The sequence below is a fragment of the Amycolatopsis sp. WAC 04169 genome (genome assembly GCF_003947535.1).
Lineage (GTDB): Bacteria > Actinomycetota > Actinomycetes > Mycobacteriales > Pseudonocardiaceae > Amycolatopsis > Amycolatopsis keratiniphila.
Window position 1 is genome coordinate 55,126 of sequence record NZ_QHJI01000001.1, and the last position, 112,611, is coordinate 167,736.

Sequence of the window (112,611 nt, forward strand, 5' to 3'; positions counted from 1 at the left end):
CGGCCGCGGAACGCGAACGGCTGGTCCGGCGCGCGGCCGAGCGGCTGATCCGCGACATCCTTCCCCATGCCGGCACCACCGGGCCGACGCTTTCGCTCAACCTCAGCGACGCGCGGCTCGACAAACTGGGCCTGCTCGGCAGGCGGGTCGGCTGGTTGGGCGCGGATCGCTGCGAGGTGGCGAGCTACCTGGATCTCACCGACGCCCAGATTTCCGGGAAGTTCTCGCTCAAGGACGTGACCATCCACGGGACGCTCGACCTCACGAGGGCGAGCTTCGAACGCAAGGTGTCGCTGGACCATCTCGTCGTGGGGAAACCCGTCGACTTCAGCGTGGCCACCTTCGCGGAGCCTCCGTCGCTTGAGGGCGCGAAGTTCCCGTCCGGATCGACGCTTCCCGGCTCGTGAGTGGTAAGGACGGTTAGAACCGTCCTTACCACTCACGAGGCGTCAGTCGAAGAGGGCCGGGAGCGTGCGCTCCCACGGCTCCCGAAGCTCGTCCAGCGTGAACTCCGTGATGCCCTGGAGTTCGAGCGAGCCCGACTCCGGGTCCACCACGCCGGTCTTGCGCCACGGCAGGCCACGCGCGGTCAGCATCTCGGTGAAGCGCAGTTCCTCGGTACGCGGCACGGCGACCAGCACCCGGCCCGCGGATTCGGAGAACAGCTGCACGAACGGATCCTGCTCCGAGTCGAGGAAGACGCGGGCACCGCACTGTCCGATGAGGACGGTCTCGACGAGCGTCTGGATCAGGCCGCCGTCCGAGATGTCGTGCGCGGCCGAGATCATGCCGTCGCGCGAACCGGCGATGAGGATGTCGGCGAGCAGCTTCTCGCGCGCCAGGTCCACGCGCGGCGGGCGGCCGCCGAGGTGGCCGTGCAGCTCGCGCGCCCAGGCGGAGCCGTCCAGCTCGTCGTGGGTCTCACCCAGCAGCAGCAGGGTTTCCCCGGCCTCGGCGCCGATCCCGGTGGGGATGCGGCGGGTGACGTCGTCGATCACGCCGAGCACGCCGACCACCGGGGTCGGCAGGATGGCCACGTCACCGGTCTGGTTGAAGAAGCTGACGTTGCCGCCGGTGACCGGGATGCCGAGTTCGACACAGCCGTCGGCCAGACCGTGCACGGCCTGCTCGAACTGCCACATCACGCCCGGGTCGGTCGGCGCGCCGAAGTTCAGGCAGTCCGAGACCGCGACCGGCTTCGCGCCACTGGTGGCGACGTTGCGGTACGCCTCGGCCAGCGCGAGCTTCGCGCCCTCGTACGGGTCGAGGTAGACGAACTTGCTGTTGCAGTCGGTCGAGACGGCGACACCGCGGCCGGTCGACTCGTCGATCCGGATCACGCCGGAGTCCGACGGCTGCGCGGAAACGGTGTTGCCGCGCACGTAGCGGTCGTACTGGGAGGTCACCCATTCCTTCGACGCCTGGTTCGGCGACGAGATGAGCTTGAGGATGTCGGCACGCAGTTCGTCCGAAGTGGACGGACGCGGCAGCTTCGCGGAGGTGTCGGCCTGCAGAGCGTCCTGTGTGGACGGACGCTGGATCGGGCGGTCGTACACCGGGCCCTGGTGCGCCACGGTGTGCGCCGGGACGTCGACGACGATCTCGTCGTTCCAGGTGATGACCAGGTGCTCGCCGTCGGTGACCTCGCCGATGTCGGTGGCGATGACGTCCCACTTCTCGCAGACCTTCATGAACGCCTCGACGTTCTCCGGCGAGACGACCGCGCACATACGCTCCTGCGACTCGCTGGAGAGCACCTCCGCCGGGGTCATCCCGGTGGCGCGCAACGGAACGCGGTCGAGGTAGATGTGCATACCGCCGTCACCGGCGGCCGCCAGCTCCGACGTCGCGCAGGAGAGCCCGGCGCCGCCGAGGTCCTGGATGCCGACGACGAGCTTCTGGGCGAACAGTTCGAGACAGCACTCGATGAGCACCTTCTCGGTGAAGGGGTCGCCGACCTGGACGCTGGGCAGCTTCTTGCGGCCGCCCGAGCTTTCGTCACCCGAGAAGGTGTCGCTGGCGAGGACGGACACGCCGCCGATGCCGTCGAGGCCGGTGCGCGCGCCGAACAGGATGATCTTGTTGCCCTTGCCCGAGGCGAAGGCCAGGTGCAGGTCCTCGACACGCATCGCGCCTACGCACAGGGCGTTGACCAGCGGGTTCCCGGAGTAGCTCTGGTCGAACACCAGCTCGCCGCCGATGTTCGGCAGGCCGAGGCAGTTGCCGTAGCCGCCGACGCCGGCGACCACGCCGGGCAGCACGCGGCGGGTGTCGGGGGCGTCCGCCGGGCCGAAGCGCAGCGCGTCCGCCACCGCGAGCGGGCGCGCACCCATCGCCATGATGTCGCGCACGATGCCGCCGACGCCGGTCGCGGCGCCCTGGTACGGCTCCACGTAGGACGGGTGGTTGTGGCTCTCGACCTTGAAGGTGACCGCCCAGCCCTCGCCGATGTCGACGACGCCCGCGTTCTCGCCGATGCCGGCGAGCATCTTTTCCTTCATCTCGGGAGTGGCGGTCTCACCGAAGTAGCGCAGGTGCTTCTTCGAGGACTTGTACGAGCAGTGCTCGCTCCACATCACCGAGTACATCGCCAGTTCGGCGTCGGTCGGACGGCGGCCGAGGATCTCCCGGATCCGGGCGTACTCGTCGTCGGCGAGGCCGAGCTCGACGTACGGCTGGGTCTGCTCGGGGGTCGCCTCGGCGTGTTGAGTGGTGTCAACGGTGCTGGTCACGGTGTCCGCATCAGGGTTCGCCACGGCCGCCAGAATAAGGGAGAGGGTTGTTCACCTCTCGGTCGCCCACACATAAATCGGTCGCGCCCGCGACGGTGATCGGCTTAACGTCGGCAATCGTGCTTTCCGCCACATATCCGCTTCCGCGACTGCGACTGCCCGCCAAGCCGACGGCCTGGCGGTACCTGGTCAGGATGATGCTCGCGCGTCCGGGACTGCTCGCCGTCTCGGCGATCAGCGGTGCGCTGTGGTCGTTGCCGATCGCCCTGCTGCCGGTCGCGATCGGCCGGGGCATCGACGCGATCGGCCGCGGCGACGGCGATTCCGTCTGGCTGTGGGGCCTCGCGGCCGCCGGGCTCGGGATCGCGCAGACGCTCGCGGGCACGGTGCAGCATTTCGCGTCCTACGGCTGCTGGATCCACGGCGCCGGGGTGACGCAGCGCCTCGCCACCGAACACGCGGCGAAGCTGGGCGCGAATCTGCGCGACACGACCACCACGGGTGACGTGGTCGCGATCACCACCAGCGACATCAACCCGATCGGCGACTCCTTCGAGGTGCTCGGGCGGGCGTTCGGTTCGCTGATCGCGTTCATCGTGTGCGCGACGGCACTGCTGACGACGTCGCCGCTGCTCGGCGTGGTCGCGCTGATCGGTGTCCCGCTGGCGGTGGTGGGCATCGGGCCGCTGCTGAAGCCGCTGGAGAAGCGCCAGACAAAGCAGCGCGAGGAGAAGACCGAGGTCAACGCGCTGGCCGCGGACATCGTCTCCGGCCTGCGGATCCTTCGCGGTGTCGGCGGCGAGAAGCAGTTCCTCGACCGCTTCCGCCGCTCCAGCCAGAAGGTCCGCGCTGCCGGTGTCCAGGTCGGACGCAGTGAAGCGTGGCTCGCGGCGGCGGAGATCGCGCTGCCGGGACTGGTCACGGTGGCCATCACCTGGCTGGGCGCGCAGGCGACGATGAACGGCACCATCCGCGTCGGCGAGCTGATCACGTTCTACGGCATCTCGGTGTTCCTGGTGATCCCGGTGACGACGGCGACCGAGTTCGCCGGCGTACTGAGCGCCGCGCTGGTTTCGGCGCGGAAGGTGTGCAAACTGCTGTCCACCGAACGCACGCTCGCCGAGCCAAAGCATCCGGTGCCGCTGCCGGAAGGCCCGCTGGACCTGTACGACGAGACGTCCGGGATCAAGGTCGAAGCCGGGAAGCTGACCGTCATCGACGTCGGAGCCGACGCCGAAGCGGTGGCGTCGCGGATGGCGCGGTTCACCGATCCGAGTAAACCTGCCCTCGTCGGCGGCATTCCGGTGGACCGGGTCGCGCTCGACGAGCTGCGGCGACGGGTCGTGTTCGCGCACAACCAGGACATCTGGTTCTCCGGTGTGCTGCGCGAGCAGGTCAGCCCCACCGAACCCGGCGACGTCGAGATCACCGAAGCGCTGTACGCGGCGGACGCCGAAGACATCGTGGACGCGCTGCCCAACGGCGTCGACGAGGTGATCGGTGAACGCGGACGTGAGGTTTCCGGCGGTCAGCGGCAGCGGCTGAACCTGGCCCGCGCGCTGGCGACCGACGCCGACGTCCTGCTGCTCGACGAGCCGACCTCGGCCGTCGACGCGCATACCGAAGCCCGCATAACCGAACGCGTCGCGAAGCTGCGGCGCGGCAAGACCACCGTCGTGTTCAGTCAAAGTCCTTTGTGGACACATGTGGCCGATGTGGTCGTGAGTACGAAAGTACCGGCATGAAAAAGCTGCCGCTGGCAGACAAGAAGGACGTTCGACGATGGATCAAGGAGACCGCGCGCGCCAACAAGCGCGAGTTCTCCGTGATGCTCGGCCTGTTCTGCGTCGCGACCGCGATCGGGCTGGCCGGGCCGCGACTGCTGGGCGCGCTGGTGGACGAGGTCGTCGAAGGCACGACGACCGCCACGATCACCTGGCTGGCGATCGCGTTCGTGGTCGTGCTGGGCGCTCAGGCGTGGTTCAAGGGCCTCGCGCGGTTTCGCGCGCGGGTGTTCGGCGAGCGGATCCTGGCGAACAACCGCGAGGAGTTCGTCGGGAACGCGCTGAACCTGCCGCTCGGGACGGTCGAGGCCGCGGGCACCGGTGACCTGCTCAGCCGGGCGACCACCGACGTCAGCCGTATCGACCACGCGGTGCGCTTCGGCGCGCCGGAGATCCTGATCGCCGCGGTCACGGTGGTGTTCACCGTGGTGGCGATGGTGATCACGTCCCCGTTCCTGGCGCTGGGCCTGCTGGTCGCGCTGCCGCTGCTGGTGCCGGTGAACATCTGGTACCAGCGGCGGATCCCCGATGTGATGCGGCGGATGCTCGACAAGTGGTCCGAGTTGCAGTCCACCACGCACGAGACGGCGGAGGGCGCGCGGACGGCGGAGGCGCTGAGCCTGACCGGCCGCCGGATCCGGACCGGGCACGACGGTCTCGACGCGTCGATGCTGGGCGAACGCAAGATCCGGGCGCTGCAGATGCGGTGGATCCCGTCGCTGGAGATCAGCTACGTGCTGCCGGTGCCGGTGATGCTCGGGCTCGGCCTGCTCGCCTACTCGAACGGCTGGGAAGGGCTCGGCACGATCACCGCGATGCTGCTGTATTCGCAGGTCATGACCGGTCCGCTGAACGAGGCACTGTTCTGGCTCGCGGACATACAGGTCGCCGGGGCCTCGCTGCGGCGGCTGCTGGGCGTGCGGCCCGCTCCTGCTTCGAAGACGGTCACGGAGACCCCGCGCGGCCAGGACATCGAGGTCCGCGACGTGCGCTTCGGCTACAACGCGGACCGCGAAGTGCTCCACGGGATCGACCTGCGGGTGCCCGCCGGTGAGCGGCTGGCGATCGTCGGGCCGTCCGGGGCGGGCAAGTCGACGCTGGGACGGCTGCTGGCCGGGATGTCGGCGCCGACGTCGGGCTCGGTGCGGATCGGCGGCGCCGAAGTGTCGACGCTGCCGGACGACGTGCTGCGCGGCGAGGTTCTGCTGCTGACGCAGGAGCAGCACGTGTTCGCGGGGACTTTGCGGGACAACCTCACGCTCCCGGCCGGGGACTGGACCGACGAACGGCTGCTGGCCGCGCTGGCCTCGGTCGGGGCGTCGGAGTGGGTCGCGAGCCTGCCGGACGGGCTGGACACGAAGGTCGGGGCCGGGGCGGTCGCGGTCCCGGCGGCGATGGCGCAGCAGCTGGCGCTGGCGCGGGTCGTGCTGGCCGACCCGCACACGCTGGTGCTGGACGAGGCGACGTCGCTGCTGGACACGGGTTCGGCGCGGGAACTGGAGCGGTCGCTGAGCGCGGTGCTCGAAGGGCGCACGGTGATCGCGATCGCGCACCGGCTGCACACGGCGGCCGCGGCGGACCGGGTCGCGGTCATCGAGGGCGGCCGGGTGACCGAGCTGGGCTCGCACGCCGATCTACTGGCGGCCGGTGGCCCCTACGCCGCCCTGGTCGCCGCCGCCTCCTGACGCATTTCGTCCTCTGAATGCGAACGCATTCAGAGGACGAAATGCGGAGGGTGTCAGGTGGAGACGCGTCTCCCCAAGGGCGCCCCGCGCCCGACGGAGACTTCACGTCGCGCGCCCTCTTTCCGGCCGAAGGGCCACGTGAACGCGATGAAGGGGCGCCCTCCGCACCCAACGTGAGCCGGGTCCGGAACGGCGCCCCTTCGGCGCGTTTACGTCAGCGCGCGACCAATGAAAGGGCGTCCACGGCGCTGTAGAACATGCCGAGGCCGTCGTCGGAGGGTCCGGTGAGGGCGTCGATGGCGTGCTCCGGGTGCGGCATGAGGCCGACGACGCGGCCGTTCTCGCTGCGGATCCCGGCGATGTCGTTACGCGAGCCGTTCGGGTTGCCGCCGACGTAGCGGAACACCACGCGGCCCTCACCCTCCAGCTCGTCGAGCGTGTTCTGCTCGGCGACGAAGCAGCCGTCGATGTTCTTCATCGGGATGAGGATCTCGGCACCCTTGTCGTACCGGGTGGTCCACGCGGTCTCGGTGTTCTCGACGCGCAGCCACTGGTCGCGGCAGATGAAGTGCAGGCCCGCGTTGCGGATCATCGCGCCCGGCAGCAGCCCGGCCTCGCACAGGATCTGGAAGCCGTTGCAGATGCCCAGCACCGGCATGCCTTTGTGGGCGGCCTCGATCACCGACGACATCACCGGCGCGAACCGGGCGATGACGCCGGCGCGCAGGTAGTCGCCGTAGGAGAAGCCACCGGGGACGACGACCGCGTCGACACCCTTCAGGTCCTCGTCGGCGTGCCACAGCGGCACGGCCTCGGCGTCGGCGTAGCGGACCGCGCGGGCCGCGTCCCCGTCGTCGAGCGTGCCGGGGAAGGTGATGACCCCGATGCGGGCGCTCACGCGTCCACCCGCTTGATGGTCCACTGCTCGATGACGGGGTTCGCGAGGAAACCTTCGGCGATCTTTTCGAGCGTCGCGTCGTCGACGGAGTCGTCGACCTCGATCTCGAAGTGCTTGCCCTGACGGATCCCGGTGATCCCGGTGAAGCCGAGACGACCGGCCGCGCCGAGCGCGGCTTGGCCCTGCGGGTCGAGGATTTCGGGCTTGGGCATGACGTCGACGACGACTCGGGCCACGGCAGGCTGCTCCTTATTCACGCAGGTCGTGGGTACCGCCCGAGCCTACTTCACTACGGTTGCCGCATGACCTACGGGCAACCGCAGTACGGGTACACGCCGCCGCCGAAGAAGTCGAAGACCGGGCTCTGGATCACGCTGGCGCTGGTCTTCGTCCTGATCGCGGGCGGTGTCGCGTTCACCGGCTTCGTCACGCCGGGGTTCTTCAAGGCCAAGCCGGACACCACCTCGCGTGCGACGCCCGAGCAGCTGGGCCAGTCGTTCGTGAACGGCGTGGGCGAGGGTCGCGTCAGTCAGCTCTGGTGCCCGATCCGCTCGAAGCGGTCCTACACCTTCGAGCAGATGGCGGCCGTCTCCGAAGGCGCACAGCTGAGCACGCCCGCGCATCAGCGTGCGCCGCAGGAGTACTCGGCCGCGTTGACCACCGGCGGCCAGACCGTCGGGATCGCGATGATCCCCGGCGAGGGCGGCTGGTGCGTGCGCGACGCCAAGGTCGGCGGGGAGCCCGAGCCGCTGCCGAGCCTCGAGACGAAGCCGTCGCCCCGTCCGGACGTCAAGACCGGGGAAGAGGCGGGGAACAAGTTCGTCGACGCGATCAACGCGCGCGACATCCCGGCGGCGTTGTCCGTGCTGTGCGAGAAGGTGCCGGACACGACCCGGGACGGCGTGCAGCAGATCATCCACGGCGAGGCGAGGTACACCGTCGACAACGCCGACGTGCTGACCACCGCGAAGCAGACGATCCTGCACCTGTCGGGCGAGGTCGACGGCGTCCGGAACCCCGGCCGCATCGAGACCGAGGACGACGCCGAGGGCGGCCCTTGCGTGACCTCTTTTTCACCCGACTCCGACTGAGCTCGCACCGATCCTTCGTCTGGGGGATGCTCGGAGCGCGGCGCTGGGCCAAGATGAGCCCATTGGCGGGGCGTCAACACCGGGCGAGCAGCAGGAGGCACCGTGGCCGATCAGGACTCCTTCGACTACGTGATCGTCGGCGCGGGCAGCGCGGGATGCGTACTGGCGAACCGGCTGAGCGAGGATCCGTCGGCGCGGGTGCTCCTGCTCGAAGCGGGCGGCGAGGACGACGCCGACGAGATCCACATCCCCGCCGCGTTCCCCGGTCTGTTCAAGACGAAATGGGACTGGAACTACGAGACGGTCGAGCAGAAGCACACCGGCCAGTCGCTGTACTGGCCGCGCGGGAAGACGCTCGGCGGCTGCTCGTCGATCAACGCGATGATCTACATCCGCGGCAACCGCGCGGACTACGACGGCTGGCGTGACGGGCACGGCGCCGAGGGCTGGGGTTTCGACGACGTCCTTCCGTACTTCAAACGGGCGGAAGGGAACCAGCGGCTCGGCGGGCCTCTGCACGGCACCGATGGGCCGCTGAACGTCGAGGACCGCCGCTTCACCCACGAGCTCTCCCTCGCCTGGGTGGATTCCGCGGTCGCCTGGGGTCTCAAGCGCACCGACGACTTCAACGGCGAGTCACAGGAGGGCGCCGGCGTCTACCAGGTGACCTGCAAGAAGGGCCGCCGCTGGTCGACGGCCGACGCGTACCTGCGGCCGGCGCTGTCGCGCCCGAACCTCACCGTGCGGACCAACGCGCAAGCCACCCGCGTCGTCTTCGAAGGCACCCGCGCGGTCGGCGTGTCCTATTTGGACCGAGGTGCCGAAACGACTGTGCGCGCGTCGACCGAAGTCCTGCTGAGTGGTGGTGCGGTGAACTCGCCGCAACTGCTGATGCTCTCCGGCGTCGGCCCGGCGGAACACCTGCGGGAGCACGGGATCGACGTCGTGGCCGCGCTTCCCGGCGTCGGCGACAACCTGCACGACCATCCGGCCTGCGGGATCATCTGGTCGACGCGCGGCACCACCGACCTGGTGGACGCGGCGACGCCCGGCGGCCTGGTGCGCTACCAGCTCACCAAACGCGGCCCGCTGGCCTCGAACATCGGCGAGGCGGGCGCGTTCTTCCCCGCGGCGGACGGGGTTTCGCCGCCGGACATGCAGATCCACGTCGCGCCGACGTTGTTCTACGACAACGGGATGCGCGAGCCGACGGTGCCGGGCTTCACGTCGGCGGCGACCCTCGTGGACGTCGCGAGCCGGGGCCGTCTGCGGTTGAAGTCGGGGAATCCCTTGTGGAAGCCCGAAATCGATCCGGCTTACTACGCCGAGTCCGTGGACATGGAGAAGATGCTCGCCGGGATGCGCGCACTGGTGGAGATCGGGAAGTCCGGCCCGCTGGCGCGGTATCTGGACAAACCGTTCCTGCCGGAGCGGCACGACCTGACCGACGACGAACTGGCCGACTACGTGCGCGAGAAGACGCAGACGCTGTACCACCCGGTGGGGACCTGCTCGATGGGGACGGGCGAGAACGCCGTCGTCGATCCGTCGCTGAAGGTGCGCGGGGTGGAGGGGCTGCGGGTGGTGGACGCTTCGGTGATGCCCGTGGTGCCGCGCGGGAACACGAACGCGCCGACGATCATGGTGGCGGAGAAGGCCGCGGATCTCATCCGGGGCAGGTAGCGCTTGATGTCATGAAAGGGTCGTTCCTGACGTTTTTCGTCAGGAACGACCCTTTCATGACATTTGGCGGGGCGTCAGCGCTTCCCGTGCAGCACGGTGATCAGCTTCGCCACCAGAGCGTCGGTCTTTTCCTTGCGGGAGAACGAAGTCAGCACGATCGGCGCGGTGAACCGCTGCCGCGCCACCGCCTTCGGGCGGGCGAACTCGCGCAGGCCTTCCGGGCCGTGAATCCGGCCGAAGCCCGAATCGCCGACGCCGCCGAAGGGCAGCGAAGCGATACCGGCGAAGGAAAGCGGCGCGTTGATCGCCGTCATGCCGGTGCGCAGCCGTCCGGCCAATTCGAGGCCGCGCGACTTCGAGAACACCGTCGAGCCGAGGCCGTACTTCGTGTCGTTGGCCTTCGCGACGGCTTCGTCCATGTCGCGGACCTTGGCGATGGTCACGGTCGGGCCGAACGTCTCCTCCTGCACGGCCGCGGAGTCCTCGGGCACGTCGACGAGCACCGTCGGCTGCACGTAGCGGTCTCCGACCGCGTCGACGCCGCCGACCAGCGCCTTGCCGCCGCGCTCGATGGCGTCCGCGATGTGGCGCTTGATCACCGAGAGCTGCGAAGGCATCGTCACCGGGCCGTACTGCGCGGCCGCGTCGGAGCCGGCTCGCACGTCCTTCGACTTCTCGACGACCTTCGCGACGAACTCGTCGTGCACGCGCTCGTGGACGTACACGCGCTCGACGCCGATGCAGGTCTGGCCCGAGTTGGAGAACGCGCCCCAGACGGTCGCGTCCGCGGCGGCCTCCAGGTCGGCGTCCGCGTCGACGAGCACGGCGTCCTTGCCGCCCGCCTCGATGATCACCGGGGTCAGCGTCTCGGCGGCAGCGGCCATGATCTTCTTGCCCGTCCCGGTCGAACCGGTGAAGGCGATCTTGTCGACACCGCCCGTGACGAGCGAAGCGCCCGTCTCGCCGAAGCCGGTGATCAGCTGCAGCACCGGCCATTCCGGGACGACCTCGTTGAACGCGTCGACCAGCCACTTCCCGACGCCGGGCGTGTATTCGCTCGGCTTGAAGACGACGGTGTTGCCGGCGGCGAGCGCGTAGGCGATGGAGCCGAGCGGGGTGAACACGGGGTAGTTCCACGGGCCGATCACGCCCACGACGCCGAGCGGCTGGTATTCCACCGTCGCCGCCTGGTTCGACATCATCAGCCCGGCCGCACGGCGCTGCTTGCCGAGGATCTTGCGCGCGTGCTTGCCTGCCCACGCGATGTGCTCGATGGCGAGGACGCTCTCCAGTTGCGCGTCGGCGATCGGCTTCCCGGTCTCGTCGCGCACGACCTGGCACAGCTGCGGCAGCCTGCGGGTGATGACGCCCTTCCAGCGGCGCAGACGTTCGGCGCGGCCGTCGTAGCCGAGCCCGGCCCACCATTCGGCGGCGTCCTTCGCGCGGGCGATGGCGGCGCGGACGTCCTCCTTGCTGTGCACCGGGTAGGTGCCGACGACCTCGTCGGTCGCCGGGCTGAGGGAATCGAAGGTCTCCCCCACGCTGTGCGCGGTCGGCTTCGGCTGGACTGCGGTCATCGACTTCTCCCGTGTCTCGGCTCAAAGCCCAGGCTACGACGTTACTGACGGCGTGCCAATAGCTCGCCTGGGGCGTGCCACCAGCATCGCACAGGAGACGAGAGCCGCAAGGACACCGAGAAGGGGGCACAGCCAGACCGGCAGGACACCGATCGCCAGCGAGCCCAGCCCGAAGCCGGACGCCTGCACGGTGAAGGCCAGTGAGAATCCCTCCGACCGGCGGCGTTCCGGCAGCAGCTTCTGCAGGTTGACCGACGAGACAGCCATCAGCGGACCGGTGCAGAGCCCGATCAGCGCGACCCCGCCGAGCAGCCCGGCCCAGCCGAAACCCACCGAAACGACGATCCCGCCGAGCACGAAACCGGCCAGGAACAGCCGAGGATCGCCGACCTTCCCCCGCGCCGCGTAGAGCGCACTCCCGGTGATGCTGGCGGCGCACAACACGACGATGACGATCGCCGTCGCCGAATCCGGGGCGCCGAGGCGCTGGACGAGCGGCAGCAGCCCGACTTCGATGGTCGACAGCAGGAGCCCGACGGTGAACAACCCCGCCAGCCACGGCACACACGCGGCGACCGGGATCGACTGCCGCTCGACCGTCCTTTGTGGATCTCGTCGGACCGTCCGCCGCGGCACGAGCAGTGCCGCGAGCAGGGCGACGACGGCCATCGCGAGGACCGGGACGGCGGGCCCGGACGTCGCCAGGAGCGCCACCAGCAGCGGTCCGCCGACGATCACGCCTTCGAGGATCATCGCGTCCACCGAAACGGCCCTCGGCAGCTCCTCTTCGGTCACCGTCCCGGCGAGCAGGGTCCGGAAACCGCCGTTAAGCCCGCCCGCGACCAGTCCCGGCGGGATCGCCAGCGCGAGCATCACCCAGTCCGGGGCTCCGGCGGAAGCGACCGCGGCCAGCAGGAACAGCCCGGCGGCGACCAGGGGCAACAGCACGACGAGACCGCGGGCGGGACCGACCCGGTCGAGCAGCCGTCCGGTCGGCACGGCACCGACCATCTCGGCGGCGACGAAGACGGCCATCATGACCCCGCCGAGCCGGTACGAACCGGTCGTCGCGGTGGTCAGCACGGTGAAGGCCAGTGGCGCCATCGTGGCGGGCAGCCGGTTCAGCTGTACCCCCGCCGACCAGCGCCAATACCCGGAATTACGCAGCAACGTCATACCGGGAGACCCTGCCGAACCAAGGCTGGCGCGGACCATTGATTAGGGAATAGCCTAATCCGATGATCGAGCTGGTCCTGACCGCCGAGAGCGCCAATCGCGTCCGCTTCGGCATCTCCCCGCTCGACGAGACCATGGGCGCGATGCAGACCCTGCTCGGACGGCGTGGGCATCCGAGTCATCTGCCGTGGCTGCGCGAGGCGGCCGCGAAACTGCCGGACCTGCCCATCGACGGCTTCGCCAAGGTGATGAGCGCGCGGCACTACATCACCGACTTCCTCAGCCCGCCGCCGAGCGGACCGGAGACCACCGCGTCCGCCCAGCTCGCCGAAATCCGCCGCACCCCGCCGGACCAGGTCGCCCACGAACTGTCCAAAGTAGACGCAGAGCTGAGCGGGCTCCCCGAAGATCCGGCCGTGGCGAGGGATCTGCTGGCGGACCAGATGGAGATCGCCTGGACCGAACTGGTCGAACCGCATTGGCCCCGGATGCGCCGGTTCCTCGTCGCCGACATCGAGGAACGCTCGCGGCGGCTGGCCGCCGGCGGGATCGCGCTGGTGCTGGAGGACATCCACCCGAGGGTGCGGCTGGTCGACGATGTCCTGGTGATCGAGATGAAGGAACGCGGCCGAGTCCACCTCGACCGGCGCGGGCTTCTGCTGATCCCCGGTGTCTTCGCGTGGCCTTCGGTCGGGGTGATCACGATGGAGCCGTGGCAGCCTTCGCTGCTATATCCGGCCCGCGGCGTGGCCGAACTCTGGTCGGACCCCGAACGCCCGCCCGGCGCGCTCGCGGGAGTACTCGGCCGGACGAAGGCCGCGCTGCTCACGACACTCAACGAACCCGCGAGCACCACCGAACTGGCCCGACGGCTGGGTTTCTCGGCGCCGACGATCTCGCAGCACCTCACCGCGATGCACGCCGCCGGCCTGCTCGACACCCGGCGGCGCGGCCGCGAAGTCCGTTACCGGCGCACCGAACTTGGCGACGCCCTCATCCGGGCCTAGGCTGGAATCGACCTACCGCGAAGGAGAACACCGATGCGTATTGTCCACTTTGGACACGCTTGCACGCTTCTGGAGACCGAGGGCGCGCGGATCCTGATCGACCCCGGCACCTTCTCGGCTGGCTTCGAGGGCGAGCGCGAACTGGACGCCATCCTGATCACGCACCAGCACTTCGACCACCTCGACATGGACAGGCTGCCCGCGCTGCTGGAGGCGAACCCCGGCGTGCGGCTGATCGTCGATCCGGGTTCCGCCGAAGCGGTGGGGAAGATCGGCACCGAGTTCCAGATCGCGAACCCCGGCGACACCTTCGAGATCGGTTCCAGCGGCATCAGCGTCGTCGGTGGTGAGCACGCGGTGATCCACGAGGAGATCCCGGTGATCCCGAACGTCGGCTACGTGGTCGATCACGGCGCCTTCTATCACCCGGGCGACTCGTTCTTCGTGCCGGAACAGAAGATCGACGTCCTCGGCCTGCCCACCGGCGCCCCGTGGCTCAAGGCCGGCGAGGCGGTCGACTACCTGCGTGCGGTGTCGCCGCGCCTCGCCGTCCCGATCCACGAGGCCGTCCTCGCGCGGCCGCAGATGCACTACGGCCTGTTCGCGAATCTCGCCCCGGAAGGTACCGAGGTGAAGGTGCTCGATGTCGGGGAGCCGGTGAAGCTTTAGGGCCGGTACGCCAGTTTCCGCACCAGGATCTCCGCCGGTCCCCGATACGCCCGGCGGTGCATCACGTACGCGACGACGACCGTCAGCAGCCATACGCCGAGCCCGCACGCGGCCGCGACGAACGTGCTGCCGCTCAGCCCCAGCATGAACGGCGGCGCCAGGATCAGCCACGCCACCGACTGGAACAGGTAGGCGCTCAGCGTGCGCTGCCCCAGCGCCGAGATCGCGGTGACCACGACACCTCGGCGTTTCTCGCCGACCGCCATGCCGATGAGCCCGAACAGGCTGATGTAGCCGATCGCGCCGAACAGGCCCGCTCCCTCGTACATCAGCTTGACCAGCCCTGCGGTCTCTTCGTCGAAGCCGACGTAGTCACCGGCGAAGAGCCCCATCGGCAGCGCGCCCGCGATCGCGACACCGAAGCCGCCGAACAGGCCGAAAAGGAGCAGTTTCCGGTTCGGCTTCTCCAGGACGCGCTTCTTCGCGGCCCACGCACCCACCCAGACGAAGAGGATCGACGACAGCAGGACCGCGGTGCTCATCGGCCACTCGACGAGCCGTTCGCGCACGGCGTCGCCCAAGGTCGGCGCCAGTGAAGACGTGCCCTCGACGGACGGGACGGGCGCGCTCCCGGAGTTCCCGGTGAGCACCAGGTACATAAGCACGGCGAGGTAGCAGACGCCGAAACCCAGGTACAGCAACGGAATCCGGTAGAAACCCCTGCCGCGCTTCAGGAGCAGCAGGGTGAACACCATGCCGATCACGCCGTACGCGCCGAGCACGTCGCCGGAGAAGAACAGCACCCCGTCGACAGCGCCGAAAACCAGCAGCCACGCGTGACGGCGGAGCAAGATGCCGCGCGTCCGCGGCCACGGCTGCCCCAGCGCCTCCTGACGAGCGGCGAACTGCACCATCCCGTAGCCGAGCATCATGCCGAACAGCGGCAGCGCGCACGCGTGGACGAGCACGAACAGCACCACGAAGTACGGCCGCTCCAGGCCTTCCGGCGTCTGATCGACGCCGGGCGTGTTGCCGAGGAAGATGCTCGCGGTATGCGCCAGCGCGACCAGCAGGAGCGCGAAACCCCTGGCCAGATCCGGAGCGAGCACGCGCTCGCCGATCGGTGTCGATGTCATGGTTCCCCCTTTAGTATCCAACGTACACTAATTAATGTCCGGCGGATACTAAAGGCGGAGAAGGCGTTTGTCAGCTCGCGTCGATCAGAGCGGCGATGCCGTCGAGGACGACACCGAGACCGAAGTCGAAGTCGGAGTTCTGTCCGGAGTCGCCGAGGCCCGAAGTCAGGAAGCCGACAGCATCGGGAAAACGCGCGGGGTCGATCAGCTCGGCGAGGCCCTGGCCGTAGGCCCGCTCCGCCTGCGCCTGGGTCAGTCCGCTGTCTTTCCGGCCCTCGGCGAGTTGGAGGGCTTGCGCGCACGCGAGGCGGACATAGCCGCCGATCAGCACCAGGATCCCGCCCTTGGTCCCCCAGTCGAGACCGGTGTCGCGCAGCGTCCGCAGGAACGCGTCCATCCAGGCGACCGCGTGCGGTCCGGCGGGCGGGCCGGAAAGCGGCAGCTCGACCAGCCACGGGTGCCGCATCAGGACGTCACGGTTGGCCTCGGCCAACGTGGTGAGCTCGGCCCGCCAATCGCCAGTGGGCTCCAGCGGCGGCGGATCGCCGACGGCGAAGTCGGCCATCAGCTCCAGCAGCTCCGCCTTCGAGCCGATGTGGCGGTACAACGACATCTTCGTGACGCCCAGCTCTTTCGCCACGTTCGCCAGCGTCACGTTCGCGACGCCTTCGCGATCGGCGAGGTCCACCGCGGCCGCCACGACACCGTCGATGTCGAGCACGGACGGCCTGCCGCGGGTGGGGCGCTCCGACCGGCGCCAGAGCCGCATCAGCGTCGCCGGTGCGCCGGCCTCGTCGGTCATCCCGACAATTTAACCCGCGTTCGCGAGAGCGAGCCGTACGTGGTTCCGAACGCGCGGTTCTCCAGCGAGACGTCGACGGCGTCGAGGAACGCCTGCCGCAGTCCCGGCCGGGCGAGGTCCGCGGCGTCGATGCCGAGCCGCACCAGCCCGCCGCGGCGCGCGGCCCTGGCGGCGGCCAGCACCAGCGCGAAACACCGGACGGTCTCCGTGCGGTGCGACGGTCCACCGAACTCCTGCACCCTGGCGCGCTGGACGTCACCGGACACCAGGTCCCGCACCGAAACCAGGTCCGCGCACAGCGTGAACCCGTGCTCGCGCAGGGCCTGCAAGGTGCCCTCCGACGCGACCCAGCGCGGCGGCGCGAAACCGTCGACGGTCATGCCGTTGGTGTCGAGCGCCGCCTTCGCCGCGATCAGGCGCAGCCGCGCCTCGTGTGCGGGCAGCGCCGCGAATTCGGCACGTTTGCCCAGGTAGACGGCGCGGTGCGTCGGTGGGATCTGGTGGTCGTACCCGTGCAGGAGGACGGAGTCGCCGCTGGTGCGGCGCGTCCGGACCCACTCGGTCACGGGGCCCTCGCCGGTGCGAGCGGCGTAGAGCACGGACAACGGGACCCTGCGCCGGTCGAGTTCGGCCGCGAGATCGGCACAGCGGTGCAACGTCCGGGTGGTCACGCCGGACAGGGAAACCAGCAAACGTGCATCCACCCCACCAGTGAGCCAGCGCCGCCTTGCGCCGGACTGACGACGGAGTGAACGCCGCAGGTCAGGCGGGCCAATCCTGCAACGACCGGCCGGTGATGCGTTCGTACGACTCGATGTACCTCGCCCGTGTGGCGGCGACGAGGTCCTCCGGCAAGGGTGGTGACCCCGGTCTGTCCCGGCGGTGCCAGCCCGACGCGGGGCTGGTGAGCCAGTCCCGCAGGGGCTGCTTGTCGAACGACGGCTGCGGGCTGTCCGGCGCGTAACCACCGGCGGGCCAGTAGCGCGAGGAATCCGGGGTCAGGACCTCGTCGGCGAGCACGAGGTTCCCCTCCCGGTCGATGCCGAATTCGAGCTTCGTGTCCGCGAGGAGGATGCCGCGTTCGGCGGCGAACTCCGCGCCGCGGCGGTACACCGCCAGCGTCGCCTCGCGGACCTCCTCGGCCCGCTCGCGGCCGAGCTGCCCGGCGACGTCGGAGAAGGCGATGTTCTCGTCGTGCGAACCGCGGTCGGCCTTGGTCGCGGGCGTGAAGATCGGCTCGGGAAGGCGGGACGATTCGGTCAGACCGGGCGGAAGTTCGACGCCGCAAACCGTGCCGCGCGCGCGATAATCGGCGAGACCGGTACCGGTGAGATATCCGCGGGCGACGGCTTCGAGCGGCAGCATCGCCAGCCGCCGCACCAGCAGCGCACGGCCGCGGACCTCGGCGGGGATGCGTTCGTCTTCGTAGGAGACCAGGTGGTTGGGGAGGACATCGGAGAGCAGGGAGAACCAGAACACGCTCATCGCGGTGAGCACCCGCCCCTTGTCCGGGATGGGCGTGTCGAAGACGACGTCGTAGGCGGAGATCCGGTCGGACGTGACGAGCAGCAGATGCTCGTCATCGACGGCGTAGAGCTCACGGACCTTGCCGGCGGCGATCTTCGGGTATTCGAGCGTCGTCACGGCTGCACCCTAGCGATCAAGGATGATGGCTGATCATGCCGATCCACTGCGTTTCGTTCACGACCGACTACGGGCTGAGCGACGGTTTCGTGGCCGCGTGCCACGGCGTGATCGCGCGGATCGCGCCGTCCGTACGGGTGATCGACGTGAGCCACGAGATCCCTCCGCAGCAGGTCAGGACCGGCGCCGAGGTGCTCGCCCAGACCGCGCCGTATCTGCCGGAGTCCGTCCATCTCGCCGTCGTGGACCCCGGCGTCGGCACCGCGCGGCGCGGCGTCGTGGTGGTCACCGAACGCGGAATGCTCGTCGGGCCGGACAACGGGCTCCTCATTCCCGCCGCCGAAACACTCAGCGGGGTGATAGCCGCGTACGAACTCGCGGCGCCGGAATACCGCCTTCCGGTGACGTCGTCGACGTTCCACGGGCGCGACGTCTTCGCCCCCGCGGCGGCGCATCTCGCGCTCGGCGTCGCGCCCGGGGAGTTCGGGCCGCGCGTCGACGACCTCGTGCGGCTGCCGGACCCGTTCGTCGCGGTGTTCCCCGGCAAGCTGGTGGCCGAAGTGCTCACGGTCGACCACTTCGGCAACGTCCAGCTGGCCGCGAGCCCCGCCGACCTCGAACTGGCCGGGCTGGCGGGCACGGTCTCGGTCAGCAGCGAACACGTCCTGGTGAAGGCGCTGGTCGGCGACACCTTCGGCACGGTGCCGCCGGGCCGGAACGTGCTCTACACCGATTCCGCGGGACGGCTGGCGGTCGCCGTGAACGGCGGCTCGGCGTCGGCGGTGCTCGGGCTGGGACCCGCCCAGGAGTGCACGATCACCTCGTCGCCGACGGACACCTGACCCGGCCCGGTCACCGCCATCTTGATCCCGAACGAGACGCCGCCCTCGGGCTCGCGGCGGTAGTCGGCGAGCGACCGGATGGGCTCGGGGCCGGCCTTCTTCCCGGTCTCCTGGTCGACCATCGGCACCGTGCAGCGGATGCAGACCTTGGCGTAGCCCAGTTCGACGCCACCGGCGGTGAGCGAGCGGACGTCGTCCTCGCGATGCGGCTCGGGCCAGCCCGCGACGACGATGTTCGGCCGGAAGCGGTCCATCGGCACGGCTTCGGCGCCGCGCGACGCGATGCGCTCGTTCAGACCGTCCAAAGAGGACTCGGAGGTGAGCAGGATCGCGTGCGCGTCGGCGAAGGCCGCGGTGCCGGGGATCTCGCCGTTGGTGACGCGTTCGTGCTCCGGCGCGAGGCCGACGAACACCGACGGCAGGCCGAGGACGTCGGAGAACCACTCGGCGGCCTCGTCGCCCTGGTGGACGCCCTTGCCCTGCCAGGTGAACGTCGCGGCGGGCTGCCTCGGCCCGTCCGTGACCGTCTCGACCAGCAGGTCTTCGACGCCGGGAGCCGCGAGGCGCAGGCGGGCGCCGTCGTCGAGCACCTCGGCGCGGATCGACGCCATCACCGGATGCTTGCGCTGGCTGCGGAACTCGCCCTCCGGGGAGACGACCATCCAGGCCCGGTCGAACCTCAGCCCCGCGGGGGTGACGTCGGCCGTTTCGACCGACGTCCCCGCGCAGCCTTTGACCGGGTAATAGACCAGTTTCGCCACTCTCGCCATGACCGCAGGTTAACGAGTCCGGTCTCGTGAGTGGTGAGGACGGTTAGAACCGTCATTGCCACTCACGAGCCCCAACGCACACCGCCAGCTCGCTACAGCACTTGCGAAAGGAACCGCTGCAGCCGCTCGCTCCGCGGAGCGTCGAAGATGGCCTCCGGAGCGCCCTGTTCGACGATCTTCCCGGCGTCCATGAACGCGACCTCGTCGGCGACGCTGCGCGCGAAACCCATCTCGTGGGTGACCACGAGCAGCGTCAGCCCGCGTTCGGCCAGCCCCGCCATCAGCGTGAGGACGCCCTTGACCAGCTCCGGGTCCAGCGCGCTGGTCGCCTCGTCGAACAGCATGACCTCGGGCTCCATGGCGAGCGCCCGCGCGATCGCGACCCGCTGCTGCTGCCCGCCGGAGAGCGCGCTCGGCCGGTACGGCGCCTTGTCGGCGAGGCCGACCTCGGCGAGGCGGGCGTGCGCGATCTCCGCCGCCTCCTCCTTGCCGAGTTTGCGCACACTGCGCAGCGGCAGGGTGATGTTGTCCAGCACGCTGCGGTGCCCGAACAGGTTGAAGTGCTGGAACACCATCCCGACCCGCTGGCGCAGCGCGTCCGGATCCGACGAGATGACGCTCTCGCCACCCAGCAGCAGGTCGCCCGAGTCGGGCTCCTGGAGCCGGTTCACACAGCGCAGCAACGTCGACTTGCCGGAACCCGACGGCCCGATGATGCAGGTCGTGCGCCCCTTCTCGACCTTGAGGTTCACGCCCTTCAGCACTTCGAGGGTGCCGAAGGAGACGTGGATGTCGCGGAGTTCGACGCTCGACGAGCGTACGGCGGCGGTCATGGCATCGGCACCTTTCCGGTGTTCAGGAGTTCCGGCTCGCCGCCCTCGTCGTCGACCCGGATCTTCTTGCCGGTGCGCAGCTTCTTGTCGATGTAGTTGACCAGATGGGTCAGCGGCACGGTGATCACCAGATACACCGCACCCGCCGCGACCAGCGGCGACAGGTTCCCGGTGTTCGCCGCGAGATCCTGCCCGATGCGGAACAGGTCGCGCTGCTCGGCGAGGAAACCGAGGAAGTACACCAGGCTGGAGTCCTTGACCAGCGCGATGAACTGGTTCACCAGCGCGGGCAGCACGCGCCGCACGCCCTGCGGGATGACGACGAGCGTCATCGCCTTGGTGTAGCTCATGCCCAGCGCGCGGCTGGCCTCCATCTGTCCTTTTTCGACACTCTGGATACCGGCGCGGAAGATCTCGCCGATGTAGGCGGCCGCGATCAGGCTCAGCGCCAGAATGCCCAGCGGGTAAGGATTCCGCGACAGCGACGGGATGAGGATCCCGCCGCCCTGCCCGATCACCAGGATGGTCAGGATCGCGGGCAGGCCACGGAAGATGTCGGTGTACACCCGGGCGGGCCAGCGCAGCCACGCCTTGCTGGACAGGCCCATCGTGGCCAGCAGCATGCCGAGCACGGTGCCGATCAGTGCCGAGAACACCGACAGGATCAGCGTGTTCAGCAGGCCGGTCCCGAGGAGGTCGGGGAAGACCTCCCAGATGTACTCCCAGTTCAGGAAGGTGTTGAGGAAATCGTCCACTTACTTCTGCCCGGCCTTGAACTCCGCGGGCACCGGCGCGTTCGGTTCGAACCGCTGGTGCACCCTTTCCCAGGTCCCGTCGGCGATGACCGCCTTGAGCCCGGCGTTGATCTTGCCAGCCAACTCGGTGTTGCCCTTCCTGACCGCGAAACCGTGCGGGATCGTCGTGGTGATCGCCTTGACCACCTTGAGTTTCGCGTCCGGGTTCTTCGCCGCGTAGTCCTCGGCGGTCGCCTGGTCGAAGATCGCGCCGTCGATCGCGCCCGACTTCAGCGCGGCGAGGGCGGCGGCGTCCTGCGGGAACCTCACCGCCTGCGCGGTGGGCGCGTTGGCCGCCAGCCAGCTGTCCGACACCGTGCCCTGGACGACGCCGATCCGCTTGCCCGCCAAGGATTTCTCGTCGTTGATCGCGACACCTTCACGGGTCTCGATACCGAGAGACTGGTAGTTGTACGGCGCCGAGAAGTCGACGGTCTTGCGGCGTTCGTCGGTCTGCGAGATCCCCGAGCTGCCGATGTCGAACTTGCCGGTGGCGACCTGGCCGAGCAGCGCCGAGAACTCCGTGGAGACGAATTCGAGTTTCAGGTTCTGGTGCGCGGCGATGGCCTTCAGCAGCTCGTTGTCGAACCCGGTGAACACGCCGTTTTCCTGATAGGCGTTGGGTTTCGAGTCGCTGAGAGTGCCGACGCGAAGGGTTTTCCCGCCGGCGTCCTCACCGCCGCCGCACGCCGCCAGCACCGCCAGAAGGGCAGCGCTGACGACGACGGCGAGTGACTTCTTCATCGTGATCCTCACGCCTTGAACTGGTCCGGGACCGGTGCCGTCGGCAGGAACTTCTCGTGCAGCTTGACCCAGGTGCCGTCGGCGATGACCTGCTTCAGGCCCTCGTTGATCTTGGTGAGCAGCTCGCTGTTGCCCTTCTTCACCGCGAAGCCGTGGGGCACGTCGGTGGTGAAGGACTTGACGACCTTGAGCTTCGCGTCGGTGCTCTCCTTGACGTTCGTCTCGGCGATCGCCTGGTCGAGGATGTAGGCGTCGACGGCGCCGCTCTTGAGCGCGGCCAGCGCCGGGGCGTATCCCGGGAAGCGCACGGCCTGCGCGTCGGGCACCGTCGAGGTGAGCCACTTGTCGCCGACGGTCGCCTGGATGACCGCGACCCGCTTGCCGGACAGGCCCTTCTCCTCGGTGATCGGCGAGCCGTCCTTGGTCTGGATGCTCATGACCTCGAAGTTGTACGGGCTGGAGAAGTCGACGTTCTTCTTGCGCTCGTCGGTCTGCGCGATGGCCGAGCTGCCGATGTCGAACTGGTTGTTCGCGACCTGGCCCAGCAGCGAGGAGAAGTCGGTCGACGCGAACTCGAGCTTCAGGTTCTGCTTGGCGGCGATGGCCTTCAGCAGTTCGTTGTCGAAGCCGGTGTAGTTGCCGTTCTCGACGTAGATGTTCGGCGGCGCGTCGCTCAGCGTCCCGACGCGCAGGGTCTTCTCGGTGGCGGACTCGCCACCACCGCAGGCGGCGAGCACGACGACGAGACCCGCGGCCAGCGTGGCGAGCAGCGTTTTCTTCATGGTTTTCAGACCCCCGAGTTCTGCACGGGCAGGCCGGGGCCGCCCTGTTCGAGTTCCTTGGGCAGCGGCTCGGTCTTGAAGAACCGGGCGTGCAGGCGGGCGACGGTGCCGTCCGCGACGGCCTTGGCGAGGCCGTCGTTGAGCTTCTTCAGCAGTTCCTTGTTGTCCTTGCGGACGGCGAACGCGGACGGCGTGTCCTTGGTCTCGACGGTGTAGCCGAACTCCAGCTGCAGGTCCGGGTTCTGGTCGATGTACTTCTGCCCGATGTCCTTCGGCACGACCCAGCCGTCGAGGCTGCCGCCCTTCAGCTGCGCGAAACCGGCGTTGTAGTCGGGGAAGCGGACGACGTTGGCGCCGGGCACCTTGCCGGTCGCGAAGTCGTCCTGCACCGACGCCTGCACGACGCCGAGCCGTTTGCCGTTGAACGCGCCGACGTCCTTGAGACCCGCGCCCTTCTTGGTGATGATCGAGGTGAACCCGGTGCTGTAGCCGTTGCTGAACGCGACGGTCTTCTTGCGGGCCTCGGTGGTGGAGATCGTGGAGCTGCCGATGTCGAACTTGTTGGTGGCGACGGCGGCGAGCAGCCCGGCGAACTCGGTGCCGACGAACTCGACCTCGAAGCCCTCGCGCTTCGCGATGTCGCGCAGCAGTTCGTTGTCGTAGCCGGTGAAGGTGCCGTTCTCCAGGTAGATGGACGGCGGCGCGTCGGTCAGGGTGCCGACCCGCAGCTTCTGGCCGGTCGTGCTCGCGTCACCGGAGCCGCAGGCGGCGAGGGCGAGGGTGGCCGCTCCGGCCGTGACGACGGCGACGAATTTCGACAGCGTGGATCTCATCGCTTCTTCCGTGGGTGTCGGCGCGCAAGGCGCGATACAAACACGCCAGGCCGCCTCATGGGCGGCCTGGCGCTCCGGGTTCAGCGATCGAGATTAGGCATTTCGCCCGATCGAGTAACTTCGTCTCACTCTGTGAACGCCCCGTGGTGGGGCTGCTCACAGGTCAGAGAATCGGTGCCGGCGAGTAGTTCGCCGCCTCCGGGAAACGCTCCAGGATGGCCTCGACGCGCGACGCGATCGCGGCCACCTGACGGGGCGCGACACCGGTGAACGAGATGCGGTCGGCGAGGAGTTTGTCCAGCTCACCGCGGTCGAGCGGGATGCGCTCGTCGGCGGCGAGCCGGTCGAGGAGGTCGTTCTCGGCCAGCCCCTGCTCCCGCATCGCGAGCGCCACGCCGACGGCGTTCTCCTTGATCGCCTCGTGAGCGGTTTCACGCCCGACGCCCGCGCGGACCGAGGCCATGAGCACCTTGGTGGTCGCGAGGAACGGCAGATAGCGATCGAGCTCACGTCCGATGACCGCCGGGAAGGCGCCGAACTCGGCCAGGACCGTGAGGAAGGTCTCCAGCAGGCCGTCGAGCGCGAAGAACGCGTCGGGCAGCGCGACCCGGCGGACGACCGAGTCGGACACGTCGCCTTCGTTCCACTGGTCGCCGGCGAGCTCGCCGATCATCGACAGGTAGCCGCGCAGCACCACGGCGAGCCCGTTGACCCGCTCGCACGAACGGGTGTTCATCTTGTGCGGCATGGCCGACGAGCCGACCTGGCCGGGTTTGAAGCCCTCGGTGACCAGCTCGTGGCCCGCCATCAGGCGGATCGTCTTCGCCAGGCTCGACGGGGCGGCCGCGAGCTGGACGACGGTGGACAGCACGTCGAAATCGAGCGAACGCGGGTACACCTGGCCGACGCTGGTGAACACGTTCTCGAAGCCGAGGTGGGCCGCGACCCGCGACTCCAGTTCGTCCAAAGTGGACTCGTCGCCGAGCAGATCGAGCATGTCCTGCGCGGTGCCGACCGGGCCCTTGATCCCGCGCAGCGGGTAGCGGCCGATGAGGTTTTCGAGCCGGTCGAAGGCGACCAGCAGTTCGTCGGCGGCGGTGGCGAACCGCTTGCCCAGGGTCGTCGCCTGCGCGGCGACGTTGTGCGAACGACCGGCCATCACCGTGTCGGCGTGCTCGACCGCGATCGCGGTGAGCCGGGCGAGCACCGCGCCGACGCGGCTACGCATCAGTTCCAGGGAACGGAGCACCTGCAGCTGCTCGACGTTCTCGGTGAGGTCCCGCGACGTCATGCCCTTGTGGACGTGCTCGTGCCCGGCGAGCGCGTTGAACTCCTCGATGCGGGCCTTCACGTCGTGCCGGGTGACCCGCTCGCGCGCGGCGATCGAATCGAGGTCGACCTGCTCCAGGACGCGTTCGTAGTCGGCGACGACACCGTCCGGCACCTCGACGCCGAGGTCGGCCTGCGCGCGGAGCACGGCGAGCCAGAGCTCGCGCTCCAGCACGACCTTGCGTTCCGGGGACCAGAGTTCGACCAGCTCAGGCGAGGCGTAGCGGCCGGCGAGCACGTTGGGGATGCGGGGCTTGTCCGTCACGCGGCCAGACTAACCCGCCCCGCGTTTCGTCCTCTGAATGCGGTGGTTCGCGACGCCAACTACCGCATTCAGAGGACGAAACGCGGGAGGTCAGGCCAGGGCCGCCTGGAGCATGCGCGCGGCGGCGGCCCGTGGCTCCGGGTCGACCTCGATGAGCGCGTTGACCACGGCACCGTCGACCAGGGCGACGAGCCGCTCCAGTTCGGTGGCGTCCACAGGAGTGCCGGAGCGCGCGAAGATCTCGTGGAGCAGTTCGTACAGCTGGGCCGACAGCGTCCGCATCAGGGGCCGAAGGTACGGGCGGCGCCCTGTCCCGACGAGGCGTTCGTAGCGCAGGAGGACCGCTTCGGCGTCGGCCTCGCGATCGGGGCGGAGCGGCCCGAGGAGCATGTCCAGCACCAGGTCGACGGTGGCCTCGACGCCGCGGTTGCGGGTCGCCAGCTCGTCGAGACGCTGCCGCCCGTCCTCCAGCTCCACTTTCGCGTGGTGCTCCACCGCGGCGGTGACGAGTTCTTCGAGCGAGTCGAAGTAGTACGTCGTCGACGCAAGCGGCAGACCCGCCCGTTCGGCGACCGCACGATGCCGCACGGCGTCGAAACCGCCCTCGGCCAGGAGCGACGAGGCGGCTTCGATCAGCTCGGCACGGCGTCGCTCACCCTTCGGTGTGGTCGCTGCGGCGGTCATGGCGGGCTATTTTGCCAGCTCGGTTAATACCGGGCGGCGAGCACGCCGACCAGCCTGTCGACGTCGGACTCGGGAAGGGCGGGCCTGCCGGAGCCGTCGCCGAGGCTCACCACGACCACGAGCGACCCCTTGGCGGTGGTCCGCCGCGCTTCGGCCGCTCCGGTGGGCATCACCGGGACGGAGGAGCCCGCCGGGTAGACCGCCGCGGAGACCGTGCCGCCCGGCACCTGGAACCCCGCCGACCTGGCTCCCGTCGTACAGATGTCGCCGGGCGTCGACTTGGCGACATCCACGGGGACCGGGAGCTCGCCAGCGAGGGCGGTGGCGAGCTCCCGATCCACCTGGTCGCACCCGTAGGTGCCTTCGGCCACCAATGGGCCGGTCTTCTCTGATCCGCCGCCCCCCTGCTGAGGCGGCGGGTTCGAGAAGTTCGAGGACTCCCCGTCCTGAGGACGTGCGGACGCAGCCCCGGGTTGCCCCGCGGACGCCGCTTCTTGATCGGATTTGGCCGCGGTCCCCATTTCGAAGTCGGTTCCGCCGAGCACGCCGAACATGCCCACTCCCGCCAGCACCAAAACCACCGCACTACAGGCCACCGCGATACCGTTTCGACGTCGGGCGGTGGCGCGTTTCGAGGCGCGGACCACGTCGGCGGTGTCGAAGGTCGGCGACGGCGCGTCGCCGGGGGCGTCACGGAACAACGCCTTCAGGTCATTCTCGTCCATCCCGTGCCACCTCCTCCTTCTCCATGACCTGCCTGAGATTCGCCAGCCCGCGCGCGGTCTGGCTCTTGACGTTCCCTTCGCTGCAGCCCAGCGCCTTCGCCGCCGCACCGACGTCCAGCCCCTCGAAGAACCTGAGCACCAGCACGGCCCGCTGCTTCGGGGGCACTTCGCGCAACGCGGCCAGCAGGTCTTCCCTGGTGACGACCTGTTCGCCGAGGTCGAAGCCGTCCTGCGGCGGTTCGGGCAGCTCTTCGGTCTGCCACTCCCGCCGCCACGGCCGCCTCGACTCGTCGATGGCCGCCCTGACCAGCGTCTTCCGCACATAGGCGTCGGTCGCCGCCCGTTCTCTGATCTTCTTCCACCTCCGGTGCAGCGCGACGAACGCCGTCTGCGCGAGATCGTCCGCACGATGCCAGTCACCGCAGAGCATGTACGCGGTCCTGCGCACGGAGTCCCGCTTCGCGGCGAAGTACTCCGCGAATTCTTGTTCGTCGCGCTGGTTCACGCGGTTTTTGTCTCCGCTCTTGCCTCGTCGGTGGGTAGGACGGAACCGGGGGCGTCCACGGTTGCATGAGCGGGCGCGGCGGACCAGCCGGGGAGGAGATTCACCGCAGGCCCGTCGATGTGATGTGATCGTACCGTGACCTCGCGCTCTCTCCCGCCGCTCGATTTCCGCTCCGACACCGTCACCCGGCCCGACGACGTCATGCGCCAGGCCATGGCGAAGGCCGAGGTCGGCGACAACGTCCTCGACGGTGACCCGACCGTCTCCGCGCTCGAACAGCGCGCCGCGAAACTCCTCGGCATGCCGGCCGCGCTCTGGACCCCGTCCGGGACCATGGCGAACCTGATCGCGCTGAGCATCCATCTCCAGCGTGGCGACCGGTTCCTCGCGCCGCGGGGCTCGCACGTCATCACCGACGAGCTCGGTTCCGCCGCGTGGCTCGCGGGCGGCATGCCGGAGCCGCTGGAGCACGACGCCGGGCCCGGGCGGCCGACGCCGGAAACGCTTTCGGCCGCGATCGGCGTCCCGCGCGGGCCGTACTACGCGCTGCGCACCCCGCTGTTGTGCCTGGAGAACACGCACAACACGGCGGGCGGCGCGGTCACCCCGCCCGACGAGCACGCCCAGCTGGTCGCGGTGGCGAAGGAGGCCGGGCTGACCGTGCACCTCGACGGCGCCCGCATCTGGCACGCTTCGGTCGCGCTGGAGGTCCCGCCCGCGGCGCTCACGGTCGGCGTCGACACCGTGTCCGCCTGCTTCTCCAAGGGGCTCGGCGCGCCCGTCGGCTCGGTGGTGGCCGGCAGCGAGGAGTTCATCGAGAAGGCACGGCGGATGCGCCAGATGCTCGGCGGCGGCGTCCGCCAGGCCGGTGTGCTGGCCGCGGCCTGCATGGTCGCGCTGGACCGCATCGGCGACCTCGCCGAGACGCACGAGAACGCGACCAGGCTCGCGGCCGGGTTCGCCGAGCACGGCTGGGAGGTCAACGCTCCCGAGACCAACATCGTGCAGGTCACCGCACCGGACCTCGAAGGACGGCTGGCGTGGCTGGCCGGGCTGGGGATCCTGACGCTGCCGAGCTCGGGCCGGATCCGGTTCGTGGCGCACCGGGACCTTTCCGCGGCGGACATCGAAGAAACCCTTCAACGCATCAAGACCGGGGGCTGAAACATGAACTGGATCGTCTTCGACTACGGCGACGTCATCAGCGAGCACACCGACGCGCTGCCGACCCTGGCCAAGGCCTTCGACCTCGACGTCGCCGACTTCGAGCCGCACTACTGGGCCGAGCGGGTCCAGTACGACTCCGGCGGCTCGGACCTCGAGTACTGGCAGAACGTCGGCCGCGCGCTGAACGTCCCTGTCGACAAGGCGTTCGCCGACGAACTGACCCGCATCGACGTCGAGGGCTGGACGCACCTCGAACCGGACGTCCTCGAACTGCTGGAAGGGCTGCACGAAGCAGGGGCGGCGCTCGCGCTGCTCTCGAACGCGTCGTCCACCTTCGGCGGCTGGGTGCGCGAACAGGAGTGGGCGAAGCTGTTCCGGGTGAAGCTCTTCTCCGGCGACCTCGGCTGCATGAAGCCCGACGCGAAGATCTACCGGATCCTGCTCGCCGAACTCGGCGCCGAGCCGGGCGACTGCCTGTTCTTCGACGATCGACAGTCCAATGTGGACGGTGCACGGGCGGTGGGGATGAAGGCCGAACGGTGGGTCGGCGTGACAACAGCGAAATCCAGCTTCGGCTCTTCGGAGGAATAATTCACCCTCACCGCTCATCCGCTTACGCGCGGTGAAGCCGATGACCTACGCTGAACGCGTCCAAACCGAGTTACCCCGGTAGGTGCCCATGTCAGCGGACCAGCGCCCGTTCGTGCCCGTCGATTTCGACCGGCCGAGCATCGCGAGGGTTTTCGACGCGCTGATGGGCGGCCAGGACAACTACGAGGCCGACAGGGTGGCGCTGCGCCAGATCCTGGAGATCTCGCCGGACGCGCGGACGATGGCCAAGGAGGTCCGGCACTGGCTGGTGCGGACCGTGCGCTACCTGACCGATCAGGAAGGCATCGACCAGTTCCTCGACCTCGGCTCCGGCTTCCCGAGCATGGACAACACGCACCAGGTCGCGCAGCGGTACAACCCCGAGGCGCAGGTCGTCTACGTCGACCGGGATCCGGTGGTGCAGGCGCACGGCCGCGCGCTGCTCGCGGCGAACGACTTCGCGCATATGGTCGCCGCGGACCTGACCGAACCGGCCGAGGTCGTCGAGCAACTCGCCCGCACTCACCGGCTGGACTTCGAGCGGCCCGTCGGGCTGGTCCTGTGCGCGATCGTCCATCACCTCCAGGACCTCGACGAGGCGCGGAAGATCGTCCGCGCCTACGTCGACGCGCTGGCCCCGGGCTCCTTCGTCGCGCTGCTGCACCAGCACAACCCCGCCGACGGCTCCGAAGCCGCCGACGTCGCGACGGCGCTCGAGAAGCGCTTCAACGGCACGGGGCTGGACACGCTGTACCGCACGCGTGACGAGATCGAGTCGTTCTTCGAAGGACTCGATCTCATGGAGCCCGGGCTGACGTACCCGCACCTGTGGTGGCCGGACGGCCCGCGCTTCACCCCGCTTTCGCCCGTGAACTTCACGTCGCTCGGCGGGGTGGCGCGTAAGCCTTAACGGCGGAGCTGCTTCGGGGTGCCCTTGCCCTTGATGGCGCCGTACGCGGCCGTGCCGAGGAAGACCGCGCCACCGATGACGGCGATCCAAAAGACGGCCTTCACGAGGAAACCGAGCACGGATCCGAGCACCATGAAGGCCACCCAAGCCAGGATCAGCCCGCCGACGATCTTCCAGAACATGGCATCCTCCGATTGCCTCACCGTGCCCGAGCGGGCCCGGTGAGTCCAGGTTGTCAGGCAGAGCTCGCGAGCGCCTTCATTCCGCCTAACGTTCAGGGTGATTTCCGGGTTCCCCCTGACCGAGCCAGTCGCCCAGCCTGCGGACCCCTTCTTCGATGTCCTCGCGAGAACCCGCGAAGGAGAACCGCACGAACCGGCCGCCGTCGACCGGGTCGAAGTCGATCCCGGGGGCGATCGCGACGCCCGTTTCGGCGAGGAGCCGCTGGCACCAGCTGAGACTGTCGTTCGTGTACGCGGAGACATCGGCGTAGGCGTAGAAGGCGCCTTCGGCCGGCGCCAGCTTGTCGATGCCGATGCCCTTGAGACCGGCGAAGAGCGCGTCGCGGTTGGCCCGGTAGCGCTCGACGTGGCCGTTGGCCTCCGCGTACGCCTCCGGGGTGAACGCGGCGACCGCGGCGTGCTGGGAGACCGCGGGCGGGCAGATGGTGAAGTTGCCGGTCAGGACGTCGATCGCGCGATGCAGCCGCTGTGGCGCGAGCATCCAGCCGAGCCGCCAGCCGGTCATGGCGAAGTACTTGGAAAACGAACCGAGGACGAGCGCTTCGTTGCCGTACTGCCAGGCGCAATCGAGCCCGGCGCCGTAGGAGATCCCGTGGTAGATCTCGTCGCTGATCAGCTGCACACCGCGTGACGCGCACCAGCCGCTGATCGCCGCCAGTTCACCCGGCGGCAGGACGGTGCCGGTCGGATTGCTCGGGCTGGCCACGATGAGTCCTTTGATCGGCCCCAATTCGTCGAGCAACGCGACGGTCGGCTGGAAGTTCGTGTCCGCCCCGGTGGCGAATTCGACGACCTCGCAACCGAGCACCTTCAGCAGGTTGCGGTAAGCCGGATAGCCGGGCCGAGCCATCGCGACGCGGTCGCCCGCCTCGAAGGCGCTGAGGAACGAAAGCAGGAAACCGCCGGAAGAACCGGTCGTCATGATGACGTCCTGCGGGCTCACGTCGACCGGGTACGTGCGGTTGTAATGCTCCGCGACGGCCTCGCGCAGCTCCGGGATGCCGAGCTGCTCGGTGTAGCCGAGGTTGTGGTCCTTCAGCGCCCGCTGCGCGGCTTCGAGCACGGGTTGCGGGGCCGGCGCGGACGGCTGCCCGGCGAGCAACGGGACCAGGTCGCCGTGACTGCGCTGCCGGGCCTGTGCGGCCGAAAGGACGTCCATGACGTGGAACGGAGGGACGTCGGAACGTGCGGCGGGACCGGGGATGAGCATGAGGTGAGGCTAACTCGCCTTCGCGAAGAGAACCGCGTAGCCGTCGAGGAGCCGTTGCAGGCCGAACTCGAAGAGCGTGTCGAGGTCGTAGTCGAACGGAGCGCGCGAGACGACACCGGCGAAGTTCGGGAACCGGCCGCCGGAGACCAGGTCCCAGAGGATCGGCTCGTGCTCCGCCAGCCAGGCGTCGGCCGAAACCGCGGTACCGGATTCGGTGTCGGCCTCCGCCTCGAAGCTGAGGGCGATGCCGCGGACGTGGTTGAAGATCGTGATGTGCGCGTACATGATCGTCGACGGCGGAAGGCCGTGACCGTCGAGCGCACGGGTCGCCCAATCCGCGTGGGCGAGCAGGTTCGGCAACGGCTGCGGACGGGTGATCGAAAGCGCTTGCGCGAGCCAGGGATGCCGCCGGAACAGGGCCCATTGCGCCCGCGCCATCAGCTCCAGCTGAGCTCGCCAGCCGGGTGGCGGTTCGGGCGGGAAGCGGATCTCGCCGAGGGCCATGTCCGCCATCTCGAGGATCAGCTCCTCCTTCGCGGTGACATGGCGATAAAGCGCCATCGTCGCGACGCCGAGGCCGGAGGCGACGCGGCGCATCGAGAGCGCGCGGATGCCCTCGGCGTCGGCGATCCGGATCGCGGCCTTCACCACTCGCTCGCGTGACAGGTCCGCCTCGGTCCTCGGCGCGGCCTTCCCGGTGCGGCTCGCGACGACCGTGCCCGCGCCGGGTTTGGCGACGACCAGGCCGTCCCGTTTGAGTGTGGCGAGCACCTTCGTCGCGGTCGCCATCGCGACACCCCACTCGGTGATGATCCGGCGGGTCGAGGGGACTTTGTCGCCCTCGCGTAGCTCTCCGGACGTGATCCGGCGACGGATCTCGGCGGCGATCCGCAGGTAGGGCGGATCGGTTCCGGCCATAGTGCACCCTACCGCGTTCCAGGCGGCGCACTAGCCGGATCGCACTAGTGCAGCGGAGATTTTCTGCTGGTTTTCCAGGGCCTTCGTCGAGGTGTCCATACGTTGTACGCAGTGCTTCAAACCACCGTACACAGGGAGTGGACATGCGGAAGGTCCTGATTTCGGGCGCGGGTATCGCCGGCACGACGCTGGCGTACTGGCTGCGGCGGCACGGTTTCGCGCCGACGGTCGTCGAGCGGGCGCCCGCGCCCCGGGCCGGCGGGCACGCGGTCGACATCCGCGGCACGGCGCTCGGCGTCGTCGACCGGATGGGGGTGCTCGAACGCCTCCGGGAGCTACGGACGGACATGCGCGGGATGTCGTTCGTCAACGACGAGGGCAAGACCCTCGTGAAGGTCACCGACCACACGCTGACCGGCGGGCTCACCGACAGCGAAGACGTCGAGATCCTGCGGGACGACCTCACCGACACACTGGCGTCGGTCGCTCAAGAGGGTGTCGAGTACGTCTACGGGAACTGGATCACCGGGATCTCGCAGCGCCCCGACGGCGTCCGGGTCGCCTTCGCTCACGGGGAGGGGCGGGATTTCGACCTCGTCATCGGCGCGGACGGGCAGCACTCGGCGGTGCGATCACTGGTTTTCGGTGCGGAGAAAGAGTTTTCGCACTATCTGGACACCTATCTCGCGGTGTTCACCGTGCCGAACTTCCTCGATCTGGACCGCTGGCAGACCTTCCACATGACGCCGGGGAAACTGGCCGGGTTGTACAGCGCGCGAAAGAACACGGAAGCGCGGGCGATGCTCGGTTTCCAGTCGCCGGAACTCGACTTCGACCGGCACGACCTGGAGCAGCAACGAAAACTGATCGCCGACCGGTTCGCGGGCCAAGGCTGGGAAGTGCCGCGGCTGCTTCGCGAAATGGCGTCGAGCGAGCTGTACTTCGACTCCATGACCCAGATCCGGATGGACCGGTTCACCGGCGGGCGGGTCGCCCTGGTCGGCGACGCGGGCTACGGACCGTCGCCGCTTTCGGGACAGGGCACCAGTTTGGCGCTCGTCGGGGCTTACGTGCTCGCCGGTTCGCTGGCCGTGTCCAGCGACCACCGTGCCGCTTTCGCTTCCTACGAAAGGGAAATGCGGCCGTTCGTGCTCAAGAACCAAGCACTGGCCGCGATGAACCAGAAGAACCAGACGAGGTTCCGGCAGTGGAAACAGATCCAGTCGATGCGGGTTCTGCCTTACCTGCCGTTCCGGGACCGGCTGATGATGGCGGCCATGCGACCGCTCACGGAAGCGGCGAACGCCTTGGCACTCAAGGACTACTGACGGCGGGCTTCCCAAGTACGTGAAGGCCCCCTTCACTGCGCTAGACGCAATGAAGGGGGCCTTCACGGACTTCTGGCGGGCTCAAGACGCTGGCACGCGAGCCGGTCGATCTCGTTAGTAGCCCTGGTATCCGCCGCCGCCGGCCATGGACTTCAGGCCCGGGTGGCCTTCGAAACCGCCGTACCGCGAGAACGTGTACCGCACGCCCGCGATGATGTTGTCCACCGGGTTGTAGATGTCGTCGTGCCCGGGAAGCTTGTGCGCGTTGAAGGTCGGGTCGATGCACTGCATCAAACCCTTGGACGGTGTGCCCTTCGCCGCGTTGGAGTCCCAGTTGTTGATGGCGTTGGGGTTACCGCCGGACTCCTTCTCGATGATCGTCCAGATCTTCTGGATGTCCGCCTCGGTCACCGGGATCCCGTTGGCCTGCAGGATCTTGATGGCCTCCTGGATCCACTGCTGGACGTTGCCCGGCGGCGTCGTCGACGGAGGACCGCCGCTCGGGCCGAGGCCGCCGCCCCCACCACCGCCACCGCCGCCTCCTCCGCCGCCACCGCCACCGGCGTGGAGACCACCGGTGCGCTTGGGGACGGAACCGTCCTTACCGGGCATCGGGACGGTGGAGTAACCGCCCTGGATGTCCTTCTTCATCAGCTCTTGGGACTTCTGGATCATCTGGTTGGCCTGGTCGAGCAGGCCCTTGACCCGGCCGTCCGCGTCCTTGGCGATGCCGTTGATGTCGGTCTTGGCCTTCTGGATGATCTCGTCGGCCGAAGGGCTCGGCGCCGGTTTGTGATCCTTCTCGGCCTGCGCGGCGGCCGTGATCGCCGCGTTCTTGTCCTTCTCCGCCTGCGCGTTCCTGGTGTTGACCGCCGCTTCGGCGTCTTCGTAGACGCCCTTCACCTGGGCCTTGATGTTGCCGAGATCGGTGTGGACGCGATCGAGGTCGTCGACGACCTTGCCCAGCTGCTCTTCGACGTTCTTCCCGGCCGTGGTGATCGACTTGACGTACTCGAAGAACGCCTCCGCTGCCGGCCCGGCCCAGACGCCGCCGTTCAGCGCTTCGGTCGACGTTTTCAACGCCGCGCTGTGATCACCCGCGTTGTCGGCGGCCGTCTTGAACTGCCTCGACGCGTTCTGAATGGCGGCGAGGTTGACTTTGCTGATCTGCTCGGCCTTCTGGACCAGTCCGTCCCAGCCGTCGGGCGTGCCGGCGCCGACACCGTTCAAAGCCACTGCTCAAGCCCCCTTGGTCTTCGGCCCCCAGGCCTGGCGAGTCGTCACAGGTCCCCGTGCACCTTCAGGTTGTCCACGTGGACCGCTTCGGTCTCCTTGATCAACCCCGCCGCCTTTCGCAGCACGAAGGCCGTGGCCTCCATCAGCTGGCCGGCCGAATCGAATTCGTTGTGCACTCCCTGCTTGAACTTGCCGACCGCGCCCTGCGCGTCGCCGTGCTCGTCCACTCCGCCGAAGGGGCTTTCCTTCTCGTCATCCATCCCGGTGACGCCTTTTTTGGTCTTCTCGAACTCGTCCTTGAGCTTCTCCACCTGACCGGCGGCGATCCCCATGGAATCCGGGTCGTACACAGGCACGGTTCGTCATCCCCTTCACGGAAAAACTTGTGTCCGCCCGATCTGACGCGTGGCCGATCACGACGGTTCCCGCGCATACTTTAAGACCTCGGCAGTGGGCCGTGTGCGTATCCACGCCAACTTCCACCCCGCCGATAATCGGGCGAATCAGAAATCGGCGACTTCCCGGATACGCGTCGCGAGCAACTGATTGTCCGCCGGGGTGATGGTCGCCCAATCCCGCCCGTCGCGGTTCCGCGCGACCTGGAACAGATAGCGGCCCGCGTCCGTGTCGTAGAAGGCGACCACGCTGTCCGCGCGGCGGGGGCGGCCGTCGCGGCCCGCGCGTTCGGCGCCGAACTGGCCGCGTGCCTCCTGGCCGAGGAGCATGCCCGCCACCTCCTGCGCCTGCCAGAGGGGCACGTCCAGGTCTTCCAGTGCGGTGACCAGCGCTTTCGCCTCGCCGCGGGCCGCGGCGTCGGCCTGGACCAGGACGTCGTGGGGAATGCTGATCGACTGGCCGACGCCGGGGCCGAGGTCGCCCGCCACCGAGACGGCGGCTTCGGCCAACGAGCTCTCACGGGCGGGGATCAGCCACACCTGACCGGAGTCGATCACGCCGAGCAACGCCTGGTTGCCGACGCTGACCGCCTGGCCCTTGATCTCGCGGTCGGTCCATACCCAGACGTCGATGGCGAGCCGGGGATGCGCGAACAGGTTCAGCATGTCGACCAGTTCGCCCGACGCCTGGTGTCCCCGCGCGAGCCCTCGCGCGCGCAGGGATTCCCAGGCCTCTTCGATCAGTGCCGCCCGCTCCGTGTGGGTCGTTCCGGGGCTCGGCACGTCGAGTGCGACATGGCGGCGGGGCAGCCTTTCGGCTTCCCAGAGCATTTCGAACTCGAGTGCGGACAGCACCAGGCTGCCGTTGTCGTTCGGCACAGGTTCAGCGCGCTTCCCGGTTGCCGTGGTCACCGATCACGTCGGGCGACACCAGCCGCTCGTCGGTGAACAGGTCCTTGTCGTCGACGCCGTAACGCCTGATGTGCTCGGCGTCCTCTTCGACGTCCTGCGTGGCGGCGCGCTCCATGAACTTCGACTCGGGCTTCGGCTGCTTCGCGCCGATCTTCTCCGAGCGCCGCATGGCCTCCTCTTCGGGAAGCTCGCCGATCGGCAGCTGACGGGTCGGCTTCACGCCGCCTTCCTGACGGGGACGGCGGTCACGTTCCTTGTCGCCGCTCAGCGCGCCACCGGCGACACCGGCGCCGAGCGCGGCGGCCCCGGCGCCCAGGTCGGCCGCGGCCGGGCCGGTGATCTTCGGGACGGCCGGGAAGCCACGACCGGATTCGTTGCCGGGGGCCATCGGCGTCTGCGGTCCGGAGCCGACCGAGCGGCCCTTGCCGAGCGCCTGGTCACCGCCGCCGGTGCCACCGCCGACGTTGCCGAAGACACCGGGACCGGAGCTGGAGCCGGGGCCCTTGCCGAGGGCACCGTCGATTCCGGGACCGGGGCCGAACGACTTGCCGAGCGGCTGCGCCGACGTGGTGCTGTTCGGCGGCGCGCTGCCGGTGGACTGACCCGGCGGCGGGACGTTCGGAGTGGTCGGCGCGCCCGGCGGGACGAACGGCGGCGAGACGGGCGAGCCGGTGCCCGGGTACGACGGCCTGCCCTGTTCGGGTTGCGGGGACGGCCGGTTCGGTGTCACCCAGCCGGTGCCCGGCGCGGGGGCGGGTTTCGACGTGCCGGACGGCGTGGTCGAGCCCGCGGGAACGGTCGCGCCCGGGGCGGGCGCCGCCGAAGCGGTCTTCCGAGCCGTTCCGCCGCCCATGGCGACGCCGTAGGCCGGGGTCGGGGCGTCGTAGGACGGCGCTTTCGGATGGCTGACCGGCTGCGCGACCGGCGGCACGTACTTCGACTCGACGGCCGCCGACGCCGGGCGCACACTGCCGTCCGGGGTGAGGTCCGTGGCCGTGCCCGCTAGGTCGAGCGGGCCGGACCCGCCGCCCGCTCCGGCGGTGGTCGTGGTCTGGGTCAGGTTCATCGCCTGCGGGTCGGCCAGGGTGTCGGTCGACAGCAGGTTCTCGCCGCTCGTCTTGGCGTAGTCGTTCAACGCCTCCTGCGCCTGCGCCCGCGCGTTGTTCGCGGCGCTGACGGTCTTGGCGTGGTCGGTCTCGAACCCGATGAGGCTCAGCAGGACGTCGCCGACGGTCAGGCCGCCGGCGCCCTTCCGGACCACTTCCGGATCCGGGAGCTTGTGCAGGGTCCGGTTGAAGGCCTCACCCTGGGCGAAGATCATCTCCGCGGAATGCGAGACCTTCGTGTTCGCGTCCTGGGAGAAGCCCGCCTGCTCGGTGAACACCTGACCGGCGGCACCGCCCGCTTCGCTCTGCCATTCCACGCCGAGCTTGCCCAGCTCGTCGCGCAGCGTCTTGTCGGTGTCGGCGAGCGCGCCCGCGACGGACTTCAGCGCGTCGACGGCGATGCCGATGCTGCCGGTGCCGTCGCCGCTGCGGAACTGCTCGATCTCGGTCGCGATCCCGGTGTCGGTGTAGCCGTCGAACCGAAGATCGCGGAGCCTGCCCGCGAGGTCGGAAACGTTCACGCCGCCCTCCCTAGTTGCGTGCTTTCAAGGTCTGCAAAGCCAAATCGGCCGCCAGTGCGGACTTCTCGCACAGCTGCGGCATGGTCAGCCCGCCGGCGGTGACGACGACGGTCCGCACCGCCAGCGTCTGCCCCTTGGCGACGCCGACGAGCGTTTCGCAATCACCCGGCGTGCCGGCGTCACGGTGGTTCCTGATGGCGGGGAACCCGCCGACCTGCGTCGGTTCCGACGTCATGCTGTTCTTCCGGCGCTTGCCGGTGAACCATTCTTCGACGTCCGCGGCGATGGTGCGGACGTAATAGCTGTGGAAGGGCTGCTCCGCGTCCGCGTCGAAGACACAGGTCGGCCCGTCGATCGGTTCCGCGGCCGCCCGCGGTTTGCTGTTGATCTTGAGCCGGTCGAGCTGCGGATCGGCGAGCAGGGCACACGGATCGGCACCCTGGAGGTTCAGCTCGGCGGGCCTGGCCGGCAGCGCGGACGCCTTGGCACCCTGCGTGGCCGAAGCCAGCGCGGGTTTGTCGGGGTAGGCCTGCCCGCCCGTGTCCGTGGTGCATCCGGCCAGTGCGAGGGTGAGCACGCCGCCGGACACCAGCACACGGGAGCTACGCCCGGTGAACACCACGGTCCCCGAACGCGGCGGCCTTGTCCGCATCACTGGTCTTGTACTCCTTGGCCGCCGTGCGGAGCTGGTTGACCAGGCCGCGCAAACCGGCCACGTACGCCCGGACCTGCGCGGCGTACGACTGGTCGCCGTCGGCCACGAGCGAGTTCCACACGTCGGTCGCGTGCACGCTCACCGTGTCGTTGGCCGGAGTGTCGATCCGCAGCTGGTCGAGCCGCGTCATGAGCTTGTCCTGCAACGCGTCGACCTGCTCTTCGACGATCTTCGCCACTTCGAGCAGCTTCGACGGATCGACTCTGATGTCGGCCACCGACGGTGGCGTCGGGACCGCCGACGTGAGGTCCTGGACCTTGCCCGATGCTGCCATTCCCCACCCCTTGGACACTGCGCACGGTGACCGTTCGTCCTGCCTGAGGCTACCAACGCGGATGTATCGGCTGCCTAAGCTTTGCCGGAAATACCGGGTTAGACGCACCAGGTACCGGGAAGGTTCCGTCCGGAATTCACGAGACCGGGGTGGCGATCTCTCCCTTGGCGGCGAGCAGGGCGATGTCGGTGCGGTGGTGGGAGCCGGCCAGATGGACCTTCTCGACCGTCGCGTAGGCGTCCTTGCGGGCGGCCTTCAGGTTCTTGCCGGTGCCGACGACCGACAGGACACGGCCGCCGGAGGAGACCACGGCACCGTCGTCGCGGCGGCGGGTGCCCGCGTGGAGCACGCCTTCGAGCTCGCCGCCGGTGATGACGTCGCCGGTCCGCGGCTTGCCGGGGTAGCCGTCGGCGGCCAGCACGACGGTGACCGCCGCGCCGGAATCCCACTCCAGCGGCGGCAGCTCGGCGAGCTTGCCGGTCGCCGTCGCGTGCAGGACCTTGCCGAGCGGGCTGCGCAGCAGCGCCAGGACGACCTGGGTCTCCGGGTCGCCGAACCGGCAGTTGAACTCGATGACCTGCGGGCCTTCGGAAGTCAGCGCGAGACCGGCGTAGAGCAGGCCGGAGAAGGTGGCGCCACGCTTGTCGAGCTCGTCGACCACGGGCTGGACGATGCGGGCGACGACGTCGTCCACCAGGTCCTTCGGCGCCCACGGCAACGGCGCGTACGCCCCCATGCCGCCGGTGTTCGGACCGGCGTCGCCGTCGCCGACGCGCTTGAAGTCCTGCGCGGGCAGCAGCGGGACGACCGTGCGGCCGTCGACGAAGCAGAAGAGAGAGGCCTCCGGGCCGTCGAGGAACGACTCCAGGAGCACCGGGTGCCCGCCGTCGAGCAGCATCAGGGCGTGCTTGCGCGCGACGTCGATGTCCTTGGTGACCACGACGCCCTTGCCCGCGGCGAGACCGTCGTCCTTGACCACCCAGGTGGGGCCGAACCGGCCGAGCGCGGCATCGAGGCGGGCCGGGTTGTCGACGACCTCGCAGTGCGCCGTCGGCACCTTCGCGGCCGCCATGACGTCCTTCGCGAAGGCCTTCGAGCCCTCGATCCTGGCCGCGGAGGCGGAGGGACCGAAGCAGGCGATGCCCGCCTTCCGGACCGCGTCGGCGACGCCCGCCACCAGCGGGACCTCGGGGCCGACCACCACCAGGTCCGCCTGCCACTGCTTTGCGAGGGCGGAGACCGATTCGGGGTCGGCCGCGTCGACGCCGAGCTGCTCGGCCACCGAAGAGGTGCCGGCGTTGCCCGGGGCACAGGCCAGTGCGGTGACGGAAGGGTCTTCCGCGACCGCGAGGACGAGTGCATGCTCACGGGCGCCGGACCCGATTACCAGTACGCGCACGACGCACAGGGTAACCGGGCCGGTGAGCTATAGAGACGTCGCCGTCCTCGAGCGGGTGGTTCCATCCGGCGTTCACCCGGCGGTCAGGCCTCCGCCGGTCCGTCTTCGCCGGCCGGACGCCTCCTGCGTCAAGGGTTGCGCGGTACCCCGAGTTCAAGCGAAAGAGGTCATCCACCATGCGAAAGCGCCTGGGCGTGCTCGCCCTGTCCGGACTCGCCGTACTCAGTGTCACCGGGTTGGCCGGCGCCGCCGAGCCGGGTGCCCGGGATGTGTCGGCGTCGGCCAAGGGCCACGATGGGCCGGTGATCGTCGGACACCGCGGCGCCCCCGGCTACCGCCCGGAGCACACGCTCGCCTCGTATGAGCTCGCCTACCGTCAGGGCGTCGACTGGGTCGACGTCGACCTGGTGCCGACCAAGGACGGCCAGCTCGTCGCCCGGCACGAGAACGAGATCGGCGGGACCACCGACGTCGCGAAGCACCCCGAATTCGCGAACCGGAAGACGACGAAGGTCATCGACGGCACGTCGTTCACCGGCTGGTTCACCGAGGACTTCACGCTCGCCGAGCTGAAGACCCTGCGCGCGACCGAGCGGATCCCGCAGCTGCGGCCGAACAACAAGATCTACGACGGCCGCTACCAGATCGCCACCTACCAGGAGGTGCTCGATCTGACGCGCCGCCTCGGCCGCGAACTGCGCCGCGAGCTGGGGACGTACCCGGAGATCAAGCACTCGACCTACTTCGCGTCGATCAAGAACCCGACCGAGCCGAAGCTGGTCGAGCTGATCAAGCGCAACGGGCTCAACCACCCGAAGGCGCCGGTGATCATCCAGTCGTTCGAGGTGTCGAACCTGATCGAGCTCTCACGTCAGGTGCGGGTGCCGCTGCTGCAGCTGACCTCGGCGTCCGGCGCTCCGGCCGACTTCATCGCGAAGGGCGACCCGCGGACGTACGCCGACCTCGTGACGCCGGCGGGCCTGAAGGAGATCTCGAAGTACGCGGACTACCTGGGCCCGGAGAAGGCGCAGGTCATCCCCGTGGTGAACGGTGCGCTGGGACAGCCGACCAAGCTCGTCGCCGACGCGCACAAGGCCGGGCTGAAGGTCGGGCCGTACACGTTCCGCAACGAGAACAACTTCCTCCCGCAGAACCTGCGTTCGTCGGCGAACCCCGCCGAGTACGGCAACGCGTTCGCCGAGCAGGAGGCGTTCCTGAAGGCGGGTGTCGATGGGTACTTCGCCGACCACCCGGACACGGCGCTTGAGGCTGTGAAGGCGTTCCAGGGGCGCTGAGTCCTCGCGGTCGCGGGCATCAAGGCCTCTTTGCTCGCGCGCTTCCGACGGTGAGTGTCAGGAAAGGGTCGTTCAGGACGTTTTTCGTCCTGAACGACCCTTTCCTGACATCTGGGGACCGGTTTCTTGACGGGACCTTGACATGCGCAGGTCGGCGGGCCTAATTTCGGCGGATCTCAATGGTCTGTCCGCATACCTTTTAAGTGGGTGCCCGATGGATGTCTCTGACAAGCAGGCCGCAGAACCCGCCGACGAAGACAGTGCCCGGCTCCACCAACTCGGCTACGCGCAGGAACTCCGGCGCACGATGTCGACCTTCTCCAACTTCGCCGTCTCCTTCACGATCATCTCGATCCTCTCCGGCTGCCTGACCCTCTACGGGTTCGGCATGAAGACCGGCGGACCCGCCGCGATGATCTGGGGCTGGCCACTGGTCGGCCTGTTCGTCATCCTCGTCGGGCTCGGCATGGCCGAGGTCTGCTCCAGCTACCCGACCGCGGGCGGCCTCTACTACTGGGCCGCGAAGCTCGCCCCGCGCAACGGCGCGGCCTGGTCGTGGTTCACCGGCTGGTTCAACCTCATCGGGCAGATCGCCGTCACGGCGGGGATCGACTTCGGCGCGGCGTTGTTCCTCAACGCCTTCCTCGATCTGCAGTTCGGCTTCGAGGCGACGCCGGGCAACACCATCCTGCTCCTGGCGATCATCCTGGTGATCCACGGCCTGCTGAACACCTTCGGCGTCAAGATCGTGGCGCTGCTGAACAGCATCAGCGTGTGGTGGCATCTGGTGGGGGTGCTGGTCATCGTCGGGGTGCTGATCGTCGTGCCCGCCAAGCACCAGGACGCGTCCTTCGTCTTCGGCGAGTTCGTGAACAAGACCGGCTGGGCTTCACCGGTCTACGTCTTCTTACTGGGACTCCTCGTCGCGCAGTACACACTGACCGGCTACGACGCCTCGGCGCATATGACCGAGGAGACCAAGAACGCGGCGAAGGCCGGGCCGCGCGGCATCATCAACTCGATCCTCGTCTCCTTGGTCGCCGGGTGGATCCTGCTGATCGGCCTCACCTTCGCCATCCAGGACTACGACGGCGCCGTGGGCTCCGAGACCGGGGTGCCGCCCGCGCAGATCTTCATCGACGCGACCGGCGCGACGACCGGCAAGTTCCTCCTGCTGATCTGCATCGGCGCCCAGTTGTTCTGCGGGATGGCGTCGGTGACCGCGAACTCGCGGATGATCTACGCCTTCGCCCGCGACGGCGCGATCCCGGGTTCGAAGTTCTGGCACCGCATCAACAAGCGCACCCAGACACCCACCAACGCGGTGTGGCTGGCCGCGGGCGGCGCGCTCCTGCTCGCCCTGCCGTACTTGTGGAGCGCGACCGCCTACGCGGCGGTGACCTCGATCGCCGTCGTCGGTCTCTACGTGGCCTACGTGATCCCGGTGTTCCTGCGGGTGCGCAAGGGCGACGACTTCGAACCAGGACCGTGGAACCTCGGCCGCTGGGGCAAGCTCGTCGGGACCATCGCGACCGTGTGGGTGTGCTTCATCTTCGTGCTGTTCATGCTCCCGCAGGGATCACCGATCACCATCGACAGTTTCAACTACACGCCCATCGCCTTCCTCGTCGTACTCGGTGGTGCGGCGGTGTGGTGGTTCGCCTCGGCACGCAAGTGGTTCACGGGCCCGAAGGTGCAGGGTTCCGAGGAGGAACTCGCCGCCGTGGAGAAGGAACTCAAGGAGCTGGGGTAGCGGCGACGTTCTCCCGGGAGCGGCCCGCGCGGACTCCGGTCACCGCGGCCGCTCCCAGCGCCCCGACTCCGGCGAAGGCGTAGAAACCCCACGGGTACGCGATCCCGGCGCTCAGCAGCGCGCCGCCGAGGATCGGACCGCAGATCGCGCCGACACGGCCGACTCCCGCCGCCCAGCCGATGCCGGTGGCGCGCATGACGTCCGGGTACGTCTTGCCGATGTACGCGTACACGAGCACCTGCGCGCTGAACACGAAACCGCCGGTGAGGAACACGGCCACGTACAGGCCGACGGCGGGCAGCTTCACGCTCAGCAGGGCGAGGAACACGGCCGCCCCGAGGAACCAGAAGATCACCGCCGGCCGGACGCCGACCTTGTCCGCCACCCGGCCCGCGACGAGCAGGCCGACGACACCGCCGAGGTTCAGCGTGAGCAGCAGCCCGAGCGCCGCGCCCAGCGGATACCCGGCCTGACGCATGATCTCCGGCAGCCAGGTGTTGAGCCCGTAGACCAGCAGCAGGCCCATGAACGACGTCACCCAGAACGCGATGGTGGCGCGCAGGAGCCCGCCGCGGAACAGCCCGCCGACCACCTCCGTCGCCGACTTCTCCTGCGTCTCCCGTGCCCGCTCGAAGGTCTCGGACTCCGGCAGGTACTTGATCATCAGCGGCACCAGCACGAGCGCGGGCAGCGCGCCCGCGATGAACATCGCGCGCCAGCCGAGCGGCTGGATCAGCCAGATGCCGAGCAGGGCGGTGAGCACCGCGCCGACGTGATAGCCGGTCATCACCGTGGTGGTCGCGCTGCCGCCCTTTCCCTTGCGGGCGTACTCGGTGACCAGCGCGATCGCCGTCGGCAGACAGCCGCCGAGGCCCAGCCCGGCGAGGAAGCGCAGCAGACCGAAGACGAACGCCGACGGCGAGATCGCGCACAGCGCGGTGAACGCCGAGAAGGCGGTGACCGCGATGATCAGCGTCTTGCGGCGGCCGATGAGGTCGGTGATCGTGCCGATCGCCAGCGCGCCGATCGTCATGCCGATCAGGCCGAACGTCGAGATCACCGACGCCGTGCCCGGTGTCAGGCCCCAGACGTGGTCACGGAGCAGCGCGGGCAGCACCGTGCCCAGGACGACCAGGTCGAATCCGTCGAGCAGTACCGCCGTCCAGGCGAGTGGGACCACCCACGAACGGGCCGCGGCAGGGGACATGGGGACCTCCAGCTGTGTTCGCTATGCGCACGAGTATGCACAATCCGAACGCTGTGAGCAAGGCCACTGGGCCCCTGAATGTCATGAAAGGGCCGTTCAGGACGATGAATGTCCTGAACGGCCCTTTCATGACACAAGGTCAGCGCTTCGCGAGCTCCCCGAGAACCTGCCAGGTGCGGAGCCGCTCTTCGGTGTTCCGGATGCCGCTCTGTGCCGCGACGACCTCGGTCGCCCCGGCGTCGAAGTACCGCCGGATCTCGGCCGCGACGGTCTCCTCGTCCCCCGCGATCACCAGCTCACCGGCGGAATCCACGCCCTGGGCGTCGAAGACCGCGCGATAGGAGGGGATGTCGCGGAAGAACGCGTACTGCCGGTCGACGGTGGCCCGCACGGCGTCGGGGTCATCGGTCACGACCACCGGGACCATGGCGATGACGCGCGGCGCCGGACGGCCGGCGGCGGCCTTGGTGAGCTCCGGGACGATCAGCCCGGAAAGGGCCTTCGGCCCGGCTAGGAACGGGATCGTGCCGTCGGCGAGTTCGCCGGTGACGCGCAGCGCCTGCCGTCCCATCGCGGCGACGATCACCGGGATGTTCGAAGCCCCCGCGACGGAAAGCGAAGCCGCGAAGCCCTTGGCATGCGCCCGGACCGTCTCGCCGTGGAAGTCGACTTCGCCGCCGCTGAGCACCTGGCGGAGGATCGTGAGGTACTCGCGAAGGTGCTTGATCGGCGACGGGTATTCGATGCCGTACGCCGGTTCGAGCCAGTTCTTCGCACCGGTTCCCAGGCCGAGCACGAAGCGGCCCCCGGTGGCGGCCTGCGCCGTCTGCGCGAGACCGGTGATCAGCAGGGGATGCCGCGGGTAGATCGGGACGACACTCGTCCCGACGGTGATTCCCGGGACGGCGCGGCCGGCGAGGGCGGCGACGGTGATCGCGTCGTGCTCCATCTGCTGCGAGAACCAGACGGACGTCAGGCCCGCGTCGGCGGCCTGCCGGGTCTGCGTGATGAGTTCGTCGACGATGTTGACGGCGTCCGCGGTGTCCCCGGACGGGAGTGCCACTCCGATGGTCATGTCCAACGCCAACGGCGCTGTCGAAAGAGTATTTCGCCGTTCACCAGTTGGGATCATGCGCGCGGATCCCGCTGTTGGCCCACCCTGGGCGGCGTCCGACACCTCGATCCTGGAGAGACCCGATGTCGCTGACCGATGTCATCGAAGGAACCAAGACCGCCGTCGACGCCGACCCGCGCAACGCCGCCGTCTCGTTCAGCGTCGCCAACGCGCTGGCCCCCGGGACCGCGACCCGGGTGGACGTGCGGGTGCGCGACCACTCGTTCGCCGTCGACGACACCGCCGCGCTCGGCGGCACCGACACCGCGGCGAACCCGGTCGAGTACGCGCTCGCCGCGCTGGGCTCGTGCCAGGTGATCACGTACCAGTTCTGGGCGGCGAAGCTCGGTGTTCCGCTCGAAGGCGTGCAGGTGACCGTGGACGGCGACATCGACCTTCACGGGTTCTTCGGGTTCTCGGAGACCCGGCCGGGCTTCGGGGATGTGCGCGTTTCGGTCGAGCTGAGCGGGCCCGCCGGGGCGGAGGTCTACGAGGATCTGAAGCGGCAGGTGGACGAGCACTGCCCGGTGCTGGACCTGTTCCGGAACCCGACGCCGGTGAAGACTTCGCTCGCTTGAGACGCAAGGAAAGGTCCTTTCATTGCAAATTTTGCAATGAAAGGACCTTTCCTAGCACGCGAAGGGGGTCAGACGAACTCGTGCCGCACGATCGTCTGCTCCCGGCCCGGACCGACGCCGATCGCCGAGATCCGCGCGCCCGAGAGCTCTTCGAGCCGCTCGACGTAGGCCCGCGCGTTCGCCGGCAGCTCTTCGAAGGTGCGGCAGCCCGAGATGTCCTCGAACCAGCCCGGCAGCTCTTCGTAGATCGGCAGCGCGTGGTGGACGTCGGTCTGCGTCATCGGCATGTCGTACGTGCGGAATCCGTCGACCTCGTAGCCGACGCACACCGGCACCTTCTCCAGCCCGGACAGCACGTCCAGCTTGGTGAGGAAGTAGTCGGTGATGCCGTTGACCCGCACCGCGTAGCGCGCGATGACCGCGTCGAACCAGCCGGTGCGCCGCGAGCGGCCGGTGGTGACGCCGAACTCGCCGCCCTGCTTGCGCAGGTACTCGCCGGACTCGTCGTCCAGCTCGGTCGGGAACGGGCCGGAGCCGACGCGCGTGGTGTAGGCCTTGAGGATGCCCAGCACGGTGTCGATCTTGCCGGGGCCGATGCCGGAACCCGCGCTCGCGCCGCCGGAGGTCGGGTTCGACGACGTCACGAACGGGTAGGTCCCGTGGTCGACGTCGAGCAGGGTGCCCTGCGAACCTTCGAGCAGCACGGTCTCGCCGCGTTCGAGGGCCTGGTTGAGCTGAAGGCGCGTGTCGGCGATGCGGTGCGCGAACTTCTCGCCCGCGGCCAGCACCTCGTCGGCGACCTGGTTCGCGTCCAGCGCCTTGCGGTTGTAGACCTTGACCAGCACCTGGTTCTTGAACTCCAGTGCCGACTCGACCTTCTGCCGGAAGATCTTCTCGTCGAGCAGGTCCTGCACGCGGACGCCGACGCGGGCGATCTTGTCCTGGTAGCAGGGGCCGATGCCGCGGCCGGTGGTGCCGATCTTGCGGCTGCCGAGGTAACGCTCGGTGACCTTATCGATCGCCACGTGGTACGGCATGATCAAGTGCGCGTCGGCGGAGATCAGCAGCTTGCTGGTGTCGACGTCGCGTTCCTCCAGCCCGGCGAGTTCGCCGGGCAGCACGCCCGGGTCGATGACGACGCCGTTGCCGATGACGTTGGTGACGCCCGGCGTGAGGATCCCGGACGGGATGAGGTGGAGGGCGAAGTTCTGCCCGTCGGGAAGGACTACGGTGTGGCCCGCGTTGTTACCGCCTTGGTAACGCACGATCCACTGGACGCGGTCGCCGAGCAGGTCGGTGGCCTTGCCCTTGCCCTCGTCCCCCCATTGGGCCCCGATCAGCACGATGGCCGGCATGTGACACTCCAGGTGTTCGGCGACTTGTGGTTTGGCGCTGGTAAATGCCGGTGCATGAGCGTAACGGAGGGCCTTCGGGTGCGCGGAATAGTGGTGGTCTGTCCGGCGGGCGAGCCCACACTCCCGGAGATCGACGACGTCGAAATGGTGCACGTCCCGAGCCGCCCCGGCAAGGCGGATATCGACCCCTTGCTGGGGGAACACGATCATCTGGTGGTCGCGGGCACCGATGCCGACCTCGCGGCGGTCGCGCTGCGGCTGTTACGAAAAGAACAGCTCTCGGGCGTGTCGCTCGGCTTCGTGCCGTCCTCGCCGGACTCCGACGTCGCCCGTATCTGGAGCCTCCCGACGCAGCCGCTGCGTGCCCTCTCGCTCGCGTTGCGCGGCGAGGTCGACCCGGTGCCGCTGATCCGCGACGACACCGGCGGGGTGCTGGTCGGCCGCGGGGTGATCGGGATGATCCGCGGGGTGGCCTACTGCGACGAGCACACCGTCCTGCGCGGGCCCGCGCGCTCGATCGAGGTCGAGCCGGACACGAGCGGCCCCGGGCTGATGGTCCGGGTGACCAAGGGGACGCTGTTCAAGCGGCCTTCGACGCAGTACGCGCGGGCGTTCCAGCTCGGCTGCATCCCGACGCGGCCGAGCAGCGACGGCGTCGCCCATCCGCGGGCCATGAGCCGATGGACCTGGTACCGGCACACGGAGGATCTCCGGCTGGTCCGAGGGCTCGAGTAGGCCATTCGGCTCAGAACCTTCAGCTGGACTTTCCGAAGATTTTTCGGTGACGGACACCCTGTCCTACCTGCTCGTGACACCCTCCGTTCACGAATAGCCAGCAGAGTGTCATCCGATGGTGTTGCGTGGGTCATATCCGTGCCGCAAGGTGACCAGGTCCCCAAACCTGACACGGAGGCAGCAATATGCCAACTGCGCTTGCCGTTCGTCGCTCCTTCACCGTTCTCGCCGTCTCGGCGATCGTCTCCGCGGGCGTGGTGGGTGTCGCCGAAGCGACACCCCCGGGCATCCCGTCGGCGGACACCGCCAAGAGCCAGCTCGCCTCGCTGACCGTCAAGCCGGACGGTTCGTCGACCGGGTACAGCCGCGACAAGTTCCCGCACTGGTCCGACCAGGGCAACAGCTGCAACACCCGTGAGGTCGTGCTGAAGCGGGACGGCACGAACGTTCAGCAGGACAGCAGTTGCGCCGCCGTCTCCGGCAGCTGGTTCAGCCCGTACGACGGCGCCACCTGGAGCGCGGCGTCCGATGTGGACATCGACCACGTCGTCCCGCTCGCCGCCGCTTGGCGCACCGGCGCGTCTTCGTGGACCACCGCGCAGCGGCAGGCGTTCGCGAACGACCTCAGCTCGCCGCAGCTGATCGCCGTCACCGACAACGTCAACCAGGAGAAGGGCGACAAGTCGCCGGACGCGTGGAAGCCGCCGACCGTCGGTTACTGGTGCACCTACGCGAAGATGTGGACCACGGTGAAGTACAAGTACAAGCTGAGCATCAAGTCCGCGGAGAAGACCGCGCTGACGGACATGCTCAACCGCTGCTAGACCGGTTTTCCCGTGAAGGCCCCCTTCCCTCGGCTGAGCCGAGGGAAGGGGGCCTTCACGCGCGATCCACGCTGTCAAGCGGAAAGGTGGGACGTTTCGCGGACTGGGAGCCGGGCTCAGCATATGGGCGGGACTCAAGGCCGTGATTAGCGTGATTCGGGTAGGCGCAAGAGAAAGCGCCCCCCGTTCCCCGCTGGAGGCCACCCGGTGTCCCGTACCGCCGCCACTTCCTTACTCGCGCTCACCGCCCTCGTCGTCACTGCTTGCTCTTCCGCGGGTGGCGCGACGGGCGACGCCGGACCGCCCAAACCCGGTGGCACACTGCGACTCGGGATCTCGTCGAGCCCGGACTGCATCGACCCGCAACAGGTCGGCACCAACGCTTCGCTCAACGTCGGCCGCCAGCTGGTCGATTCGCTGACCGACCAGGATCCGGCCACCGGCGAGATCAAGCCGTGGCTGGCCGAAAAATGGGAGAGCAACGCGGATTCGACCGCGTTCACCTTCCACCTGCGCGACGGCGCGACCTTCTCCGACGGCAGCCCGGTCGACGCCGCGGCGGTCAAGACGAGCTTCGACGCGATCAAGGCGCTCGGCCCGAAATCGCAGCTCGGCTCGGGCTATCTGGCCGTCTACAAGGGAACGACGGCCGTCGATCCGAAGACGGTGAAGATCGAGTTCGCCGTGCCCAGCGCACAGTTCCTGCAGGCCAGCTCGACGATGTCGCTCGGGATCCTCGCGCCCGCCGCGTACAAGAAGACGGCCGACCAGCGCTGCCAGGGCGACGGCCTGATCGGCTCCGGCCCGTTCGTTTTCGAGAGCCTGAAACAGAACCAGGAGATCGTCCTCGCGAAACGCAAGGGTTACGACTGGGGCTCGTCGCTGTTCAAGCACCAGGGCGAGGCGTACCTCGACAAGATCGCCTACAAGATCGTGCCGGAACCCGGAGTGCGCACCGGAAGCCTCGCGTCCGCCCAGCTCGACGCCATCACCGACGTCCAGCCGGTCGACGAACCGCAGTTCACCGGCAACGGGTTCACCGAACCCACTCGCCCGAACCCCGGCGTCGTGTTCAACCTGCACGCCAACGTCACCAAGGGCGTGCTCACCGACGAGAAGGTCCGCCAGGCGGTGGTCAAGGGCATCAACCGGCCTGAGGTCACGAACACCGTGCTGACCCCGAACTACAAGCCGGCCACCAGCATTCTCGGCTCGGCGACGCCGTTCCACGCCGACCTTTCCCCGCTGCTCGCCTATGATCCGGCCGGCGCCACGGCGCTGCTGGAGAGCGCGGGCTGGCTCCCCGGTCCCGACGGGATCCGTACCAAGAACGGGCAGCGGCTGACCGCGAAGGTCGTCTTCTCCCTGGTGTTCAACCAGAACAAGAGCGTGCTCGAACTCGTGCAGCAGCAGTTGCGCAAAATCGGCTTCGACTTACAGATCGAGCAGCGCACGACGGCCGAGAGCGTGCAGATCACGCAGAGCGGGAACTACGAGTACCTCTGGTACAACACCACCCGCGCCGATCCGGACATCCTGCGCAACCTGTTCTCCACCAAGGCGAACAACCGCAGCAAGCTGTCCGCGGACAACCCGGTCGACGCGCCGCTCGACGCGCAGTCGTCCACTGTGGACCCGGCGAAACGGAAGCCCGCGGCCGAGGCGGCACAGCGCGCGATCATCGAGCACGGCTACTCGGCGCCGGTGTTCGAGCTGACCCAGGTGCTGGCGCACGGGCCGAACGCGCACGGCATCGGGTTCGAGGCATCGTCCCGGCTTCAGCTGTTCGACGCCTGGGTGTCCGGCTCGTGACGAGGTATCTGCTGCGGCGGATCCTGCAGGCGGTCTTCGTGCTGTGGGCCGCCTTCACCGTGTCGTTCGTGATCCTCTACCTCCTGCCGGGTGACGCGGTCAGCGCGAAGCTCGGCGGGGGCGAGGCCGGTCTTTCGGTGACGCCGGAACAACTGGCCGCCGCGAAGGCGGAGTACGGACTCGACGATCCGTTGCCGCTGCAGTACGGAAAGCGGCTGCTCGCGGCTTTGCAAGGCGACTTCGGCCGCTCGATCGCCACCGGGGACGGCGCCACGAACATGGTCGTCTCCGCCCTGCCGCCGACTCTCGCCGTGACCGGCTTCGCCCTGGTACTCGCGATCCTGTTCGGCGGCGGGATCGCGTTCGCCGGCACCCTCACGCGGCACCGCTGGCTGGGCAACCTCCTGCTCGCGTTGCCGCCGCTGGGGATCTCGCTGCCGCCGTTCTGGGTCGGGCTGCTGCTGATCCAGTTCTTCTCCTTCCAGCTCAGGCTGTTGCCCGCGCTGGGTTCGAACGGCTTCGAGTCGCTGATCCTGCCCGCGGTCACCCTCGCCATCCCCACCGGCGCGATCATCGGGCAGGTGTTGGCGAAGAGCCTCCGCACGCAGCTCGCCGAGCCGTACGCCGAGATCGCGCTGGCGAAAGGGGCGAGCCGATCGAGGGTCCACTTCGGACATTTGCTGCGCAACGCGGCGGTGCCCACGCTCACCATCGCCGGCGTGGTCGCCGGGAACCTGATCGCGGGTTCGGTGATCACCGAGACGGTGTTCTCCCGCGACGGCCTCGGCCGCGTGACGTCGTCGGCGGTCACCGCGCAGGACATCCCGGTGGTGCAGGCGGTGATCGTGCTCGCCGCGCTGGTGTTCGTGGTGATCAACCTGCTCGTCGACCTCGTCTATCCCCTGCTCGACCCGCGGATCCGACACCGGGAGACGGCCGATGCCTGACGTTCTCGTGCGCACCGGGCGGAAGCCGGGCCTGATCCTCGCGATCGCCGTCCTGTCCTTCGCCCTGCTGGCGGCGGTCGCGCCCGGCCTCTTCACCGGACAGGACCCGCTCGCCGGCGTCCCCGCGGAGAAGATGCAGGGCCCGTCGCTCGGTCATCTCTTCGGCACCGACGAGACCGGGCGTGACATCTTCGCGCGGGTGGTCCACGGCTCCGCACTTTCGTTGCAGGCGACCGTGATCGCCGTCGTCGTCGCGCTCGTCGCCGGTTCCGCGCTCGGCCTGCTCGCCGGGTTTCGCGGCGGCGCCCTCGATTCGGCGATCATGCGCTGCGTCGACGTCCTGCTGGCGATCCCTTCGATCCTCCTGTCGCTGGCGCTGGTCACCGCGCTCGGCTTCGGGACGACCAATGTCGCGATCGCGGTCGGCGTCGCGAACCTCGCGCAGTTCGCCCGGCTGATGCGGGCCGAAGTGCTGCGTGTCCGCGGTGGCGTGTTCGTCGAGGCCGCCCGCGCGGGCGGGGTGCGCTGGACCGGCGTGCTCGGACGGCACGTGCTGCCCAACGCGCTCGGCCCGGTACTCGCCCTCGCGACGCTCACCTTCGGCACGGCGGTGCTGGAGGTGTCCGCGCTGAGCTTCCTCGGCTACGGCGCCACCCCGCCGACCCCGGAATGGGGCTCGCTGGTGGCGGGCGGCCGCGGCTTCCTCGCCACCGCCTGGTGGATGACCACCTTCCCCGGGCTCACCGTCGCGGCCGTGGTGCTGTCGGCGAACCGGCTGTCCAGAGCGATCGAAGGAGACGTGCGGTGAGCGAACTGCTGACCATCCGCGATCTCGCGGTTTCCTACAAGTCCGTACCCGCCGTGGACGGCGTCTCGCTTTCCGTCCACAAGGGACAGATCGTCGCGGTGGTGGGCGAGTCCGGCTCCGGCAAGAGCACGACGGCGCACGCGGCGATCGGGCTGCTGCCGCGCGGCGGGCGAGTCGACCGCGGCGAGATCACCTTCGACGGCCGCGACCTCACAAAACTCTCCGACCGCGCTTGGCGTTCGGTGCGGGGCCGCGAGATCGCCCTGGTCCCGCAGGATCCGACGGTGTCGCTCAATCCCGTGCACCGGATCGGCGATCAGGTCGCGGAAGTGCTGCTGATCCACGGTCTGGCCGACAAACGAAGCGCGGGCTCGGAGGCGGTGAAGCTGCTGCGCAAGGCCGGGATCGCCGATCCGGAGACGCGGGCGCGGCAGTATCCGCACGAGCTGTCCGGCGGGCTCCGGCAGCGCGCGCTGATCGCCGCCGCCCTCGCCGGACGGCCGAAGTTGATCATCGCCGACGAACCGACCAGCGCGCTCGACGTCACCGTGCAGCGGCAGATCCTCGACCATCTCGAAGAACTCGCCGCCGAAGCGGGCACCGCCGTCCTGCTGATCACCCACGACCTCGGTGTCGCCTCGGATCGCGCGTCGCGGATCGTCGTGCTGTCCCAGGGAAGCGTCGTAGAGGAAGGCTCGACCGGAGAGATCCTCGCCGCGCCCACCGAGAAGTACACGCGAGACCTGCTCGCCGCCGCGCCGAGCCTGTCCGACACCCCGTTGCGGGATCCGAAACCGCCATCATCCGACGTCCTGGTGTCGGTCCGTGGCCTCGGCAAGACCTTCGGGACCGTCCGTGCCGTCGACGGTGTTTCGTTCGACATCGCCCGCGGCCGGACACTCGCGCTGGTCGGCGAATCCGGTTCGGGCAAGTCGACCACCGCGCGGATGATCCTGCGGCTGGAGACGCCGACCGACGGTGTCGTCGAGTTCGACGGCGAGGACATCACCGCGCTGCGCGGCGAGGAGCTACGGCGGCTGCGGCGCCGGTTCCAGCTGGTGTACCAGAACCCGTACGCGTCGCTGAATCCGAAGTTCACCATCGAGGACGTCATTTCCGAGCCGCTGCGCGCGTTCGGCTTCGGAACGAAGGCGGAACGCCGGGCGCGGGCGGCCGAGCTGGTCGACCAGGTCGCCCTGCCGTCTTCGGTGCTGAAGCGCAAACCCGCCGAACTGTCCGGCGGCCAGCGGCAACGCGCGGCCATCGCGCGGGCGCTCGCCCTGCGCCCGGAACTGATCGTCGCCGACGAACCCGTGTCCGCGCTGGACGTCTCGGTGCAGGCGCAGATCCTGCGATTGCTCGCCGGTCTACAGGACGAGCTCGGCCTGACGTACCTGTTCATCTCGCACGACCTCGCCGTGGTCCGGCAGATCGCGGACACCGTCGGCGTGCTGCGCGGCGGCGAACTCGTCGAACTCGGCCCCGCTCAGGACGTCCTCGAACGGCCGAGCGCGGACTACACCCGGGAGCTGCTCGCCGCCATCCCCGGCCGGAAACCCTTGGAGACACGATGAAGTTCGGACTCTTCTCCCTGGTCGCCAACCATCCCGACCCGGTGACCGGCGCGACCGCGACCCAGCACGAACGCCTGCGCCGGGTCGTCGACGAGGCGATCTTCGCCGAGGAGCTGGGCTTCGACGCGTACGGCGTCGGCGAGCGGCACGGCGAGCCGTTCCTTTCCTCGGCGCCGCCGGTGATCCTCGCGGCGGTCGCGGAACGCACGAAACGTGTCCGGCTGCTGACCACCCTGACCGTGATCAGCGTGCTCGACCCGGTCCGCGTCGCCGAGGACTACGCGACACTCGACCAGCTTTCCGGCGGCCGGCTGGAACTCATGATCGGGAAGGGCAACGATCCTCGGCACTTCCCGTTGTTCGGCCTCGAAGAAGACCGGCAGTGGGAGTACCAGGCGGAGAAGTTCGCCCTGCTTCGCCGCCTGTTCCTGGAGGAGGGCGTGACGTGGGATGGCGAGTTCCGCGCGCCGCTGACCGACGTGACGACGCAGCCGCGTCCCTTCCACGCGCGGCCTCGGATCTGGCACGGGAGCGCGTCGAGCACCGAATCGACCGAGCTGGCGGCGAAGTTCGGCGATCCGCTGTTCACCGCGAACGGCTTCCATCCCAAGAAGAAGTACGCGGACCTGATCGACCACTACCGGCGGCGGTGGGCGGAGTACGGCCACGATCCGGCGGACGCGCTCGTCGGTTCCGGCGCGGGCGGGCTCTATGTCGCCAAGACGTCGCAGGAGGCGCTGGACGGATATCGGCCGTACTTCGAAGCGCTGATGAAGACGCCCGCGTATCAGCACAACAAGTCGGAGTTCACCACGCTGGAGGACAAGATCGCCGGCGGTTCCGCGCTCGTCGGGAGTCCGGAACAGGTGATCGACAAGATCGGCGACTACCACGCGTCGTTCGGGCACGAGGTGCAGGCGGTGTCCGTCGACGGGCTGGAAGCCGGGGAGGCGCGGGACGTCCTGGAGCTCTTCGCCGCCGACGTCGTTCCGATCGTGCGTAAAGAACTGCCCTCGCGCGTCTGGGAAAGCTAGTACCTTCGAGGAGGTGCGCATCCTCTTCACGTGCCGCCCCGCCTACGGCCACCTGTACCCGTTGATGCCCTTGGCGATCGCCGCCCGCGACGCCGGACACGAAGTTGTCTTCGGGACCGGAGCGGCCTTCCTGGACAAGGTCCGCGGGCTCGGTTTCGACGCGCACGAGGTCGGGATCTCGATCCAGGACGCCGTCGACCAGGCCGAAGGGGACGCGCCCGAGGCCATCTTCACCGCCTTCGCCGACATCCTGCCGCAGGCGACGATCGCCGACCTGACCCCGCTGCTCCCCACGCTCCGGCCGGATCTGGTCGTCTACGAGATGAGCGACGCCGGCGCAGCGGCCGCCGCCCGCCGGGCCGGGATCCCGGTGGTGTCCCACGTGATCGGGCGGTCGATGCCCGCCGAGCTGATGGCCGCCGCCGCGCACCGGTTCGCGCCGCTGTGGGACGGCAACCCGCCTGCCGACCTCATGCTGGGCGACGCCGGGATCGACGTGTGGCCGGATGTCGTCCGCGACCCGGTGGCGAGCTCGCTGCCGACGGTCTTCCGGCTCCGGCCGGTGCCGTGGAACGAACCGGGCACGGTGCCGTCGTGGCTCGACGGACACGACCGACCCCTCGTCTACCTGACGCTGGGCACCGTCGCCTTCGGCGCCACCGACGTGCTGCGCGCGGCGATCGACGGCCTCGCGCGGCTGCCGGTGGACGTCCTGGTCGCCCGCGGTCCAGGTGACCCCGGCGAGTTCGGCGACCTGCCGCCGAACGTCCACGTGACCGGTTTCGTGCCGCAGTCCGAAGTCCTTCCGCGCGCGGATCTGGTGGTGCACCACGGCGGGACCGGGACCGTGCTCGGCGCGCTTTCGGCCGGACTGCCGCAACTGGTGCTGCCGCAGGGCGCGGACCAGTTCGTCAACGCGGAAGCGCTGGAGACCGCCAACGCCGGGCGGGCGCTGACCGGCGACGAGGTGACCGCGGACGCCGTCGAGGAGCGGGCCAAGACCCTCCTCGACGACGCCCGCGTGCGCGAGGTGGCGGCGAGGGCCCGGCACGAGATCGCCGCCATGCCCGCGCCGTCGGAGGTCGTCCGGCGGCTGGAGGAGTTCGCCGCGCGTTAGGTGACCAGTTTCAAGATCTCCCGCGCGACGACGTCGTTCTGCCGGAACGGGAGCGCGTTGGTCCGCGGCCGGGTGAACGCCCCGGCCGACCGCGCCGACGTATGCGGCCCGAGCGCGAACCGGCGCGGATGCGGGCGGCCCTCGCCGTCGAGTATCCGGCCGTCGGAGACGCGGGTGTGGATACGGCCGGCGAGCAGCCTCTCGCCGGTGACCGGGTCGAGGACGGCTTCCTCGCCGAGCGCGCCGCTGTCCCGCAACTGTCGCAAAAGGACATCGGACGCCCTGGTGACGCTCGGCTCCGGAAGCCGTGCCTCGACAAGGGTCCGCGCCTCGGTCTCGCCGGGGAAGCTCGCACCCGACGCGACGAAGGTCCGCCGTTCCTCATCGGCCGACACGCGCATTTCGGCGCCCAAGAAATGCACCAGTCCCGCTTCCTGGAGCGCGAGCAGTTCTTCGAGCCGTCGCGGTGGCGGACCGCTGGCGAAGTAGGAGAAGAAGCCGAGAAACCAACCGTCCAAATCGGACAGTCGCGATACCGCGTCGAGCCGTCCGGTCTGCACCAGTGCCGGAAGCTGCCCCATCACGGAAAGCAGCGCCATGAAGGCACCCAGATCCGCGCTGTATTCGGCGTCCGCCCGGCGGCTCAAGTCCGCTTCGACGTATTCACGCAGCTCCTTGCCGTACTCCTCGGCGGTGCCGAATTCGGCGCCGGCCATCGGCCTGTCGAGCTTGCCGAGATCCAGCCGATCGTCCGGTGCGGGAACCGCCCGCGCCACCAGCGCGTCGAGCTCGCCGGGCGCGGCATCCGCGAAAGCGTCGGCGAATACGGCGAAATCCATCCGCACCCGCTCGGGGTGCGCGGTGAACAGTTCGCTGTAGTAGGCCCACGCGATCTCCTTCGAGATCAACGGCCAGACGTCACGGCGGAAGTCGATCGGGCCGGGCACCTCGCAGAGCTTCCCGATCGCGTAGGCGTCGAAGAACTTGGGCAACCGCAAAGGTTTCCCGCGCAGCCGGTAGCCGATCTTCGAGTGGTACGGCACGCCGCGGCGCGAACCGACGTGCAGCACGGGCTCGGCACCGCTGGGGTGGTACTTCAGCCCACCGCACGCCTGCTCTTCGAACCGGCCGCCGCGGCCTTCGGTCAGCAGCAGCATCAGATCGACGAACGCGAGGCCGAATCCGCGTACCAGCACGGTTTCCCCCGCTCCGATCGCCGAGTAATCGACGTCGGCGGTGTAGCCGGCCGGGTAGTACGCGAGGTCGTGCCGGGCGGCGAAATCGGCGAGTCCGGTTTCGCGTTCGTCCGGTTCGGCGTCGAGATGCCCGACGGTGAACAGCACCGCGTCCACGGCGAGGGGTTCCGCCCGGTCCTCCAGCCAGAGCGACTGCGGGTCGCCGTCTTCCAGCCGCACCGCGCGGGTCCGATGCTCGACGACCTCGATCCCGGCCGGGAGCCCGGCGCGTACCTCGCGGTGGAACCAGGCGAGATACGCGCTCTGCAACCGTCGCGTCGGGAAGTGATCGCTTTGCAGCGCCTCGAGTTCGGCGCGCAGGCTCTCATCGACCTCCGCGTCGAGCGCGCCCTCGCGAACCAGCCGCGCCCACTCGATCAGCGAAGGCCCGGGGCGGATCGGCCCGTCGATCTCGACGGTGTCGTCGGTGAACACGGTGACGTCTTCGGGCATGGAGTTCATCCGCAGCAACGGTGACTGTTCATAACGCCAGACCCGTCCCGCCCCGGCGGGGAAGGGATCGACGAGATGCACCACCAGCCGCCGCCCGCCGAGGAGCTCGGCGGCGTTGGCGCCGAGCCGTTCGAGCACGCCCACCCCACGTGGACCGGCGCCGACCACCGCGAGCACGTAGGGAAGGTCTGCGGTACCCACGAAGCCGAAGCTACGCCGGGATTCCTGGCCGTGTGCGGGTTCTCAAGGAGCGGAACCCGTTGCCACGGCGAGGAACCGGCGCGTACTCGTCGAAACAGGGGGACACGGACGAGAGGGACGGACGATGCCGGTCGAATTCCTGGGTATCGGAGGCACCAACGACGGTTCGGAGACACATCCGCGGTCGGGCGGCGTCTTCGACAAGGACTACACACTGCGCCTCGCGCGGGCGCACGAGGAATTCGGCTGGGACCGGGTGCTGTTCGCGTACGGCTCCAGCGGTCCGGACCCGGCGCAGGCGGCGGCGTACGTCGCGTCAAAGCTCGACAAGCTCCAGATCCTGCTGGCGCACCGGCCGAACGTCTCGTACCCGACCTTCGCGGCGAAGACGTTCGCCACGCTGGACCAGCTCTCGGACGGGAGGCTCACGGTCCACTTCATCACCGGCGGCAGCGATCACGAGCAGCAGCGCGAAGGCGACTACCTCACGAAGGACGAGCGCTACTCGCGGACGCGCGAGTACATCCAGATCGTGAAGCGGGCTTGGACGTCCGAAGAGCCCTTCGACCACGAAGGCGAGCACTACCGCTTCGCTGACTTCGTCCTCGACGTCCGGCCTGTCCAGCAGCCACGCCCTGGCGTCTCGTTCGGCGGCTCGTCTCCGGCGGCGTACGCGGCGGGCGGGGCCGAAGCGGACATCTTCTGCCTCTGGGGCGAGCCCCTCGCGCAAACGGCCGAACAGATCGAGTCCGTCAAGGCCGCGGCGAAGGCCGCCGGGCGGACCGACGTCCCGCGTATCCAGGTCGCGTTCCGCCCGATCATCGCGCCGACCGAGGAGCTCGCCTGGGAGAAAGCGCATCGCACGGTCGACGCGATCAAGGCCCGCACGAGCGGCGGGAAGCAGCTGACCCGGCGGCATTCGCTCACGAATCCGGAGAACACCGGCTCGCAGCGGCTCCTCGCGGTCGCCGCCGAGGGCGAACGGTTCGACCGGGCGCTGTGGACCCCGACGGCGGCCGCGACCGGCGGCGCGGGCAATTCCAACGCCCTGGTCGGCACGCCCGAGACCGTCGCGCAGGCTCTGCTCGACTACTACGACCTCGGCGTCGACATCCTCTCCGCCCGCGGCTACGACATGCTCGGCGACACGATCGACTTCGGCCGTCACGTCATCCCGATCGTGCGCGAAGAGGTCGCCAAACGCGACGCGGCTTCGGCGCGCGAGGTACTCGCCGTCGACGGCTGAGCCGTTCACTCCACCGGATGGCGGTCCGGTCATCCATTCGGCGCACTACGCCGGCCGCCCCGGATCGCTCCGGCCGTCGCGGAGCGGAGTCGAAACCCGTTCGGTCCCGGGCGGCGCGGGGCTGCGCGCAGAGCGCCGTCGCGATGCGGCATCCCCGCCCCGGGTGGCGCCGTTCTGGCCGCCTTTTCGCGGCGAAAAGCCCGAAACGACCCATAAGTGCTGGTCCGAACCGCCTTGCCGGTCACCGGGACATCTTCTCGGGTGGCCGGTCATCCACGAAAAAGATCTCCAACTCCAGAAACCCGGCGAAAGAACCTAGCCAATCACCAACAGTCAGGAGACACTTACGTGAACGAATGACGCTTCGTGACGAGCTCGTGACCGCGTTACTCTCGGTCACGAGTTTGTCGCGTAATAAGGACCCTATTGGGGGCAACATGGCTTCGGCCGGACGGGTCACTTACCGAGAGGTGTTCGGTGTAGCCGAGTTCCGTTCGCTCTGGTTCGCCGAGCTGTTTTCGATCTTCGGTGATCAACTCGCCAGGGTCGCCCTCTCCGTCCTCGTCTTCACCGAAACCCGCTCCGCGACCCTGACCGGCCTCACCTACGCGCTGACCTACGCCCCGTCGCTGCTCGGCGGCATCTTCCTCACCGGCTTCGCGGACCGGTTCCCCCGGCGGACCGTGATGGTGGTCGTCGACCTCCTACGGGCCCTGCTGATCGCGCTGGTCGCGGTGCCGGTACTGCCGTTCTGGGTCCTGTGCGTCCTCGTCGGCGGCGTCTCGCTGCTGAACCCGCCGTTCAAGGCGGCCCAGCTGGCCCTGCTGCCGCAGATCCTCGAAGGCGACCGGTTCGTCGTCGGCATGGCGATCCGCAGCATGACCGTCCAATCGGCACAACTGGCGGGATTCGCCGGCGGTGGGCTCCTGCTGACCGCGCTCGAACCCCACCTCGCCCTCGCGCTGGACGCGGTCACCTTCGTGATCTCGGCGCTGTTCGTCCGGTTCGGGCTGAAGTCGCGTCCGGCCGCGGCCTCCGGCGAGAAGCGCAAGTCGTTCTTCGCGTCGATCGGCTCGGGCGGCAAGATCGTCTTCGCCAGCTCCGGGCTGCGCGCGTTGCTGCTGTTCACCTGGCTGATGGGCCTGCTGCCGGTGTACGAGGGCATCGCGGCGCCCTACGTCGCCTCGTCGGGCGGTGGCCCCGAGATCATCGGCCTGCTGCTGGCCGCCGATCCGATCGGCAGCGTGATCGGGGCGTTCATCTATTCGCGCTGGGTGCCTGCGCACGTCAGACCGAAACTGATCGGGCCGCTTTCGGCGCTGACCGCGCTCCCGCTGCTGCTGTGCTTCCTGCAGCCGGGACCGCTGTCGTCGATCGTGTTGTTCGTGTTCTGCGGCGGCTTCGGCACGGTGGCGCTGATGCAGGCGACCGCGTCGCTGACGCTGGCCGTGCCGGACGAGAGCCGGGCACAGGTCATGGGACTGTCGAACACCGGGTTGACCACGACGATGGGCGTGAGTCCGCTGATCGGCGGCATCCTGGCGGACCAGGTGGGACCTCAGTCGACCGTGGGCGTCTTCGGGCTTGCGGGATTGGTGCTGACCGTCCCGCTCGCGCTGAGCTGGTTCCGGAACCTCAGCCGTGACCCGGATCGGTGGCAGGAAAAAGACGCCGCACGCGCAGAACATTGAGGTGTTCCACGCGCCGGCCCGATCGCGCGGACGTCTGGCGCGCGCCCCAGTTCACTGATCCCTACCGGCCATCGCTGGCACCTTTCCCTCGACCTCTCAGAGAAAAGTACACACCTAGGGAGCTTGTCGACAGCCCGCAAGTCGGTAGAAGCTGTCCGTAAGTAGGGGGTTTCGGAGAATGACGCAAGAGTCAGGGGGAAAGATGATCACATCGGAGGAACGCGCTGGACATCGTTCGGCTCTCACGGTAGCGACGTGGGAGCTGTGGAAGAGGCCTAAACACTGGATCGCCTACACCGGGCTGTCCGTCGCGACGATGCTGGCACTGACGGGGGTCTTCGCCGCATCCATCGCCATCACGTCTTCGCAGGTCCTGCTGTGTTTCCTGCTCGCCGGGCTCGCCATCGCGCACACCGAGGCGACCCGCCGGATCGAACGCCAGCGGCGCAGCATGAGCGTCACCCCGCATATCAACATGACCTCGGTCTGGGTGCTGCCGGGCGCGATCCTGCTTCCGCCGCAGTTGACCGCGCTTCTCGTAACCGTGATCTATCTTCACCTCGGATACCGCAGCTGGGCGGGCCTTCACACGGTCAACCCCCACCGAACTGTGGCGAACGCCACATCGATGACGCTGACCGCGTTCGCCGCCTGGGCGACCGTGCAGATCGTCGGCGCCGACACGGCGTCGGTGACGTCGATCTGCGCCGCGAGCATCGCCTTCTTCCTGATGAACGCCGTCTTCACCGGCACCGGTCTGTACTTCGCGGCGCCCAAGAAGGCGACCGTCCAGACGCTCCTCGGCTCTTGGGACGACAACATCCTCGAAGCCTCCACGGTCTGTATCGGCGCGCTCGTGCTCGCCGTCCTGCCGCATCAGCCGGTGCTGGTGCTGCTCGTCTTCCTGCCGCTGTACCTGCTGCAGCGTTCGGTGCTGATCAAGCAGCTGGAAGAACTCGCCACCACCGACCAGAAGACCCAGCTCCTCAACGCCACCACCTGGCAGCAGGGCGCCGTCCGCGAGGTCTCCCGCGCCGAGCGCGAGAACGGCCAGTTCGGCGCGCTGATGATCGACCTCGACCACTTCAAGAGCATCAACGACACGTACGGCCACCTGGCGGGCGACGACGTGCTCAAGGGCGTCGCGGCGCTGGTCAAGGCCGAAACCCGGACGCAGGACCTCGCCGGCCGCTTCGGCGGTGAGGAGTTCGTCGTGCTCCTGACCTCGTCTTCGAAGCAGGAGTCCGTCGCGGTCGCCGAGCGGATCCGGCAGCGGATCAGCGAAATGGTCATCAAGACCCAGGACAACGAGGGCAACGCCGTGGTCATCGAGCAGCGGACGGCGTCGGTCGGCGTCGCGACGTACCCGGTCGACGGCCGGACGATCGACGAGGTCATGGCCTCGGCGGACGCGTCTGTCTACGCGGCGAAACGCAACGGCCGCAACCGCGTCGTCTCCTCACCGGATCTCGCTTCGGTCGCCGAAGTAACCCTGGAGGCCGTCGCGGCCTAGCGCAGTCTTTCCATCACGTCGGCGGCCGCGGTCCGGAGCCGGACGACGCCGCCGACGGTGAATTCGGTGAGCAGGTCGATGAGCGCGTCCGCGTCGGGCGGCTCACCGTCCCAGCTCGCCTGGACGAGCGCCTCGGTCATCGCGAAGAACAGCGTGACCAGCGCCTTGTCCGCGCGGCCGGAGTCGACGCCGTGGCGTGCCCAGCGCTGACGGCTCGCCTCGGTGTAGACGGCCGCCAGCCGTTCCCGAAGCCGGGTGAGGGCCGGGTCGCCCATGCGCTCCGCTTCACGCAACACAGGGAACGCGTCGGGATTCGCCGCGACGAAGGCGAACATGTTGGCGTAGTTGGCGCGGGCCCAGGACCGGAGTTCGGGCTGCGAGAGGTCGAGGGCGGGCGCGCCGATCGCCTCGAAGGCGCGTTCCTCGATGTCCGCGACGACCTGGGCGAACAACGTCGTGCGATCGCCGAACTGCTCGTAGACGGCCTGGCGGGACACCCCCGCGCGCCGGGCGATCTGCTCGATCGTCGCGGCCTGCGCGCCGTGCACCGCGAAGACGCCTGCCGCCGAACCCAGCACCCGCGCCCGTTGCTCGCCGATCGGGAGTTTGCGGGGTCTCCCTCGCGGCGCCGGACTTGACATTGTGCGCCACCTCACTGACTCTCTTTTTCGACACGTCTGTCGAAAATGTTTGTGCTCAACGAGGAGCAAGCATGCGTCCAGGATCCCGGCGCGGTGTGTCCGCCGCCGTCTCAGCGGCCACCATCGCGGCCCTGCTGACCTTCGGGGCACCGCAGGCCGGCGCCGCCCCGTCCTTCTACGATCCCCCGTCGCCACTGCCCGCGGGTGCTCCCGGCGACATCATCCGGCACGAGCCGTCCACCTTCTACGTCGATCCCGTCAAACTCATCAAGGCCGACGCGGACGTCCAGCGGATCATGTATCGCAGCACCGACACCCACGGCCGGGCCAACGCCGTGACCGGCACCGTCCTCACCCCGAAGAAGGCGTGGACCGGCGCGGGCGAGCGGCCGGTCATCGGCTACGCGGCCGGGACGCAGGGCGTCGGCGACCAGTGCGCGCCGTCGAAAGCGCTCGCGGCGGGCATGGAGTACGAAGGGCCCTTCATCGCCGGGCTGCTGCTTCGCGGCTACGGCGTCGTCGTCACCGACTACGAAGGCCTCGGCACTCCCGGCGTCCACACGTACGTCAACCGCGTCGCCGAGGGCAACGCCGTCCTCGACTCGATCCGCGCGGCGCAGCGCCTGCCCGAAGCGAACCTGCCGGACAACGGCCCGGTCGCGACCGCGGGCTACTCACAGGGCGGCGGGGCGTCGGCGTCGGCCGCCGAACTCCAGCCGTCCTACGCGCCCGAGCTCAAGCTAAAGGGCTCGTACGCGGGCGCCGTCCCGGCCGACCTGGCCGAAGTCGGCAAGAACATCGACGGGCACTACGCGTTCGGGTTCCTCGGATTCACGCTGGTCAGCATGGACGCGGCGTACCCGGAACTGAACATCCCGGCCCTGCTGAACGCGAAGGGCGCCGAAGCGTTCGAGAAGGTCAAGCAGGAGTGCACGGGGGACGCGATCTTCGCGCACGCGTTCACGCAGTCGAAGGACCTGACGAAGGACGGCCGGCCGCTGACCGCGTACCTCGGCGAAGAGCCGTACAAGACGCGAGTCGGCGAGCAGCTCATCGGTGCGCGTAAGCCGGGCGCGCCGACGCTGGTCGTCCACAGTGCTCTCGACGACATCGTCCCGTACGCGCAGGGGCGGACCATGGCGCGCTCTTGGTGCGAGAAGGGCGCGAAGGTGCAGTTCTCGACTTCGCTGGTTCCGACGCACGTGGGCGGGGCGATCCGGGCGTTCCCGGAGGCTTTCGCTTGGCTTGAAGGTCGCTTCGCGGGGCTGCCGGCCTTCGGGAACTGCGGCCTGTTCTAGCGAGGCCGATCGGTCCAGGTGGTCGTGAGTGGCGATTCGGGTTAGAACCCGAATCGCCACTCACGACGTCACTTGAGGCCGGTGGCTTCCGCCGCGGCGGGGTCCGAGTCGCTCAGGAAGGTCTTGCAGCGGTCGTACTCCTCGGTCTCGCCGATCTTGCCGGCGGCCTTGCCGAGGACGGCGAGAGAACGCAGGAAGCCCTGGTTCGGGCGGTGCGACCACGGCACCGGCCCGTGTCCCTTCCAGCCCGCGCGGCGAAGCTGGTCGAGACCGCGGTGGTAACCGGTGCGGGCGTACGCGTACGCGGCGACGGTCTCGCCCGCGTCGAGCGCCTTCTCGGCGAGGGCGGCCCACGCCTCGCTGTAGTCGGGGTGCTCGGCGGCGACGGCGGCGGGATCGGTCCCGGCGTCCAGCGCCGCCTGCGCGGCGGTGTGCTCGGGGAGATGCGTCGGCTGGGGGCCGAGGAGGTTCGTCATACCGGCCATTGTGCAGACCGCGTGTGACTAGAAGAACAGGCTCCCGAGAATGCCCCCACCGGCCAGCACCAGAGCGGCGACGAGGACCGCCGCGACGAGTCGTTTCGGCATCATGGCGGCACACCTTGCCCTGCTTCGCACGCCGATCGCAAATCCACCACCCCTACGGGTGAACCCCGATTTTCGACCCCAAATGCCCATCCCGTGATCTGGAGCAGGGAAGATGTCCCGCATGACAAAGGCGACAGAAGTGACCGGGGACCTTTCGCCGGGTGTCATCCCCCGCAGCCCGATCGCGAAGACGAGGCTGTTCTTCAAGCTCCATTGGCACCGCGGCGCGCCGGGACAGGCGACGCCGGACTGGGTGCTGAAGTTCTGCTACTCGATGTGGCTGGCCGCGTTCGCCTTCAAGCTGGTGGGCTCGTCCTGGGACATGTCGTGGCATTTCATGTGGCTGCGCGACGACCTCGCCCCGCCGCATCTGATCAACACCGTCGGCACGGTGATCATCATGGTGCTGGTGGCGATCCACAGCTACACCGGCATGGGTGCCGACCGGCGTTCGCTGCGGCTGATGCAGATCGGGCTCGTGGTGTTCCTCATCGCGGCGCCGCTGGACGTCATCAACCACCGCGTCAACGGTCTCGACCTGACCGCGTGGAGCCCGTCGCACATGATGCTCTACATCGGAACGGGCATCATGCAGGCCGGCGTGATCATGGGCTGGCTGAAGTACGCCAAGCCCGGCCGCCTGCGCACCGGTGTCCTGATCGGACTGTGGGCGTTCTTCCTGGAGAACACGTTCTTCCCGAACGGTCAGCAGGAGTACGGCATCCTCGGCCTGCGCGCCTGGGAACGCGGCACGCCCGAGGCCGAGCCCGAGCTGCTGAACTTCGCCGCCAACCAGATCGGGCATCCGGTCGACCGGGTGGCCGTCGAGTACTTCACGATGCCGATCGACGACTGGGTGTACCCGCTGTGGGGCATCGGCGTGATGGCGCTGATCTTCGCGCTGGCGCGGCACACGACCGGCTTCCGCTGGGCGGGCACGATGGTCGCCGCCGCGTATCTCGCGTACCGCCTGGTGATGTGGCCGCTGCTGTTCGGGATGGGTTTCCCGGTCTCGGTCGTGCCGTTCTACCTGCTGGCCGTCGGGCTCGCCGTCGACCTGGCGTTCCGCATCGGCCGGGGGCATCCGATGCTGACGGCGGGCGCGGGCGCGCTGCTGGTGACGGCGTTCGGCTACGGGATGCTGTGGGTGCAGTCGCAGTTCCGGCCGTGGATCCTCGGCGACGCGCTCACGGAATCGGCGCCGCCGGTGGCCTACTGGACGGCCGCGGTCTGCCTGGCCGGGGTCGGCGTGCTGTGGGCCGCCGCCGGGCCGGGGACGCGGGCGATGAACTCGGTGCTGGAGAAGCGTCGCGCACGCGCTGCCTGAGGCTCACGTGGCCGGATCATGCCCGGCCCGCCACAAGGAATCGAGCGGGAGCGCCATCAGCCGATCACCGAAGCTGATGGCGCCCTGGCTCCCTGTGTGCAAGACGATTCCTTGCGTGAACTGATCGCCGAGAAGGTCTCTTAACTGAGCGAGGCCGCGGAAGTCCGCCACGGTCACGGTGTCTCGTGCCTTCGCTTCGACGCCCACGACCTGTCCGTCGTCCCGTTCCATGACCACGTCGACCTCCGCGCCGCCGCTCACTCGCCAGTGGTGCAACCGAACCTCGGCTTCGCTCCACGTCGCTTGCTTGGCCAGTTCATTGACGATGAAGGTCTCGACAAGGGGTCCACGGGTCGGTGCCACGGGCTTCGCCAGGGATTCCGGTGACACGCCCAGCAAGGAAGCGGCGAGTCCCGTGTCGGTGAGGTGCAACTTGGCGTGTTTCACCGCCCGGGACGTCAGATTTCGCGACCATGCCGGGAGCCGGTGGACCAGGAACACCGCTTCGAGCAATTCGACGTACTTGTTCACCGTGGTGCGGTGAAGGCCTGTCCTGGTCGACGTGTTCACGCTGTTGTGCTCTTGCGCTGTGATGGAGGCCAGGTAAGCCAGTAAGGCCGTCATCGCGCTGGGTTCATTGACCCTGGACATCTCCCGGATGTCGCGCTCCGCGATGGCCTGCACGTAGGCGCGGAACCAGGCTTTGCGCGCACGCGCGCCGCCGAGAAGCGCGGGTTCGGGAAAACCTCCGCGACAGATCCGCGCGAAGTAGTCCGCGCGATCGACGTTCGCGGGACCGAGGCCGAGCAAACGGCCGGGTTCGTCGAAAGCGACATCGATGAACCGCTCGAACCGCCCCTCGAACTCCCCCTGCGAAAACGGCCATACGTCGACGACGACGCCCCGGCCCGCCAAGGACTCCGAAAGGCTGGGAGTCGCCAGGAACCTGGTGGACCCGGCCAGGACGTAGCGTCCTGGCCCGCTCTCCGCGTCGACCTCCGCCTTGATCGCTCTGATCAGCGGGTCCCCTGCCCGTTGCACCTCGTCGATGAGCCTGGGCTCCGGGCCGGTACCGGCGAATCCGACGGGGTCCTCGATGGCCGCTTGCAGAAGTTGCTCGTCGTCGAGGTTGAAGGAGGTACCACCGTGACGCCGGTGGAGATGTCTGAGCATGGTCGTCTTACCAGCCTGACGCGGGCCGTTGAGGATCACGATGCGAAAGTTCGCCAAGTACTCCTCGGCGACGGCGCAACTGGCCCGTACCAGGTCCGATTCGGCCATAGCTCCTCGAAATGCCGGAGGTCGTGTACATCTCACAGTACCCTCGACCGACATTTCACGACCAGGTGAACCGACATTCCACAGTGCAAGTGACCGACATTTTGCTGATCTTGAAACCGCTGGTCTCAGCCACGCTCCGAGTACGTGAAGGCCCCCTTCCTTGCGTCTAGCGCAAGGAAGGGGGCCTTCATGTACTTCCGCATTCAGAGGACTAAATGCGGAACGGGTCAGGAGAGCTTCTTGCCGGCCGAGCCCAGCGACTGAGCGGCCTCGACGACGCGCGTGGCCATGGCGGCCTCCGCGGCCTTCAGGTAGCTACGCGGGTCGTAGACCTTCTTGTTGCCGACCTCGCCGTCGATCTTCAGGACACCGTCGTAGTTCTTGAAGAAGTGGTCCGCGATGGGCCGGGTGAAGGCGTACTGCGTGTCGGTGTCGACGTTCATCTTCACGACGCCGTACGACACCGCCTCGCGGATCTCCTCCGGCAGCGAGCCCGAACCGCCGTGGAAGACCAGCTCGAACGGCTTCGAGCCGGCCGCGAGGCCGAGCTTCTTCGCAGCCGCCTCCTGGCCGCCCTTGAGCACGTCCGGGCGCAGCTTCACGTTGCCGGGCTTGTAGACGCCGTGCACGTTGCCGAAGGTCGCGGCCAGCAGGTAGCGGCCGTTCTCGCCGGAGCCGAGCGCGTCGATCGTCTTCAGGAAGTCGCCCTCGGCGGTGTACAGCTTCTCGTTGATCTCGGCCTCGACGCCGTCTTCCTCGCCGCCGACCACGCCGATCTCGACCTCGAGGATGATGTTCGCGGCCGCGGCCTTGGCGAGCAGTTCCTGCGCGATCTCGAGGTTCTCGTCGAGGTCGATCGCGGAACCGTCCCACATGTGGCTCTGGAACAGCGGGTTCTGGCCGTTCTTGACCCGCTCCGCCGAGATCTCGATCAGCGGGCGGACGAAGCCGTCGAGCTTGTCCTTCGGGCAGTGGTCGGTGTGCAGCGCGACGTTCACGTCGTACTTGGCGGCGACCACCTGGGCGAACTCGGCGAGCGCGACCGAACCGGTCACCATGTCCTTGACCTTCTGGCCGGACGCGAACTCCGCGCCGCCGGTGGAGAACTGGATGATCCCGTCGCTCTCCGCCTCGGCGAACCCGCGAATGGCGGCGTTCAGGGTCTCCGACGAGGTCACGTTGATGGCCGGGTAGGCGAATTCGTTCGCCTTCGCCCGGTCGAGCATCTCCGCGTAGACCTCGGGGGTGGCGATGGGCATCGTTTACTCCTCCTCGAAGCAGGCTGGTGCACCTCTCGGCCGCATCGTACGAGGTCGGCCGGGAGGTGCCTACAGCCGTCGCGTCAGAGGAGGACCGCGGCGAGCGCCCGGTAGACCGGCAGGGGGTCGGAGTTCAGTACCTGGATGTTCACGTGGTCCGCCCCGGCCTCGATATGCGCGGTGACGCCGCGGGCGACCGTCTCGGCGTCGCCATGCACGGCCAGCGCGTCGACCAGCTTGTCGCTGCCCTCGCCCGCCAGGTCCTCGTCGGTGAAACCGAGTTTCCGCAGGGAGTTCGTGTAGTTGACGAGGCCGAGGTAGAACTTGACGGTGGCCCGACCGATCTCCCGGGCCTTCGCCGGATCGGCCTCGAGGACGACCTTCTGCTCGGGCGCGAGCAGCGGTCCTTCGCCGAGGAGCTCGCGCGCCTGGCGGGTGTGCTCGGGCGTCATCAGGTACGGGTGGGCTCCCGCTGTGCGGTCTCCTGCGAGTTTGATCACCTTCGGCCCGAGAGCGGCGAGGGCGCGGCCTTCGACGGGTACTCCGGCGGCGTCGAGAGCGTCGAGATACTCGACGAGGGCCGTGTACGGCTTCTTGAATTCGGCGGTGTGCTCCCGGTGCCCGGCACCGATCCCGAGCAGGAAGCGGCCCGGGTGCTTCGCCTCGATGCGCTTGTACGACTCGGCGACCGTGGCCGCGTCGTCCTTCCAGATGTTGACGATGCCGGTGGCCACCTTGATCGTCTTCGTGGCGTCGAGCAGCTCCTCCGCCTTCACCAGGTCGCCGTCCGGTGAGCCACCCAGCCAGATCGCGCCGTAGCCGAGTTCCTCCAGCTCACGGGCGATCTCCGGGGTGAAGACAGATTCGTGCTGCCAGATGCCGATCCTGCCGAGTTCGATTCCCATGCTTCGAGCCAACACACCGGGCGGGCGATGTCTTCCCTTATGTTCGAACCATGGCGAAACTCGGGAACACCGACCTCGACGTCCACGGGATCAACCTCGGCGGCAACGTCTTCGGCTGGACCGCGGACGAGGAGCAGTCCTTCGCCGTCCTCGACGCCTACACGGCGGCGGGCGGCAACTTCATCGACACCGCCGACCTCTATTCGGCAGGCGGTTCCGAGACGATCATCGGCAACTGGCTGGCCAAGCGCGGCCGCCGGGACGACGTCGTCATCGCGACCAAGACCGGGATGTGGGAGGAGCGCAAGGGGCTGTCGGCGGCGAACATCGCGGCGGCGGCCGAAGACTCGCTGCGACGGCTCCGTACCGATCACATCGACCTCTACTACGCGCACATCGACGATCCGGACACCCCGGTCGAGGAGACGGTGCGGGCCTTCGACGCGCTCGTGCGCGCGGGCAAGGTGCGCTATGTCGCGGCGTCGAACTACTCCGCCGAACGACTGACCGAAGCACTGTCCATTTCGGACCGTGAAGGGCTGGCGAAGTACGTCGCGTTGCAGCCGCACTACAACCTCGTCGAGCGGGACTACGAGCGGGATCTGGCGCCGACGGTCGAGCGCGAAGGCCTGACCACGCTGCCGTATTTCTCGCTGGCCAAGGGTTTCCTCGCCGGGAAGTACCGGTCGAAGGACGACCTCGGCGACAGCCCGCGCGCCGCCCGCGCATCGTCCTATTTGGACGAACGGGGCGAGCGGGTGCTCGCCGCGCTCGACGCGGTCGCGGCGTCGCGCGGCGTCCCGGTCGCCGCGGTCTCCCTCGCCTGGCTGTTCGCCCAGCCGACCGTCACCGCGCCCATCGCGAGCGCCCGCTCGGCCGAGCAGCTGAACGACCTCCTGCCCGCCGCCGACCTCGCGCTCACCACCGAGGAGGTCGACGCCCTCACCGCCGCCTCGCGCTGACCACCTCCCGCGTTTCGTCCTCTGAATGCGGTAGTTCGCACTACCAACTACCGCATCCAGAGGACGAAACGCGGACTTACTTGCGGGTAGCTTACTCCGGGTAGGTTGGGGTACCGTCCGGAAGCCTTAGGGCTCGGACGAGGAGGCAACGTGGCCAAGAACAGCGTGAACGGCAAGGTCGTCCTGATCACCGGCGCCGCGAGGGGCATCGGCGCGGGGCTCGCCGAGCGCCTGGCCGCGCAGGGCGCGAAGGTCGCCCTGGTCGGCATCGAAGCCAAGGAACAGCAGGCGGTCGCCGACAAGATCGGCCCCAGCGCGCACGCCTGGGAAGCCGACGTCACCAGCTGGGACGACCTCGAACGCGCCACCGCGGGCGTCGTCGAGCACTTCGGCGGGATCGACATCGTCATCGCCAACGCCGGCATCGCGACCTCCGGTTTCGTCCGGTCGGTGGACCCGGCCGCCTTCGAGAAGGTCATCGAGGTCGACCTCCTCGGCGTCTGGCGCACCTTCCGCGTCACCCTTCCGCATGTCATCGACCGCAAGGGCTACCTGCTGGCGATCTCCTCGCTGGCCGCGATCACCCACGCGCCCGGCATGGCCAACTACGCCGCCGCGAAGGCGGGCGTCGAGGCGTTCTGCAACAGCTTCCGCGCCGAAGTCGCCCACCTCGGCGTGAAGGTCGGCGTCGCGCACCCCACCTGGATCCGCACCGACCTCGTCGAGAGCGCCGACCAGCACCCGGTCTTCGGCAAGCTCCGCGCCGGCATGCCCGGCCTGCTCGGCAAGACCTACCCGCTGTCGGTCGCGCTCGACCACCTCCAGGCCGGGGTCAACAAACGCGCCCGCACCGTGCACGTGCCCCGCTGGGTCGGCGGCCTGAAGCTGATCCGCGCGTTCCTGCCGCCGATCATCGAGATCGGCGCGAAGGGCCGGATCAAGAAGGCCGACGCCGCCGCGCTCATGGACATCAAGGAGCGCGGGGCGTACGAATCTTCAGTGACCGGCCAGGCAGGCCGGGCCGCCACACGAAAGGGCTGACGTATGTCCCGTCGCGACCAGATCCGCATGTCACCGGACGAACTCGCCGCCTACCTCGACGAGCAGAAGGTCATCAACGTCGCGACGATCGGCCCGAACGGCCGCCCGCATCTGGCGCCGCTCTGGTACTACCCGCACGAGTCCGGCGTCGCGACCTGGACCTACGGCACGTCCCAGAAGGCGAAGAACCTGGAGCGAGACCCCCGCGCCACCGTGCTCATCGAGGACGGCGAGAGCTACGAGAAGCTGCGCGGGGTCTCCCTCGAAGCCGACGTCGAGGTCGTCACCGACACGGCCATCGTCACCCAGATGGGTATCAACCTCATGCAGCGGTACGCGGGCGCGAAGCCCGGGGATCCCGTGCCCGACGAGCTGTCCGGCTTCATCGGCAAGCAGGCCCCGAAGCGGATCGGGCTGATTTTCCGGCCGACCAAGATCGTCAGCTGGGACCACACGAAGCTCGGCGGCACGTACTGACGGGTAGGGAGTACTAGCAAGTAACTGTTACTTCAGGTAACGTCATCTGCGCAAGAAAGCCTCGACGTGGAGGGCGCAGATGACCGAGCGATTCAAGGTCGTGATCGTGGGCACCGGATTCTCCGGGCTCGGCCAGGCCATCCAGCTCGAAAAGGCCGGGATCTCCGACTACGTGATCCTGGAGAAGGCGGACGAAGTCGGCGGTACGTGGCGCGACAACTCGTACCCCGGCTGCGCCTGCGACGTGCAGTCCCACATGTACTCGTTCTCCTACGAGCAGAACCCGGACTGGTCGCGGTCGTTCTCGCCCGCCCCGGAGATCTTCCAGTACCTGAAGGACGTCACCGACAAGTACCGGCTGCGGCGCAAGATCCGCTTCGGCGTCGAGCTCACCGGGGCCACCTGGGACGACACCGAGCGCCGCTGGCACGTGCACACCAAGTCGGGTGAGTTCGAGGCCCAGTTCCTGGTCTCCGGCGTAGGCGGCCTGCACATCCCGCAGGTGCCCACGCTGCCCGGGATCGAGAAGTTCAAGGGCCAGACCTGGCATTCGGCGCAGTGGAACCACGAGTACGACCTGCGCGGCAAGAAGGTCGCCGTGGTCGGCACCGGCGCGAGCGCGATCCAGTTCGTCCCGAAGATCGCCCCCGAGGTCGACGAGCTGACGCTGTTCCAGCGCACGCCGCCGTGGATCATGCCGAAGCCCGACCACGCCATGCCGGGCTGGGCCAAGACCGCGTTCCGCCGGATCCCCGGCGTGCAACGGCTTTACCGCAACGCGCTGTACTGGTTCCTCGAAGTGCGCGCCGTCGGCTTCAACGGTCACCCCGCGATCATGAAGGCCGGCGAGGTGATCGCGAAGCGCCACATCGGCAAGTCGATCAAGGATCCGAAGCTGCGCAAGAAGGTCACCCCGGACTACACCATGGGGTGCAAGCGGGTGCTGATCTCCAACGACTACTACCCGGCGATCAACCGGTCCAATGTGGACGTCAACACCGAGGGCGTGCGCGAAGTCAAGGCGCACAGCGTCGTCGACGGGAACGGGGTCGAGCACGAGGTCGACGCGATCATCTACGGCACCGGCTTCAAGGTCACGGACGCCTTGGAATACCTGGACATCACCGGGATCGACGGCCGCGACCTCGCCAAGGAATGGGCGACCGAGGGGATGCACACGCACAAGGGCATCAACGTCGCCGGTTTCCCGAACCTGTTCTTCCTCCTCGGCCCGAACACCGCGCTGGGACACAACTCCGTGGTCTTCATGATCGAGTCGCAGGCGCGGTACGTCGTCGACGCGATCAAGCTCGCCGATTCGCGGGGCGCCGCCGCGCTCGACGTCCGTCCCGGCGTGCAGGAGAAGTTCCAGCGCGAGATCCAGGACAAGCTCGTCAAGGGTGTGTGGACCCAGGGCGGCTGCAAGAGCTGGTACCTCGACGCGAAGGGCGTCAACCGCACGATCTGGCCGGGCTTCACCTGGCGTTACTGGCTCGACACCCGCAAGGTCGACGCCAGCGACTACGAACTCAGCGGGAGGTCTTCGTGACCGATCACGAGCAGATCGTCCTGCACGCCCGCGACGTCGAGTTCGACTGGGCGTCGCTGCCGATGCACTGGATCCCCGGCGAACCGCAGGCGACGCACACGATCAACGTGCTGCATCTCGCGCTGCCGGAGGGCGAACGCTGGTTCGTCGAGGTGTTCAAGCAGGCCGTCCCGCTGATCCGCGACGAGCGGCTCAAGGAGGACGTCCTCGGCTTCATCGGCCAGGAGGCCATGCACGCCGAGGCGCACGACGGCGCGGCGGAACACCTCGAGGCGGCGGGCGTCCACGTGCGGCCGTACATCGCGCAGATGGAGTGGATGTTCCGCCGTCTGCTCGGCGACCGCGAGCTTTCCGCCAAGCGGCGCGAGGAATGGCTGATCGAGCGGCTCGCCGTCATCGCCGCGATCGAGCACTACACCGCTTTCCTCGGCCAGTGGATCCTCGACGCCGAAGCGCTCGACAAGGCGGGCGCCGATCCGACGATGCTGGATCTCCTGCGCTGGCACGGCGCCGAAGAGGTCGAGCATCGCTCGGTCGCCTTCGATCTGTTCATGCATCTCGACGGCCGCTACGCGCGCCGCGTGCGCAGCATGCTCGTGGTGACGCCGGTGCTCGCGTGGGTCTTCTTGCGGGGCACGAGGTTCCTCATGAAGAACGACCCGACCAGGCCGGGCAAGACGAGTTTCCGGACTTATCTGCGCGTGGCGAAGCTCGGGCTTCTGCCTTCGGGCAAGCAGCTGCGGCGCGAGATCCGGCCGTACTTCCGGAAGTCCTATCACCCCACCGAAACCGGCAACACCGATCAGGCCGTCGCGTATCTCGCGAGCTCGCCGGCCGCGCTGGCCGCCGACGAACCCCGGTGATGACACCGCCGAGGCCGCTGCGGCTCGACGGCAGCGGGCGCACCGACCGCGCGATGGCGTCGTTGACCGGTGTCGTCGCGCTGTACCGCAGGCTCAGCGGGGTGAGCGGCCGTCGCCGTCCGCCTGTGGTCGCCGTCGACCGTGACCTCCCGCTGGTCGTCGACGACCTCCGCGCCCAGGCGGACGGCGTCGCCGTCCTGCGGCTGGTGCACGAACGCGGCGAGCCGCTGCCTCGGTGGCGGCCCGGCGCGCACATCGATCTTTCGCCGCGGCCGGGCCTGGTCCGTCAGTACTCCCTGTGCGGCGACCCGGACGACCGCTCGGCCTACCGCGTCGGCGTCCGGTTGCTCGGTGAGGGATCGACGGCGATGCACGCGCTGAAGAAGGGCGCGCGGATCACCGGGCGCGGCCCGCGCAACGCCTTCCCGTTCGTCGAGAGCCCGGCGTACCTGTTCATCGCGGGCGGTATCGGGATCACGCCGATCCTTCCGATGGTGCGGCAGGCGGCCGCCTCCGGCGCGGACTGGCGACTGGTCTACACCGGTCGCGACGAGGCTTCGATGCCGTTCCTGGAGGAATTGTCCGAATTCGGTGATCGAGTGTGGATCCGTCCGGACACGGACTACGGGATCCCCGCGTCGGGCGCGGAATTGCTCGAAGGGGCGAAGAAGAGTGCCCCGATCTACTGCTGCGGTCCGGTTCCGATGATCGTGAGTGTCCGGACGGACGCGGCACTGCGCGGCTCGGGACCGGTGTTCTTCGAGCGGTTCTCGACGCCGCCGATCGTCGGCGGCAAGCCCTTCCGCGTCGAACTCGCCCGCAGCGGCAGGACTTTGGACGTCCCCGCCGACCGGTCGACGCTCGACGTCCTGCGTGAGACCGTGCCCGGCATCGCTTATTCGTGCCGCCAGGGGTTTTGCGGGACGTGCGAGCTGCCGACGGTGACCGGCGACCGCGTCCGGGTCTGCGTCGAACGCGAGCCGGTCACCCTCGATCTCTGAGCCGTCAGTCTTCCTTCGGGATCCAGGCGCCGATCACCGGCTTGAACTCGCGCACGGTCCGCTTCGCCACGACACCTTCGAGGTGGTACGGGTCCTGGTCGATGATCTCCAGCAGCGCCGCCTCGTCGGCCGCCTGGTACATCGAGATACCGCCGGAGCCGTCGCCCAGCGGGCCGCCGAGCGCGACGACGCCCTGGTCGGCGAGGTCGGTGAGGAACTTCCGGTGCCGGGGACGCACGTCCGCCAGCTTCTCCTGCACGTACGTGATCTCCACCAGGAACCAGGCCATCGACATCTCCAAGGTCGTTCCGACAGACGCCGCCCAGCTTCTCAGGATCCGATCAGGCAGGACCGTCACCCCACCCGATACGCTGATCGAGCGCCATGCACAGGTTGTGCTTCAAAGGGGTAAATGAACAGGTAGGGGTACATGCTCGAGGGCAATGCGGAACGCAGTGTCGAGGCGACCCTCGGCCACCTGCGCACCATGGACGGACCGGTCACGCCACCGCCGCCTGCGGCACCGCTGACCCTTGAGGATCTCTATCGCCAGCACCGGATGCGGCTCGTGCGGCTGGCCATTCTGCTCGTGGACGAACCGGCGACCGCCGAAGACGTCGTCCAGGAGGCCTTCACCGGGCTGCACCGCAACTGGGGGCGCCTGCGCGACGCCGCCGCGGCCGTCGGATACCTGCGCACCGCCGTGGTCAACGGCTCACGCAGCGTGCTGCGCCGCCGCAAGACCGCGCGTGAGTACGTCGCTCCGCATGCCGTCAACGCGCGTTCGGCCGAAAGCCTCGCCATGCTGTCGAGTGAACATCAGGCCGTTGTGAGCGCTTTGTCCAAACTGCCCCCTCGCCAGCGCGAGGTTCTGGTCCTCCGTTACTACGGTGGGCTGAGTGAGGCCGAAATCTCGGAGGCCGCCGGGATTTCGAAAGGTACCGTTAAGTCAACCGCCAGCCGGGCGCTCGAAGCACTGCAGAAAGCGATGCAGTCACCGAACTGATGCCCGGCCTTCATCTCGACCGCTGGGTTGTGCCGCCATGCTTGGTCCAGACCAATATATGCTGGGGGGCGTGAGAGGCGCCGGAGATTTCGTGATCGTGGGCGGCCGGGTCGTCGCCCCGGACCGTGTACTCGACGACGGCTGGCTGGCTATCGCCGGCGGCAAGATCGTCCAAGTCGGTTCCGGGACACCCCCGGACATCGATCGCGTCGACGTCGACGGGTGCCTGGTCGTGCCCGGCTTCGTCGACACCCACTGCCATGGCGGTGGGGGCGGATCGTTCTCCAGTGCGAACCCCGAGGAACTGCTCCGCGCGGTCCGCGCGCACCGGCGGCACGGGACCACGACCATGCTCGGCAGTCTGGTCTCGGACCCCATCCCGGTGCTCAGGGACCAGATCGCGGCCCTGCGCGAGCTGGTCCAAGAGGGTGAACTTGCCGGAATTCACCTTGAAGGACCCTTCATCTCGAAGGCGCGGTGCGGGGCGCACGACCCGGCGACGCTGATCGAGCCGGACACGGCCACGGTGAACGCGCTGCTCGGCGCCGGCCGCGGCGACATCCGGATGGTCACCCTCGCGCCCGAACTGCACGGCGGGATCAAGGCCGTCCGGCAACTGGCCGAATCAGGGGTCATCGCCGCCATCGGGCACACCGACGGCGTCGAGGACCAGATCATCCCCGCGATCGACGCGGGCGCCTCCGTCGCGACGCACCTCTTCAACGCCATGCGGCCGCTCCACCACCGCGAGCCGGGCCCGATCGGCGCCCTCCTCGACGACGAGCGCATCACCGTCGAGCTGATCTGCGACCTCGTCCACGTGCACCCGACCGTGCTGCGGCTGGCCGCGCACCACGCGGGCAAGGGCCGGACGGTGCTCATCACCGACGCCATGTCGGCCACCGACGCCGCCGACGGCAGCTACATCCTCGGCCGGCTCGAGGTCGACGTCCGCGACGGCGTCGCCACCCTGGCCGGGAACGGTTCGCTGGCGGGCAGCACGCTGACCATGGACGCGGCCTTCCGCAACCTCGTGCGCGGCGCGGGCATCGACCTGCTCGACGCCGTCCGCGCGACCTCCGGGCGCCCCGCCGAACTGCTCGGCATCGCCGACCGGACCGGCTCGCTGCGGGCCGGGCTCGCGGCCGACCTCGTCGTGCTCGACCGCGACCTGCGGCCGGTCAAGGTGCTTCGTCAGGGCGAGTGGGTCGAAGACGACGCTGCGGCTACATTGAGCAGCGCCATCGAAGGCGGTGTGTCGGTCAGCGACGGGTAGCGGCGAAAGGAGTCCGGATGAGCGAGCCCAAGGACCCGGAGAAACTCCTAGCCGATGCCCTGCGCGCTCAGGCCGTCTTCGCCCCTTCGGCGGAGCGGCTCTCCGAGACGACCACCGACAAAACGGTCGAAACGGACACTGAGCGTAGTGACGTTTCCGGGAAGAGCGAACTGCCCCCGCAGTACGGCCTGCTGTCCGGCGCCGGCGCGGACTCGCTCGAACGAGAGCGTGTCGCGCTGGAGGACGCGGAAACGGCCAGGCTGGCGGAACGCCCGACGCCGCCTCCGCCTCCCAGCCCGCCGCTGCCCGCGTACTGGGTGTTGCTGCTGGCCGTCCTGCTGGGGCTCGCCGCCGGTTCGGTGATCGGGCTGCTGACGCTGATCTGAGCGCGGTCTCCCGCCGGGTCAAGGCACTCTGCGTCACCCTGTACCGTTTTCGGTGTGATCCTGGCGCAGAACAACGTGACGACGATGGGCCTCCTGCCGGAGTGGCTGGACCCGCAGCACCTGCTGAGCGGGCTGACCGTTCCGGTCATCACCGTGCTCTGCCTGATCATCTTCATCGAGAGCAGCATCTTCCCGGTGCTGCCCGGTGACTCACTCCTGTTCACCGCGGGCCTGTTCATCGCGAACCGCTCGATCGAGGCGCCGCTGTGGCTGGTGTGCGTCCTGGTCACCGTCGCCGCGCTGCTCGGCAACGCGGTCGGTTACGGGCTCGGCTGGAAGATCGGCCCGTGGCTGTTCCGCAAGCCGGATTCGAAGTTCTTCAACCAGAAGTACGTGGACCAGACCCACGCGTTCCTGGAGAAGCACGGGCCGAAGGCGGTCGTGCTGGCGCGGTTCGTGCCGTTCGTGCGGACGTTCATCACCTGGATCGCCGGTATCGGCAAGATGGACCCGAAGAAGTACTTCGTCTACACCGTCGTCGGCGGCATCCTGTGGGCCGCCGGGATCACCGCGCTCGGCCACCTGCTCGGCGGGGTCGCGTTCATCCGCGACAACGTCGACGCGATCTTCATCCTGATCGTGCTGGTCTCGGTGGTGCCGATCGTGATCGAGTACCTCAAGGCGCGCCGCGAGAAGAAGCACGAAGCCGCCGCCGCCCCGGCCGCGGACATGGACGCGACGCAGCAGATCCCGCGCATCCGCGACTGACCCACTCCCGTGCCATGAACGATCCGTTCCTTGCAAATTTCGCAAGGAACGGACCGTTCATTGCATTCAGCGGGTGCCCGGGCGGGGGCGTGACCCGGCACCGCACTCGCGTGATCAGAGCCGTAACTCGCGTGATTGAAGACCGCACACACGAGTGCGGCCTCCGATCACGTGAGTTACGCGCCCAAGCACGCGAGTCGCGTCCCTGATCACGCGAGTCACACCTAGCGGACGTTTCACACACGCGTTAGCGGACGTTTCCCGCCTCGTGAGTGGTAGGGACGGTTCTATTGAGGGGTTGCCAAGGTGGCGTGATGGAGTCGGCGGCGCAAGCGGGCTCGCCACCGAGGCTTAGCACGCCCCCCAGACCGTCTAAAAAGGACACTTTTCGGGATCAAGGTGTCCGATTTGGCCTCTTTGAGTAGTATTGCCCCGGGGTCGTGAGTGGCGATGGTCGTTCTAACCCTCCTTGCCACTCACGACTCCCCGCGAAACCGGACTTACAGGCACAAAGCAGGCGTATCAAGGCCTCAGGCGGCACAACGCGCCACATTCGACCTACTCCTCAATGACTGTCTTTACCACTCACCCCGGCGCTCAGAGGGAGAACATCGAGCCCGGGTTGAAGAGGTTCTTCGGGTCCAGCGCCCGCTTGATCTGCCGGTGCACGCCGATGCCGACCTCGCCGATCTCCTTGGCCAGCCACTCGCGTTTGATCCGGCCGATGCCGTGTTCGCCGGTGACCGTCCCGCCCAGCGACAGGCTGACGTCGAGGATCGCGTCGAAGGCGACCCGCGCGCGGGCGAACTCCTCCTCGGAGTCGGGCGCGTAGACGATCGTCGGGTGCATGTTCCCGTCACCGGCGTGGCCCACGACGGCGATCCGCAGACCCACCTCTTCGCTGATCCGCTCGCAGCCGGCGATCAGTTCGGCGATACGCGTGCGCGGCACGCAGACGTCGTCGGTCAGCCAGACGCCGTACATCTCCAGCGCGGTGAGCACGACCCGCCGCGCCTGCAGCAGCATCTTGCCCTCTTCGAGATCTTCGGTGGCGTAGGCCAGATCCGCGCCGCAGTCGACGCAGATCTGTTCCAGCACCGCGAGTTCCTTCCGCGCGACCTCGCCGCCGGAGTCGGATTGTGCGAGTAGCAAGGCTTTGCAGTCCGAGCTCGTGCCGAGGTCGGTCTTGAGGTAGGCCTCGGCGGCCTTGATGGACGTCGCGTCCATGATCTCCATCAGCGACGGCACCAGGCCTTCACGCACGACGCGTGCGACGGCCTCGCCCGCCGCCTCCGTGCTGTTGAAGGCGGCGACGAGGGTGGAAGGCAGCTGCGGCAACGGTTTCAGCGCGACGGTCGCCTGCGTGATCACGCCGAGCGTGCCCTCACTGCCGACGAAGAGCCGCGCGAGGTCGTAGCCCGCCACGCCCTTCACCGTGCGGCGCCCGGTCTTCAGCAGTGAGCCGTCGGCGAGCACGACTTCCAGCCCCAGCACGGAATCCGTGGTGACGCCGTACTTCACGCAGCAGAGTCCACCGGCGTTGGTGGACAGGTTCCCGCCGATGGTGCACCAGTCGTAGCTGGACGGGTCCGGCGGATAGAACAGGCCGTGCTTCTCCACCGCGTTGCGGAAATCGAGGTTCACCACGCCGGGCTGCACGACGGCGAGCCGGTTGCCTTCGTCGATCTCGACGATCTGGTCGAGCTTCGTCAGCACCAGCACGACACAGCCGTCGATCGCGTTCGCGGCGCCGGACAGACCACTGCCGGCGCCGCGGGGCACGATCGGCACCTCGAACTCCGCGCAGGCCTTGACCACGGCCTGCACACCTTCCACGTCGGACGGCAGGACCACCGCGAGCGGCTTTCCGCTGGCGGCCAGCGGCATCATGTCGCGCGAGTAGGCGTCCGTGACGTCGGTGTCGGTGAGCACCGCGGCGTCGCCGAGCTGCTCGCGGAGGCGGGTGACCAGGCCATGGTTGTTCATACCCTCATCGTAGGCCCGATTAGCTCCGCACTGCGGAATTTTTTTTCCGATCTAGCAAAACGAAGGCCTGAACACCTGTATAGACGAGCACGGCCACGCCTGCCCATGCGGTGACGTGCATCCCCTGGGTGAAAGCCTCGCGAGCCGATTCCAGGAGCGACTGCCCCGCGGCGGGGTCGAGCTGCTGCGCGGTCGCGACCGCGCCGCCCAGCGTGTCCCGGGCGGACTCGGCCGTCCCCTCCGGCAGGCCGGACCGGTAGACCGCGGTCGCGACACTGCCGAGGATGGCCGTGCCGAGCGCGCCACCCAGCTCGAACCCGGTCTCGGAGATCGCCGAAGCGGCACCGGCCCGTTCGGCCGGAGCGGCCGAGATGACCAGGTCGTTCGTCAGCGTCTCCGACAGGGCGACACCGCCCCCGAGCAGCGTGAACGCCACCACGACGTACGCGAGTCCGCCGCCGGACGAAACCTGGGTCAAGGCCAGGAAACCGACCGCCGCGACTAGGAGACCACCACTGACCAGTAGGGAGACACGGATCCGTTTCGCGAGCCAGGCCGCGAGGAGCGCACCCACGATCCCGGCGACCGTCGCCGGCAGCATCCACAGCGCGGCGACGACCGGGCTCAGCCCGAGTACCAGCTGCAGGTACTGCGGCACCAGGAACAGCAGGCCGACCATGGCGAACACGCCGAGCATGTTCGTCACGACGGAGCCACTGAAGGCCCGGTTCGAGAACAGCTTCAGGTCGAGCATCGGCTCGTCGAGGCGGTTCTGCCTGCGGACGAACACGACACCGAGGCCGAGCCCGATCAGGACGCTGATCGCGGCCTTCACCGTGAAGCCGTGTTCGGCGACCAGCTTGATGCCGTAGACCACCGGCAGCATCGCGGCCAGCGACAGCAGCGCCGACAGCGGGTCGAAGCGACCCGGCTTCGGGTCACGCGCCTCCGGCAGCACGAACGGTCCGACGAGCAGCAGCACCAGCATCACCGGCACGTTGATGAGGAACACCGAGCCCCACCAGAAATGCTCCAGCAGCCAGCCGCCGAGCACCGGACCGAGCGCCATCCCGCCGGAGAACCCGGCGCTCCACACCGCGATCGCGATCCGGCGCTGCTTCGGGTCGACGAAGATGCTGCGGATCAGCGACAGCGTCGACGGCATCAGCGTCGCGCCACCGACGCCGAGCAGCGCCCTGGCGATGATCAGCATGAACGCGCTGGTCGAGAAGGCCGCGAGCACCGACGCGGCACCGAACGCCGCGGCGCCCATGAGCAGCAGCTTGCGACGGCCGATGCGGTCGCCGAGCGTGCCCATCAGGACCAGCAGGCCCGCCAGCATGAACGAGTAGATGTCGACGATCCACAACTGCTCCGCACCGGTGGGCGCCAGATCCTCGGACAGGAACGGCAGCGCGAATCCGAGCACCGTCATGTCCACGCTGATCAGCAGCACCGGAAGTACCAGTACCGCCAACGCCCACCACTGCTTGCGCCCCGCCATGGCGCACTCTCCTTAAGCTAAACCGTCCGGACGGTACAGTTACCGCCTCGTTCGAAGGTAGACCGTCCAGACGGTATAGTCAACTGATATGGCGAAGCCCACCGCGAAGGAACGCATCCTCGACTCGTACGAGGAGATCCTCATCGAGCAAGGTCCCGGCGGGGTCACCCTCGAGGCCGTCGCCGCGCATGCCGGGGTATCGAAGGGCGGCCTCCTCTACCACTTCGGTTCCAAGGAAGCCCTGGTCGAAGGCCTGATGGAACGTCTGGCCACGTTGTCGGAGGCGGATCTCGAAGAGGCGCAGAAGGCGCCCGAAGGCGTCGTCTCCTGGTATCTGCGGACGGCGATCACCGACGTCACCGAGCGCAAGGCACTGCACCGTACGACCATGGCGACGATCCGGATCATGCTCAACGAGCCCCGGGTCTCCGAGGTCGTGCAGGTCTACAACCAGAAGGTCCACGACCTGATCAGCGAGCACGTCGACGACCCGCTGACCGCCGAGCTGGTCATCCTGGTCGGCGACGGCCTCTATCTCCGGGCGGCGCTCGGCCGGGACGATGCAAGCCCTTTGCTCGACCGGATCGACGAGATCAAGGCCCGCATCGCCCGCTGACTCACATCTGGATCCCGTAGACGCGCTCGATCGGGATGGTCAGCAGCACCCGCTGGTCGGCGACCATGGCGTCGCGGAACTCGTCCCAGTCCGGGTGCTCGCCCCGGGCCCGCCGATAGTGGTCCACCAGCGCGTCGACGGTCGCGTCGTCACGCGAAGCGGCGGTCGGCGTGAGCACCGCCGGCCCCTCGACGACGACGTAGCCGTCGCCGCTCTCGGTCGAAACGTGGAACGTCGCCCGCGGATCGCGCCGCAGGTTCTTGGTCTTGGCCCGCGGCGCGGTGACCGAGATCAGGATCGCGCCCTCGTCCGCGTCGTAGAGGTAGTTGACGGTCGACAGCTGGGGCCGTCCGTCACGCTTGATGGTGGCGAGGGTGCCGAAGTTTCGACTGGCGAGGATCGCGTAGAGCGCGGAGTCGGTCATGACTCCATCAAAGCAAAAGTGCAGCTCAGGGCGAACCGGACAAACATGCACGAATAAATGTGCTTGCATGCGGCAACTAAAGTGTCATCCGACACACAACCTCGTTTTCTTCTTGCGAACCTCCCTTGAGAGGAACATCCTTGCTCTAGGCAACTAGTTGCAGTGACCAAGCAACCGGCGAGAGAGACCACCATGACACCCACGACACCCGGCACCAGGTCGAAGTCCGACCTCGACCTGGCCGACACCCTCGGGCACGAGCTCGTGCGGCTCGTCCGCCTGGTCAACCGGGCCAAGTCCCAGGTGTCCAAGCAGGGACCGGACGGCATCGAGCGGGCCGCGTACGCGATCCTCTTCTGCCTCATCCACGTCGGCCCCCAGCGGACCAGCAAACTCGCCGAGTTCCTGCACTCCGAGATCTCGACCATCAGCAGGCAGTCGAGCTCCCTCGTCCAGCACGGGCTGGTCGAACGCCTGGCCGACCCCGAAGACGGCCGCGCCTGCCTGCTCGCTCCGACAGCCGAAGGGCATCGGGTGTTCGAGGAGAACCGCAAGCAGCGGAACCAGTGGCTCGCCGAGGTGCTCAGCGACTGGTCCGACGACGACCGGAAGACCCTCAACTCGCTGTTCCACCGGCTGAACGACGACCTCGAAAAAACATCTCCACAGTTCGCCGACCCCGCGTCGGCGTCGAAGGCCAAGGGGGCCTGAAGCAATGAGTTCCACCGTAGAAAGTCCACCAGCCGTCCACGAAGACGGTCCCCGGCTCAGTCACCGTCAGATCGTCACGATCCTGATCGGCCTGATGTCGGGCATGTTCCTGGCCGCGCTCGACCAGACGATCGTGGGCACCTCGATCGTCCGGATCGCCAACGACCTCAACGGGTTCGACCTGCAGGCCTGGATCACCACGGCCTACCTGATCACCTCGACGATCGTCACGCCGATCTACGGCAAGCTGTCCGACATCTACGGGCGCAAGCCGTTCTACATCGCGGCGATCTCGATCTTCCTGGTCGGCTCGATCGCTTCGGCGTTCGCGACGTCGATGTACGAGCTGGCCGCGTTCCGCGCGATCCAGGGCCTCGGCGCCGGCGGTCTGATGTCGCTGGCGATGACGATCATGGGCGACATCGTGCCGCCGCGGGAACGCGCCCGCTACCAGGGCTACTTCCTCGCCGTGTTCGGTATCTCCACGGTGCTCGGCCCGGTGCTCGGCGGGTTCTTCGCCGACTTCGACAAGCTCGGCAGCGTCTTCGGCTACGACATCGCCGGCTGGCGCTGGGTGTTCCTGATCAACGTGCCGATCGCGATCGTCGCGCTGTTCGTGGTGGCCCGCGTGCTCAACGTGCCGCACCAGCGCCACGACCACAAGATCGACTGGTGGGGCGGGCTCGCGCTCGTCGTCGCCGTGGTGCCGTTCCTGATCGTCGCCGAGCAGGGCAACAAATGGGGCTGGGGCTCGCAGAACGCGATCATCTGCTACGTCATCGGCGGCATCGGCGTGATCGCCTTCATCTTCATCGAAAAGCTGATGAAGGACGCGGCGCTGATCCCGTTGCGGCTGTTCAAGAACTCGACCTTCACGGTCGCGATCGTCGGCGGCGTCATCGTCGGTGTCGCGATGTTCGGCGCGATCATGATGATCCCGCAGTACATGCAGGTGGTGCAGGAGTTCTCGCCGACCGAATCGGGTCTGCTGATGATCCCGCTGATGGCGGGCATCATGAGCGGTTCGATCATCTCGGGCCAGATCACCAGCAAGACCGGGCGCTACAAGGTGTTCCCGGTGGTCGGCACGCTGCTGATCGCGGCGGGCGCGTTCTTCTTCGCGCAGGTCGAGTACAACAGCGCGCTGTGGCACCCGCTGGTCGCGGCCGCGATCATCGGTCTCGGCCTCGGTGCCTGCATGCAGACGCTGATCATCGCGGTGCAGAACGCGGGCCCGCGCAGCGACATGGGTGTCTCGACCGCTTCGGCGACGTTCTTCCGGCAGATCGGTGGTACCGCCGGTGTCGCGGTGTTCCTGACGATCCTGTTCAACGTCCTGCCGGGCAACATCACCAAGGCGTTCGGCGGCAACCCGCCGAGCGGCCCCGGTGCGGCGGCGCTGGGCGACATCCAGTCGAACACGAGCGGTATCGCGAGCCTGCCCGAGGCCATCAAGACCCCGGTGCTGATCGGCTTCACCGAGTCGATCACCACGGTGTTCTACGTGGCGGGCGCGGTCGCGCTGCTGGCGACGCTGGTGCTGATGTTCATGAAGGAGATCCCGCTGCTCGGCGGCTCGGCTCCTTCGGCGGCTTCGGCTCTCGAAGGCGGCGAAGCACTCCTCGAAGAGGAAGACGTGCCTACCGAAACGGCTTCCGAGAAGACCGTGGTGACCGCGCCCGTCGAGCCTGGCAAGCACGCGCTGACCAACGGGAACGGGGCTTACCGGGCGGGATCCGCGCAGATCAGCGGGCACGTCCGCCGGGACGACGCCACGAACGTCGCGGGGGCGGCGCTGACCCTGATCGACCACAACGGCAATCAGGTGGCCAGGACGCACACGAACGAGAACGGCGTCTACTCGTTCGCCGGCATCGTGGGCGGGCGGTACACGATCGTCGCCAGCGGCCGCTGGTTCCGGCCGGTCGCGGCGACGCTGACCGCCACCGGGGCCGGGGTGCTGCGCCACGACTTCGAACTGGTCAGCACGATCCTGCTGAGCGGGGTCGCGCGCACCGACGGGGACCGGGTGGTGCCGGACGCGCGGATCACCGTGCTCGACGCCTCGGGCGGCGTGGCCGCCGTGGCGAGGACCGACGCGGAGGGCAATTACACGGTCAGCGACCTGCCCGCCGGGACCTACACGGTGATCGCCAGCGGCTACCCGCCCGCGACCAGCCGGGTGGAGCTGCTGGGCGGTGACCAGGCGGAACACGATGTCCGGCTGAGCTACGACCAGGCGCTGGACGAGCTCGTCGAGCACTAGTCGCCAACGCTATGAACGGTCCGTTCCTTGCAAATTTTGCAAGGAACGGACCGTTCATAGCACTTGGAGAAGGCGTGACAGGGACAGTCAAGACACCCCGATTCCACCGTTCGGTGAAGTGCGGTTCCCCGAGTACACGTAGGCTCGCGTCGTGAGTGAGGTGTACACCGAGGCCGCGGGCATCGGGGTGAGCTGGCTCGACACCGCCGGACCGGTGCTCGTCTGGGTGATCGTGCTGAGCTTCATCTTCGTGGAGTGCGCGCTGATCATCGGGCTGTTCCTGCCCGGCGACTCCCTGCTGTTCGCGGCCGGAGTCGTCCTCGCGCAGCACGGCTCCGACCTGAACGCGTGGCTGCTCTCCGCCGCCGCGCTGCTCGTCGCGATCCTCGGCAACCAAGTCGGCTATTACATCGGCCGGACCACGGGCACGAAACTGATCGCCCGCCGCGGCGGCAAGGTGCTGAACCGGCACAACCTCGACCGTGCCAGGGCCTTCCTGGATCGCAAGGGTTTCTTCGCCATCGTCGCCGCGCGCTGGATCCCGTGGATCCGCACGCTGGCGCCGCTCATCGCGGGGACCGCGCGGATGGATCCGCGCCGGTTCGCCCTCGCGACGGCGCTCGGCGGGCTGCTCTGGGTGCCGACGCTGGTGCTGCTCGGCTACTACGGCGCCGGCCTGCTGGACCAGCTGCCGTGGGTCAAGACGGCGGCCTTGTGGATCAGTGTCGCGTTCTTCGTGGTGGGCACGGCCTACGGCGTGATCCGCTACCGCCAGGAAATGCGGCGGCCCGCCGAAGAGCCGGAACAGAGCACGCCTTAAACCTCGGGGTCCGCCCAGATCTCCAGCTGGATCCCGTCGGGGTCGCGGAACACGATGACCGACGAGCCTTCCAGGGTCCGCGATCCCTTCGACGGCGAATGGACGACGCCGTATTCCGAGAGCCGCGCTTCCCATTCGGCCAGCTCCGACCGCGACGAGACCTTGAACGCCACGTGGTCCAGACCTGTCCGCCGTTCGTCGAACCGCGGCCGTTCGGTGTCCTGGTGCTCGACGAGAACCACGGCGAAACCTTCGCTCGGTGACCTGAGCACGACCTTCCGCAGTCCCGTCTCCGGGTCTTCGCGACGCGTGAACTCCTCGAGTTCGAGCACACGGGCGTACCAGGGCACGCTCCGGTCCACATCGGTCACGGTGAGTGCCAGGTGGTGCACAGACATGAGCTTGGACATCGGGGATGACCGTCCTGATCAAGAAGCTTGGGGGCGCCACCAGGGTGACACAGGCGCCTCGGGCCACGAGGTGATCCGCCGACTTCCCACATGAATCGTGATATCCGCCGGGAAACAGTGTTAATAATTGACCGAACCGCACGCGGACCCGATATCGCCCTGTGACCGGTCCGTGGCCCCGGGTGTCAACGTCCTCCGCCGACGGTCAACACGGTCCCGGTGGTGTACGACGCCGCCGGGGAAAGCAGCCACAGCACGGCTTCCGCGACTTCGGCGGGTTCGCCCGCCCGTCCCATCGGGATGGTGGGGGCGATCCGGTCCATGCGGTCGGGCATTCCCGCCGCGGCGTGCAATCCGGTGTGGATCATCCCTGGTGCGACGGCGTTCACCCGGACGGATTCTTTCGCTACTTCTTGCGCCACGCCATAGGTCATCGTTTCCACCGCCGCCTTGGTGCCCGCGTAGTGGACCCATTCCCCGGGCGAACCGGTCCGCGCGGCGGTGGAGGACAGCGTCACGATCGCGCCGCCGTCACCGCCGTACCGGGTGGACATCCGGCGGATGCCCTCGCGGACGCACAGGAAGACACCCGTGATGTTGACATCGACGACACGACGGACGACGTCGACCTCGTATTCGTCGAACCTGCCGGGGGTGTTGCCGGTGATGGCCGCGTTCGCGACCACCCCGGCGAGCGGGCCGAGTGCGACGGCGGCGTCGAACAGGGCCACCACGTCGTCTTCGGACGCGACGTCGCCGCGGCGGGTGATCGCCTGCACGCCGTGCTTCCGGACGCGCGAAGCGACGTCTTCGGCCGCTTCGGCGTCACCCGCGTAGTTGACGACGACGTCGTATCCGCGCGCGGCGGCCAGTTCGCAGACCGCCGCGCCGATGCCCTTGCTTCCGCCGGTGACGACGAGAACCCCAGTCATGACCGGATCATATGGCGAAGTTGACCAGCGGCAGATTCTCGAGGACCAGGTCGGCCCGGCCGCTGGTGGACGCGATCAGATCGGCGTTGCGCTGATCGGAACCGAGCGCGCGGCGACGCGCCTCGACCAGCGAACGGCCGTAGCGGCGGTGCCGCGAGACGAGCCGCTCGATGCGCTCGGGTTCGTCCGGCGCGAGGAACCACGACTCGGCGAGGATCGGCTTCACGCCACTCCACGGGTCGTCCTGCATGAGCAGGTAGTTGCCCTCGGTGATGACCAGCGGGACGTCCGGCGTGACCGCGACGGCGCCGGCGATCGGCTCCTCGATCTCCCGGCGGAACTCGGGCGCGTAGACCGTCTCGCGGCCTTCGGCGAGCCTGCGCAGCAAGTGCACGTACCCGGCGGCGTCGAAGGTGTCGGGCGCGCCCTTGCGCTCCACCCGCCCGAGCCGCTGCAGTTCGACCTGCGCCAGGTGGAACCCGTCCATCCCGACCACGGCCGCCCTCGTGCCCAGCGCCTTCGCCAGGCCCCAGGCCAGTGTCGTCTTGCCGGACGCGGGGGCGCCGACGATGCCGAGCACACTGCGCTGTCCCGGCTTCGCCAGCGTCTGAGCCCTGCTCAACAGGTCCTCGAACACCGGAGGCATGGCACTCATGGCTGTCCTTCTCCCATCTTCGCGACCGCGGCCGTCCACGACCTCGGTCCTTCATGCCGCACCCGTTCGGCGGCCACCTCGTTGGCGAACCCGATCCAGCCCGGGACATCCCCTGTGCCCCTGGCGACCGCGTACGCGAAAGCTCCGTGCCAGACGTCGCCCGCGCCCAGCGTGTCACGCGCTCGGGTGACGGGAACGGGAACCGCACCGGATCGATCCGTCGTCGACCAGCGGACCGGCTCGGGTCCGGCGGTGGTGATGACCACCGGCACGCCGTGCCCGCGCGGATCGTCCCCCCGGTACAGCGACGAGCACGCGGCGACGTCGACCAGCGGGAGGAGTTCGGGGAAGACCGGCTTCCAGCTCCCGGCGTCGAGCACCACGGGCACCTTCCGCTCCCGCGCCCAGCGCGCGACCGCCAGCGCGACCTCCGGATGGTGCCCGTCCAGGAGCACACACCCGGGCATTTCGTCCTCTGAATGCGGTAGTTGCGCGTGCAAGGACCGCATCGAGAGGACGAAACGCGAGGAAGCGTGGGCGTTGCGCGAGACGACGGTGCGTTCCCCGTCGGAGTCACGGACGACGATGGCGCTGATCGCGGGTGGATCCGGGCGTTCGGGATCGAGGTCGACCAGGTCGACGCCGTGCGCTTCGAGGTCGGCGCGGGCGAGTGCCGCCAGCGGATGCGCACCGGCGACCGTCAGCAACGTCGCCCCGGCACCGAGCGCGGCCACGGTCACCGCCGCGTTCGTCGCCGGCCCCCCGGCGGCGACGTCCATCGACAGCGAGCGCACCTTTTCGCCCGGCGCCGGGATCTCGGCGACGCGCTGGATCTGGTCGACGGTGCACAGGCCCGCCAGCAGCACCTTCACTACAGGCCCGTGTGGACGGCTGAAGCGACCTCTTCGACCTCGCCGTTCTCACCGATCTTCAGCGCACCCGTGAGCAGGCCGACGACCTGGTTCATAGTGTGCGTCTTCGGCGAGACGACCGCGACCCGCTTGCCGAGGCGGTGCACGTGGATGCGGTCGGCGATGTCGAACACGTGCGGCATGTTGTGGCTGATCAGCACCACCGGCAGGCCGCGTTCACGGATGCGGTTGATCAGGTCGAGCACCTTGCCCGACTCGGCGACGCCGAGCGCGGCGGTGGGTTCGTCCATGATCACCGCCTTGGTGCCGAACGCCGCCGCCCGCGCGACCGCGACACCTTGGCGCTGCCCGCCGGACAACGTCTCCACCGGCTGCGTGATGGACTTGATGTTGATACCGAGCTCGTCCAGGATCCGCTGCGCGTCGGACCGCATCGTCGCGGTGTCCAGCTTCCGGAACAGCTGACCGAACAGGTCCGTGCGCCGCTTTTCCCGGCCGAGGAACATGTTCGACGCGATGTCGAGCGCGGGCGCGACGGCGAGATCCTGATACACAGTCTCGATCCCGTAGTGCCGAGCGTCCAAAGGGGACTTGAAGTGGACAGTTTGACCGTCCACTTTGATCTCACCGGCGTCGGGGATCACCGCGCCCGAAAGGGCTTTGATGAGGCTCGACTTCCCGGCGCCGTTGTCGCCGACGACGGCGAGCACTTCACCGGGGAACAGCTCGAAGTCGGCGCCGTCGATGGCGGTGACCCGGCCGTAGCGTTTGACCAGTCCCTGAGCGGACAACGTGGGCGTCGTCATGACTGCTGCCTCCTCGCGAACCGGTCGACGCAGACCGCGCCGATGAGCAGGGCGCCGGTGGCGACGTCCTGGTAGAGCGCGTCCACCCCGAGCTGGGTCAGCCCGGACCGCAGGACCGCGACGACCAGCGCGCCCATCATCGTGCCGAGTACCGAACCCCGGCCGCCGAACAGGCTCGCGCCGCCCAGCACCACCGCGGTGATGGAGTCGAGGTTGCCGAGCTGGAAGGCGTTCGGGTCGGCGTTCGGCACGCGGCCGAGCGCCTGCCAGGCGGCGATCCCGACGATCACCCCGGCGACGATGTACACCGAAAGGATCGTGCGGTTGACCTTGATCCCGGACAGCCGCGCGGATTCCGGCGCGTTGCCGACCGCGTAGACGTGCTTGCCCCACGGCGTCCGCGTGAGCGCGTACCAAAGTCCCAGGTACATCAGCAAAGCGAGCGTCATGCCGTAGGTGATCGGGATGCCGCCGAAGAGGTACCGGCGGGTGCCGAGCCATTTGAGCAGTTCGTCGGCGACCGGGACGGCCTGCCCGCTCGCGAACAGCTTCGCGGCCGCGGTGAGCACGGTCAGCAGACCGAGCGTGACGATGAACGGCGGCAGCTTGATCCGGGTGACCAGCGAACCGGTGACCATCCCGATCACCACCGTCGCCACGATTCCCAGCAGCAGCGCCCAGATCCCGGAAACACCGCCGACCACGAGCTTCGCCATGATCAGCGTCGCGAGCACCATCGCGGCCGCGTTGGCCAGGTCGATCCCCGCGGTCAGGATGATCAGCGTCTGCCCGAGCGCGAGCGTGCCGATCACCAGGGACTGTTGCACCACAAGGGAAAGGTTGTCGAGGTCGAGGAAGGTGTCGGTCGACAGCGAGAACACCACGATCGCGACGAGCAGGGCCAGCGCGGGCCCGACGGCGGGCGCGCGCAGGAAGAACTCACCGATCGACGGTCGTTCGTTGCCTTTGAGAGTCGCAGTGGTCATTTCGTCCCCCAGCAGTTCTCGAGGCCCCACTTGCTGTCCTGGCTTTCCACCCCGGGGATCGGCTTGTCGGTGATCACCGCGGAACCGGTGTTCACGAACCCGCTCGGCTTCTTCCCGGTCTTGGCGTATTCGACGGCGGCGAGAACGCCCTGCTCGGCCATCTTCTTGGGGAACTGCATGACCGTCGCGGCGTACTGGCCGTCGCGCACGTTCTTGACGCCTTCGCAGCCACCGTCGATCGAGCCCATCACGATCCGGTCAACCAGGCCGCGGGCCTGGAGCGCGGCGTACGTGCCGCGGCCCATCGGCTCGTTCATCGTGTAGACGGCGTTGATGTCGGTGGTGCGCTGCAGCAGGTTCTCGACGCCTTGCTGCGCAAGACTCTGGTCGCCGTTCGCGGGAGTCTTGCCCTTGATCTCCGGCGACGCGTCGGTCAGCCCGATGCCCTTGAGGAACCCGGTGTGCCGCTGGGTGTCCACTGTGGACCCGGCGGTGCCGTCCACCATGAACAGCTTCGGCGGCTTGCCCGCCAGCGCGGCCTTGACGTACGCGCCCTGCTGACGTCCGGCCTCGAAGTTGTCCGTGGCGAAGGTGGCGTCGACGGCGGTGGCCGGTTCGGTCGCCGTGTCGAGCGCGATGACCAGCACTCCCGCCTTGCGGGCGCGGTCGATGGCGTCGAGGACGCCGGTCGAGGAACTCGGCGTGATCAGGATGGTGTTCGCACCCTGCTGCATGAGGTTCTCGATGGCCCGGACCTGACCGTCGTTGTCGCCGTCGAACTGGCCGGCGAGCGCGCTGAACTCCGCGCCGTTGGCCTCGGCGGCGGCCTTGGCGGCCGCTCTCAGCTCCACGAAGTAGGGATTGGTGTCGGTCTTGGTGACCAGGCCGACCTTGGCCTTGCCACCGCCGCCTGCGTTCGAGCCGCCACCCCAGTGGCGTTCGACGGTGCACCCGGCCGACGTCACCGCAAGTGCGGCGGCCATCGCGAGCGCGGCGAGACTGCGCTGTCTCATGGGGGATGCCCTCCGATTCAAGGCTGTCCGTGATGGACCGGAAGGTAGACAGGGTTATGCTCAGTCGCAAGCGTTTGCGCAAACGCTTGCCAGCTGACTTCACCGAGGATTGGTAATGCCGCCGTCTCGCTCGTCCCGCCCCACCCAACGCGACATCGCCGAGCTGGCGGGAGTCTCGATCACCACCGTTTCCCACGTGGTCAACGGGACGAGGGCGGTGGCCGAGGACACCAAGCTGGCGGTGCTGCGCGCGATCGAGCAGACCGGCTACACGGGTGACGCCATCGCCCGTTCGCTGGTGACCGGCGGGACGAGGTCGATCGGCGTCGCGATCTCCCTGATCGCGAACCCGTACTTCGCCGTGCTGATCCAGGCGATCGAGCGCGAAGCCGCCTCGGCCGGCTACACGGTCTTGCTCGCGGACACGCACGACACCGTCGACACCGAGCGTGAGACCGTGCGAACGCTACGTTCGCGCCGGGTCGACGGGCTGCTGATCACGCCGTCGCCGGGCGACGGTTCGGTGATCGGCGAGCTCGTCTCGCTCGACGTCCCGACCGTGCTGATCGACCGGCTCTCCACGCGGACCGACGTCGACCAGGTCGGCGCGGAGAACATCCAATCGACGTCGGCGCTCACGGCGCATCTGGCGTCGCTCGGGCATCAGCGGATCGGCATGATCAGCGGCACAGCCGGGCTGAGCACCAGCGAGGAGCGGATCCTCGGCTACCGGCTGGGGCTCGGGCGCTCGGGTTTGACCTGGTCGGAGGACCTGGTCGCGTGCGGGCAGTCTTCGCAGGCCGGTGGCGCCCTCGCGCTGAGCACGCTGCTCGCGCTGCCGGAGCCGCCGACGGCGCTCGTGGTCGCCAACGACACCATGATGGTCGGGGTGCTGCACGAGTTGCGGCGGCGTGGCCTGCGCGCGGGAGTCGACCTACCGGTGGTGGTCTACGACGACGTCGAATGGGCCGATCTGGTGGATCCGCCGCTGACCACGATGGCCCAGCCGATCGAGGAGATAGGCACACAGGCGGTGCGCCTGTTGCTGGCCCGCATCAACGATCCGGCACGCAAGGCCCAGACGATGCGGATTCCGCCTACGCTCCGCCATCGTGCGTCCTGCGGATGCGCTCTCGTTCACTCACATTGATGATTGTTGGGCGACTTTCCGGTCTCGCCGCCGAGTGACGCTCCGTCAGCCGTTACCGTCATTCAAGCTCGGATGAAGGCGTGGAGCGATGACCGCATTGTCCCCGGCGTTACCCCTGTGGGAGGACACCCCTGTCACCCACCGGTTCGGGGTGGCCATGGCGATGCACGCGAACCCGTATTCGGGTGAACTCGTCCGCGCCATCCGCCGCGCCGCGCGCCGTCACGGCTGCGAGATCACCCTCGCCGACACCGGCGACAGCGTCGCCGAAGAAGCCGCGGTCATCCGCGCGCTGCGGGCGGACCGCGTCGACGGTGTCCTGCTCGTCCCGGCGGCCGGCGACGAAGCGGTGATCAACGGGCTGGTCCGGATGGGCGTGCCGACCGTGCTCGTCGACCGGATGGCCGGCCGCAACGACGTCGACCAGGTCGGCTCCGAGAACATCCAGGCCGTGTGCGCGCTCGTGCGGCACCTCGCGGGGCTGCGGCACCGCAAGATCGGCTTCATCTCCGGCGAAGAGGACGTGACCACCTACGAGGAGCGGGCGCTGGGCTACCGGCTCGGCCTCGGCCGCTCCGGCCTGCGGTGGACGTCGCAGCTCGTGGCGTGCGGGCGGTCGACCCCCGGCGGGGCGGCGGCCGCGACCGCGAAACTGCTCGACAGCTGGCCGTCGCCGACCGCGCTCGTGGTGGCGAGCGAGGCGATGATGATCGGCGTCCAGTACGAGGTCCACCGGCTCGGCATCCGCATCGGGCGCGATCTGGCGATCGTCGGCTACGGCGACATGGAGTGGGCCGGGCAGGTGACCCCGGCGGTCACCACGATGGCTCAGCCGATCGAGGAGATCGGGCGCAAGGCCGTCGAACTCCTGCTGGCCCGGATCACCGACCCTGAGCGACGGCCCGAATCCGTACGGCTCGCACCGCGCTTCATCCACCGGCAGTCGTGCGGCTGCTGAATCACAACTCGCTGGTGAGAAGCCCGCCGCCGGGTGATGATGGCGGAATGACCGACCTGTGGACCGTGCACACCGCCGACCTCGAAGCAGGCGTGCTGAGGGCGGCACGCGCTCTGCTGGACGACGCTTTCGACGGCGATTTCAGTGATCACGACTGGGAAAACGCCCTCGGCGGCATGCACACGCTGGTATGGGAGAGCGGCGAACTGATCGGGCACGCGTCCCTGGTCCAGCGGCGGCTCGTGCACGACGGACGGGTCCTCCGCACGGGTTATATCGAGGCGGTCGCCGTCCGGTCGGATCACCGGCGGCGCGGGCACGGCGACGCGATGATGGACGCGCTGGAGCGGGTCCTGAGGAAGGCGTACGACCTCGGGGCGCTTTCGGCGTCCGACGAGGCGCTGGAGTTCTACGCGTCGCGGGGCTGGCTGCTGTGGCGCGGGACTTCGTCGGCCATGACGCCTTCGGGCATCGAGGCGACGAAGGAGGACGACGGGTCGATCCATGTGCTGCCGGTGGGGGTCACGCTGGATCTGGACGGGGAGATCACCTGCGACTGGCGCTCCGGCGACGTCTGGTGACCCGCGTTTAGTCCTCTAAATGCGGTGTTCCGGGGTGAGCGACACCTCGCGAATGCCCATGAAGGACAGCCTGTCATCTTCACAGTAGGCCAGCCTGTGAGGGACGGCGGCAGGCAGCCGTGCGTGCGGTAGCCGGCAGCGCTCGCCACTACGCGAAACCCCGGAGGGAGTCCCTCCGGGGTTCGGTTGGATGGCACCGCGCCAACGGTGATCCATCGCTACCCTTGGCTCGAGCCACAGCATTAGTTCGTGCCCAGGGGTACCGACCCTTCCGGACCGGTGAACACGAGTTTACCCCTTGGCGGGGGGTGAGCTCCGGGGAACGAGGACGGTTTTGGACAGCAGTTCACCTTGTCCAAAATCGACCGTGACGGCGCTCAACCTGGGTAAATACGACATCAGGCTGTCCTAAGCAGCGAGTTCGCCCGCCGCCGTGACAGCGTTTCACTCTTCCTCGTCTCATGGTCTTGGACACTGGGGGACTCACCAAGTAAGGCCGGTGAGACGCCGGTTTTGGACAGGAGTTCGAGGATCTATCGCACCTTCTTCTCGCCGTGATCTTCTTGCCAGGCATACGATGGGCCTGCCCTCACGAGGCGTGCCGCACGGCAGCGTGAGGGTTGTTCCGTAATTGGTGCGCCAACACCAGAGCGGAACAGGCTGAGATCACGAAGTCTCGAGCCACAGCACTGTCTGCCTAGCCGCCCACGGCACGCCGGGCGGCCCACATATCGCTCAGGGAGTTTCTCGTGACGTTGTCGTCTGTGCCGGGCGTGCCCGGCACTGCTGTTCCATCCCGGCCGCCGGCGCACAGCGTCACGTGGCCGCAGGTCACCATGACCCTCGGCGTGCTGTTCTTCACTGGATGGATGCTCACCCGCGGCTACGAGTGGTACCTGGCGCTTCTGATCGCCAGCTGCGCCGTCGTGGTCGGCAGCAGCCTGATCTATCTCCCACGCGGCCTCATGCGCCTCGCCCGAGCGATCGACAGGCCTGATCAGTAATGGGGAAGCTCGATCACCAGCGGCCCGCCTTCGAAATGGTTTCCGTCTCGCGGCCACGACCCTCCAGCCCGCAACGGGACCTGTTGCAGCAGGCGAAACAGCTGATCGAAAAGGACGACCGGCTGAGCTGGCTCAAGCGCAGGCCGGCTGATCAGGCTCTCGACGTCGCGACGATTTTCGTCCTGGCGGAGCGGACCGAGTTCGCGATGGACTTCGACGTGATCCTGGAGATCACACAGATAGCGCACCGGATCGGTGTCGACGACGGCGACCGGCGCGAGGGCGCTGGGGTTCTCGACGCGGTGGAACTACTGGTCGAGAACCCCGACGACGTGTCCAAGGTTGTCCAGCTGGCTATGAGTCGTGCTCGGCTCGGTCATGGGCAAATCGCGGCGAGGACCGGTATCAACCGCTCCCAGGTGTACAACCTCAGCAAACAGGATGGGGCGCTTCCTCGTGAACCCGACCAGCTGCTGAAGTGCTTGCACGCCTGCAAGATGCCGACGATTCAGATCGATTTGGTGATCATGCAGTGGCGGCTGCTGCGGGAACGTCGACGGCGTGGGCTGTCACTGGAGCTACCTCGTTCCCCGATTCCGGCTCAGCGGCACGAGTCGTTCCCGCCGGTCGTGCAGATCGGCGAGGATCGGGGCGCGGCGGAAGACCAGCCCGCGGAGCAGGAAGGCAGAGCGGACAACCCGCCGAGCGGTTTCCCGGAGCTTCCGCTGGTGGGCGTGCCGGTTGGCGCACCGGGGTCCTCACGGGCACGGCAACTGGCGCTTCGTCTCAAGGAAGGCGTCCGGGGCCGAATCATGATGATCGCCATGCTGGTCATTTTGATCCTCATGCTGTTCCTGCTCGCCGCTGACGACTTGCTTCCCAGCGATACCATGGCCGCCCTACCGGTCTTCTCCATGGTGATCGCAGGCGGCAGCCTGGTCTCGACCTATGTCGTCATCCGCACCATGCGGCAGGAACGCGACGATCAGGCTGGAGCTGGGCGAGCTCGACGGTCGAGTCTTTCCGAAATGGAGTTGGGCACCGACTACGACGATCAGAAGGTGGCCGTCCGCTCCACCGACGGCGTCTACATGCCTCGTTTGGCGGGCTAGCCCACCCAGGCCGATCTTGACGAGTGGCCCCGTTGGCGACGTAGAGGCTCGGTGTGCTCTTCACGCCGGGCCTCTACGTTCGCCATCCTGGCCCGCGTTTAGTCCTCTGAATGCTGTACTTGCACACGCAACTACCGCATTTAGAGGACTAAATGCGGTGTTCCAGGGTGGCCGCGGCTTCGAGCAGCATCCACGCGCTCACCTGGACGGACAGGTCGCGTTCGGGCGCGTCGGCGGCGAGGGGCAGCGAAGGCGCGGGAGTCGCCCAGTCGGCACTGAAGAGCGGCCCGTGCGGCGTCTCGGTGGCACCCGCCCAGCACGCGTCGGCCGACCGGATGACCAGGTCACGCGCCACCCCGCTCGGCAGCAGCGGCGCCGCGAGCGCCAGGTACCGGGCGAGGATCCCACCGAAGAGGCCGCCGTCGCCGCCTTCCTGACCGCGGATCACCCCGTTCGGCGCGACATGTTCCGCGACCGCGTGGATCGCGCGCTCCACTCTGTCCATTTCGGACAGTTCGAGACAAGCGCCGAGATAAACCCCTTGGCAGTAGGTGAAAATATGCTTCACCAGTTCGCCGCTGCCGATGCGCAGGCCGTCCCACACCAGGCCGGTTTCCGGGTCGACGAGCCGTTCGGTCATCCAGTCGGTCAACCCGCGAGCGTGCTGCGTGGAGCCTTCGCGGGCGTGGAAGATCGCGGCCGGGCCGTTCGCGGGCGCGTTCTTGAAGTCGTCGCCGACGCGCCACCAGATCCCGCCGCCCGCGTCGTCGGTCCAGCCTTCGCGCAGCCGCGAACTGATCGCCTCCAGCCCACCGCGGACGTCCAGCCCGAGATGCCCCACGCGTTGCAGCGCGAGGCCGAGCCAGGCGATGTCGTCGTAGTAGTCGTTGATCCACTTGCCGAAGTTGCGCAGCCGCACGGACACCACGAACCGGTCGATCAGCTTCAGCCGATCCGGCGACGGCTCCCGCAGCTGGGCGTCGACGAGGGTCTCCAGAAGATGTGCCTGCCACCAGTAGTTCCAGTGCCAGTGGACGCGCTGCCCCGTCGAGGGCGGCCACCCGCTGCGGCCCAGCACGGTCCCCGGCAGCCCCCACACGCGGCGCAGATGCCGGTCGCGGATCGCGCGTTCAGCGGTCGCGGCCCGGTCGGCGAGAGCAGTCATCGGGCCATCATCCCTTGCCCGCTGACATACCGCTCAGTATGTTGGGATGATTCCCGGACCCGCGAGGTGCTTCATGACCACGGCGCACGTGACCTGCCCGCTCTGCGAAGCGACCTGCGGTCTGGAGGTGACGATCGACGAGAAGAGCCTGGTCACCCGGGTTCGAGGCGACAGCGAGGACGTCTTTTCGAAGGGCTACATCTGCCCGAAGGGTGCTTCGCTCGGCGCGCTGCATCACGACCCGGACAGGCTGACCGCGCCCTTGGTCAAACGGGACGGCGAGTTCGTCGAGGTCACCTGGGACGAGGCGTTCGCCGAAATCGACCGGCGGCTGCGGCCGATCATCGACGAGCACGGCAGGAACGCCGTCGCCGTCTACTCCGGCAACCCGACGGTGCACAACGCGGCGCTGGTGCTCTACGGCCGCGTGTTCTTCAAAGCCTTGGGCACCAGGAACTTCTACACCGCGACCACGGTCGACCAGATGCCGAAGCACTTCTCCTCCGGCTACCTCTTCGGCGATCCGCAGGCCATCCCCGTCGCCGACCTCGACCGCACCGAACACCTGCTGATCCTGGGCGCGAACCCGTTGGTGTCCAACGGAAGCCTGATGACCGCCCCGGACACCCGCGGGAAGCTGCGCGGGATCCAGCGGCGCGGCGGCAAGATCGTCGTCCTCGACCCGCGCCGCACCCGGACCGCGCAGCTCGCCGACGAGCACCACGCGATCCGGCCCGGCACCGACGCGTTGTTCCTGTTCGCGCTGGTCAACGTCCTGTTCGCGGAGAATCGGGTCACGCCGGGCGAGCACGTCGCCGGCGTCGACGAGGTGCGCGCGCTCGCGGAGCCCTTCACGCCGGAAGCGGTCGCGCCCGCGACCGGGATCGACGCCGCCGAGATCCGCCGTATCGCGCTCGAACTCGCGGACGCCGAACGCGCCGCGGTGTACGGCCGGATGGGCACCACGACCCAGGCGTACGGCACCATCGCGAGCTGGCTGGTCGACGTCCTCAACACGCTCACCGGCAACCTCGATCGCGAAGGCGGCGTGATGTTCCCGCTGCCCGCCCTGTGGCGGCCGCGCCGGTCCTCGCCGTTCACCAGCGGCCGCTGGACGAGCCGGGTGCGCGGGTATCCCGAGGTGCTCGGCGAACTGCCGGTGGCCACGCTCGCGGACGAGATCGAGACGCCCGGCGAAGGCCAGGTGCGGGCGCTGGTGACCATCAGCGGCAACCCGGCGCTGAGCACGCCGAACTCCGCGCGGCTCACGGAAGCGTTGCGGCAGCTGGACTTCATGGTCTCCCTCGACGTGTACCTCAACGAGACCACGCGGCACGCCGACGTCATCCTGCCCGGCCCGTCGCCGATGGAGCGGCCGCATTACGACGTCGCGCTGTACGCGCTCGCCGTGCGCAACGTCGCGAACTGGACGCCGCAGACGCTCGAAACGGATATGCCGCAGGAGTGGGTGACCCTGCTGCGGCTCGCCGGGATCGCCGCCGGCCAGGGCCCGGACGTCGACGTCGCCGCCTTCGACACGATGGTCGCGGGCGAAACGGCACGGCGCACCGGCGTCGACCTCTCGCTCGCCGAAGGCCGCACGGGACCCGCGCGGATGATCGACCTGATGCTGCGCGGCGGACCGTACGGGCTGAGCCTGGCGGACCTCGAAGCCGCCCCGCACGGCATCGACCTCGGCGCGCTGAAGCCCCGGCTGCCCGAGGCGCTCGCCACCGCGAACGGGAAGGTCGAGCTGGCCCCGGAGGCGATCACGAAGGATGTGCCGCGGCTGCGCGCGGAGCTGGACAAGGCGCCGGACGGTGGGCTGCTGCTGATCGGGCGACGGCATCTGAGCTCGAACAACTCGTGGATGCACAACCTGACGCCGCTGGTGCGCGGCGGGAACCGGTGCACCGTCCAGGTGCACCCGGACGACGCCTCCCGGCTGGGGCTGACCGACGGCGGGCTCGCGTCGGTGACGTCGCGGGCGGGCAAGCTCGAAGCGCCGGTGGAGGTCACGGCCGACGTCCGGCCCGGCGTGGTGAGCATGCCGCACGGCTGGGGGCACGACCTCGACGGAACGCGGACGAAAGTCGCCACCGCGCACGCCGGGGTCAACTCGAACCTGGTCGCGGACGAGACCCTGCTCGACGTGCCGTCCGGGAACGCCGTCCTGAACGGGATCCCGGTGGAGGTGGCCCCCGTCTAGCCACGTTTCGTCCTCTGAATGCGGTCCTTGCGCGTGCAATTACCGCATTCAGAGGACGAAACGCGGGGGGTCACCAGGCTTGGGCGAGATCGGCGTGCTGCCGGACCCAGGCGTGCATGACGATCCCGGCGGCGACGCCGGCGTTGATCGAGCGGGTCGTGCCGAACTGCGCGATCGAAACGACCAGCGACGCCGTCTTCTGCGCCTCGGCCGACAACCCGGGCCCCTCCTGGCCGAACAGCAGGACACACTCGCGCGGCAGTTCGGCGGTCTCGACGGGCTGCGAACCGGGCGTGTTGTCGACAGCGACCACGGCGAGCCCTTCCGTCGCGGCGAAGGTCAGCAGGCCTTTGACGTCCTCGTGGTGGAGAAGGTGCTGGTAGCGGTCGGTCACCATGGCGCCGCGCCGGTTCCAGCGCCGACGGCCGACGATGTGCACCGCCGCCGCGGCGAACGCGTTCGCCGTCCGGACCACGGTGCCGATGTTGTGGTCGTGCTGGAAGTTCTCGATCGCCACGTGGAACGGATGCCGACGGCTGTCCACATCGGACACGATGGCTTCGCGCCGCCAGTAGCGGTACGGGTCGACGACGTTGCGGCGATCACCGTGGGCCAGGAGTTCGGGGTCGTAGCGCTCGTCCGCGGGCCATTCGCCCTCCCACGGGCCGACGCCGACCTCTTCCCGCGCCACCCATTCGGTGGGCCCGGCCTCGTTCTCAGTCACCCGGTGATTGTCACTCAGCCCATGCTGACGCGGTGCGCCGGTGCGTCCCCGTCGTGGTGGCGGTGACGCCAGCGCTGGTACGCGCCGATGTAGGAGATGATCACCGTCGCCATCGCGATCACGACGACCACCGGCAGTGACGAACGCGGGAACACGGTGTCGTAGAGGTAGTAGGCGTTGAAGCCGCCGGGCAGGTCGCCGAGGCCCTGCTGGTGCCGGAAGTAGTTCTCGGCCGCCGTCAGCGGGCAGGGCCACGGGAAGACGTTGACGAGGACACCCCATGCGGCGAAGAACACATGCACGAAGATCACCTTCGGCCACCGCCACGCCAGGAAACCGCCGAATCCGATGAACAACAGCGCGAAAATGTGCACCGCGACTGTCACGTTCGCCAGGAAACCCGCCACCTCAAGCCCCCTTTCACACCCCTACCAGCGACGTTACCCCTCTCGTATTGAGAAACGCTCACGAAAAACGGGGCATCCTCCGTTCGCACAGAGGATGCCCCGTTCGGGAGGCTTTACTCACGACAGTGGGCGGAGCTGAAAGACGTGCCCGAAAAGCGACCGAACACGTGAACCCGCCCGGCCGAAGGCCCCGCTATCGCGGTGGCAGGGCGCCCGCCCCGCCGTCGAGGTGAAAGACCGGACAGCGCCCTGCCGACGTCGATCGCGGACGCGGGTTCACCACCAGGTAATCAGGACAGACCGAGATCGTCCTTGTTCAGAATGTAACGGTATTCGAGGCCTTCCTTCTCGATGGCCTCGCGCGCTCCGGTGTCCCGATCGACGACCGTCGCGACGCCGACCACGTTCGCGCCGGCCTCGCGCAGCGCCTCGACGGCGGTGAGGACGCTGCCGCCGGTGGTCGAGGTGTCCTCGACGGCCAGCACCCGCTGCCCCAGCACCTCGACGCCTTCGATCCGGCGCTGCATGCCGTGTTCCTTGACGGCCTTACGGACGACGAACGCGTCGAGCACGACACCGTCGGTCGCCGCGGAGTGCAGCATCGCCAGCGCCACCGGGTCCGCGCCGAGGGTCAGGCCGCCGGCGGCGACGTAATCCCAGTCGTGCGTGAGCTGCCGGAGCAGCTTCCCGATGAGCGGCGCGGCCGCGTGATGCAGCGTCGCCCGCCGGAGGTCGATGTAGTAGTCGGCTTCCTTGCCGGAGGACAAGGTCACCTTGCCGTGTACGACGGCGAGTTCGCCGACCAGTCTCGCCAGTTCGAGTTTCGCCGCTTGATCAACACCGGGGTACGCCACGGCCGAGAGTCTTACACACGGCCCGCCGGGCCCTTCGACGGTAGCTCTAGTCATTGCCGGACGTCGCCGCGTCGACGGCCTGGCCGCGAGTCGCCGCCCAGGCCGGGACCAGGGTGGCCGCCAGCGCGAGCGCCGCGGCGAGCCCGATGATGGTCAGGTAGATCAGCGGCGAGCCCATCGGCAGCAGCGAATCGGCCGCCACCAGGCAGAACGGGACGATCGCGCCCGCCGAGACGACGGTGCCGAGCACGATCCCGACCAGCGCGACGAGCCCGCCTTCGAAGCCGGCCATCCGCAGCACCTGTGCCCTCGTCGAGCCGGTGAGCCGCTGGAGGCCGAACTCGCGGCGCCGCCGCACGGTCGCCATCACGAGCGTGTTGGCGACCGAAATCACCGTGTAGGCGATGATCATCCCGACCAGCAGGTAGTTCACCCACGCGCCGACGGCCTGATCCTTGTCGTGCGCCGCGACGAGCGCCGCCCGGTCGCCGACGGTCACCGGAAGCCCGGCCGTCGCCTCGCGGAGCCGCTCGGTGAGCACCGCCGGATCGATGTCCGGGGCGGCGCGGACCAGCATCTGCGGCGCGAGTCCCGCGGTGGTGTGCGGGGCCAGGAGATCGGCCGGGAGCAGCAGGCTTTCGAAGCCGGGGCGCTGGCCGGTCACCGCGACGACCTTGACGTCGACGGGGGCGCCGTCGCCGAGCCGCAGGCTGAGCGTGTCGCCGAGGCCTCGGCCGAAGTCCTTCGCGAAGACCTCGGGGAGTGCGACGGTCCGGCCGGTCAGGGCCGTCAGGTCGCCCTGGGTCACCTTGGTGTCGGTGGTGGCGGTCGCGCCGGAAGCGGTGAGGCCGATCGCCGGTCGTCCCTCGTCGGACGAGTCGTACGGCTTCTCGAGGAACACGCTGCTGGTGACGTACTCGGACGCACCGGCGACGCCGGGCACACTCTGGATCCGCTGGACGAGGTCCGGCGAGAGCCCGCCCGCGACGGAACCGATCACGGCGTCCGCCCGGACGTCTTCGGTGAAGGCCTGGTTCGCCAGCTCCTGCTGGGTGGTCTGCAGGTAGATGTTCGCGGTCGCGATGCCGACGGCGAGCATGATCGGGGTGACCGCGCCCGCCGCCCGGACGATCCCGGCGCGGGTGTTGAGCACGGCGAGCCGGGCGTCGATGCCGCCGAGCAGGCGCATCGGCCACTGCAGGATCGCCGTCATCCACTTGGCGACGCCGGGCGTGATCATCGCGACGCCGATCGCCCACAGGATCACCGCGGGGCCGGCGGTACTGGCCGCGATCGGTCCGGTCATCACCGCGACGGTCACGATGGCCAGCGCGGTGCCGCCGCCGAAGGAGAGCGCGGCGACGATGAAACGCGTCGGGGTCAGCCAGCGGCGGGTGACCGCGGCTTCGGCGAGCGCCTCGGTCGGCCGGATCTTCCCGGCGCGTCGGCCCGCGACGAAGGCGGCGATGAACACCGCGAGCATCGCGGCACCCGCGCCGACGACGGCGGGCAGCCAGCCCTGGTAGAACCGCAGCACCGAAGGCACCACACCGTTCTCGACGAGCTGCCCGAACAGCCATTCACCGAGGATCGGTCCCAACAAGGCGGCGAGCGCCGTGGCGAGCAGGCCGACGGCCAGCGCTTCGCCGAGCACCATGCGCCGCAGCTGACGCGGGGTCGTGCCGATCGCCCGCATCAACGCGAGTTCACGCGAACGCTGCTGGGTGGACAGGCTCAGCGTGCTGGCGACGACGAACATCGCGACCATCACCGAAAGCCCACCGGACACCGCGGCGATGACGATCAGGTTGGTCCCGCTCGTATCGGCCTCGGGGAACTCCGCGACACCGCGGTCGATCCCGGTCAGTACGTTCGCCCCGGTCGCGGCCTCGGCGACCTTCGCCTGCACCGCTTCGATGTCGGCGCCGGGATCGGTGAAGACACCGATGACGTCGGCCTTGCCGGGATGCCCGGAGAGCCGGGCGGCGTCGGCGGCGGAGAAGAACACGGCGGCCTGCGTGATCGAACGCGGCGCACCGGCCACTCCGGCCACGCGGAACGATTCGGTCTTGCCGCGCGCGGCGACCTGCACGACGTCACCGGGCTTCGCACCCGATGAGGACTCGACGACGACCTCGCCAGCGACCGGCGCGGCACCCGCGACGAGCGCGTACGGGGTCAGGACGGCGGAGTCCCAAGCGTGCCCGAGCGCGGGCTTCCCGCCCGCCGCGAGCGGGAAGCTCACTTCGCCGACGACGTCCGAGACGCCGGGGACGGACCGCAGCCGGGACACCAGTCCGCTGTCGAGCCGGACGCGCTCGGGAAGCCGCGCGTCCTCGAACTTGCGCTTGTCGTCCGGCTCCAGGGTTTCCGGATCTTTCTTGGGCAGGTCGAAGGTCTGGCCGCCGGTGACGAGGATCGGGGCGGCCGCGAGCCGCTGCGGTTCGGCGTTGCCGCGGATCCCGGTCTCCATCAGGCCACCGCAGGAGGCGACGATCAGCGCGCCGAAGAAGACGGCGATGAAGGTGCCGATGAAACCGCCCTTGCGCAGGCGCAAGGTCCGGAAGGCGAGTCGCAGCATCACGCACCCGCCCTGGCCGGGCTGCCCCAGGCACCCAGGTGGGTCATGCGCTCGGCGACGACGTCCGCGGTCGGCGCGTGCAGTTCGTCCGCGATCCGGCCGTCGGCGAGGAAGATGACCCGGTCCGCGTAGGAGGCGGCCATCGGGTCGTGGGTCACCATGATCACCGTCTGGCCGGTCGTGCGGACCGACGCGCGCAGCAGGTCGAGGACCTCGGCCGCGGTGCGGGTGTCGAGCGCGCCGGTCGGCTCGTCGGCGAAGACCACCGCGGGCCGGGTGACCAGCGCCCGCGCGATCGCCACGCGCTGGGCCTGCCCGCCGGACAGTTCACCGGGAAGGTGCTTGCGGCGGCCGGAAAGCCCGACGCGGGCCAGCATCTCCTCGACGACGCGTCGATCCGGCTTGGCACCGGCGAGCTGCTGCGGGAGCGTGACGTTCTGCTCGACGGTCAGCGCCGGAAGCAGGTTGAAGGCCTGGAAGATGAAGCCCACCCGGTCGCGGCGCAGCTTCGTCAGCTTCGTCTCGCTCATCCCGGCCAGCTCCTGCCCGTCGAGTACGACGGATCCCGACGTCGGCCGGTCCAGCCCGGCCGCGCAGTGCAGGAAGGTGCTCTTGCCCGAGCCCGAAGGGCCCATCACGGCGGTGAAGCCGCCGCGCGGGAACGCGAGCGTCACCCCGTCCAGTGCGACGACGCCCTTGCCGTATTCCTTGCGGACGCCGTCGAGCCGGACCGCGTCTCCGTTCCACCCAGGGTTCATGGTGAAAACCCTAGGAATCCCAGGTCGGAAGCACCCTGGGGCGAGCGTGCGTCTCCTTGGTAGGGCGGGCCCTACCTGACCGCGCCGGTCTTGGCGTCCACGTCGAGGTCGTGCTGGGTCCCCTTGCCGTCGCGCAACCCGACCTGCCAGACGAGGGCTCCGTCGGTGGCGCGGTCGATCTCCATCTCGTCGAGCTCGCCCGGCTGCCGTTGCTGCGCGGTCTGCAACGCCTTGACCGCGTCGACGTCCGCCTGCGCGATCTTCGCCAGGTCGTCGCTCGGCTTCGCGGTCTGCTGGTCTCCGAGGACCTGACCGCCGTCACGGCTCACGCGGATCTTGTGTTCCTGCCCGGCGGACGCGACCTTGATCTCCCAGCCGTCGTTCGCGGGCTCCACGTCGAACACCCGCCCGCCGGGCACGGCGGCCGCCGCGGCCTGGATCGCTTTCACCGGCTGCGCTTCCGGCCCCGGCCCCGGAGCCGCGGTCCCCGGCGGTGGCTCGGTGGAGCAGGCGGCCAGCGTCAGCGCGGCCGCGATGACGAGAAGTGATGACTTCATGATCCACGCGTACCCGCCCGGCGCGAGCTCGAACCCTCACCGGGCCGATGGCACTGTGGGGTGATGGTCTCGAACGGACAGGGCTGGCTCCAGATCGGTGAGCTGACGACGGCGTTCGCGCTTTCGGCGGCGATCGGGCTGGAGCGGCAGATCAGGGGCAAGAGCGCCGGGCTGCGGACCCAGACCATCGTGGGCACGGCGTCCGCGCTGATCCTTTTGGTCAGTAAGTACGGTTTCGGCGACATCCTCGCGACCGGGCAGGTCGTCCTCGACCCCTCGCGAATCGCGGCGCAGATCGTCTCCGGTGTCGGATTCCTCGGCGCCGGGCTGATCATCACCAGGCAGGGCGCGATCCGGGGACTCACCACGGCCGCCGCGGTCTGGGAGACCGCGGCCATCGGCATGGCGGCGGGTGCCGGGTTGCTGCTGCTGGCGGTCGTCGTGACGGCCATGCATTTCGTGGTGGTACTCGGTTTCACCTGGCTGACCAAGCATCTACCGGGCGGCACGGGCACGACCAGACTGCGCGTGAGCTACGCGGACGGGAAGGGTGTCCTGCGCGATCTGCTGGCGCTCTGCACGAGCCATCGATGGTCGATCACGTCCTTGCGGATCACCGACGACTGCGACGGCGAAGTGACCGTCTCGCTCGACCTCACCGGCCCCGATCACGCCGCGGCGCCGACCGTGCTCGCCGCGACCGAAGGCGTGCGATCCATCGAAACCGCCGACGACGACTAGGTTCGGCCCTTGCCGCCGAAGCCGCCGCCGAGTTTGCGCAGCACCGCCCTCGGCAACAATCCGCCGACCGCGACGAGGACCTTGTACTGCAGGCTCGGCACCGAGATCACCTTGCCGCGGCGCAGGTCCGCGAGCGCCTCGTCCACGACCTGGTCGACGCCGAGCCAGAACGCCTTCGGTCCGGGCTTGTCCAGCCCCGCCCGCTCATGGAACTCCGTGGTGGTGAACCCGGGGCACAACGCCATCATGCGGATGTTCTTCGGCAGCGAAGCGGCGATGCCCTCGGTGAACGAGGTGACCCAGTTCTTGCTGGCGGTGTACGTCGAGCCGCGGCCGCTGAAGAAGCCGGCGACCGAGCTGACGTTGATGATCGCGCCCTCGCCGCGCTCGATCATGCCCGGCAGCGCGGCACGGGTCAGGCGCAGGACGGCCGTGACGTTGACGTCGAGCTGACGTTGCAGCGCGTCCGGCGGAATGGTCCAGAAATCACCGTTGAGGCCGAAGCCCGCGTTGTTCACCAGCAGGTCGACCGGCTCGGCTTCCAGGCGCGCCTCGACCAGCGCCCGTCCGTCCACTTCGGACAGATCGGCGGGCAGGACGACCACGTCGACACCGTGTGCATCGACCAGTTCCGCCGCGAAGCCCTCCAGCCGGTCGACGTCGCGGGCGACGAGCACGAGGTCGTATCCCTCGGCGGCGAGCCGGCGCGCGAACTGCGCGCCGATGCCGGCGGTGGCACCGGTGATCAGGGCGGTCTGTGTCATGCCGCCGAACCTACTCCTCGGTCGGATTCCGGGAAGACGCTCGGATGAGCCGGGTGTGGGGGTCACCCACCGTGGGGATTTGACGTGCAATGGCCGGAGTCGGGAAGTATCGTCCGCCCCCATGGGGAAGCACAGCAGGCGAAAGCCGAGCTACCTGCCCAAAGTCGCGGTCGGCGCGGCGCCGCTGGCGCTGTTCCTCGCCGGCCCGGCCACCGCGATCGCCACCCAGACAGATCCGTCGATCCCGCTGCCCCTCGACCACCAGCGCGAAGGCAGCCTCGACCGCGGAGCCGGCTTCACCACCGAAGGTGACACGTCCGTCTTTCGCGGCTTCTTGACCAACACCGAACGGAACGTCTTCGGCAAGGACCTCGGCGACGCGAAGGTCGTCGCGGACGTTCGCCGCTCGGTGAGCGAGACCGTCGAGACCCGCGAGAGTGTCACCGCCCGCCCGGACAAGGTCGGCGCGCTCGGCGCGGCGAAGACCACCGAGACCCTCAAACAAGGTCAGCGCGAAGCCGTGAAGGTCGACCGCTACGGCAGTGTCGTCGCCGGGAACGAGACCGAACTGGAGCGGACCGGCTCCCGGCTGACCGAGGTCGCGCTCGACCCGCGTACCGGCGTCCCGACGTTCGTCTCCCAGGACGGCCGCGGTCTCCGCGCGGCCGAGGGGACCTATCACGCCGTCCGCCCGCTGTCCGGGGTCGGCGTGATCAACGAGACCGACCAGCGAGCCGCCGGCACCCTGGACCGCGCCGTCCGGCTCGACGGCGGATTCTCCGGCGACCTCGGTGGCGTGCTGGAGGCCGGGCGATCGTCCGGGCACGCGGTCGACGTCGGCGACCTCGCGGCCGTCGGGACGACGTCGGCGCAGCACGGCAACGGCCGGTTCAAGGGCGTTCTTCCGCTGGACGTCGGCTCGGGCACCGCCTTCGGCCAAGAGCACGCCCTCGGCGGCAACATCGGCCCGGGGACCGGGCTGGTGACCACCGGACAGGGCGTGGATCTGGCGCAACACCGAGGCGGGCTCGCGGGCTCCGGTTCGCACACGATCAGCGGCGACCTCGGCATCGGCGAGGTCGCGTCCGTGCGCGGCGCCACGACGTCGTCCGTGCGCGGGGTCCTGCCCACCGCCGATCCGGCGCAGGCGGGACATGTGACGCAGTCCGGGACGCTCGACCTGACCCTGCTCGGTCAGCCGTCGCACACCGGCTACACCGCCGGGGCACTCCCCCTGGAGCTCAAGCGGTCTTAATTCCCGGGCTCGATGTCGTCCGGGGTCTCGGCCTGCCAGTGGCGGCCCGGGGTCGAGGCGTTGTCGTACTCCTCGTCGAACGGGTCCACGATGTCGGCGATCTCGCCGAGGTCGCGCAGCAGCCGCTCGAGCCGCGACGGCCCGGCGTTCGGGGCGACGCTCGCGAGCACCCACTCGTTCTCCAGCCACGCCACGCCGACGTCGCCGCCGAGCGAGTCCGCCGCGTCGACGAGTTCCTGCGTGATCACCTTGCGGGCGCCCTCGGAATCGTCCGCGAAGGCGTAGCGCTGACCGATCGGGCCGAGCATCTCGGGCATGTCCTGGCGCTGGAACGGCACGCTGGACAGCCACATCTCCAGCGGCGTCTCGTGCTCGCGGTTGCAGCGCACGGCGACCACGACCGCCGGGATCTGGCCCTCGGTCTCGATGTCGAAGATGAAGACGGGGCGCCGCCCGTCGGAGGTGAAGGTGGACCCGGCCACGACGTTGACCGCCAGCTGCGCGCCGAAGTAGCCGATCGCGCCGTTGGACCACTGCCGCGGCAACCGCTCGTCCTCTTCGACGAACTGCCAGCCGCGCAGCTCGGCCCAGCGCATGCGCTCGCGATTGCGCGAGCCCTCCTTCGCCCGGTCGGCCGCGAGCAGCGCCAGCCCCGCCACCAAGGCGACGGCGGCGATGACGAACCAGATCCACGCCGGAATACCCACGACGGTCAGGGTATCCCCCTGCCCTCACCGGATGTGATCGCCGGGCGCCGTGTCGCGCGCCCCTTTCGGTGCGGGGGCCGGGAAAGACCACGAAAGACGCAGGGAAAGGTCGACAAATCGCTGTGTCGCCAATGCCATGAACGGTCCGTTCCTTGCGAAATTTGCAAGGAACGGACCGTTCATAGCGGTTCCGCGTGACTCGCGTGATCCGCCGGTGCCGCAGGTCGTGAGTGGCGAGGACGGTTCTAACCGTCCTCGCCACTCACGAGGCCTCAGTCCACCCGCGTGACCGTCAGGGCTTCCGACGCCTCCTGGGCCGGGATGTCCACCCGGACCGTGTCGCCGTCCCGGATCTCACCGGCCAGCAACTGCTTCGCCAGCTTGTCGCCGATCGCCGACTGCACGAGCCGCCGCAGCGGCCGCGCGCCGTAGATCGGGTCGAAGCCGTTCAGCGCGAGCCACTCGCGTGCCCCGTCGGTGACCTCCAGCGTCAGGCGGCGCCGCGAAAGCCGCGTGGCGAGCCGCTCGATCTGGATGTCCACAATGGACGTCAGCTCGTCGGTGCCCAGCGCGTGGAAGACCACGATGTCGTCCAACCGGTTCAGGAACTCCGGTTTGAACTGCCGCTGCACCACCGACATCACCGCGTCGTTGCGCTGACGTTCGTCGAGCGCCGGGTCGGCGATGGCCTGCGAGCCGAGGTTCGACGTCAGCACCAGGATCGTGTTGCGGAAGTCGACCGTGCGGCCCTGGCCGTCGGTGAGCCGTCCGTCGTCGAGCACCTGCAGCAGCACGTCGAACACGTCCGGGTGCGCCTTCTCGACCTCGTCGAGCAGCACCACCGAATACGGCCGCCTGCGCACCGACTCGGTCAGCTGCCCGCCCTGGTCGTAGCCGACGTAGCCCGGCGGCGCCCCGACCAGGCGCGCCACCGAATGCTTCTCGGCGTACTCGCTCATGTCGATCCGCAGCATCGCGCGCTCGTCGTCGAACAGGAACTCGGCCAGCGCCTTCGCCAGCTCGGTCTTGCCGACACCGGTCGGGCCGAGGAACAGGAACGAACCGGTCGGCCGGTCAGGGTCGGCGACGCCGGCCCGGGTGCGGCGCACCGCGTCCGAGACGACCTGCACGGCCTCCTTCTGCCCGACGACCCGCTTGCCGAGCTCCTCCTCCATCCGGAGCAGCTTGCCCGTCTCGCCTTCCAGCAGCCGCCCGGCCGGGATGCCGGTCCACGCGCTGACCACGTCGGCGACGTCGTCCGCGCTGACCTCCTCCTTGAGCATGACGTTCTGCTGGCTGACCTCGTTCGCCTCGGTCGCGGCCTGGAACTCCTTCTCCAGCGCGGGAATCCGGCCGTAGCGGAGTTCGGCGGCCTTGCCGAGGTCGCCGTCGCGTTCGGCGCGTTCGGACTCGCCGCGCAGCTGCTCCAGCTGCTCCTTGAGTTCGCGGACGCGTTCGATCGAGCCCTTCTCGTTCTGCCAGCGCGCGGTCAGCGCGGTCAGCGTTTCCCGCTTTTCGGCCAGTTCCGAGCGCAGCGCGGCGAGACGCTCCTTGGACGCGGCATCGTCCTCTTTGGACAATGCCATTTCTTCGATCTCCATACGCCGCACGGCGCGCTCGACCTCGTCGATCTCGACGGGCCGCGAGTCGATCTCCATGCGGAGCTTCGAGGCGGCCTCGTCGACCAGGTCGATCGCCTTGTCCGGCAGGAACCGGGCGGTGATGTAGCGGTCGGACAGCGTCGCGGCGGCGACCAGCGCGGCGTCGGTGATGCGCACACCGTGGTGCACCTCGTACCGCTCCTTGAGCCCGCGCAGGATGGCGATGGTGTCCTCGGGGGACGGTTCGCCGACCAGCACCTGCTGGAAGCGCCGCTCCAGCGCGGCGTCCTTCTCGATGTGCTCGCGGTACTCGTCGAGCGTGGTCGCGCCGACCATCCGCAGTTCGCCGCGGGCGAGCATCGGCTTGATCATGTTGCCCGCGTCCATCGCGCCCTCACCGGTCGCGCCGGCGCCGACGATGGTGTGCAGCTCGTCGATGAAGGTGACGA

General features: G+C 68.7%; 109 protein-coding genes (2 of these 109 cut by a window edge). 50 read left to right on the forward strand and 59 right to left on the reverse strand.

Going from position 1 to position 112,611, the window contains the following annotated elements:
- Nucleotides 1–407, forward strand: the final stretch of a protein-coding gene (locus DMC61_RS00295; RefSeq protein WP_125685900.1) for a hypothetical protein. It extends 436 nt beyond the left edge of the window; the window shows 407 of its 843 coding nt (coding positions 437–843); the start codon falls outside the window, past its left edge; it ends in the stop codon at nucleotides 405–407.
- 42 nt (nucleotides 408–449) lie between these two features.
- On the opposite strand, the gene purL is transcribed toward DMC61_RS00295, so the two are convergent.
- Nucleotides 450–2,732 (reverse strand): phosphoribosylformylglycinamidine synthase subunit PurL, encoded by a 2,283-nt coding sequence (gene purL, locus DMC61_RS00300; protein WP_016338040.1) that lies wholly within the window; start codon nucleotides 2,730–2,732, stop codon nucleotides 450–452.
- A 119-nt stretch (nucleotides 2,733–2,851) separates the two neighbouring features.
- Between purL and DMC61_RS00305 the strand changes: the two genes are divergently transcribed.
- Entirely contained in the window at nucleotides 2,852–4,477 is a 1,626-nt protein-coding gene (locus tag DMC61_RS00305) for an ABC transporter ATP-binding protein (protein ID WP_125685902.1), read from the forward strand.
- Nucleotides 4,474–6,201 carry an ABC transporter ATP-binding protein gene (locus tag DMC61_RS00310; protein WP_125685904.1) on the forward strand — a complete coding sequence of 576 codons (1,728 nt, stop codon included), beginning with the start codon at nucleotides 4,474–4,476 and terminating at the stop codon, nucleotides 6,199–6,201. The genes DMC61_RS00305 and DMC61_RS00310 overlap by 4 nt, the downstream gene beginning before the upstream one ends.
- A 214-nt stretch (nucleotides 6,202–6,415) precedes the next feature.
- On the opposite strand, the gene purQ is transcribed toward DMC61_RS00310, so the two are convergent.
- Both purQ and purS read right to left on the reverse strand, forming a co-directional pair.
- The gene (gene purQ / locus DMC61_RS00315) at nucleotides 6,416–7,099 is read right to left on the reverse strand and encodes a phosphoribosylformylglycinamidine synthase subunit PurQ (RefSeq protein WP_125685906.1); all 684 of its coding nucleotides are present in this window, start codon (nucleotides 7,097–7,099) and stop codon (nucleotides 6,416–6,418) included.
- Complete coding sequence (gene purS, locus DMC61_RS00320; protein WP_005152565.1) at nucleotides 7,096–7,335, reverse strand: phosphoribosylformylglycinamidine synthase subunit PurS; 240 nt, start codon at nucleotides 7,333–7,335, stop codon at nucleotides 7,096–7,098. Before purS ends, purQ begins: the two co-directional genes overlap by 4 nt.
- A gap of 66 nt (nucleotides 7,336–7,401) precedes the next feature.
- On the opposite strand from purS, the gene DMC61_RS00325 reads away from it, so the two are divergent.
- A complete protein-coding gene (locus DMC61_RS00325) occupies nucleotides 7,402–8,190 on the forward strand; it encodes a hypothetical protein (protein ID WP_125685908.1) in 789 nt (262 codons plus the stop codon).
- Between the two features lie 102 nt (nucleotides 8,191–8,292).
- Nucleotides 8,293–9,873: a GMC family oxidoreductase gene (locus tag DMC61_RS00330; RefSeq protein ID WP_125685910.1), complete on the forward strand. Its 1,581-nt coding sequence runs from the start codon at nucleotides 8,293–8,295 to the stop codon at nucleotides 9,871–9,873.
- Nucleotides 9,874–9,947: 74 nt separating this feature from the next.
- Here DMC61_RS00330 and DMC61_RS00335 read toward each other — a convergent pair whose 3' ends face one another.
- Both DMC61_RS00335 and DMC61_RS00340 read right to left on the reverse strand, forming a co-directional pair.
- On the reverse strand, nucleotides 9,948–11,450 hold the full coding sequence (locus DMC61_RS00335) for an aldehyde dehydrogenase family protein (RefSeq protein ID WP_125685913.1): 1,503 nt from the start codon (nucleotides 11,448–11,450) through the stop codon (nucleotides 9,948–9,950).
- 33 nt (nucleotides 11,451–11,483) lie between these two features.
- The gene (locus tag DMC61_RS00340) at nucleotides 11,484–12,626 is read right to left on the reverse strand and encodes an MFS transporter (RefSeq protein WP_125685915.1); all 1,143 of its coding nucleotides are present in this window, start codon (nucleotides 12,624–12,626) and stop codon (nucleotides 11,484–11,486) included.
- Between the two features lie 62 nt (nucleotides 12,627–12,688).
- Between DMC61_RS00340 and DMC61_RS00345 the strand changes: the two genes are divergently transcribed.
- Nucleotides 12,689–13,633, forward strand: a complete 945-nt coding sequence (locus tag DMC61_RS00345) for a DUF5937 family protein (protein WP_125685917.1) — start codon at nucleotides 12,689–12,691, stop codon at nucleotides 13,631–13,633.
- Nucleotides 13,634–13,666: 33 nt separating this feature from the next.
- Entirely contained in the window at nucleotides 13,667–14,302 is a 636-nt protein-coding gene (locus tag DMC61_RS00350) for an MBL fold metallo-hydrolase (protein WP_125685919.1), read from the forward strand.
- Here the strand turns inward: DMC61_RS00350 and DMC61_RS00355 are convergent.
- The 4 genes from DMC61_RS00355 to DMC61_RS00370 all read right to left on the reverse strand — a co-directional run bounded on the left by DMC61_RS00355 (nucleotide 14,299) and on the right by DMC61_RS00370 (nucleotide 17,884).
- A complete protein-coding gene (locus DMC61_RS00355; RefSeq protein WP_125685921.1) occupies nucleotides 14,299–15,438 on the reverse strand; it encodes a DUF418 domain-containing protein in 1,140 nt (379 codons plus the stop codon). The two genes, DMC61_RS00350 and DMC61_RS00355, sit on opposite strands and share 4 nt — an antisense overlap.
- 70 nt (nucleotides 15,439–15,508) lie before the next feature.
- Complete coding sequence (locus DMC61_RS00360) at nucleotides 15,509–16,240, reverse strand: TetR/AcrR family transcriptional regulator (protein WP_125685923.1); 732 nt, start codon at nucleotides 16,238–16,240, stop codon at nucleotides 15,509–15,511.
- Entirely contained in the window at nucleotides 16,237–16,944 is a 708-nt protein-coding gene (locus DMC61_RS00365; protein WP_233594666.1) for a DUF2334 domain-containing protein, read from the reverse strand. Before DMC61_RS00365 ends, DMC61_RS00360 begins: the two co-directional genes overlap by 4 nt.
- Before the next feature lie 58 nt (nucleotides 16,945–17,002).
- Nucleotides 17,003–17,884: a phosphoribosylaminoimidazolesuccinocarboxamide synthase gene (locus DMC61_RS00370; protein ID WP_125685925.1), complete on the reverse strand. Its 882-nt coding sequence runs from the start codon at nucleotides 17,882–17,884 to the stop codon at nucleotides 17,003–17,005.
- Between the two features lie 35 nt (nucleotides 17,885–17,919).
- On the opposite strand from DMC61_RS00370, the gene DMC61_RS00375 reads away from it, so the two are divergent.
- A complete protein-coding gene (locus tag DMC61_RS00375; RefSeq protein WP_125685927.1) occupies nucleotides 17,920–18,726 on the forward strand; it encodes an S-adenosyl-l-methionine hydroxide adenosyltransferase family protein in 807 nt (268 codons plus the stop codon).
- Here the strand turns inward: DMC61_RS00375 and DMC61_RS00380 are convergent.
- From DMC61_RS00380 to DMC61_RS00425, 10 genes are all read right to left on the reverse strand, one after another.
- Nucleotides 18,609–19,496: an MOSC domain-containing protein gene (locus DMC61_RS00380; protein WP_199749862.1), complete on the reverse strand. Its 888-nt coding sequence runs from the start codon at nucleotides 19,494–19,496 to the stop codon at nucleotides 18,609–18,611. The genes DMC61_RS00375 and DMC61_RS00380 overlap by 118 nt on opposite strands.
- A 92-nt stretch (nucleotides 19,497–19,588) precedes the next feature.
- On the reverse strand, nucleotides 19,589–20,329 hold the full coding sequence (locus tag DMC61_RS00385; protein WP_016338056.1) for an amino acid ABC transporter ATP-binding protein: 741 nt from the start codon (nucleotides 20,327–20,329) through the stop codon (nucleotides 19,589–19,591).
- On the reverse strand, nucleotides 20,326–21,084 hold the full coding sequence (locus tag DMC61_RS00390) for an amino acid ABC transporter permease (RefSeq protein ID WP_016338057.1): 759 nt from the start codon (nucleotides 21,082–21,084) through the stop codon (nucleotides 20,326–20,328). Before DMC61_RS00390 ends, DMC61_RS00385 begins: the two co-directional genes overlap by 4 nt.
- Complete coding sequence (locus DMC61_RS00395) at nucleotides 21,085–21,867, reverse strand: ABC transporter substrate-binding protein (protein WP_125685929.1); 783 nt, start codon at nucleotides 21,865–21,867, stop codon at nucleotides 21,085–21,087. It lies immediately after the preceding gene.
- 8 nt (nucleotides 21,868–21,875) lie between these two features.
- Complete coding sequence (locus DMC61_RS00400) at nucleotides 21,876–22,649, reverse strand: ABC transporter substrate-binding protein (RefSeq protein ID WP_125685931.1); 774 nt, start codon at nucleotides 22,647–22,649, stop codon at nucleotides 21,876–21,878.
- Nucleotides 22,650–22,654: 5 nt separating this feature from the next.
- On the reverse strand, nucleotides 22,655–23,482 hold the full coding sequence (locus DMC61_RS00405) for an ABC transporter substrate-binding protein (protein ID WP_083715317.1): 828 nt from the start codon (nucleotides 23,480–23,482) through the stop codon (nucleotides 22,655–22,657).
- 163 nt (nucleotides 23,483–23,645) lie between these two features.
- Entirely contained in the window at nucleotides 23,646–25,076 is a 1,431-nt protein-coding gene (gene purB, locus DMC61_RS00410; RefSeq protein ID WP_125685933.1) for an adenylosuccinate lyase, read from the reverse strand.
- A 90-nt stretch (nucleotides 25,077–25,166) separates the two neighbouring features.
- A complete protein-coding gene (locus DMC61_RS00415) occupies nucleotides 25,167–25,760 on the reverse strand; it encodes a TetR/AcrR family transcriptional regulator (RefSeq protein WP_037334651.1) in 594 nt (197 codons plus the stop codon).
- A 23-nt stretch (nucleotides 25,761–25,783) separates the two neighbouring features.
- On the reverse strand, nucleotides 25,784–26,485 hold the full coding sequence (locus DMC61_RS00420; protein ID WP_125685935.1) for a hypothetical protein: 702 nt from the start codon (nucleotides 26,483–26,485) through the stop codon (nucleotides 25,784–25,786).
- The gene (locus DMC61_RS00425) at nucleotides 26,472–26,990 is read right to left on the reverse strand and encodes a SigE family RNA polymerase sigma factor (protein ID WP_005152531.1); all 519 of its coding nucleotides are present in this window, start codon (nucleotides 26,988–26,990) and stop codon (nucleotides 26,472–26,474) included. Before DMC61_RS00425 ends, DMC61_RS00420 begins: the two co-directional genes overlap by 14 nt.
- 135 nt (nucleotides 26,991–27,125) lie before the next feature.
- On the opposite strand from DMC61_RS00425, the gene DMC61_RS00430 reads away from it, so the two are divergent.
- The 3 genes from DMC61_RS00430 to DMC61_RS00440 all read left to right on the forward strand — a co-directional run bounded on the left by DMC61_RS00430 (nucleotide 27,126) and on the right by DMC61_RS00440 (nucleotide 29,658).
- Entirely contained in the window at nucleotides 27,126–28,154 is a 1,029-nt protein-coding gene (locus DMC61_RS00430) for a low specificity L-threonine aldolase (protein ID WP_125685937.1), read from the forward strand.
- Nucleotides 28,155–28,157: 3 nt separating this feature from the next.
- Nucleotides 28,158–28,748 (forward strand): HAD family phosphatase, encoded by a 591-nt coding sequence (locus DMC61_RS00435; RefSeq protein WP_125685939.1) that lies wholly within the window; start codon nucleotides 28,158–28,160, stop codon nucleotides 28,746–28,748.
- Between the two features lie 88 nt (nucleotides 28,749–28,836).
- Nucleotides 28,837–29,658, forward strand: coding sequence for an SAM-dependent methyltransferase (locus DMC61_RS00440; protein ID WP_063271953.1), 822 nt, complete (start codon nucleotides 28,837–28,839; stop codon nucleotides 29,656–29,658).
- Here the strand turns inward: DMC61_RS00440 and DMC61_RS00445 are convergent.
- The 3 genes from DMC61_RS00445 to DMC61_RS00455 all read right to left on the reverse strand — a co-directional run bounded on the left by DMC61_RS00445 (nucleotide 29,655) and on the right by DMC61_RS00455 (nucleotide 32,028).
- Nucleotides 29,655–29,840 carry a hypothetical protein gene (locus DMC61_RS00445; protein ID WP_007032516.1) on the reverse strand — a complete coding sequence of 62 codons (186 nt, stop codon included), beginning with the start codon at nucleotides 29,838–29,840 and terminating at the stop codon, nucleotides 29,655–29,657. The genes DMC61_RS00440 and DMC61_RS00445 overlap by 4 nt on opposite strands.
- An 85-nt stretch (nucleotides 29,841–29,925) precedes the next feature.
- A complete protein-coding gene (locus DMC61_RS00450) occupies nucleotides 29,926–31,110 on the reverse strand; it encodes a pyridoxal phosphate-dependent aminotransferase (protein ID WP_125685941.1) in 1,185 nt (394 codons plus the stop codon).
- 9 nt (nucleotides 31,111–31,119) lie between these two features.
- Nucleotides 31,120–32,028, reverse strand: a complete 909-nt coding sequence (locus DMC61_RS00455; protein WP_125685943.1) for a TetR/AcrR family transcriptional regulator C-terminal domain-containing protein — start codon at nucleotides 32,026–32,028, stop codon at nucleotides 31,120–31,122.
- 143 nt (nucleotides 32,029–32,171) lie between these two features.
- Between DMC61_RS00455 and DMC61_RS00460 the strand changes: the two genes are divergently transcribed.
- Nucleotides 32,172–33,356 (forward strand): FAD-dependent monooxygenase, encoded by a 1,185-nt coding sequence (locus DMC61_RS00460; RefSeq protein ID WP_125685945.1) that lies wholly within the window; start codon nucleotides 32,172–32,174, stop codon nucleotides 33,354–33,356.
- Nucleotides 33,357–33,470: 114 nt separating this feature from the next.
- On the opposite strand, the gene DMC61_RS00465 is transcribed toward DMC61_RS00460, so the two are convergent.
- The 7 genes from DMC61_RS00465 to purD form a co-directional block, all read right to left on the reverse strand.
- Nucleotides 33,471–34,592: a transglycosylase SLT domain-containing protein gene (locus tag DMC61_RS00465; RefSeq protein WP_125685947.1), complete on the reverse strand. Its 1,122-nt coding sequence runs from the start codon at nucleotides 34,590–34,592 to the stop codon at nucleotides 33,471–33,473.
- Nucleotides 34,593–34,636: 44 nt separating this feature from the next.
- Nucleotides 34,637–34,948, reverse strand: coding sequence for a hypothetical protein (locus DMC61_RS00470; protein ID WP_038521469.1), 312 nt, complete (start codon nucleotides 34,946–34,948; stop codon nucleotides 34,637–34,639).
- A gap of 147 nt (nucleotides 34,949–35,095) precedes the next feature.
- Entirely contained in the window at nucleotides 35,096–35,866 is a 771-nt protein-coding gene (locus DMC61_RS00475; RefSeq protein ID WP_125685950.1) for an ESX secretion-associated protein EspG, read from the reverse strand.
- Between the two features lie 4 nt (nucleotides 35,867–35,870).
- Nucleotides 35,871–37,526, reverse strand: a complete 1,656-nt coding sequence (locus tag DMC61_RS00480) for a PPE domain-containing protein (protein ID WP_125685952.1) — start codon at nucleotides 37,524–37,526, stop codon at nucleotides 35,871–35,873.
- A 10-nt stretch (nucleotides 37,527–37,536) separates the two neighbouring features.
- A complete protein-coding gene (locus tag DMC61_RS00485; protein WP_233594667.1) occupies nucleotides 37,537–38,178 on the reverse strand; it encodes a DUF3558 domain-containing protein in 642 nt (213 codons plus the stop codon).
- Nucleotides 38,129–38,515, reverse strand: coding sequence for a PE domain-containing protein (locus tag DMC61_RS00490; protein ID WP_016338072.1), 387 nt, complete (start codon nucleotides 38,513–38,515; stop codon nucleotides 38,129–38,131). Before DMC61_RS00490 ends, DMC61_RS00485 begins: the two co-directional genes overlap by 50 nt.
- A gap of 136 nt (nucleotides 38,516–38,651) precedes the next feature.
- Nucleotides 38,652–39,914, reverse strand: a complete 1,263-nt coding sequence (gene purD, locus DMC61_RS00495) for a phosphoribosylamine--glycine ligase (RefSeq protein ID WP_016338073.1) — start codon at nucleotides 39,912–39,914, stop codon at nucleotides 38,652–38,654.
- Nucleotides 39,915–40,090: 176 nt separating this feature from the next.
- Between purD and DMC61_RS00500 the strand changes: the two genes are divergently transcribed.
- Nucleotides 40,091–41,209, forward strand: coding sequence for a glycerophosphodiester phosphodiesterase (locus DMC61_RS00500; protein ID WP_125685954.1), 1,119 nt, complete (start codon nucleotides 40,091–40,093; stop codon nucleotides 41,207–41,209).
- A 214-nt stretch (nucleotides 41,210–41,423) separates the two neighbouring features.
- Nucleotides 41,424–42,962, forward strand: coding sequence for an amino acid permease (locus DMC61_RS00505; RefSeq protein ID WP_125685956.1), 1,539 nt, complete (start codon nucleotides 41,424–41,426; stop codon nucleotides 42,960–42,962).
- Here the strand turns inward: DMC61_RS00505 and DMC61_RS00510 are convergent.
- Together DMC61_RS00510 and DMC61_RS00515 are read right to left on the reverse strand one after the other, a co-directional pair.
- Nucleotides 42,946–44,169 carry an aromatic acid/H+ symport family MFS transporter gene (locus tag DMC61_RS00510; protein WP_125685958.1) on the reverse strand — a complete coding sequence of 408 codons (1,224 nt, stop codon included), beginning with the start codon at nucleotides 44,167–44,169 and terminating at the stop codon, nucleotides 42,946–42,948. The two genes, DMC61_RS00505 and DMC61_RS00510, sit on opposite strands and share 17 nt — an antisense overlap.
- 139 nt (nucleotides 44,170–44,308) lie before the next feature.
- Nucleotides 44,309–45,244: an LLM class F420-dependent oxidoreductase gene (locus tag DMC61_RS00515; RefSeq protein ID WP_125685960.1), complete on the reverse strand. Its 936-nt coding sequence runs from the start codon at nucleotides 45,242–45,244 to the stop codon at nucleotides 44,309–44,311.
- 122 nt (nucleotides 45,245–45,366) lie between these two features.
- Here DMC61_RS00515 and DMC61_RS00520 point away from each other — a divergent pair, with 122 nt between their 5' ends.
- On the forward strand, nucleotides 45,367–45,861 hold the full coding sequence (locus DMC61_RS00520; RefSeq protein ID WP_125685962.1) for an OsmC family protein: 495 nt from the start codon (nucleotides 45,367–45,369) through the stop codon (nucleotides 45,859–45,861).
- A 68-nt stretch (nucleotides 45,862–45,929) separates the two neighbouring features.
- Here DMC61_RS00520 and DMC61_RS00525 read toward each other — a convergent pair whose 3' ends face one another.
- The gene (locus DMC61_RS00525; protein WP_125685964.1) at nucleotides 45,930–47,216 is read right to left on the reverse strand and encodes an adenylosuccinate synthase; all 1,287 of its coding nucleotides are present in this window, start codon (nucleotides 47,214–47,216) and stop codon (nucleotides 45,930–45,932) included.
- A 54-nt stretch (nucleotides 47,217–47,270) separates the two neighbouring features.
- Here DMC61_RS00525 and DMC61_RS00530 point away from each other — a divergent pair, with 54 nt between their 5' ends.
- The 8 genes from DMC61_RS00530 (at nucleotide 47,271) to DMC61_RS00565 (ending at nucleotide 56,067) form a co-directional block, all read left to right on the forward strand.
- A complete protein-coding gene (locus DMC61_RS00530) occupies nucleotides 47,271–47,951 on the forward strand; it encodes a hypothetical protein (protein WP_370456379.1) in 681 nt (226 codons plus the stop codon).
- A gap of 185 nt (nucleotides 47,952–48,136) precedes the next feature.
- Nucleotides 48,137–48,775, forward strand: a complete 639-nt coding sequence (locus tag DMC61_RS00535; RefSeq protein ID WP_125685966.1) for a DUF1524 domain-containing protein — start codon at nucleotides 48,137–48,139, stop codon at nucleotides 48,773–48,775.
- 207 nt (nucleotides 48,776–48,982) lie between these two features.
- On the forward strand, nucleotides 48,983–50,587 hold the full coding sequence (locus DMC61_RS00540) for an ABC transporter substrate-binding protein (protein WP_125685968.1): 1,605 nt from the start codon (nucleotides 48,983–48,985) through the stop codon (nucleotides 50,585–50,587).
- On the forward strand, nucleotides 50,584–51,534 hold the full coding sequence (locus DMC61_RS00545) for an ABC transporter permease (protein ID WP_125685971.1): 951 nt from the start codon (nucleotides 50,584–50,586) through the stop codon (nucleotides 51,532–51,534). Before DMC61_RS00540 ends, DMC61_RS00545 begins: the two co-directional genes overlap by 4 nt.
- Nucleotides 51,527–52,342 carry an ABC transporter permease gene (locus tag DMC61_RS00550; RefSeq protein WP_125685972.1) on the forward strand — a complete coding sequence of 272 codons (816 nt, stop codon included), beginning with the start codon at nucleotides 51,527–51,529 and terminating at the stop codon, nucleotides 52,340–52,342. Before DMC61_RS00545 ends, DMC61_RS00550 begins: the two co-directional genes overlap by 8 nt.
- Complete coding sequence (locus tag DMC61_RS00555; protein ID WP_125685974.1) at nucleotides 52,339–53,916, forward strand: ABC transporter ATP-binding protein; 1,578 nt, start codon at nucleotides 52,339–52,341, stop codon at nucleotides 53,914–53,916. The genes DMC61_RS00550 and DMC61_RS00555 overlap by 4 nt, the downstream gene beginning before the upstream one ends.
- Entirely contained in the window at nucleotides 53,913–54,950 is a 1,038-nt protein-coding gene (locus DMC61_RS00560) for an LLM class flavin-dependent oxidoreductase (RefSeq protein WP_125685976.1), read from the forward strand. Before DMC61_RS00555 ends, DMC61_RS00560 begins: the two co-directional genes overlap by 4 nt.
- A gap of 13 nt (nucleotides 54,951–54,963) precedes the next feature.
- Nucleotides 54,964–56,067: a glycosyltransferase gene (locus DMC61_RS00565; protein ID WP_125685978.1), complete on the forward strand. Its 1,104-nt coding sequence runs from the start codon at nucleotides 54,964–54,966 to the stop codon at nucleotides 56,065–56,067.
- On the opposite strand, the gene DMC61_RS00570 is transcribed toward DMC61_RS00565, so the two are convergent.
- Nucleotides 56,064–57,956 (reverse strand): FAD/NAD(P)-binding domain-containing protein, encoded by a 1,893-nt coding sequence (locus tag DMC61_RS00570; protein ID WP_233594668.1) that lies wholly within the window; start codon nucleotides 57,954–57,956, stop codon nucleotides 56,064–56,066. The genes DMC61_RS00565 and DMC61_RS00570 overlap by 4 nt on opposite strands.
- 124 nt (nucleotides 57,957–58,080) lie before the next feature.
- Between DMC61_RS00570 and DMC61_RS00575 the strand changes: the two genes are divergently transcribed.
- From DMC61_RS00575 to DMC61_RS00585, 3 genes are all read left to right on the forward strand, one after another.
- The gene (locus DMC61_RS00575) at nucleotides 58,081–59,202 is read left to right on the forward strand and encodes an LLM class flavin-dependent oxidoreductase (RefSeq protein WP_125685980.1); all 1,122 of its coding nucleotides are present in this window, start codon (nucleotides 58,081–58,083) and stop codon (nucleotides 59,200–59,202) included.
- Nucleotides 59,203–59,639: 437 nt separating this feature from the next.
- The gene (locus tag DMC61_RS00580) at nucleotides 59,640–60,893 is read left to right on the forward strand and encodes an MFS transporter (RefSeq protein WP_016338090.1); all 1,254 of its coding nucleotides are present in this window, start codon (nucleotides 59,640–59,642) and stop codon (nucleotides 60,891–60,893) included.
- A gap of 202 nt (nucleotides 60,894–61,095) precedes the next feature.
- Complete coding sequence (locus DMC61_RS00585; protein ID WP_125685982.1) at nucleotides 61,096–62,406, forward strand: GGDEF domain-containing protein; 1,311 nt, start codon at nucleotides 61,096–61,098, stop codon at nucleotides 62,404–62,406.
- Here DMC61_RS00585 and DMC61_RS00590 read toward each other — a convergent pair.
- Nucleotides 62,403–62,984: a TetR/AcrR family transcriptional regulator gene (locus DMC61_RS00590; protein ID WP_016338092.1), complete on the reverse strand. Its 582-nt coding sequence runs from the start codon at nucleotides 62,982–62,984 to the stop codon at nucleotides 62,403–62,405. The genes DMC61_RS00585 and DMC61_RS00590 overlap by 4 nt on opposite strands.
- 134 nt (nucleotides 62,985–63,118) lie before the next feature.
- Between DMC61_RS00590 and DMC61_RS00595 the strand changes: the two genes are divergently transcribed.
- On the forward strand, nucleotides 63,119–64,345 hold the full coding sequence (locus DMC61_RS00595; protein WP_043848462.1) for a lipase family protein: 1,227 nt from the start codon (nucleotides 63,119–63,121) through the stop codon (nucleotides 64,343–64,345).
- Nucleotides 64,346–64,413: 68 nt separating this feature from the next.
- Here the strand turns inward: DMC61_RS00595 and DMC61_RS00600 are convergent, their stop codons facing one another.
- Nucleotides 64,414–64,821 (reverse strand): DUF3151 domain-containing protein, encoded by a 408-nt coding sequence (locus tag DMC61_RS00600; RefSeq protein WP_037334586.1) that lies wholly within the window; start codon nucleotides 64,819–64,821, stop codon nucleotides 64,414–64,416.
- A 232-nt stretch (nucleotides 64,822–65,053) separates the two neighbouring features.
- On the opposite strand from DMC61_RS00600, the gene DMC61_RS00605 reads away from it, so the two are divergent.
- Entirely contained in the window at nucleotides 65,054–66,259 is a 1,206-nt protein-coding gene (locus tag DMC61_RS00605) for a hypothetical protein (RefSeq protein ID WP_125685984.1), read from the forward strand.
- A 3-nt stretch (nucleotides 66,260–66,262) separates the two neighbouring features.
- On the opposite strand, the gene DMC61_RS00610 is transcribed toward DMC61_RS00605, so the two are convergent.
- From DMC61_RS00610 to DMC61_RS00620, 3 genes are all read right to left on the reverse strand, one after another.
- Entirely contained in the window at nucleotides 66,263–67,540 is a 1,278-nt protein-coding gene (locus tag DMC61_RS00610; protein ID WP_125685986.1) for an ATP-binding protein, read from the reverse strand.
- Nucleotides 67,541–67,767: 227 nt separating this feature from the next.
- Nucleotides 67,768–68,799 (reverse strand): class II fructose-bisphosphate aldolase, encoded by a 1,032-nt coding sequence (gene fbaA, locus DMC61_RS00615; RefSeq protein ID WP_125685988.1) that lies wholly within the window; start codon nucleotides 68,797–68,799, stop codon nucleotides 67,768–67,770.
- 83 nt (nucleotides 68,800–68,882) lie between these two features.
- Nucleotides 68,883–69,704 carry an LLM class F420-dependent oxidoreductase gene (locus tag DMC61_RS00620; protein WP_125685990.1) on the reverse strand — a complete coding sequence of 274 codons (822 nt, stop codon included), beginning with the start codon at nucleotides 69,702–69,704 and terminating at the stop codon, nucleotides 68,883–68,885.
- 50 nt (nucleotides 69,705–69,754) lie between these two features.
- On the opposite strand from DMC61_RS00620, the gene DMC61_RS00625 reads away from it, so the two are divergent.
- The 6 genes from DMC61_RS00625 to DMC61_RS00650 all read left to right on the forward strand — a co-directional run bounded on the left by DMC61_RS00625 (nucleotide 69,755) and on the right by DMC61_RS00650 (nucleotide 75,597).
- Complete coding sequence (locus DMC61_RS00625; RefSeq protein ID WP_125685991.1) at nucleotides 69,755–70,666, forward strand: aldo/keto reductase; 912 nt, start codon at nucleotides 69,755–69,757, stop codon at nucleotides 70,664–70,666.
- Between the two features lie 150 nt (nucleotides 70,667–70,816).
- Nucleotides 70,817–71,707 carry an SDR family oxidoreductase gene (locus DMC61_RS00630; RefSeq protein ID WP_037334573.1) on the forward strand — a complete coding sequence of 297 codons (891 nt, stop codon included), beginning with the start codon at nucleotides 70,817–70,819 and terminating at the stop codon, nucleotides 71,705–71,707.
- A 3-nt stretch (nucleotides 71,708–71,710) separates the two neighbouring features.
- On the forward strand, nucleotides 71,711–72,184 hold the full coding sequence (locus tag DMC61_RS00635) for a pyridoxamine 5'-phosphate oxidase family protein (protein WP_125685993.1): 474 nt from the start codon (nucleotides 71,711–71,713) through the stop codon (nucleotides 72,182–72,184).
- 79 nt (nucleotides 72,185–72,263) lie between these two features.
- Entirely contained in the window at nucleotides 72,264–73,733 is a 1,470-nt protein-coding gene (locus tag DMC61_RS00640) for an NAD(P)/FAD-dependent oxidoreductase (RefSeq protein WP_125685995.1), read from the forward strand.
- Nucleotides 73,730–74,596: a metal-dependent hydrolase gene (locus tag DMC61_RS00645; protein WP_125686002.1), complete on the forward strand. Its 867-nt coding sequence runs from the start codon at nucleotides 73,730–73,732 to the stop codon at nucleotides 74,594–74,596. Before DMC61_RS00640 ends, DMC61_RS00645 begins: the two co-directional genes overlap by 4 nt.
- Nucleotides 74,596–75,597 carry a PDR/VanB family oxidoreductase gene (locus DMC61_RS00650; RefSeq protein WP_125686004.1) on the forward strand — a complete coding sequence of 334 codons (1,002 nt, stop codon included), beginning with the start codon at nucleotides 74,596–74,598 and terminating at the stop codon, nucleotides 75,595–75,597. The genes DMC61_RS00645 and DMC61_RS00650 overlap by 1 nt, the downstream gene beginning before the upstream one ends.
- 4 nt (nucleotides 75,598–75,601) lie before the next feature.
- Here DMC61_RS00650 and DMC61_RS00655 read toward each other — a convergent pair whose 3' ends face one another.
- Nucleotides 75,602–75,886 carry a YciI family protein gene (locus DMC61_RS00655; protein WP_043849254.1) on the reverse strand — a complete coding sequence of 95 codons (285 nt, stop codon included), beginning with the start codon at nucleotides 75,884–75,886 and terminating at the stop codon, nucleotides 75,602–75,604.
- Between the two features lie 141 nt (nucleotides 75,887–76,027).
- Here DMC61_RS00655 and DMC61_RS00660 point away from each other — a divergent pair, with 141 nt between their 5' ends.
- The 4 genes from DMC61_RS00660 to DMC61_RS00675 all read left to right on the forward strand — a co-directional run bounded on the left by DMC61_RS00660 (nucleotide 76,028) and on the right by DMC61_RS00675 (nucleotide 79,033).
- Nucleotides 76,028–76,603: a SigE family RNA polymerase sigma factor gene (locus DMC61_RS00660; protein ID WP_007032484.1), complete on the forward strand. Its 576-nt coding sequence runs from the start codon at nucleotides 76,028–76,030 to the stop codon at nucleotides 76,601–76,603.
- 91 nt (nucleotides 76,604–76,694) lie between these two features.
- On the forward strand, nucleotides 76,695–77,879 hold the full coding sequence (gene nagA, locus DMC61_RS00665) for an N-acetylglucosamine-6-phosphate deacetylase (RefSeq protein ID WP_063275380.1): 1,185 nt from the start codon (nucleotides 76,695–76,697) through the stop codon (nucleotides 77,877–77,879).
- A gap of 17 nt (nucleotides 77,880–77,896) precedes the next feature.
- Nucleotides 77,897–78,265 (forward strand): hypothetical protein, encoded by a 369-nt coding sequence (locus DMC61_RS00670; RefSeq protein ID WP_125686006.1) that lies wholly within the window; start codon nucleotides 77,897–77,899, stop codon nucleotides 78,263–78,265.
- Nucleotides 78,266–78,319: 54 nt separating this feature from the next.
- On the forward strand, nucleotides 78,320–79,033 hold the full coding sequence (locus tag DMC61_RS00675) for a DedA family protein (protein ID WP_125686008.1): 714 nt from the start codon (nucleotides 78,320–78,322) through the stop codon (nucleotides 79,031–79,033).
- A 597-nt stretch (nucleotides 79,034–79,630) separates the two neighbouring features.
- On the opposite strand, the gene DMC61_RS00680 is transcribed toward DMC61_RS00675, so the two are convergent.
- Both DMC61_RS00680 and DMC61_RS00685 read right to left on the reverse strand, forming a co-directional pair.
- Nucleotides 79,631–81,019, reverse strand: a complete 1,389-nt coding sequence (locus DMC61_RS00680) for an FAD-binding oxidoreductase (protein WP_125686010.1) — start codon at nucleotides 81,017–81,019, stop codon at nucleotides 79,631–79,633.
- Nucleotides 81,020–81,038: 19 nt separating this feature from the next.
- Nucleotides 81,039–82,523, reverse strand: coding sequence for an MFS transporter (locus DMC61_RS00685; protein WP_125686012.1), 1,485 nt, complete (start codon nucleotides 82,521–82,523; stop codon nucleotides 81,039–81,041).
- 88 nt (nucleotides 82,524–82,611) lie between these two features.
- On the opposite strand from DMC61_RS00685, the gene DMC61_RS00690 reads away from it, so the two are divergent.
- On the forward strand, nucleotides 82,612–83,139 hold the full coding sequence (locus tag DMC61_RS00690) for a TetR/AcrR family transcriptional regulator (protein ID WP_125686014.1): 528 nt from the start codon (nucleotides 82,612–82,614) through the stop codon (nucleotides 83,137–83,139).
- A 1-nt stretch (nucleotide 83,140) separates the two neighbouring features.
- Here DMC61_RS00690 and DMC61_RS00695 read toward each other — a convergent pair whose 3' ends face one another.
- The gene (locus DMC61_RS00695) at nucleotides 83,141–83,563 is read right to left on the reverse strand and encodes a PPOX class F420-dependent oxidoreductase (RefSeq protein ID WP_125686016.1); all 423 of its coding nucleotides are present in this window, start codon (nucleotides 83,561–83,563) and stop codon (nucleotides 83,141–83,143) included.
- Nucleotides 83,564–83,755: 192 nt separating this feature from the next.
- Between DMC61_RS00695 and DMC61_RS00700 the strand changes: the two genes are divergently transcribed.
- The 3 genes from DMC61_RS00700 (at nucleotide 83,756) to DMC61_RS00710 (ending at nucleotide 87,360) form a co-directional block, all read left to right on the forward strand.
- Nucleotides 83,756–84,274, forward strand: a complete 519-nt coding sequence (locus DMC61_RS00700) for a MarR family winged helix-turn-helix transcriptional regulator (RefSeq protein ID WP_125686018.1) — start codon at nucleotides 83,756–83,758, stop codon at nucleotides 84,272–84,274.
- 4 nt (nucleotides 84,275–84,278) lie between these two features.
- Nucleotides 84,279–86,540, forward strand: coding sequence for an MFS transporter (locus tag DMC61_RS00705; RefSeq protein WP_125686020.1), 2,262 nt, complete (start codon nucleotides 84,279–84,281; stop codon nucleotides 86,538–86,540).
- Between the two features lie 151 nt (nucleotides 86,541–86,691).
- Complete coding sequence (locus DMC61_RS00710) at nucleotides 86,692–87,360, forward strand: DedA family protein (protein WP_016338115.1); 669 nt, start codon at nucleotides 86,692–86,694, stop codon at nucleotides 87,358–87,360.
- Here the strand turns inward: DMC61_RS00710 and DMC61_RS00715 are convergent.
- The 7 genes from DMC61_RS00715 to DMC61_RS00745 form a co-directional block, all read right to left on the reverse strand.
- The gene (locus DMC61_RS00715; RefSeq protein ID WP_016338116.1) at nucleotides 87,357–87,770 is read right to left on the reverse strand and encodes a VOC family protein; all 414 of its coding nucleotides are present in this window, start codon (nucleotides 87,768–87,770) and stop codon (nucleotides 87,357–87,359) included. The two genes, DMC61_RS00710 and DMC61_RS00715, sit on opposite strands and share 4 nt — an antisense overlap.
- A gap of 185 nt (nucleotides 87,771–87,955) precedes the next feature.
- The gene (locus tag DMC61_RS00720; RefSeq protein ID WP_125686022.1) at nucleotides 87,956–88,702 is read right to left on the reverse strand and encodes an SDR family oxidoreductase; all 747 of its coding nucleotides are present in this window, start codon (nucleotides 88,700–88,702) and stop codon (nucleotides 87,956–87,958) included.
- Nucleotides 88,703–88,709: 7 nt separating this feature from the next.
- Complete coding sequence (locus DMC61_RS00725) at nucleotides 88,710–89,357, reverse strand: nucleoside/nucleotide kinase family protein (protein ID WP_016338118.1); 648 nt, start codon at nucleotides 89,355–89,357, stop codon at nucleotides 88,710–88,712.
- On the reverse strand, nucleotides 89,354–90,223 hold the full coding sequence (locus DMC61_RS00730; RefSeq protein WP_125687052.1) for a PfkB family carbohydrate kinase: 870 nt from the start codon (nucleotides 90,221–90,223) through the stop codon (nucleotides 89,354–89,356). Before DMC61_RS00730 ends, DMC61_RS00725 begins: the two co-directional genes overlap by 4 nt.
- A gap of 5 nt (nucleotides 90,224–90,228) precedes the next feature.
- Nucleotides 90,229–91,035 (reverse strand): ATP-binding cassette domain-containing protein, encoded by an 807-nt coding sequence (locus tag DMC61_RS00735; protein WP_125686024.1) that lies wholly within the window; start codon nucleotides 91,033–91,035, stop codon nucleotides 90,229–90,231.
- Nucleotides 91,032–92,021: an ABC transporter permease gene (locus tag DMC61_RS00740; protein ID WP_016338121.1), complete on the reverse strand. Its 990-nt coding sequence runs from the start codon at nucleotides 92,019–92,021 to the stop codon at nucleotides 91,032–91,034. Before DMC61_RS00740 ends, DMC61_RS00735 begins: the two co-directional genes overlap by 4 nt.
- On the reverse strand, nucleotides 92,018–93,034 hold the full coding sequence (locus DMC61_RS00745; RefSeq protein ID WP_016338122.1) for a substrate-binding domain-containing protein: 1,017 nt from the start codon (nucleotides 93,032–93,034) through the stop codon (nucleotides 92,018–92,020). Before DMC61_RS00745 ends, DMC61_RS00740 begins: the two co-directional genes overlap by 4 nt.
- A gap of 115 nt (nucleotides 93,035–93,149) precedes the next feature.
- Here DMC61_RS00745 and DMC61_RS00750 point away from each other — a divergent pair, with 115 nt between their 5' ends.
- From DMC61_RS00750 to DMC61_RS00770, 5 genes are all read left to right on the forward strand, one after another.
- Nucleotides 93,150–94,184: a LacI family DNA-binding transcriptional regulator gene (locus tag DMC61_RS00750; RefSeq protein WP_125686027.1), complete on the forward strand. Its 1,035-nt coding sequence runs from the start codon at nucleotides 93,150–93,152 to the stop codon at nucleotides 94,182–94,184.
- Nucleotides 94,185–94,272: 88 nt separating this feature from the next.
- A complete protein-coding gene (locus tag DMC61_RS00755) occupies nucleotides 94,273–95,142 on the forward strand; it encodes a LacI family DNA-binding transcriptional regulator (RefSeq protein WP_199749863.1) in 870 nt (289 codons plus the stop codon).
- A gap of 47 nt (nucleotides 95,143–95,189) precedes the next feature.
- A complete protein-coding gene (locus DMC61_RS00760; protein ID WP_063275364.1) occupies nucleotides 95,190–95,723 on the forward strand; it encodes a GNAT family N-acetyltransferase in 534 nt (177 codons plus the stop codon).
- Between the two features lie 749 nt (nucleotides 95,724–96,472).
- Nucleotides 96,473–96,727 carry a hypothetical protein gene (locus DMC61_RS00765; protein WP_125686028.1) on the forward strand — a complete coding sequence of 85 codons (255 nt, stop codon included), beginning with the start codon at nucleotides 96,473–96,475 and terminating at the stop codon, nucleotides 96,725–96,727.
- Nucleotides 96,727–97,839, forward strand: a complete 1,113-nt coding sequence (locus tag DMC61_RS00770) for a hypothetical protein (protein WP_125686030.1) — start codon at nucleotides 96,727–96,729, stop codon at nucleotides 97,837–97,839. Before DMC61_RS00765 ends, DMC61_RS00770 begins: the two co-directional genes overlap by 1 nt.
- A gap of 148 nt (nucleotides 97,840–97,987) precedes the next feature.
- On the opposite strand, the gene DMC61_RS00775 is transcribed toward DMC61_RS00770, so the two are convergent.
- The gene (locus DMC61_RS00775; RefSeq protein WP_125686031.1) at nucleotides 97,988–99,004 is read right to left on the reverse strand and encodes a glycoside hydrolase family 76 protein; all 1,017 of its coding nucleotides are present in this window, start codon (nucleotides 99,002–99,004) and stop codon (nucleotides 97,988–97,990) included.
- 73 nt (nucleotides 99,005–99,077) lie between these two features.
- Between DMC61_RS00775 and DMC61_RS00780 the strand changes: the two genes are divergently transcribed.
- The gene (locus tag DMC61_RS00780) at nucleotides 99,078–101,213 is read left to right on the forward strand and encodes a molybdopterin oxidoreductase family protein (protein ID WP_125686033.1); all 2,136 of its coding nucleotides are present in this window, start codon (nucleotides 99,078–99,080) and stop codon (nucleotides 101,211–101,213) included.
- A gap of 70 nt (nucleotides 101,214–101,283) precedes the next feature.
- Here DMC61_RS00780 and DMC61_RS00785 read toward each other — a convergent pair whose 3' ends face one another.
- The 6 genes from DMC61_RS00785 to DMC61_RS00810 all read right to left on the reverse strand — a co-directional run bounded on the left by DMC61_RS00785 (nucleotide 101,284) and on the right by DMC61_RS00810 (nucleotide 107,094).
- Nucleotides 101,284–101,937 carry a TrmH family RNA methyltransferase gene (locus tag DMC61_RS00785; protein ID WP_125686035.1) on the reverse strand — a complete coding sequence of 218 codons (654 nt, stop codon included), beginning with the start codon at nucleotides 101,935–101,937 and terminating at the stop codon, nucleotides 101,284–101,286.
- A 14-nt stretch (nucleotides 101,938–101,951) separates the two neighbouring features.
- Complete coding sequence (locus DMC61_RS00790) at nucleotides 101,952–102,344, reverse strand: DUF2784 domain-containing protein (protein WP_016338129.1); 393 nt, start codon at nucleotides 102,342–102,344, stop codon at nucleotides 101,952–101,954.
- Between the two features lie 290 nt (nucleotides 102,345–102,634).
- Nucleotides 102,635–103,198 carry an orotate phosphoribosyltransferase gene (pyrE, locus tag DMC61_RS00795; RefSeq protein WP_016338130.1) on the reverse strand — a complete coding sequence of 188 codons (564 nt, stop codon included), beginning with the start codon at nucleotides 103,196–103,198 and terminating at the stop codon, nucleotides 102,635–102,637.
- Between the two features lie 46 nt (nucleotides 103,199–103,244).
- Nucleotides 103,245–105,779, reverse strand: a complete 2,535-nt coding sequence (locus DMC61_RS00800; RefSeq protein WP_125686037.1) for an ABC transporter permease — start codon at nucleotides 105,777–105,779, stop codon at nucleotides 103,245–103,247.
- On the reverse strand, nucleotides 105,779–106,537 hold the full coding sequence (locus DMC61_RS00805) for an ABC transporter ATP-binding protein (RefSeq protein WP_125686039.1): 759 nt from the start codon (nucleotides 106,535–106,537) through the stop codon (nucleotides 105,779–105,781). The genes DMC61_RS00800 and DMC61_RS00805 overlap by 1 nt, the downstream gene beginning before the upstream one ends.
- A 71-nt stretch (nucleotides 106,538–106,608) precedes the next feature.
- On the reverse strand, nucleotides 106,609–107,094 hold the full coding sequence (locus DMC61_RS00810) for a PepSY domain-containing protein (protein WP_125686041.1): 486 nt from the start codon (nucleotides 107,092–107,094) through the stop codon (nucleotides 106,609–106,611).
- A 60-nt stretch (nucleotides 107,095–107,154) separates the two neighbouring features.
- On the opposite strand from DMC61_RS00810, the gene DMC61_RS00815 reads away from it, so the two are divergent.
- Nucleotides 107,155–107,835, forward strand: coding sequence for an MgtC/SapB family protein (locus DMC61_RS00815; RefSeq protein ID WP_125686043.1), 681 nt, complete (start codon nucleotides 107,155–107,157; stop codon nucleotides 107,833–107,835).
- On the opposite strand, the gene DMC61_RS00820 is transcribed toward DMC61_RS00815, so the two are convergent.
- Nucleotides 107,832–108,599, reverse strand: a complete 768-nt coding sequence (locus DMC61_RS00820; protein ID WP_125686044.1) for an SDR family oxidoreductase — start codon at nucleotides 108,597–108,599, stop codon at nucleotides 107,832–107,834. The genes DMC61_RS00815 and DMC61_RS00820 overlap by 4 nt on opposite strands.
- 121 nt (nucleotides 108,600–108,720) lie before the next feature.
- Between DMC61_RS00820 and DMC61_RS00825 the strand changes: the two genes are divergently transcribed.
- Nucleotides 108,721–109,854 carry a hypothetical protein gene (locus tag DMC61_RS00825; protein ID WP_125686046.1) on the forward strand — a complete coding sequence of 378 codons (1,134 nt, stop codon included), beginning with the start codon at nucleotides 108,721–108,723 and terminating at the stop codon, nucleotides 109,852–109,854.
- Here the strand turns inward: DMC61_RS00825 and DMC61_RS00830 are convergent.
- Together DMC61_RS00830 and clpB are read right to left on the reverse strand one after the other, a co-directional pair.
- Nucleotides 109,851–110,561, reverse strand: coding sequence for a hypothetical protein (locus tag DMC61_RS00830; protein ID WP_125686048.1), 711 nt, complete (start codon nucleotides 110,559–110,561; stop codon nucleotides 109,851–109,853). The genes DMC61_RS00825 and DMC61_RS00830 overlap by 4 nt on opposite strands.
- A gap of 272 nt (nucleotides 110,562–110,833) precedes the next feature.
- On the reverse strand, nucleotides 110,834–112,611 hold the 3' portion of the coding sequence (gene clpB / locus DMC61_RS00835) for an ATP-dependent chaperone ClpB (protein WP_016338138.1). 820 nt of this gene lie beyond the right edge of the window; 1,778 of the gene's 2,598 nt are visible here — the last part of the coding sequence; the start codon falls outside the window, past its right edge; its stop codon occupies nucleotides 110,834–110,836.

Bases quoted from the DNA above. Each gene is read 5' to 3' on its own strand.
- DMC61_RS00310 (WP_125685904.1), top strand. From the start codon at position 4,474: ATGAAAAAGCTGCCGCTGGCAGACAAGAAGGACGTTCGACGATGGATC.
- DMC61_RS00325 (WP_125685908.1), top strand. From the start codon at position 7,402: ATGACCTACGGGCAACCGCAGTACGGGTACACGCCGCCGCCGAAGAAG.
- DMC61_RS00335 (WP_125685913.1), bottom strand. From the start codon at position 11,450: ATGACCGCAGTCCAGCCGAAGCCGACCGCGCACAGCGTGGGGGAGACC.
- DMC61_RS00340 (WP_125685915.1), bottom strand. From the start codon at position 12,626: ATGACGTTGCTGCGTAATTCCGGGTATTGGCGCTGGTCGGCGGGGGTA.
- DMC61_RS00345 (WP_125685917.1), top strand. From the start codon at position 12,689: ATGATCGAGCTGGTCCTGACCGCCGAGAGCGCCAATCGCGTCCGCTTC.
- DMC61_RS00350 (WP_125685919.1), top strand. From the start codon at position 13,667: ATGCGTATTGTCCACTTTGGACACGCTTGCACGCTTCTGGAGACCGAG.
- DMC61_RS00355 (WP_125685921.1), bottom strand. From the start codon at position 15,438: ATGACATCGACACCGATCGGCGAGCGCGTGCTCGCTCCGGATCTGGCC.
- DMC61_RS00360 (WP_125685923.1), bottom strand. From the start codon at position 16,240: ATGACCGACGAGGCCGGCGCACCGGCGACGCTGATGCGGCTCTGGCGC.
- DMC61_RS00375 (WP_125685927.1), top strand. From the start codon at position 17,920: ATGCCGATCCACTGCGTTTCGTTCACGACCGACTACGGGCTGAGCGAC.
- DMC61_RS00380 (WP_199749862.1), bottom strand. From the start codon at position 19,496: ATGGCGAGAGTGGCGAAACTGGTCTATTACCCGGTCAAAGGCTGCGCG.
- DMC61_RS00385 (WP_016338056.1), bottom strand. From the start codon at position 20,329: ATGACCGCCGCCGTACGCTCGTCGAGCGTCGAACTCCGCGACATCCAC.
- DMC61_RS00395 (WP_125685929.1), bottom strand. From the start codon at position 21,867: ATGAAGAAGTCACTCGCCGTCGTCGTCAGCGCTGCCCTTCTGGCGGTG.
- DMC61_RS00400 (WP_125685931.1), bottom strand. From the start codon at position 22,649: ATGAAGAAAACGCTGCTCGCCACGCTGGCCGCGGGTCTCGTCGTCGTG.
- DMC61_RS00405 (WP_083715317.1), bottom strand. From the start codon at position 23,482: ATGAGATCCACGCTGTCGAAATTCGTCGCCGTCGTCACGGCCGGAGCG.
- DMC61_RS00415 (WP_037334651.1), bottom strand. From the start codon at position 25,760: ATGACCGCCGCAGCGACCACACCGAAGGGTGAGCGACGCCGTGCCGAG.
- DMC61_RS00420 (WP_125685935.1), bottom strand. From the start codon at position 26,485: ATGGACGAGAATGACCTGAAGGCGTTGTTCCGTGACGCCCCCGGCGAC.
- DMC61_RS00435 (WP_125685939.1), top strand. From the start codon at position 28,158: ATGAACTGGATCGTCTTCGACTACGGCGACGTCATCAGCGAGCACACC.
- DMC61_RS00440 (WP_063271953.1), top strand. From the start codon at position 28,837: ATGTCAGCGGACCAGCGCCCGTTCGTGCCCGTCGATTTCGACCGGCCG.
- DMC61_RS00445 (WP_007032516.1), bottom strand. From the start codon at position 29,840: ATGTTCTGGAAGATCGTCGGCGGGCTGATCCTGGCTTGGGTGGCCTTC.
- DMC61_RS00450 (WP_125685941.1), bottom strand. From the start codon at position 31,110: ATGCTCATCCCCGGTCCCGCCGCACGTTCCGACGTCCCTCCGTTCCAC.
- DMC61_RS00455 (WP_125685943.1), bottom strand. From the start codon at position 32,028: ATGGCCGGAACCGATCCGCCCTACCTGCGGATCGCCGCCGAGATCCGT.
- DMC61_RS00460 (WP_125685945.1), top strand. From the start codon at position 32,172: ATGCGGAAGGTCCTGATTTCGGGCGCGGGTATCGCCGGCACGACGCTG.
- DMC61_RS00485 (WP_233594667.1), bottom strand. From the start codon at position 38,178: ATGCGGACAAGGCCGCCGCGTTCGGGGACCGTGGTGTTCACCGGGCGT.
- DMC61_RS00490 (WP_016338072.1), bottom strand. From the start codon at position 38,515: ATGGCAGCATCGGGCAAGGTCCAGGACCTCACGTCGGCGGTCCCGACG.
- DMC61_RS00500 (WP_125685954.1), top strand. From the start codon at position 40,091: ATGCGAAAGCGCCTGGGCGTGCTCGCCCTGTCCGGACTCGCCGTACTC.
- DMC61_RS00505 (WP_125685956.1), top strand. From the start codon at position 41,424: ATGGATGTCTCTGACAAGCAGGCCGCAGAACCCGCCGACGAAGACAGT.
- DMC61_RS00510 (WP_125685958.1), bottom strand. From the start codon at position 44,169: ATGTCCCCTGCCGCGGCCCGTTCGTGGGTGGTCCCACTCGCCTGGACG.
- DMC61_RS00515 (WP_125685960.1), bottom strand. From the start codon at position 45,244: ATGACCATCGGAGTGGCACTCCCGTCCGGGGACACCGCGGACGCCGTC.
- DMC61_RS00520 (WP_125685962.1), top strand. From the start codon at position 45,367: ATGTCGCTGACCGATGTCATCGAAGGAACCAAGACCGCCGTCGACGCC.
- DMC61_RS00525 (WP_125685964.1), bottom strand. From the start codon at position 47,216: ATGCCGGCCATCGTGCTGATCGGGGCCCAATGGGGGGACGAGGGCAAG.
- DMC61_RS00530 (WP_370456379.1), top strand. From the start codon at position 47,271: ATGAGCGTAACGGAGGGCCTTCGGGTGCGCGGAATAGTGGTGGTCTGT.
- DMC61_RS00535 (WP_125685966.1), top strand. From the start codon at position 48,137: ATGCCAACTGCGCTTGCCGTTCGTCGCTCCTTCACCGTTCTCGCCGTC.
- DMC61_RS00550 (WP_125685972.1), top strand. From the start codon at position 51,527: ATGCCTGACGTTCTCGTGCGCACCGGGCGGAAGCCGGGCCTGATCCTC.
- DMC61_RS00560 (WP_125685976.1), top strand. From the start codon at position 53,913: ATGAAGTTCGGACTCTTCTCCCTGGTCGCCAACCATCCCGACCCGGTG.
- DMC61_RS00575 (WP_125685980.1), top strand. From the start codon at position 58,081: ATGCCGGTCGAATTCCTGGGTATCGGAGGCACCAACGACGGTTCGGAG.
- DMC61_RS00580 (WP_016338090.1), top strand. From the start codon at position 59,640: ATGGCTTCGGCCGGACGGGTCACTTACCGAGAGGTGTTCGGTGTAGCC.
- DMC61_RS00585 (WP_125685982.1), top strand. From the start codon at position 61,096: ATGATCACATCGGAGGAACGCGCTGGACATCGTTCGGCTCTCACGGTA.
- DMC61_RS00595 (WP_043848462.1), top strand. From the start codon at position 63,119: ATGCGTCCAGGATCCCGGCGCGGTGTGTCCGCCGCCGTCTCAGCGGCC.
- DMC61_RS00600 (WP_037334586.1), bottom strand. From the start codon at position 64,821: ATGACGAACCTCCTCGGCCCCCAGCCGACGCATCTCCCCGAGCACACC.
- DMC61_RS00605 (WP_125685984.1), top strand. From the start codon at position 65,054: ATGACAAAGGCGACAGAAGTGACCGGGGACCTTTCGCCGGGTGTCATC.
- DMC61_RS00610 (WP_125685986.1), bottom strand. From the start codon at position 67,540: ATGGCCGAATCGGACCTGGTACGGGCCAGTTGCGCCGTCGCCGAGGAG.
- fbaA (WP_125685988.1), bottom strand. From the start codon at position 68,799: ATGCCCATCGCCACCCCCGAGGTCTACGCGGAGATGCTCGACCGGGCG.
- DMC61_RS00620 (WP_125685990.1), bottom strand. From the start codon at position 69,704: ATGGGAATCGAACTCGGCAGGATCGGCATCTGGCAGCACGAATCTGTC.
- DMC61_RS00625 (WP_125685991.1), top strand. From the start codon at position 69,755: ATGGCGAAACTCGGGAACACCGACCTCGACGTCCACGGGATCAACCTC.
- DMC61_RS00635 (WP_125685993.1), top strand. From the start codon at position 71,711: ATGTCCCGTCGCGACCAGATCCGCATGTCACCGGACGAACTCGCCGCC.
- DMC61_RS00640 (WP_125685995.1), top strand. From the start codon at position 72,264: ATGACCGAGCGATTCAAGGTCGTGATCGTGGGCACCGGATTCTCCGGG.
- DMC61_RS00650 (WP_125686004.1), top strand. From the start codon at position 74,596: ATGACACCGCCGAGGCCGCTGCGGCTCGACGGCAGCGGGCGCACCGAC.
- DMC61_RS00655 (WP_043849254.1), bottom strand. From the start codon at position 75,886: ATGGCCTGGTTCCTGGTGGAGATCACGTACGTGCAGGAGAAGCTGGCG.
- DMC61_RS00660 (WP_007032484.1), top strand. From the start codon at position 76,028: ATGCTCGAGGGCAATGCGGAACGCAGTGTCGAGGCGACCCTCGGCCAC.
- DMC61_RS00670 (WP_125686006.1), top strand. From the start codon at position 77,897: ATGAGCGAGCCCAAGGACCCGGAGAAACTCCTAGCCGATGCCCTGCGC.
- DMC61_RS00680 (WP_125686010.1), bottom strand. From the start codon at position 81,019: ATGAACAACCATGGCCTGGTCACCCGCCTCCGCGAGCAGCTCGGCGAC.
- DMC61_RS00685 (WP_125686012.1), bottom strand. From the start codon at position 82,523: ATGGCGGGGCGCAAGCAGTGGTGGGCGTTGGCGGTACTGGTACTTCCG.
- DMC61_RS00690 (WP_125686014.1), top strand. From the start codon at position 82,612: ATGGCGAAGCCCACCGCGAAGGAACGCATCCTCGACTCGTACGAGGAG.
- DMC61_RS00695 (WP_125686016.1), bottom strand. From the start codon at position 83,563: ATGACCGACTCCGCGCTCTACGCGATCCTCGCCAGTCGAAACTTCGGC.
- DMC61_RS00700 (WP_125686018.1), top strand. From the start codon at position 83,756: ATGACACCCACGACACCCGGCACCAGGTCGAAGTCCGACCTCGACCTG.
- DMC61_RS00705 (WP_125686020.1), top strand. From the start codon at position 84,279: ATGAGTTCCACCGTAGAAAGTCCACCAGCCGTCCACGAAGACGGTCCC.
- DMC61_RS00715 (WP_016338116.1), bottom strand. From the start codon at position 87,770: ATGTCCAAGCTCATGTCTGTGCACCACCTGGCACTCACCGTGACCGAT.
- DMC61_RS00720 (WP_125686022.1), bottom strand. From the start codon at position 88,702: ATGACTGGGGTTCTCGTCGTCACCGGCGGAAGCAAGGGCATCGGCGCG.
- DMC61_RS00725 (WP_016338118.1), bottom strand. From the start codon at position 89,357: ATGAGTGCCATGCCTCCGGTGTTCGAGGACCTGTTGAGCAGGGCTCAG.
- DMC61_RS00735 (WP_125686024.1), bottom strand. From the start codon at position 91,035: ATGACGACGCCCACGTTGTCCGCTCAGGGACTGGTCAAACGCTACGGC.
- DMC61_RS00740 (WP_016338121.1), bottom strand. From the start codon at position 92,021: ATGACCACTGCGACTCTCAAAGGCAACGAACGACCGTCGATCGGTGAG.
- DMC61_RS00745 (WP_016338122.1), bottom strand. From the start codon at position 93,034: ATGAGACAGCGCAGTCTCGCCGCGCTCGCGATGGCCGCCGCACTTGCG.
- DMC61_RS00750 (WP_125686027.1), top strand. From the start codon at position 93,150: ATGCCGCCGTCTCGCTCGTCCCGCCCCACCCAACGCGACATCGCCGAG.
- DMC61_RS00755 (WP_199749863.1), top strand. From the start codon at position 94,273: ATGACCGCATTGTCCCCGGCGTTACCCCTGTGGGAGGACACCCCTGTC.
- DMC61_RS00760 (WP_063275364.1), top strand. From the start codon at position 95,190: ATGACCGACCTGTGGACCGTGCACACCGCCGACCTCGAAGCAGGCGTG.
- DMC61_RS00770 (WP_125686030.1), top strand. From the start codon at position 96,727: ATGGGGAAGCTCGATCACCAGCGGCCCGCCTTCGAAATGGTTTCCGTC.
- DMC61_RS00775 (WP_125686031.1), bottom strand. From the start codon at position 99,004: ATGACTGCTCTCGCCGACCGGGCCGCGACCGCTGAACGCGCGATCCGC.
- DMC61_RS00780 (WP_125686033.1), top strand. From the start codon at position 99,078: ATGACCACGGCGCACGTGACCTGCCCGCTCTGCGAAGCGACCTGCGGT.
- DMC61_RS00800 (WP_125686037.1), bottom strand. From the start codon at position 105,779: ATGCTGCGACTCGCCTTCCGGACCTTGCGCCTGCGCAAGGGCGGTTTC.
- DMC61_RS00805 (WP_125686039.1), bottom strand. From the start codon at position 106,537: ATGAACCCTGGGTGGAACGGAGACGCGGTCCGGCTCGACGGCGTCCGC.
- DMC61_RS00810 (WP_125686041.1), bottom strand. From the start codon at position 107,094: ATGAAGTCATCACTTCTCGTCATCGCGGCCGCGCTGACGCTGGCCGCC.
- DMC61_RS00820 (WP_125686044.1), bottom strand. From the start codon at position 108,599: ATGACACAGACCGCCCTGATCACCGGTGCCACCGCCGGCATCGGCGCG.
- DMC61_RS00825 (WP_125686046.1), top strand. From the start codon at position 108,721: ATGGGGAAGCACAGCAGGCGAAAGCCGAGCTACCTGCCCAAAGTCGCG.